We start from the raw sequence: 82,839 nt of genomic DNA, 5'->3' as shown, positions 1-82,839 counted from the left end.
TTGCAGCACTCTGGCAAAGGTTAAACGGCTTGGTATACCGTTTTCCAAAGAAAGGATCGTATTAAGCCATTGCTTTCGGCTAACCGCGAAATCATAGATTTCTAGCGCACTGTTAGCATTACAGGTTACTGCAAATAAACAGATGAGTAATATGTCCGATAGCTTATGTTTAATCTTCCATGCCTGTCGTGGATCTGACACTTTTTCTAATATCGCAATGAGATTTTCCATCTTCTTCACCTCATTGCCTTATATTTTCTATTTCTCTCTTTTTTCCTCTTTTTTTATAACTTATTTTTCATGAACATCCCCTGACGGCAAGTGGGGCTATATTGACGAGACGGGCAAAGTAGTCATCCCGGCGCAGTTTGGTGATGAGGATGATTTCAGCGAAGGACTGACTGCTGTAATGATAAACGGCAAGTGGGGCTTTATTGATAAGACTGGCAAATAGAATAGTAGTTCAGTAATCCGTATTTAGAAAATGCCGTCATCTTGACTCACACATGTCAAGTAGTGACGGCATTTGTTTTGCAATATTAATATTTAGGAATAGAGGACAGCAAGCATTTTATTCTGGTTCGTTGTTTCAATTTTATTAAACTCATAATTTGCCGCCGTTAGCTTGCAACTGCCGGATAAGACGTTCTTTGGAATCATCTAGATGTAGCTTGATTGCCGCCTTGAGAGTTTCAAAGTTTTTCTCGCGCAAGGCAGTTAGAATGGTGTAATGCTGTTCAACAGCACGGGTAACCATCTCTTTAGTAAAGAGAGCATTTTCGGCGGCCAGGAAATGGTAATTCATCATGCTTAAATAAATTTCCGTGTTCCTTTTATTGCCGCCAAGCTCAACAAAGGCCATATGAAAGCGCAGGTTATAGTTTGTGCGAAGATAGGATTCCAGTGGAATTTTCTCTACCGAAAGAGAAGCTTCTTGCAGGATATTTTCTAGCTTGCCAATTTTTTGAGCATAGTCGTCATCCGACAGCAGTGTAAGTTTTTCCACGACCCAAAGCTCAAGCATGAGCCGCGTATCGATAATATCTAAGATATCTTCGATTTCCAAAGCATTTACAAAAGTTCCAACTTTGGATACTGTTTTTACGAGCCCGTCCATTTCAAGACGATTTAAGGCGTCCCTGATGGGAGTTCGGCTAACACCGAGTTGTTTGGCCAGTTCGGGGATAGATAGTTTTTGGTTAGGTTTAAATTCTCGGCGGAGAATTCGTTCTTTTAATAATATGTAAGTTTTATCCCATAAATTTGAATTATCCAGTTTAGGTAGCTCCATTATCAAACCCACTCTCTTGGTTGTTGTATACATCAAAATATAGTGCAAAATAGCGATCTTGTCAAACGCAATTTTTTCATTCTTATATAATTATTAGAACATTACCTATTGACAAAAAAATAAAGTAGATTTAGAATATAGATATAATAAATGTTGTATACAACATGATACATATAAGAAAAAATATCGCATCTCGTATGAGATAGATATGACGACAATAATCTTAAGCGTTTGTTATATATAACATATATCAAAAAAATACAGGAAATTTTTTGATATATGGCTTACATAGCGAAAGCTGTGAATTGTGTACTTGGCGAACAAAGGCCAAGCCTAGTGCAAATGTGTTGAATATCAGTTTTGACTGCTATGGACGCTAAAATTATTAGAAGATGAAAGGATGAACGCAATGTTTCAACCCAAAGGTATTATTACTCCTATTCTTACTCCACTAACACAGGATGAAAAATTCAACGAACAAGAAATGCGTAATCAAATTAATCGCCTCATTAAGGCAGGTGTTAACGGTATTTTTGTTCTTGGAACAAACGGTGAATTCTATGCCCTGACACAAGAAGAAAAAATAAAAATCATGGAAGTTGCAGTTGCGGAAGTTAATGGCAGAGTTCCCGTGTATGCCGGTACCGGCTGTATCACAACGCAAGCAACTATCAAATTATCAAAAATTGCTAAGGAAATAGGTGTGGACGCATTATCCGTTATATCGCCATACTTTGTAAGTGTTTCGCAGGATGATTTATATCGTTACTTTAGCAGTGTCGCCCAAGCGGTAGATTTACCGATATTGCTGTATAATATCCCCGCGAGAACGGGAAGCAATATTGATTATACGACAGTAAAAAAACTGGCAGTTTATGAAAATATAGTAGGAATCAAAGATAGCAGCGGTAATTTTGACAACACATTAAAATATATCGAAAACACAGACAGTCGACTAAACATAGTAGCTGGCAATGACTCTTTAATTTTCTGGACATTAAGAGCAGGTGGTACTGCTGCTATTGCCGGTTGCTCCAATGTATTTCCTGAATTAATGGTGAGCATTTATCAATTATGGGCCGAGGGTAAAATGGAAGAAGCAAATGAGGCCCAAAAGAAAATTAGGCCGTTCCGCAATGTTATGCAGATGGGCAACCCTAATTCTGTTGTTAAACGTGCGGTCGAATTGCTTGGATACCCGGTTGGTCCGGCCCGTGAACCGTCAAATTGCAACAATCCTAAAATTGATTCAGAGTTACTAAAAGTTTTTGAACTTTACAAATAGTAGTAAGATAGAGGATAGTAACGAGAGCAGAAAGTAACTGGGAGGCAAAGAATGAAAAAGGTTGTAATTTCCCATAGATTACATGATGATGGAATGGCAGTTTTAGAGAAAGCCAAGGTAAATATAGCAATTACTAATAACGGAGACCCGAAGGCAATGCTGCCGGAGCTGCTGGATGCGGAAGGTCTAATTATTCGCATTGGCGCTATTGACCGGGAGACGATGTTGGCTGCAAAAAATTTAAAAGTTATTGGCCGTCCGGGGGTTGGCGTTGATGATGTTGACGTAGATACTGCAACTGAGCTTGGTATTCCTGTGGTAATTGCGCCGGGGGCTAATACTCGCTCTGTGGCAGAACATGCTTTTGCGTTTATGTTTGCTGCAGCCAAGGATATGATCCATACCGATAAAGAGCTCCGCAAGGGTAATTTTTCTATTAGAAGCAGCTATAAAGCTTTTGAGATATACGGAAAAACTTTGGGTTTGGTTGGGTATGGCAATATTGGCAGTGTCCTTGCTCAAATGGCGGCGAGTGTAGGGATGAAGGTGGTTGTTTACGATCCATATATAAAGCCGGAAGCCATTTCTGGGGTTGGATATCAGTATGAATCCGACCTGGAGCGGCTCCTGCAACTGGCTGATGTAGTGTCCCTGCATGTGCCGTTAACGGCAAAAACAAAAAATCTAATTGGTGCAGATGAATTGAAGTTAATGAAGAAGAATGCAATTTTAATTAACTGTGCCCGTGGTGGAATTGTGGATGAGACGGCCTTGGCAAAAGCGTTGGAAAATAATGAACTGCATGCTGCTGCTACTGATGTGTTTGGCACAGAACCTGTAACTGCCGGCGAACCCTTGCTTACATATGAAAATATTATCGTATCTCCTCATATGGCCGGGCAGACAAAAGAAGCGGCTTCGGCGGTAGCCACTATGGCGGCTGAAGGAGTTATTGCCGTGATTAATGGTCAGCGCTGGCAGCATGTTTGCAACCCCAAAGCCTATGAACATCCACGCTGGAATTGATAAGTTATCCGAGTGTTTACGGGTATGGACTGCTAGGATATGGGAAATAAGCAATAATTTTGTTAATGCGTTGGAGGGCAAATATGAGTAGTTTCTATTCTTTATTGAATATCAGAAAGATTGTTGCCGGTGCCGGTAGTATTGCACAAATTGCCGATGTCGTCGCCGATTATGAAGCAAAAAATGTAGTGATTATTACCGACCTGGGGGTATGGAATTCCGGATTGGTAGAAAAGCCGAAAGCACTGTTGGCGGCAGCCGGTATTAATGTCCATGTTATCAACGACACTCCGCCGGAGCCGTCAGTTGATCAGGTAAATGGGATATGCCAGGCGGCCAAAGCTTTTGACTGCCAACTGATAATTGGGATTGGCGGCGGCAGTTCTATTGATACGGCTAAAATTGTTTCTGTACTATTTACGAATGATATAGTTTTGCGGGAATTAGTGAAGGGGAAAGCACAAATAAAACGCCGGGGAATTCCGACGCTGATGATACCAACTACTGCTGGTACAGGCGCCGAGGCTACGCCCAATGCCATTGTTTTAGTGCCGGAAGAAGAACTTAAGGTTGGAATTGTAAGTGATAAAATGGTGTCAGACTCTGTTATTTTAGATCCGGAGATGACGGTTAATTTACCAAAACAAATAACGGCCAATACAGGGATGGATGCATTGTGTCATGCTATTGAATGTTATATTTCTAAAAAAGCCAATCCTCTTAGTGACACCTTCGCATTAAAGGCAATTACCTTGATTTCTCGCAGTATTCGTACTGCCTATAAGGATGGCGGCAATTTAGCCGCAAGGGAAGATATGTTATTAGGGGCCATGTTTGGCGGTATTTCCATTGCCACTGCCAGTACCACCGCTGTACACGCCTTATCCTATCCATTAGGCGGAAAATATCATATTCCCCATGGCCTGTCTAATGCCATTCTCCTAGCCGATGTAATGAAATTTAATTTGGATGTTTGTGAAGATAAATTCAGGGATATTGCGATGGCGATGGGGATTGAGGTTACAGGCTGTACAACCAGAGAAGCCGCTGAAAAAATGATTGATAACTTATATTCTATGATTAAAGATTTGGAAATAAAGTGTGACTTGCGGGCTAAAGGAATTAATGAAGAGGCACTTGATGATATGATTGAGGCTGCTGCTAAAGTCACTCGTTTGCTCAACAACAATCCTAAAATAGTAACAAAAGACGACATGCGGGAAATTTACAAGAAATTACTGTAATACGGCAATTGCTTTAATCGCGCTTATACCCGTACATCTATCACAAGACACGTATTGATGGCATCTATATAGTCCGCTACAGGCGGGTGATGTGTGGAGAGTGCTCCACCCGCCTGTAAAATTCTTTGGCACGTTGTATATAGTACACCATTAATTTCAATAGACTTACAAAGATTCCAACTTGTGAATGGTTTTTATAAGGACATCCTGCTTTAAATTTTCTGAAGATTCATTATTAATGAGAATGACTGAGAATTAGGATATGTACGAAAAATGTAACAGTTTGCTAAGCGAACCCTTACCCTAATAGAGTTGACTTCATGAAGGCCAGTCAGTTAGTCTTACATGCAATGCCTGGAGGCACTAAGCAAAGTTCTAAATTAAAAAAGTACAGTAAGGGGACATGATATGAAATGGGCAATTTGTTAATTAAAGGCGGTACGGTTATTGATCCCGCCAGAAATTTTGTAGGTAAAAGCGATGTATTAATCCAGGAAAATCAATTTGTAGAGATTACACCGGACGTACCGGTAGAGGTTGAAGAAGTTATCAATGCCGCAGGCTACTTAGTTACACCAGGGTTGATAGACAACCATACCCATATTTTTTATGGGGCAACCGAGTCAGGCTTTGTGCCAGATGTGGCGCTTCTGCCAATGGGAGTTACGACTGCAGTAGATGCCGGCAGTAGTGGTACATCCAACTGTCATACGTTTATGCGGACGGTTGTAAATCAAAGCCAGATGCGAATCTTTTGCACATTAAATGTTTCACCTGCCGGTCAAGTTACCGAGCGTTATCCGGAAAATCTGGATCCCCGCAATTACGATTTAGGAATGTTAAAAGAGTTATTTGCCCAATACAATAGTCAAGTTACCGGTTTAAAGATTAGATGTGGCGAAGAAGTAGTCAAAGAATTCGGATTAGACACGTTAAAGGCAGCCGTTAATCTTGCTGAAGCATTAGAATGCCGTCTTACTGTTCACACCACTAATCCTCCGGGGAATATAACTGAGATTGCCTCACAAATGCGACCAGGCGATATTTTTTGCCATTGCTATCATGGGAAAGGCAGCACGATTATTGATGCCGAGGGGAAGGTGAAACGCGGAATATGGGAAGCGCGCAGGCGTGGAGTATTATTTGATACAGCTGACGCGCGAGTCAACCACTCATACCCAGTTATTCAGGCTGCGTTAGCAGAGAAATTTGCTCCGGATATAATCAGCACAGACCTTACACAGGCTAGTTTGTTTGGTAATATGGTATTCGGTTTACCGGCAGTAATGTCACGATATCTGAGTCTTGGCGTAGAGTTGCCTGCAGTAATCAAAGCATGTACGTCTACTCCGGCCGAAATTAACGGCATGAAGGGTAGGTTGGGAACTTTGGCGCCAGGTGCAATTGCGGATGTAGCAATTTTTCAATTGACGGATAAGGAGTTTTTGTTTAAAAATCGTTTGGGCGAAACGTTTAGCGGTAATAAACTATTGGTTCCAAAGCTAACCATACTAAATGGTAAAATCGTCTTCCGTCAGATTGATTTCCCGTTCTGATTGCAGCAGGTCTATTTTTCTCTAAAATGAAAATTGGAGGGAACAGAATGAGCTTAGAACAAGCGGCAACCAAAATTCCCCAGCAACGATGGCTGAGAATTATACCACCGGTTATGATTGTATATATCTTTGCCTTTATGGATCGCATGAATATTGGATTTGCCATGGCAGGAGGCATGAATGAGTCACTCGGCATAACTGCCTCGACAGCCGGAATGGCAGCGGGAATCTTCTTTTTTGGTTATCTATTTTTGCAAATTCCAGGTGGGCATATTGCCGAAAACGGCTGGGGTAAGAAATTTATTGCAATTAGTATATTGATCTGGGGTGGTTTATCGGCACTCACAGGCCTGGTAACGGAAGCCTGGCATTTATTAGTGCTGCGGTTTTTCCTCGGGATTGCTGAAGGTGGCGTATGGCCGGTTATCTTGGTCATCATTAGCAAGTGGTTTCCTTCAGAAGAAAGAGCGCGGGCTAATGCTTTCTTTATAATGAACATTAATATTGCCATCATGATCACAGGGCCTATATCAGGCTGGATTATCCAAGACTATGGTTGGCGCAATGTATTTTTCATTGAGGGCATTGTTTCAGTACTTCTCATTTTACTGTGGTGGCCGTTAATTGATGATAGCCCGGAGAAGGCGAAGTGGATATCCCCTGCTGAGCGTGATTATATTATCTCTCGTCTCAAGGAAGAGCAGGTCAGTATCAAATCAGATGATGCTCCAGTTTCGTATAAACAATTGTTTGCTAATAGTAATTTCTGGAAACTCACGCTGTTTTATTTTGCTTTCCAAGTGGGTGATTACGGATTTATGTTATGGCTGCCGACTATTTTAAAAGAGCTGACAAAGACCGGAATGACTATGGTCGGATTTCTTTCCGCCGTACCCTTCTTGGCAGCTATGGCTGGATTATATTTAATTGCCTCTAGGTCAGATAAAACCGGCAAACGGAGAATTTACACAGCCCTGCCGGCGATATGCTTTGCAGTTGCGTTTGTCCTTTCAGTTCATACCAAGGAGACTATTTGGTTGTCATTCACTTTTTTGGTGATATGTGGTTTCTTCCATAATGCCTACAACGGAGTCTTTTGGGCCATGCCACCCATGTTATTTCCCAGCGAAGTCTGTGGCGGTGCACGTGGGTTTATCAACGGAATCGGCAACCTTGGCGGCTTTGTTGGACCGTTTTTAGTTGGCTGGGTTATTACTACTTTTGGAAGTACGGATATTGCTATTTATGTTCTTTCCGGCTTTTTATTAGCAGCGTTTTTCCTTGCTATGAGTCTTCCTGCTAATAAAATCGATGCGGCTAAAGAGGTTGTAAGCAAAGATAAGCAGATTGTCAGAAGTTAATCGCGTACGTCGTAGAATAATGTAAGGGGAGAATGAAAATGCAGATTTACAAACGTGTTCGAGATATTCCAGGTGGGTTTATGATCGTTCCCATGCTCATAGGGGCTCTTATAAATACGTTTGCGCCTCATTTTGTTAGGATTGGAGGATTTACGGAGGCCATAGCTACGTCTTTTCCCGCATTTATCGGTGCCTTTCTCTTTTGCATGGGTACCACAATGACCTTTAAAGCAGCACCCATAATGCTTAAGAGAGGATGTGGCATCTTATTTACTAAAGTTAGCATTGCTTCAGTTATAGCGCTGATGATAGCTAAATTTTTTGGCGGCGATCTCTTTGGCCTTTCCGCATTGGCAATTTTAGCAGCTATGAATGATACAAATGGCGGTATGTTTATTGCGTTGACAAGTGGCATGGGCGATGAGACAGATGTTGGATCCTATGTAATACAGAATATAGAAACAGGGCCGTTTCTAACTATGGTAGTTCTTGCAGGCACCGGTCTTGCCAATATTCCTTATATGGCAATGGTATCCCTTTTAGTTCCGCTGGTATTAGGGTTTATATTAGGAAACCTAGATAAGGATATACGTGAATATTGTGGTGCACGCTGCGAAATTTTATTACCCTATGTTGGTTTCGCGCTTGGTAACACGATTAATTTGTACGCAGTTGTTACTGCCGGCTTTTCCGGTCTATTACTTGGCTTTGCAACATGCATTATCACAGGTTTTGCCTGTATCACTGTTGACAGACTGCTTGGCGGCAGTGGAGTTGCCGGTGCCGCCGCTTCCAGTACAGCTGGTAACGCTGCGGCCACGCCTAAAGCTGTAGCCATGGCTGATCCCGCTTATGCGGCAATCGCGCCGATTGCTACCCTGCAAGTTGCAGCGTCTGTGATTGTTACTTCGGTCCTCACACCAATACTTACCACCTTCGTATATCGTAGAGTGAAGGCAAAAAAGATGGCAACTGAAGAAGCCTAGTAAGTAATTGTAAATAGGCTAAAAATACATCCCCTGTTAAATTAGATATTATCTAGTTTGATGGGGGTGTTAGATCTTCTAAAGTTTTTATTCTATCTTTCGCTGCTGCGATGAGTTTGTCATCTTGGGGATGACTGTTAAGAAATGTATGATACAGACTGACCGCTTTTTGTGGGCAGTCTGTTTTCTCATATACTGTTCCTTGGTAGTAATAGTTGTTTGCAATTGTTGGATCCAGGGAAATTGCCTTATCGAAATTTTCAATAGCTTGTGCAAACTCATTGCGTTCCGTAAAAACACGCCCTTGAACAGAGTAGGCTTTGCCGAATAAAGGATTAATTGCAATCGATTTATTGCAGTCTTCGATGGCTTTGCTATAATCTTGCTTATAATAATAGGCAAGTCCCCGGTTGGCATAGGCTTCGGCAAATACAGGATTTATGCTTATAGCCTGATCAAAGTCGCTAATAGCCTTGTCATAAGCATTTTTATAGGCGTAGGCAGTACCTCGTAGAGCATAGGCCACGTAGTTTTTAGGGTTTATAGCAATAGCTTTATCAAAATCGATTATAGCTTTGTCATGTTGGCGTTGTAAAAAATAAACAATACCACGCTGTACGTAGGCCTCTTCATAACGGGGATTTATGGATAGTGCTTTGTCGAAGTCTCTGCCTGCATGATCATAGTCTTGTTTATGGGCATAGGCAAGTCCCCGGTTAAAATATCCTTCGGCTTTTTGTGGATCAACCGCAATTTCCTTTGTAAATAAAGTGATAGCTTCTTCGTCCGCCAATGTGTTTTTTACAGATGCCGTTTCGGCAAATACTTGCATTGGCAATATCGTGAAGTATACTAAAAATAGAGTGAAAATTACAAGTAACAAGCTGTGCCATTTTTTCACAATTACTGATCCCTCCTGAAAGAAATTTTAGATGCGTTGAAATATTTCACATAAGGCAAAGATAGAAAAAACTTAGAAATAAAAACGGCGTCCCTTTTGGACGCTACCAATTGTAATCATTCATAAAATCAGGAAAATCTTCATCCTTACCTAAATCGCGTAATTTATTTCTGGCGTCGTCCAGAGTAGTGCCGATTTGTGTTAATTCTCCATTTCTATTAATTAATAAAATTTCTCCATTGCCAATAACAACCTCTTCTAAGTCATCCAGGCTTTTCCAGTAATACTGCGACTCCATCTGCCCATCCCCTTAATTATATGGTTTAATTACTTAGACAAAACAGGAGCAAATCCTGCTTATAGGCAAAGAGAGCTGATGGATGAATTTTCTAATTGTAAAAATTTGCAAATTATTTTTATTCTGTGTGGAGGATTCAACGTTTACTTACAGAATCTTAGAGTAAGGAGGGATAACCAATGAAAAAGATTTTACTTGTCCTTATATTTATATCTGCCATGGTAACGAATGTCTGCTATGCTGAAGACGTATATATCGTTACGGAAGGTGGTTTCACTAAATATCTTCATACGGAATCAGTCAGAGCAAAAGTCATGTCAAAATCAGAGCAAGATTCACTTTTCGAAATGACATATACAGTAATCAGTATACCAGATAAAGATGCGTTAGCAAAATTAAGAAGTGTAACTTTTGACAATAAAATTTCTTTTGAAAAGCAAACTTTTACGTTTAAATGTTCATTTAACAAAAATACCAATCAATGGAACCCTGATGGCTCAATTTGGATTATTAGCGACGAACTTTGGGGGGATTCTCCGGAAAAAATCCTCTATGAGTCGCATGGCAATATGCCGGGCGGAGCCTATTATGGAGAAACGCCTGAAGCCGTATTTAACAGAAGTATCGTAATTGCAGCTTACAATTATGCTGTATCGCATAAAATCATCGAATATTATTAGGAGAAGATAAAAGGAACAACGTTATTTTTGGAAAAAGTAGATGACGTGGGCAATGTGCCCACGTCATTGTTCTATGTTCTATATTTGGAACTTGGCTACCGCAGTTTGCAAGTCCTGAGCCAAATTGGCCAGCGCCTGGCTGGACGTGGCAATCTCCTCCATCGAGGCCAGTTGTTCTTCGGTAGCGGCCGAGACACTTTGTGATTCGGCCGCGGATTTTTTGCTAAGGTCATCAATTTTTTTCACTGAGCCAACGATTTGCTGGCTGCCGGTAGATATTTGCTGAATGGCGGCGGAAATTTCTTTAATCTGACCGGAGACATTTGTTACCAGTTCTACAATTTCACGGAAAGAGTTTCCGGCTGCGTTGACCACTTCGGCACCGGTTTTGACTTCCTGAGTGCCAGCATTCATAGCTAAGACAGCCTTGTCGGTATCGCCCTGGATTTCCCCAATTAGTTCAGCAATCTTCTTAGCTGCCTCCTGGGACTGTTCGGCCAGTTTGCGTACCTCTTCAGCTACTACGGCAAAGCCGCGTCCCTGTTCACCGGCACGGGCCGCTTCAATGGCAGCATTGAGGGCTAATAGATTGGTTTGGCCGGCAATACCGGAAATCGTGTCGACAATCTGGCCGATTTCATGGGAACGCTCGCCAAGTTTGGTTACTACCTGGGCCGAAGTGTTCACAGTGTTTTCAATATGACTCATTTGGGTTACCGCTTTATCTATAGCTTTATCGCCGTCCTTGGCCTTGTCGGCAGCCTGAGACGATTGGGCAGCTACTTGATTGGCACTGGCGGCTACCTGCTGAATACCTGCTGACATTTGTTCCACAACTGCCGAAGCATCGTTGGCCGCTGCCAGTTGTTCGGTTGTTCCCCCCGCCATATCGGTGATCGATGTGGCTATATGGTTGGAGGCTTGGGCAGCTTGATCCGAACTGGCAGTTAATTCTTCCGAAGAGGCGGCAACTTGCTCTGCCGAATTACCAATTTGTTGTACCAGATTGCGTAAGTTTTCCACCATAGTTTCAAACGCCCGTGCCAAACGTCCTACTTCATCCTGGGAATTTACATCAATTTGATGGAGCTTGAGGTCGCCACCGGCGATGCGGTTAGCAACTGCTTCCAGGGTTCCCAGCGGTGTGGCAATACGGACAGCCACAAGCCGGATTAAGCAACCTGACAAAATCAGTACCACAAGGATGGTCACTAATGAACTCCAGGTGAAAGAACTTAATCGTTCCAACACTTCATTTGCGGGCACCGTTACTCCCAGTGCCCAGGAGGTTCCTTTAATCGGCGTATACGCTAAATATTTTTCTGAACCGGTATAGTTGTAATTAGTAACTCCCTGTTGACCGCTTAGCATTTTTTCTATCGCTGCTTTTAATTCCGGAGTAGCATTGGGGTCGTTGTTAACGTTGACTTTGTTCACCAATTCTTTATTTTGATGAAAGATTATGGTGCCGTCCTGCCGTAACGCATAGGCATAACCTGTTTGCCCAACCTTGACGTCCAATATACGCTTTTCAACTTCTTCCATGTTGATTGCTCCGACTAAAACCCCGCTAATTGCACCGTTGCTCCGAATAGGAGTAGAAATAATCACCACTGTCTTGCCGGTCGAGCCTGATGGAAGCGGATCTGACACGAAAGTGTTTCCTTTCATTGCTTCTTGAAAGTACGGTCGGTTGGCCGCATTGGCCGCAACACCGCGGGTGTAATAGTTTCCTTGAGTATCTGTCCAGAAGATATTTTCATAAATAGTGTTATTTTTTATTTCTCCATCCAGGTAGACCTGCATGGACGTTCCATCACCGCTGGTCATTACCGGTGAACGGGCGATTGAATTTATTTCGATCTTACGTCCGTCAAGCCATAAGCTGATTTCATTGCCTGCAGCAAAAACCACACTCGCAAGCTCTTTTTCCGCATCCTGTACCAGCAGTTTTTTAGTTTGCCAATAGTTTAGTCCTGCCAAAAGTCCAAGTGCAATTACGAATAAGATAATAACCGTCACTGTAAGTTTAGCTTTGATACTTTTCATGATAGCCTCCTGCTACTTTCGTTTTATAATTATTTACTATTTTTTATGTCGATTTCTATATTATAGGTAGCTATGGTTTTTTCTGTCAATTTGCCTAGTGTCATAAATTCCCACAAAAATACAAAAAAATGTTGAATTTTGTTCTTGAGATTCCAGTTACGCAAAATTCCAGGTTTAAATTTGACTATATATCCCTATTCTGTAAAAAAACGAAAACCAGGAAGAAAAGGCGACGACAGATTGGTGAAAAGATACGTCATAGTTTAAGGAAATATACAAAGAAAACTGGGTTGACGCTATAAAAGTATGTCAGCCCAGTTTTTAATTTTCCTTCAGTAGTAAGAGATCGGTGTTTAGGGTTGTTTTCCCAGATAGGCGAGAAATCCGCCATCGACATATAAGATGTGACCATTGATTCGTCAATTATATGGCGGAAATCACTGGTGCTCATATCCACCATCGGAACCCGATTGATGATGCCGGCATTATTGACGAGGATGTCAATTGTCCCTATTTCATTTTCTATTTGCGTGATTGTATCACGTACTGCTGTCTCATTGGTTACATCGCAAACATAACCGCGGGCCGTTATGTTTGCTGTTTGGTATGCCGCAAGACCCTGCTCAACCGAAATTTTTTTACTAGCATTAAAAGCGATTGTGGCCCCTGCTGTTGCCAGCCCGCATGCTATAGCGAAGCCTAAACCGCGTGACGCCCCGGTGATTAACGCGGTTTTGCCTTTCAAAGAGAATGGATTATCTTGATTCATGCAGTACCGTTGCGTAAAACCAAGTAAAACCTGAAGAAGCTTCCGGCTTTAGATAGTTTTAGTAACGGATTCACCACCTTTCGTATCAAAATAGGAATAAAGGTGTAGGTAGAAATTTAGTTTAGGTGAATAAATTTCTCAAAATCCTTATCGTATTTGGTAGGAATAAACTCAAACAGTTCATACTTTGCAATTCCATTTACGTTAAAGGGGTCTTTTTCAATGATTGCCAATACGTCACTTTGCTTTTCGACATTGAACAAGATCATGCCGCCGATTCTGGGATTCCGGCGACCTGAGAATATGATTTGCTTACTTGCATAATAGTTGTCAAGAAACGCCGAATGTGCGGGTAAGAATTTTTCAATTTGATCGATTGACTTTTGATAGGTTGTAATAACAAGAAACATGATTATATTCCTCCTGAACTGGACTACATTGTCCATTTAATGAGTATACCCGGACTCCCTCATGAATCATGCCATACCCCCTTTCGTAAATAATGCACAGGGGAGTTTTCAAATATCTTAAAAAAGTATACAATTGTTTCTGTCAATAAAACGTCAAAAAATTCTGAGTTATCAAATTTGATTTTCGGAGAGACTTTCGTTTATTTAGGCACATCCTTGGCATGGTTATTGCAATTGATAAGTATCAACAAAGATTTGGGGAAACGTGATCAGCTAGAAAATTGGAACATTTACAGCCTTAGGAAGGGGAAAAAACAGACTCAGGCGAATTAATAGTAAGTAATATCGCCAGAGTAAGAAGTGGAGGATATTTATGAATCGGGTAATTGTTGTAAAAGGTGCGGGTGACTTAGCAACAGGGATAGCTCATCGGTTGTTTCGCAGTGGTTTTCCTATTATTATGACAGAACTGGCCCAGCCAACCGTTATTCGCCGGACGGTCGCTTTTGCCGAGGCGGTTTTTACCGGAACAACAGTAGTCGAGGGGGTAAAGGCTGTTAGGATAGAACCTGATAAAGCAATGCAGGTAGCCGAGGAAGGAAATATTGCTGTGGTCATTGACGAAGAAGCGGCCATTGTAGAGAAGTGTAAGCCACGGGCGGTGGTGGACGCTATTTTAGCCAAGAAAAATCTGGGAACAAAAATAACGGATGCCCCTGTTGTTATTGGTGTGGGGCCGGGTTTTACAGCCGGTGCGGATGTGCATGCCGTGGTGGAAACAAAACGCGGTCATTATCTGGGCCGGGTGATTACTCAGGGGATGGCCCTGCCCAACAGTGGCATTCCCGGTAATATTGGCGGTTATAACCAAGAGCGAATTTTACGGGCACCTTGTGATGGCGTTTTTCAGGCAATCAGTCGAATCACCCGGCAAGTTGAGGCCGGCGAAGTTGTGGCCCAAGTGAACGGCTACCCTGTGCCAGCCACTATTTCCGGCGTGCTCCGGGGCCTCATTAGAGATGGACTTACAGTTACGGCAGGGCTTAAGATCGGTGATATTGACCCCCGGTGTGTGCCGGAACACTGTTATACCATTTCAGATAAAGCCAGGGCTGTGGGGGGCGGTGTACTGGAAGCCCTGTTCATGCTGGGAGGCTGGCCGGAGGTGCCGTATTTTAGGAACCAAATGCCGTGTTTGGGTCAGGGAACAACCATAAATCAGTAAAGGCAAGTGGAACCGGAAAAAATGAAAAAATCAATTTTACAGGAAATTCAGGATACGGTTAGTCAATATGCGAAAATTATTGCTCATGTTATCCGCGTTGATGTGGAAATTGTCGATGTAAATTTATTCCGTATTGCCGGTACCGGCATTTATGCCGATAGAATCAATGAAGATATGTCCAATGAAGGCTTTGTCTATAAGCATGTATTGATGACCGGCAAGTCCCAGTTTATTGAAGAGCCGGGCAAACATGAACTTTGCAGCATCTGCCCCAGGGAGGGTTGTTGTGATGAGAAGCTGGAGCTTTGTACGCCCATTACTCTTGGTGAAGAGATTATTGGGGTTATTGGTCTGATATGTTTCAAAGAAGCGCAAAAGAACCAATTGTTGCAGGATTTAAACTTTTATCAACTATTTTTGGAACAGATTGCGGACTTTATTAGTGCCAAAGCTTACGAACAGCAGGAAAGCAAACGCAATCAGCGCATGCTGGATGTGTTGCTGCAAGTCATTAATAATGTGGGCAAAGGGGTGCTGGTACTTAACCGCAGCAATCAGATTGTTCAGATTAATGACAGTGCCTGTAAACAACTGCAACTTTCTGCTGATTGTCTGGATCAACCCATAGCGATTGCCGCTACTCACGATTCGCTGCTGGGAGTGGACGAATATAAGGTAACGATTGATCATCATACGTTTTTTTTGATGGGGGAATTATTATCTGTGGAGTCTGGTTTGTCCGCTTATGACCGGATCTTCATTTTTAATGAAATAAAAAATGTAAAGTCCGGCATCTATGATTTAACCAAAGTTGAAATACCTGTTACTTTAGATAATATTGTAGGCTGTTCGCCGGTAACGCAGCAGCTTAAAACAAAACTGACGAAAATTGCCGATTCCAATTCCACAGTACTCATCATTGGGGAAAGTGGCTCAGGCAAGGAAGTGGTGGCCAGGGCTATTCATGCCATCGGCAACCGCCGGGACAAGCCTTTTATTGGTATCAATTGCGCCGCAATACCGGACACACTGCTCGAAAGCGAGTTGTTCGGGTATGTTAAGGGAGCTTTTTCCGGTGCCGATCCCCGGGGAAAAATCGGCAAATTTGAACTGGCCAATAAGGGTGTTATTTTCTTAGATGAAATTGGTGACATGCCGCTTTATCTGCAGGTAAAATTATTGCGGGTGCTGCAGGAACGCAAACTTGTCCGTATCGGTTCCAACCAACTGATATCTCTGGATATACGGGTTATTGCCGCTACGAATAAGGACTTAAGGGAATTGATCAAAGAAAAGAAATTCCGTGAAGATCTATATTACCGCTTGAATGTCATTCCGCTGGAGGTTCCTCCCTTACGTAAACGGGTAGAAGATATAAAGCCGTTAGTGGATTCCATGATCGTAAAATATGGAGGGTTATTTAATAAGCAGATTTGTGGAATTGATCGCGAGACGATGGGGATATTACTGCAATACAGTTGGCCGGGAAATATCCGGGAATTAGAAAATACCGTTGAGTTTATGATTAACATGGCGGATGAAAATGGTTGGCTAACCAAGGATACATTGCCGCGCAGTCTTGTCGACAGTCAGGTTGTCCAACCGGTTGAACAGGCAGAAGAGGAATTTAAATCACTGCGTCAGGTAGAGCAGGAACATATTTTACAGGTTCTGCGGCGATTTGGTGATACAACCCAGGGAAAACTGGCTGCTGCCAAGCAACTGGGAATTGGGATTGCCACTTTATATAGAAAATTACGGGAAATGGAAGAAGCGGCAAAAGATACAGACTTATATCGTGATGATCATTTGTAAGGTAACCAGGAAATGTTTTCTAACTTATTGGGTTTGTCCATTAGCTAGAAAACATTTTTTATTGCTTTTTATCAATTTGATAAGAGGCTATGTTTACGAAATTTGTGCAAAAAACAAAAAAAAGTGCTTTATTTATAATAAACTTTGCTAAAGGATGCTTAGCCATACGAATTTTATCAATATGATAAAGTTATCATTTTGATAAAGAACAAATTAGAAAATTATTATTATGGCGTACGGCGCTAGCGGATATGGGGTTTACCAAGATATGATTATTTGCCTGACAGCCGTACATACGTTGTCTATAAAGCTGATTCATGCTAAATACGGAGAAGTTTATGCAAAAGGTTTATATATCTAAAAAATAAAAGTTGGAGTTGGCATAGTATTTGCAATAAAAACTGGTAAGGGAGTAATACAAACCAGAAAAGAGGTACAAAGCATGAGCCAGAAGATAAAATGGGTTAAAAATCAAATGTGTGATAAGCAGGACAAAGCAGCTATCGATTTTTTAAGTCGTCAGGAAATTGGCAAAGTGAGAGAATTTCATAAGAGTTTTCCCGAATACAGCATTACCCCGCTGCGCCAGTTGAATGAGTTAGCCGCGCATTTAGGCGTAGCCGGTATATATGTAAAAGATGAATCCTATCGCTTTGGATTAAATGCTTTCAAAGTATTAGGCGGTTCGTTCGCCATGGCTAAGTATTTGGCACAGCGTTTAGGCAAAGACATTAGTGAACTGGACTATACCCGGCTGACATCCGCAGAAATTCGTAACCAGTTAGGGGAGATTACTTTTACTACCGCTACCGATGGCAATCATGGTCGGGGGGTTGCCTGGACCGCTAAGCGGCTGAAACAAAAATCCGTGATCTATATGCCTAAAGGCTCTTCCCTTACCCGTCTGGAAAATATCAAAGCCGAAGGCGCCGAGGCTTCTATTACGGAGCTAAACTATGATGACGCCGTACGGCTAGCAACTGAAAAAGCCCGGAAGTATGGCTGGGTGGTTGTACAGGATACGGCATGGGAGGGGTATGAAGATATTCCTGCCTGGATTATGCAGGGGTATGGAACCATGGCGCTGGAGGCGTTGGAGCAACTGCAGGCTAGCGGTGTGGCAAAGCCAACTCATGTGTTTGTGCAAGCTGGGGTAGGGTCTTTAGCCGGTGCTGTGCAGGGATTTTTTGCTTCCGCCTGTGCCGATGAACCACCGAAAACGGTTATTGTTGAGTCCGATCAAGCCGACTGTTTATATCAATCCGCTTTGGCCAATGACGGCAAGCCCCACATTGTTGGCGGGGAATTGAATACCATTATGGCCGGTTTAGCCTGTGGCGAACCCAATACAATCGGCTGGAATGTGCTGCGGGACTATAGTTATCTGTTTGCTTCCTGCCCTGATTGGGTGTCAGCCAAGGGCATGCGGCTGCTGGGCAATCCTCTGGGCAATGATGCCCGGGTAATTTCCGGCGAGTCGGGAGCGGTCACCGCCGGCCTTATAGCAGAACTCATGACAAATCCCGAGCTTGCCGAAGCCAAAGCCAAGCTGGGCTTAAATAAAAATTCCCGAATCCTGGTATTTAGCACCGAGGGGGATACCGATCCGGTGAAATATCGCAGTATTACCTGGAATGGGGAATATCCTGTTCCCGCTAAATAAAAAACGCAAAAAAGAGAGGGGACTTTTTTGAAGATGGAATTTGAAAAAATAATGAAGCTTGCCCAAAAGTATGAACCGGAAATCACTAAATTCCTACGGGATATGATCGCGATTCCCAGTGAAAGCTGCCAGGAAGAAAAAGTCGTCCTGCGCATTAAAGAAGAAATGGAAAAAGTGGGCTTTGATAAGGTGGAGATAGACCCGATGGGCAATATTCTTGGCTTTATCGGTCATGGTAAACATCTTATTGCCATGGATGCCCATATCGACACAGTCGGGGTAGGTAATCCGGAAAACTGGAAGTATGACCCTTATAAAGGGTATGAGGATGATGAAATTATTGTCGGCCGGGGTGCCAGTGACCAGGAAGGCGGTATGGCTTCCATGGTATATGCCGGAAAAATCATTAAAGAGCTTGGTTTAGAAGCTGACTATACTTTAGTTATAGTTGGTTCTGTACAGGAAGAAGATTGTGACGGGCTGTGCTGGCAGTACATTATCCAGGAAGACAAGTTGCGTCCTGAGTTTGTGGTAAGCACGGAACCGACAGACGGCAAAATTTACCGGGGACAAAGAGGACGCATGGAAATCCGGGTAAAAACAACCGGTGTGAGCTGCCATGGTTCGGCACCCGAACGGGGTGATAACGCAATCTATAAAATGGGGCCAATTCTGAGTGACCTAAAAGCCCTTCACGAAAACTTAATGGATCATGACTTTCTGGGAAAAGGCAGTTTGACAGTTTCAGAAATTTTCCATACTTCACCTTCCCGTTGTGCTGTTGCCGATAGTTGCTGGATATCTATTGACAGACGGTTAACAGCCGGAGAAACCGGCGACTATGCCATTCAGCAAATCAAGAATCTTCCTTCTGTAAAAGCAGCGAATGCTGAAGTTACCATGTACCTGTATGAAAGGCCTGCTTATACCGGTTTGGTTTATCCTACCGAATGTTATTTCCCCACATGGCTTATTGAAAATGAACATCCTGTATGCCATACCTTAGTCGATGCTTACCGGGGCTTGTTCAAAGAAGCGCCCCAAGTTGATAAATGGACCTTCTCAACAAACGGTGTTTCTATTATGGGCCGCTTTGGTATTCCTTGCATCGGTTTTGGCCCCGGACATGAAGACCAGGCCCATGCTCCCAACGAACGGACCTGGAAAAAGGAATTGGTAAATTGTGCAGCCATGTATGCGGCTATTCCGATGATTTATGCCAAAGAATATGCGGGAAAAATGACTGATCGAACCAAAAACCTGGTTTAGTAACTTACTAACACCCTGCCTGTAAATCTTTATTGGATACTCTATAGATAATAAATAGTTAAATTTTAGGAGGAATTTGCAATGCAATCAGTTTTTAGAGGAAGACATTTTATCAATCTGGAAGATTTCACCAAAGAAGAAGTAGATACAATGCTGGAAGTCGCTTTTGATTTAAAGAAAAAATTTGCCATGGGTGTTCCGACCCCCTATTTGCTGCACCAATCGATGTTTCTGATGTTTTTTGAACAGTCCACCCGTACCAGAAACTCAATGGAAGCCGGGTTTGCTCAATTGGGCGGCCATGCCGGCTTCCTGGATTCCAGCAGCATGCAGATTGCGCATGGCGAAAGTGCCAAAGACACGGCCATCATTCTGTCGCGTTTCGGTCATGCCATTGCCTGCCGCTACTGTAACTGGGGATATGGCAACAAATACTTAACCGAAATGGCTAAATGGTCAACCAAACCGATCATGAATTTGCAATGCGACCTGTATCATCCGTTCCAGGCGCTGGCTGACCTGATGACCATGAAAGAAAAAATTGGTGATTTGAAACAGGTAAAAGTATCCATTATTTGGGCTTATGCCGAAAGCCATAAAAAACCGATATCTGTACCGGTCTCTCAAGTGCTGCTTTTCCCTCGCTATGGCATGGATGTTGTGCTGGCTCATCCCAAAGGCTGGGAATTGCCTGACTGGGTTATTGCCCAGGCCAAAGCCAACGCGGAAAAATACGGCGGCAGCGTAACCGTTACCGACAATGAAGCCGAGGCTTATGAAGGCGCCCAGATCGTTATTCCGAAAAACTGGGGCAACTGGGTAACCGACCAGACCGGTGTTGCTGCTTCTGGTGCCGTGGCTGTAGTTGACGACAAACTGAAAGCCCATAAATCCTGGAAATGCACGGAAGCCAAGATGGCAACCGCTGATAAAAACGTACTATATATGCATGCGTTGCCTGCTGACCGCAATAACGAAGTGGAAGACTCTGTCATCGACGGATCGCACTCTATCGTATATGACGAAGCCGAAAACCGGCTGCATACGGCTAAAGCGGTCATGACCTTATTAATGGGTGGCAGATAAGCATGTCTAGGCTAGCTGTTATCGCCATTGGAGGAAACTCTTTAATTAGAGATAACAGTCGACAGACGGTGGAAGACCAGTACGATGCTGTCTGTGAGACCGCAAAACACATTGTTGGGATGATTGAACAGGAGTATGATGTCGTTATCACTCATGGTAACGGGCCTCAGGTAGGGTTTATTCTTAGACGCTCAGAGATTGCCAGCGAAGCGGCAGGGATGCATAGTGTGCCGTTGGTGGCCTGCGGGGCTGATACGCAAGGGGCGCTTGGTTACCAGATTCAGCAGGCTATGGATAATGAATTTAAAAAAAGAGGTTTGGATAAAACGGCCGTAGCGTTGGTTACCCAGGTGGTGGTAGCTGCCGACGACCCGGCTTTCGCCAAACCAACTAAGCCAATAGGATCTTTTTATACACAGGAACAAGCAGCAAAGATCCAAAGTGCTCATCCGGACTGGGTCATGGTGAACGATTCCGGACGGGGGTATCGCCGGGTAGTAGCTTCACCGCGTCCCCGGGAAATTGTCGAAAAAAATGTCATTCATAAGTTAGTCCGGGAAGGTTATTGTATGATTGCTGTAGGAGGCGGCGGCATTCCGGTCATCCGTCAGCAAGACGGCAGTTTTAAAGGTGTTGATGCTGTTATTGATAAGGACTTTGCCTCCAGTTTGCTGGCAGCGGAAATACAGGCCGATGAATTAATAATTTCCACCGGTGTGCCGAAAGTCTATTTAAATTACGGCAAACCTGACGAACAGGCATTAGATCAAGTTACGCTCGCTGAGCTAAAGGAATATGTACAGCAAAATCACTTTGCGCCGGGCAGTATGCTGCCTAAGATAGAAGCTGTAATCCGCTTTTTAGAAAATGGCGGCCGCAAAGCCATTATTACCAATCCGGAGTCGTTGAAAGAGGCTATAGCCGGAAAAACAGGAACACATATTTTTAAATAAAAAAACAGAGATATTCCTTCCGGGAGTATTTCTGCATCATAAACCCTTTCCTATAATAGGAGGGATAAGAATGTACAGTTTTATACTGAACGGACAACCGACTGTTTGTGATAAGGAAATAAACTTACTGGAGTACCTGCGGGATTATGCCCGGCTAACCTCGGTAAAAAACGGTTGCGCCGAGGGTGCCTGCGGCGCCTGTATGGTGCTTCTGGACGGAAAAGCAACGCGGGCCTGCCTGCTGACAACCGCCAAAGTCAACGGCAAAAAGTTACTAACTGTGGAAGGTTTGTCCGAGCAGGAGAAGAACATTTATAGCTGGGCGTTTGCGACAGCGGGCGCCGTACAGTGCGGTTTTTGCATTCCCGGCATGGTTATTAGCGCCAAGGGGCTGATTGATACAACTCCTGAGCCTGCCTCCGACCAGGTAAAAAAGGCATTACACGGTAATGTATGCCGCTGTACCGGCTATGTAAAAATTGAAAAAGCGGTGTTAATGGCTGCCAAAGCTCTGCGCGAAGGCTTTACGCCGCCGGCAGGTCTTACGTATAAAGTCGGCGACAGAATGCCGCGGGTTGATGCCAAAGCTAAGACCTTAGGCACTGCCGAATATGTTGATGATATGTATGTTGAGGGGATGCTGCACGCCGCCATCTTACGGGCGCCCACTGCCCGGGCCCTCATTAAAAAGATTGATACTGCGGCGGCACTGGCATTGCCGGGTGTTGAAGCCGTAATTACTGCCAAGGATATTCCCGGGCGGCGTCATCAGGGGCATATAATTCCCGACTGGCCGGCTTTTATTGCTGAAGGGGAGGAAACCCGTTATATCGGCGATGCCTTGGCCGCTGTCGCTGCCACAAGCAAACAAATAGCGCAAGAGGCTGTTAGATTGATAAAGGTAGATTATGAAGAATTAACGCCGCTGACTTCGCCTCGTCAGGCGCTGGCGGAAGATGCGCCCCGGCTCCATCCCCAAGGGAATATATTGGCGAGAACAGTTCTCAAACGTGGCAATGTCGAAAAAGCGATTGCCAAAGCCAAACAGGTTGTAACCCACTGTTATAAGACGCCCTTTACAGAGCATGCTTTCCTGGAACCGGAGAGTGCTTTGGCTGTCCCACAGCCTGACGGTACGCTGACAGTATACATCAGCAGTCAGAATGTCTATGACGATTACCACGGTATAGTCTCACTGCTTGGCGTAAAGGAAAAGGACGTGCGGGTTGTCAGTAAAATGGTAGGCGGCGGTTTTGGCGGCAAGGAAGATCTTACAGTACAGCATCATGCCGCTTTGCTGGCCTGGCATACAAAAAAACCGGTAAAGAATACGCTGTCCCGCCAGGAGAGCATCAAGGTTCATCCCAAGCGGCATGCAATGGAAATGAATTTTACAACCGCCTGTGACGAAAATGGCATTATTACTGCTATGAAAGCGGAAATTACTGCCGACACCGGCGCTTATGCCTCACTGGGCGGCCCGGTATTGCAGCGGGCCTGTACGCATGCTGCCGGACCTTATCAAATTCCCAATGTGGATATCGTTGGTTTGGGAGTGTATACCAATAATCCACCGGCCGGGGCTTTCCGGGGCTTTGGGGTGACGCAGTCCTGCTTTGCTATGGAAAATAATATTAACATAATGGCAGCTAAAGTCGGCATTTCTCAGTGGGAGATGCGCTGGCGCAATGCCATTGAACCGGATAAAATATTGCCTAACGGCCAAATTGCCGACCAAGGCACGGCTCTAAAAGAAACCCTGTTGGCCGTCAGAAAGGTTTTTGAAGCAAGTCCGTATGCCGGTCTGGCCTGTGCGATGAAAAATGCCGGCATTGGCGTTGGGCTGCCCGACATTGGCCGGGTAAAAATTAAAATTGAAAATGGCAAAGCCGTTATTTATACAGGAGCTGCCTGCATCGGCCAGGGATTAGTTACCGTTATGATTCAAATTTTATCGGAAACGACGGGAATTGCCTCATCGCAGATCGCCGCAGTTGAACCCGATACCGATCTTACTCCCGACTCCGGTACCACCACAGCATCCCGGCAGACGGTATTTACCGGCGAGGCTACCCGCCGGGCGGCGCTTAAGCTGCGGGAGGAACTGGCAACAGCTTCGCTGGACGAACTGGAAGGCCGGGAATTTTATGGTGAATATTCAGGAGTCACCGATCCCATGGGTTCTGATAAACCCAATCCGGTCAGCCATGTTGCCTATGGTTACGCCACTCATGTAGTTATTCTTGACGAAGCCGGCAAACTGGTCAAAGTAGTGGCAGCCCATGATGTCGGTAAAGCGATAAACCCGACAGGGGTTGAAGGACAGATTGAAGGCGGTATTGTAATGGGCTTAGGATATGCTCTGACTGAAGATTTCCCCTTAAAAGACGGCATACCGCAAGTTAAATTCGGAACATTGGGACTTTTCCGGGCCGGCAATGTACCGGAAATTGAAAGCATCATTGTAGGTAAAAATCAGGCAGAACTGGCTTATGGAGCTAAGGGTGTGGGCGAAATAACGGCCATTCCGATCGCGCCGGCTGTTGCCGGCGCCTATATGAGAAAAGACGGCAAAGTACGAACCGAGTTACCACTATCGGCAACGCCCTACAGCCGAAAAAAATAACTGTTTTTAGGAAATAAAACCAAATGACTAGGAGGAATAAATAAATGGGCGATTTGATGAGACCTGTTCCCCTGCGTGAGCTTATTGCGCGGGTTTTTGAAGAGTACGCAGCCGATCATGCCATTTTTGGCTATCTGGCAAGCCACTTTTTTCATAAACAAAGTGACCAAACTTTTTCGCTGTTTGGCGAAACTATTGAGACAGCCGTAGGTCCGGCTGCCGGCCCCCATACCCAATTAGCCCAGAACATTCTTGTTTCCTACCTAGCGGGGGCCCGCTTTATTGAACTTAAGACCGTGCAGGAGCATGAGCCGCCTGTTGCCAAACCGTGCATCGATGCGGATGATGAAGGCTTCAACACCGAATGGTCAAGCGAATATTCGGTAGAAAAAGCCTACGAAGAATATAGCAAAGCCTGGGTATTGCTGCATGTTGTAGAAGAAACGCTGGGGCTTAGCAAAAGCGGTAAACGGTCTTTTATCTTCAATATGAGTGCCGGTTACAACCTGGAAGGAATCAGTTCGCCACGCATGGATGCCTATCTGAACAATATGATGGACGCCACGCAGCATCCTTACTTTAAACGCTGCCTGAACGAAGTGGAAGAACTCATTGCTGACGGCAGCTTTCTAAAAGGCACCGGCTTAGAAGCGCGGCTGCCCATGCTTACAGGTTTATCCAGGCGAATCTCGGGCAATATTTGCCAGTCAATGACGTTGTCCACCATGCATGGCTGCCCGCCTGCCGAAATTGAAAGAATTTGCGTATATCTCCTGACAGAAAAGAAAATGAACCTGTATGTCAAGCTGAATCCGACGTTGCTGACTTACCAGGGTGTACGTTCGATTCTTGACAGTACCGGCTTTCATTACGTGCAATTGTCGGAAGAAGCGTTTGACCATGACTTGCAATATGCAGATGCTATTCCGATGCTGACAAGGTTAAAAAAGCTGGCTGACGGGCAGGGACGCTTTTTTGGCGTTAAGCTGACAAATACACTGGGGTCAGTTAACTTTAAAAGAAAGCTGCCTGGTGATGAAATGTATATGTCGGGCCGGGCTTTATTCCCCTTGTCAATTAACTTGGCTGCTAAGATTTCGGCGGAATTTGACGGCCAAATGCCGATTTCCTTCTCCGGCGGCATTACCGGGCATAATGTTTTAGACGTTTTTGCTACAGGCATTAAGCCTGTTACTATGGCAACCGAGCTCTTAAAACCTGGCGGCTATGCCCGCATGGCGGCAATTGCGGCTAAACTTGAAACAGCTGACGGCTGGGAATGTGACAAAATTGATGTTGTCAAACTGCAAACGCTGGCGAAGAAAGCCCTGACCGCCGATTATTCGCAAAAGGATTTCCGCGGCTATGCCAAAGCCGCCGTCAAAGCTCCGCTGCCCTTGTTTGATTGTGCGGCGGCACCGTGTAAAACAGCTTGCCCGATTCACCAGGATATTCCTGAATATATCCGGCTGGTGGGCCAGAAACGCTATGCGGCAGCTTTGGCGCTTATCTATGAGAAAAATGCTTTGCCCGGCATTACCGGCACAATCTGCGACCATGCCTGTCAGTATCATTGCACCCGCTTAGACTATGAAGGCTGTGTACAGATCCGGGAAGTTAAGCGCCTGGCTGTTGAACAAGGCTGGGACGAATTCAGTAAAAACTATTGTTTACCCCAAAATAAAAACGGCATCAAGGTAGCGGTTATGGGGGCAGGCCCGGCCGGACTTGCTGCCGCATACTTCCTAGCCCGGCAGGGATTTAGCGTAACCGTGTTCGAGACCCGGGAAAGCGCCGGCGGCACGGTACGGTATGTGATCCCTCATTTTCGTATTAGCCGTGAAACCATTGACAGCGATATCAATTTTATTAAAGAGCATGGCGTGGAATTTGTTTTTAATTCCAGCCCGGAACTTACCCCGGCAGAGCTAAAAAAACAAGGATATAAATACGTAATTGTTGCTGTAGGCGCAGGTGCTGAAAAACCGTTTGAGCTTAAAGCTGCAGGCGGGAAGCCGCAAATCATGCCGGCACTTAAGTTTCTGGAGCAATTTAACAAAGACGCGTCCGCTCTCAACTTAGGTAAAACAGTTGTAACCATTGGTGCCGGTAATACGGCTATGGATGTCAGCCGTACAGCCCTCCGGGTAAAAGGTGTGGAAACAAGCGCTGTTGTGTATCGCCGTTCGATCAATGAAATGCCTGCCGATCAGGCTGAATACAAGCTGGCTGTTGCCGAGCGGGTCGGGTTTAATTTCCTGGTTAGCCCGGAAAAAATCGATAATCAGGGCAACCTTGTCTGTCAGGTTATGCGGTTAGGCCAACCGGATGCCAGTGGTCGCCGCAGACCGGAACCTACCGGTCAGGTTCAGACCTTTGCAGCCGACACGATTATCATTGCAATTGGCGAAGAGATCAATACCGGTCTGCTTGCCAAACTGGGGATTACAACACAAGGTGAGCAGGCGACCAATCTGGATAACGTATATTTAGCCGGAGATGCCCGTCAGGGAGCTTCCTCAATTGTAAAATGTATTGCCGATGGGCGCAGGGCGGCTGACGCCATTTGCCAACAGGAACTGCCCGGGTTCGAAGTTACTGCCGCTAAGACAGGGAAAGCGGCAAGTAAGCAGGCGGAAGAAATCCTTGGCAAGAAATTTGGCCTGACAATGGCTTCCAAGCTGACTGGCGAAGGTGTTGCTAAAGTTGAGGCCGCTACCGGCGGGCGAGAGGCCGGACGCTGTTTAGAATGTAACTATGTTTGCAATAAATGTATAGAGGTTTGCCCTAACCGCGCTAACTTAGCCGTACACATTAATCAGGGCTTTGTCAACTATAATCAGATTATCCACCTGGATGCTTTTTGCAACGAATGCGGCAACTGCGCCAATTTCTGTCCCTGGGAAGGACGGCCGTTTACCGATAAAGTCACCGTATTTAGCCGCCGCGATGATTTTGAGCATAGCCAAAATAATGGCTTTTTTGTAGACGGCAATACCGTGCTGGTTCGTACGAATGGCAAAGTTTTTGCCCATGATCTGGCAAACGGACGGCTTGCGGCAACAGGAAACGATGCTTTTGACCAAATGGCCCGGGTGTTTAATTGCTTATACACGAACCGGCCTGTCCTGTTTGGCCGCGTAGAGGAGTAAGGAGGGACCGTTGTGTTAGTATTAAAAAACGCCACGATTGTTGAATTTCAGCCGGCAGCGGTAATTTCCGGGGTCGATATCGTGATTGACGGCAGCAAAATTGCTGCCGTCGGTCCAGGAATTGCTGCGAATTACCAGGCCGAGCGCACCATTGATCTTAACGGAAAAGTCGTTATCTCGGGAATTGTTTGCGGCCACAACCATTTTTACTCCGGTCTATCACGGGGTATCATGGCCAATATCGCTCCCAGCCCGGATTTTATTTCCATACTTAAGAACCTCTGGTGGCGGCTGGATTTGGCGCTTGATGAGGAAAGCCTGTATTATAGCGGCCTGGTGTGTTCCCTGGAAGCTATCCGCTGCGGGACAACCGCGGTAATTGACCATCACGCGTCGCCGGCATTTATTAAAGGCTCGCTAAAAACGCTTAAGCAAGCTTTTGAGCAAACCGGTCTGCGTGGTATTACCTGCTATGAGACTACTGACCGTAACCACGGCATGAGCGAAGTTGAAGCCGGCATTCAGGAAAATATCGATTTTGCCAGACTGTGCGAAAATGATAAACAGGCAAAAGGCGAAAATCATCTGGTAGAAGCTATGATTGGCGGTCATGCACCGGTTACCTTGCCTGACGCTGCCCTCAAACTTATGGCTGATGCGGTATATGAAACCGGCCGCGGTATGCACATTCATGTAGCTGAGGACCGGTATGATGTATCACATAGTCATCATGTATACGGCAAAGACATTATCGTACGCCTGAATGAGGCCGGTCTAATCAATGACAAGGCTCTCTTAGTGCATGGTGTGTGTTTATCTGAACGGGAAATTGAGATTATTAATGACAAGGATGCTTTTCTGGCGCATAACGCCCGTTCCAATATGAATAACGCCGTGGGCTACAATAGTAAATTATCGTTGTTCAAGAACCTGGTGCTTGGCACTGACGGCATTGGCAGTGACATGTGGGAAGAAATGAAATTTGCCTATTTTAAACATAAGGATGCCGGGGGACCCATGTGGCCTGACAGTTATCTGAAATTCCTGCACAACGGCAATGAACTATTAAGACGATACTTTGCCGCCGACTTCGGCCGGGTAGCTGCCGGCTATAAAGCCGATTTGACAGTACTTGACTATCAGTCTCCCACGCCACTTGTGTCAGACAATATCGGCGGTCATTTTGTCTTTGGTATGGGAGCTCGTGATGTAAGTGATGTGATTATTAATGGCAATATTGTGTTGGCAGACCGCCAGTTCACGTTTGATGTAAAACCGATTTATGAAAAAGCGCGCAAGGCTGCCCAGAGTCTGTGGGATAAAATGGATAAACTGCCATAAAAGATACGTTTAATCACAATATATTCTTTATTTTAGAGTTTGAAAAGACGCGGCTGAATCAGGAGAAACTGACTCGGTCGCGTTTTGTGTATAGGCGCTGCCGGCAACAAGAAGAAAAATAAATATAAATGAGGAAAATACTGCAAGACTTGCAGATAAATTGGCAGGATATTGAACAGTTTACAGGAATTAATTTTATAAATATTACGGAGCTCCGTTAACGCTCAAATAAACATGAGCGTGTCATTGTAACGGTGCCCGGACAAGGTAAGAGGTAGACATGAAGGAAAAGAAAGCAAAGGTAACAGGTGGTTTAATTGTTGCGGCAGGCAAACTATCGGAAAAAGGGGCATCCAATCCGTTATTAAAAATCGGCTCGATCTCAGTCGTTAAACGGATAGTTTTAACTTTTCAGCAAGTGGGAATTTCGCCGATTGTGGTTATTACCGGCTGCAGGGCGGAAGAAATCGAACATGAGCTGGCGGATTACGGGGTTATTTTTTTGCGGAACGAACAATACGAGAATTCCCAAATGTTTGATTCTGCCAAGATTGGATTACAGTTTTTGCAAAGCAAATGTGATCAGATCATATTCAATCCGGTCAATATTCCGATGTTTACGCCTGAAACCATACAAAAAATGATGGAATGCGGCAAAGACTTGATTTCGCCGTCTTATCGCGGAAAATCCGGACATCCGCTCTTGCTTTCTGCTGATTTGATTCCGAAAATCCTGACGTATACCGGAAACGGGGGAATGCGCGGCGCCATTCAAAATCTCGGGATCGAGAGGCAGTGGCTGGACATAGAAGATGAAGGTGTTCTTCATGATCTTGATGATATTGACCGGTTAGATTATTTGATAAAAAGACACAACCAGCATATTCTGCATCCTTTTGTCAGGATTAGTATTGAAAAAGAATCCTTATTTTTCAATTCAAGAACGAAACTATTGTTGCTGCTGATTCAAGATACTCATTCGGTAAGCAGTGCCTGCAAGCATATTGCGTTGTCTTACAGCAAAGCCTGGAATATGCTCAACCAGCTAGAAAAAGAACTGGGGTATGCCGTTGTGGAAAGAAAGCATGGCGGCAGCAGGGGTGGCAAAACTTATTTGACAGAAGAGGGTGCCGCCTTTTTAGAAAAATTTCAGCAGTTTGAAGAGAATGTCCGCCAGTATGCGCGGGATGAGTTTAATCGGTTACTATTATTGTAAAAATCCGAATTTTATAGCAAGCAAGTTCTTTTGAGAAAGAATTTGATGAAAAATAACCTCCATTTTATAATAATTCTAACAATAATTGTTAGGTTTATTTATAAAATTGGCGGTTATTTTATTTTCCAGATGGAAAGTATAACTTTCCCTGGATAGAACGACTAAGGCTTCTGCCGGCGTCCTGAGGGACTTGGCACAAGCCAAGTCTTTTCTTATGATTTGTTACGTTGCTTAAGACTGAAATCAGATAGCCTGGAATTTTATATACAGGAGGCGCAGCATGGAAAAGATCAGTAAATCAATAAGAAAAAAGGATCATACAGCGAAGGTAAGCGGGCGTGCTCTTTATGTGGATGATGTTGTGATAGACGGAATGCTTTACGGCAGGCTGCTGCATTCTACGAAAGCAAAAGCACGCATCAGCAACATTATCCTCCCGGACTTGCCTGAAGGGTATTTTGTTGTTGATAAGAACGACGTAACCGGTGAGAACCGCGTGCAGATTGTACTTGCCGATACGCCTGTCTTTGCTGAGGATACCGTGGAATATGTTGGCGAGCCGATTCTCATGGTTGTTGGTCCGGAGCTAAAAGCAGTAGAGAGAATTTTGCAGGAAATTGTTGTAGTATACGAAGAACAAGTGCCGATTCTTGACATGCGTAAAGCGGACACAGCTTTTTTTGATATCAAATACGAAAAAGGTGATATCGATAAGGCGCTGGCGGAAGCAGACCGGGTTTTTATTGAAACCTTTGAGACCGGGCACCAGGAGCAGGCTTATCTCGAAACCCAAGGAATGGTCGCTTATCCGCATAAGGAGCGCATGACGGTACGCGGATCGATGCAGTGTCCCTATTATGTACATGGTGCTCTGACCAAAGCATTAGGTTATGATGCAAAGAATATTCAGGTTGTGCAGGATGTTACCGGCGGCGGCTTTGGCGGCAAGGAGGCATTTCCCTCTATTCTTGCCTGCCAGACGGCGGTAGCGGCCAAAAAAGCAAATAAACCGGTTAAAGTTGTATTCGGACGTCAGGAAGATATGGAGTTTACTTCGAAACGTCATCCATCTGTTTGTACGTATAAAGTAGCCGTAAAAAACGGTGAAATTACCGGTATGGATATTGATATCATCTACAATAGCGGTGCCTACACCACGCTTTCGCTGGTTGTTTTACAACGTGGCATGATCGGTGCAAACGGTGTATATCGCGTAGATAACCTGCGAGTTGCCGGACGGGCGGTAAAGACCAATACGGTACCAAACGGTGCTTACCGTGGCTTTGGTGCGCCGCAAACTTTCTTTGCCATTGAAATGATGATGAATCATATCGCTAAAGAAATGGGTGTAGACGCACTTGAATTTAAGGAAAAGCATCTTGTTAAACAGGGGGATGCTACTTCCACCAGCGGTAAATATCATTTCCACGTACCTTTGCCGGAGATGATTAAACGCATTGACGAGCTTTGCGATTACCGGGAAAAACGCAAGCGCTATGAACAGCAAACCGGACGTTTCCGTAAAGGAATTGGCATGTCCCTGTTTTTCCATGGTTGTGGTTTTACCGGCAGCGGTGAACGCGACATCATTAAAGCGGTTACAAAAATAAGAAAAAACGCTGATGATACTGTGGAAATTCTCGCCAGCAATACCGATATGGGGCAGGGTTTAAAAACGACTTTCTGTAAGATCGTAGCGGATACTCTGGGCATAGATTATGACCGGGTAAACCTTAACAATCCGGATACGGATCTGGTACCTGATTCAGGTCCGACAGTAGCCAGCCGCTCGTTGATGGTGGTGGGCGAATTACTCCGGCGTGCTTCCGAGAGACTTAAAAAAGAGTGGAAACCCGGCGAAGAACAAATTGTCGAAGAACGTTTCGTCGAACCTGATTTTATTATTCCGTTTGATATTCAAAAATTTAAGGGGGATGCTTACCCGACCTATTCCTGGGCGATTAATGCCGTTGAAATAGAAGTGGACACACTTACAGCCACCACGAAGGTTCTGGGTGCATGGGGGATTTATGACGTAGGTGTTGCTATTGATATGAATATTATCCAGGGACAGATGCAGGGCGGTTTCCTGCAAGGAATTGGCGCCGCTTCGATGGAGCAAATGAATTATAATGATAAAGGTATGATCCGCAATAATAAATTCAGCGATTATATCATTCCGACAGCGGTTGATGTACCGAATCTAGTAACGGAAATCATCGACAATCCCTATAAAGACGGCCCTTATGGCGCTAAAGGGGCAGGCGAACTGCCGGCTGTCGGCGGAGCGCCCGCTTATGTGGCGGCAATAGAAAATGCCCTTGATACCATTGTCAATAAACTGCCCTTTACAACAGAGGAAGCAATGAAAATTTTACAGGAGGAGAACGCGTGATGATAAAGTTTATTCTGAACGGGCAGGAGGTTGCATCAGCAGCGAAAGCAAACGAGCGGCTGCTGGATGTTCTGCGCAGTGAGTTTAGACTTACCAGTGTAAAGTGCGGCTGTAAAGAAGGCGAATGCGGCGCCTGTTCGGTTATTCTTGACGGCCGGCTGGCTAACTCCTGTATGGTGGCTATGGGGCATGTTGCCGGCAGTCATGTTATGACCTTGGAGGGTTACCGGGAAACAAAGCGTTTTGCCGTGCTGGAAGAAGCTTACGCTTCTGTCAGTGCTGTACAGTGCGGTTTCTGTATTCCGGGTATGATACTTGCATCCGAATGTATTCTTGCTAAAAATCCGAATCCTTCTGAAGACGAGATTCGTACAGGCATTTCCGGCAATCTTTGCCGCTGTACCGGCTATACTGCTATCGTTAAAGCGATTGGTATTGCTGCAAAGGAGGGAAAAGGTTTATGGTAAATGGTTATCAGGCTAAATCGCTGCAAGCAGCATTAACTATCCTGGCAAAGGATCCTGCGGTAATTCCTTATGGCGGCGGAACCGATCTAATGATTGAGGCAAAGGAAGACGCCACCTATTTATTTCTTAGTAAAATTCCCGAAATAAAACAGATTGTAGAAGATGAGGCGTATATTCGCATTGGTGCGGCCTGTACGTTCACCGAAGTGCTGGAAAGCGAGCTGACGCCTGCTATTATTAAAGAAGCGGTGTCACAGATTGCTGCGCCGGCTATCCGCAACCTCGGGACTGTTGGCGGTAATATTTGCAACGGTTCGCCCAAGGCGGACAGTGCGATGGTGTTTTTTGTTACAGGGGCTAAACTGCGTTTAGTCAGCAGCCATGGTGAACGGGTCATACCGATTGCAGATTTTTATCTGGGACGGAAGAAAACAGCCTTGCAGGCGGGTGAACTGCTTGCCGAGATTCTTATAAATAAAAACGGCCTTAGCAATTACTATTATAAGAAAGTAGGGGCCAGAGGTGCCTTAGCCATTTCCCGCGTGTCTTTCGGTGCTATTCTTGACGTGGCGGCAGGAAAGATTATGAATTGCCGGACTGCCTTTGGCGCCGTCAGTGACATTGTGATCAGCCGGGCAGAAATTGATGCCCTGCTGATTGGTAAAACGATTGCTGAGGCCAAAGCGGTTAAGGCCGAGTATCTGGCAGCCTATGACAAGGCGATTGTTCCTATCAAAGGCAGAGTTTCGGCAGAATACAGAAAAACAGTGTGTATGAATTTGCTGCGCGATTTTCTTGAAACTAACGGAATTTGACGTTGCCTGGAATTAAAAGAAATGGATGAATAGATTATTTTTTGGTTTTACCTGCTTGCCCGAAAAATGGCCGGAACTGAATTATCCATGGTCCCGCGTATGGAGGATGATTATGGTGTAAGATAGGTTGGAAATACCGGGGATGAGGGTTCTGTATTCGTGAATTTTCAAATTTGCTCTTGAAAAAGTGGAATTTCCATGTTAAAATAAGACAAATTTAGGATTTATGGTCAATGAAGACCTTCCGAGCTCTGCTGGTTCGGGAGGTCTTTTTTTTCACTATATCATACAATAGAAATTATAAGTTTTGCGCGGTGCTGAAACCTTATAAAACAAAGGGTGTCGGGTACAAGGCCCGGCGCGGGCAGCCGTCATACAACGCTCCGCCGCTGGCGCTTAACCTCCGCTTATGCATAACATTCAGGAGTAATAAAGGGCTACGCCTGTTCAAGACCCCCCGGCTAGGCTGGGGGATATTTATTGAATGGGGAAAACAACCTGACTGTTCAAAAGACGAGACTTTACAGGAACGGTTGTGTTGTCTAGACTGAATTTGGTACGAATTTTGCGATAATATAGAATTAATGTGCTACAGGCAATAAAAAAGAATAAACAATAACATGCGAATTGACTGCCTTTAGCAGAAAAGCTATACAAATAGTTTCTTTATCAATTTGATAGAATAGCAGCATTTCGTAAGAACTTTAAAAGGTCGAAAAGAACAATTATTGTTGGATAGCATGATTGAAATTCACTTTTCTATCAAAATGATATAAATTATCAATTTGATAGGAAGTCAAATCCGTAATTATCGTTAAAAAGCAAATAATTTGGGAATGAAATAAAGTTTGTAAGTGCGCCAGATAAGTGATATAAGCAGATGTACGGTCTATTATCATAATAAACTTATTATTTTGTGTATTTTTAGAAAATTTGGCATAGGATTTGCACAATATTAAGAAAAAAACGGAACGAAGTTACGAAAGATAAACCGAAAGGGAGTTGCTGGGGAAAATGCCATCAGTAAGATGGATTTCCAATAAAAATTCTAGGAGGGATAAGAATGAATCAAGGGTTACTTGACAGGCTGTTTAAACTTACTCAAAAGGAAACTGATGTCAAGACAGAGCTGTTGGCAGGTTTAACTACTTTCGTGGCCTTAGCCTATATCATCTTTGTAAACCCTAATATTCTGGCAGATGCGGGAATCCCCAAGGAGGCGGCCATTGCGTCGACAATCTGGGCCACTGCTTTGGCCACAACCCTAATGGCCGTATGGGCTAACTTTCCCATAGCCGTAGCACCCGGCATGGGGCTGAATGCATTTTTTGCCTACTATGTGGTAGGTGTGCTGCACTTATCCTGGCAGGTCGCTTTGGGCGCAGTGTTCTGCTCCGGTATCTTATTCTTAATTCTAACCCTTGGCGGTATTCGCCAAGCGATCATCAAGTCGGTTCCCATGAATCTAAAATGTGCAATTGGCGTAGGCATTGGTTTGTTTATCGCTTTTATCGGTTTGAAAAATGCCGGCATCATTATCGCGGATAAAGCTACCTTTGTAACGCTGGGGCATTTGATCACTGCCGAACCGCTGCTGGCCTGCGCGGGGCTCATTATTACCGCTGTTTTCATGGCCAGAAACGTCAAAGGCTCTATTCTTATCGGGATTATTACCACAACTGTCCTGGGAATGATCTTTGGGGCGGTACCGACACCTAAAGGAATTGATGATATTATCAGTTTTAAACTGCCTGACATAACGCCTACTTTTATGCAGTTAGACCTGGCTGGTGCCTGGCAGTTTGGCATATTCTCCATTATTTTTACGTTTACCATTGTTGAACTGTTTGACAATATGGGAACATTGATCGGGTTAACACGCAAGGCTAAATTAATGGATGACAAGGGTGAAATTGAAAATCTCGATAAAGCGTTAACCACTGATGCGGTTGGAACGCTGGCCAGCGCCGTATTTGGCACGTCTACGGTCACTTCGTATGTGGAAAGTGCCGCCGGTATTGCGGAAGGCGGTAAAACCGGTCTGACTGCTCTGACAATTGCCGCCTTATTTATTGTTTCCCTGTTTTTTGCGCCGCTTATCGGTCTGGTGCCCGGCTTTGCTACGGCACCGGCGTTAATCCTGGTGGGGGCACTGATGATGGCGGAAATCGTGCATGTGGATTTTAGTGATTTTACCGATGGGTTTCCTGCATTTATGACGATTATTATGATGCCTTTAACTTATAGTATTGCCAATGGGTTTGCGTTTGGTTTTGTAAGCTATACCTTTGTTAAAGTTCTATCCGGCAGAGCCAAAGAAGTCAGTCTGGTAATGTGGCTTGTCAGTCTGGCCTTCCTTGCTAACTTTTATATGCGTTTACATTAGTCTCCTGTAAGGCAGCCAAGGGAAAGGGGAGAAAAGCATGAAGCGGGTACAGGAATTGGTTGATACGGCATTAGGGCGCTCGGATGCTGATCTGGTACTGAAAAATGCCCGGGTATTTAATGTATTTACAGGCCGGTTTACAACAGGCGATGTGGCCATTGTCAACGGCTATATAGCCGGAGTTGGCTCATACAGCGGCCGTAAAGAAATCGATGGCACAGGAAAATTTATAACACCAGGCTTTATTGACGGTCATGTTCATCTTGAAAGTGCGATGGTAAGCCCCGCACAATTTGCCTGTGCCGTAGTACCCAGCGGTACAACCACCGTGATTGCTGATCCCCATGAAATTGCCAATGTGGCAGGTCTGGAGGGCATTCGCTATATGTTGAAGGCTACTGAACAGCTTCCCCTAAACGTATACATGATGCTGCCTTCCTGTGTGCCTGCTACCCGGCTGGAGCACGCGGGAGCCACACTGAAGGCAAAAGAATTGGCCGATTTTATCCATCATCCAAGAATACTGGGCTTGGGAGAAATGATGGATTATCCCGGCGTACTTCAGAAAGAAGCCGCCATTTATGAAAAAATCCGCTTAGCTGAGGGAAAGCTGGTGGATGGGCATGCTCCCGGTTTAACCGGCAGAGAGTTAACCGGCTATATCGCTGCCGGAATTCGCTCCGACCACGAATGTGTGACGCCGGAAGAAGCGACAGAACGCCTGGAGCAGGGTATGTATGTCATGCTTAGGGAAGGTTCGGCGGCTCATAACCTGGTAAAGCTGTTGCCGGCCGTAAACCAATATACGGTAAAACGCTGTCTGTTTGCCACTGATGACCGCCATCCGGCGGATTTAATTGCCGAAGGCCACATCAATCACATGGTCCGTTTGGCCATTGCCGCCGGTGCGGACCCGGCCTGGGTATTGCAGATGGCTACCATCAATGTGGCCAGTTACTTCCGGCTTGACGATTTGGGGGCCATTGCCCCCGGTTACCGGGCTGATTTGCTGGTGTTCGATAATCTGGAAGAATGGCGGCCTGTCATGGTCTTTAAAGATGGGCAGCTGGCAGCGGAAAACGGGAAATCAATGTTTATGAACTTTTTCGTTGACGATAAATGGGTGCGCAACACGTTGTGCCTGGGAGAACTCAGCCGGGATAAGCTGCGGCTCCCTGCCCATTCTTCTGTTGCCAGAGTGATTGGCCTAGTGCCCCATCAACTGGTAACAGAGGCTTTAGAACTGCCGGTGCCGGTGGTTAGGGGAGAGTTTGTTCCCGATGTCAGCCGGGATATTCTGAAACTGGTAGTATGGGAACGGCATAAAGGCACCGGCAATGTAGGTGTGGGGCTGCTGCAGGGGTTGGGCCTTAAGCGGGGGGCTATAGCGTCGACCATTGCTCATGATTCTCATAATCTTGTCGTAGTGGGAACTGATGATGATGCCATTATGTTGGCTGTAAAAGAAATTGAACATATTCAGGGCGGTCTGGTTATCGCCGGTGACAGAGAAATATTAGGTACGTTGCCTTTGCCGCTGACCGGACTAATGACTGATCGGGATATCGGCGAGGTACAGGAAAAACTGGCCGCTCTTCACAAAATTGCCCGCAGTCTTGGTGTAAAAGCGGATTATGACCCGTTTATGACTTTGGCTTTTTTAAGCCTGCCGGTCATTCCTGCCTTAAAATTGACAGACGCAGGTCTCATCGATGTAGTAAATTTTCAACTAATGCCTGTCTCGGTACTAAGCGAAAACATTGTGTAAGAAAACGCAATGGAAATATAAACGAGGTGATAGTAAATGACAGAGAATACGCGTCATCCGGTGGATGAAATGCTACCCCTGGGACAGTTGTTTGTGTATGGTTTGCAGCATGTTTTGGCGATGTATGCCGGTGCGGTTGCCGTTCCGCTGATTATTGCCAATGCCATCGGCCTAACCAGGGAACAATTGATTTTTTTGATTAACGCCGATTTGTTTACCTGCGGCATCGCTACATTGATTCAGACGTTGGGCTTTGGCAATATGGGCATTCGGATCCCCCTGATCCAGGGTGTTACTTTTGCCGCCGTTACACCCATGATTATTATTGGCAAAACCAACGGCATGACGGCCATTTACGGAGCCATCATTATTGCCGGGCTGGTAACATACTTGGCAGCTCCTTATTTCAGCAAGCTGATTCGATTTTTTCCACCGGTTGTTACCGGCAGCATTATCACCATTATTGGCGTAACTTTGATGCCGGTCGCTGTTATGTGGGCGGCAGGCGGTAATCCGACTGCCAAGGATTTTGCCAGTCCCGAATATATTGCTCTGGCGTTTGTCGTTCTGATACTGGTGCTGTTTTTTTATAAGTGCTTTACCGGCTTTTGGAGTAATATTGCCGTGCTGTTGGGACTGATCAGCGGCACAATCATTGCAATTCCTTTGGGAATGGTTAATTTCAGCCAGGTAGGCACTGCCGGCTGGATTGGTATTACTACACCTTTCTGGTTTGGTTTCCCGACTTTTGATATTGCTTCTATTGTTGCGATGGTGCTGGTTATGCTTGTTGTTATGACAGAAACAACCGGGGACTGTATTGCTATCGGTGAAATTATCGAAAAACCGATTCATAAAGAGGACTTGGCCAGAGGGTTGCGGGCCGATGGCTTTTCCACCGTTCTGGGCGGTATTTTAAATAGTTTCCCCTATACGGCTTTTGCTCAAAATGTAGGCCTGGTAGGCTTGACCAGGGTAAGAAGCCGCTTTGTGGTGGCTGCCGCCGGCGTTATTTTAATTGTTCTGGGGTTGATTCCCAAACTGGCGGCGGTGATTGCGGCTATACCTCATCCGGTATTAGGCGGGGCGGGCATTGTTATGTTTGGCATGGTAGCTGCCAGCGGCATTAAGACCCTGTCCAAAGTCAGCTTTGAAGGAACCCATAATATTTTGGTGGTTGGGGTTAGCATCGGTATTGGTATGATTACCTTAGCCGTACCGAACTTTTATCATGGCTTTCCCAACTGGCTGCAGGTTATTTTGCATAGCGGTATTACCGCCGGCAGCTTGGCTGCGATTCTCTTAAATCTGTTGTTAAACGGTAAAGCGGCAACACAGGACGTAACAGAGAAAAAAGATGTCGCCATGTAAGGTATATATTCCGCATTAAAGAAATTTGCAGGCACAGGCGGGTGATGTATTGACAACGCTCCACCACTGGCGTTTGACTTCCGCTTTTGCCAATACACCACCCGCCTGCAAAATTCTTTAGCACGTTGTATATAGTTTATCTATTTTACCCGTTATCCGGCAGGATTTAGAATAAATTGCGGGAATTTGTGGTTATTATGAATATAGGGCCGAAACTTCCGGATAAAAAGGGAGGTTAAGGTATTGGTTTGCACACGACAGGGGGTGCTTTTATGGGAATTGTTGTGCGTGGCGGGACGATAGTGACAGAAAATAATTGCTATCAGGCCGATGTTCGTATTCAGGGGGAGACAATTGCTGCCGTTGGTGACGGAGTCATGCAGAGCGGCGATACCGTGCTTATGGCCGACGGTTGTTATATTTTCCCGGGTGGGATTGATGCCCATACTCATTTTGACTTGCCGGTTGGCAGTATGGCAACAGCCGATGATTTTTTAAGTGGCACCCGGGCGGCCATTCTTGGCGGTACGACGACAATTATTGATTATGCCACCCAGTTTAGCGGTGAATCCCTGCAGCAAGGGCTGGCAAACTGGCATCGGCGGGCCGAAGGCAAATGTTATTGTGACTATGGCTTTCATATGGCAATTACCGACTGGAATGAGAACGTTGCCGGCGAAATCCCCTGGCTCAGCCGGGAAGCCGGCGTATCCTCGGTAAAGCTATATATGGCCTATAAACACATCATGCAGGTTGACGACAGCGCCTTATTTCAAGTGTTGGAGCGCAGCCGGGACAATGGAATGCTAACCTGCGTTCACTGCGAAAATGGCGATATTATTGATAATTTGATCAGGCAGTTTCGCCGTCAGGGTAAAATGGCGCCGGCTTATCATTACCTAACCCGGCCGCCGCGGGTTGAACAGGAAGCGGTTAACAGGCTGGCGGCACTGGCTGAGGTTACGGGTGCTCCCGTGCTGGTTGTCCATTTAAGCTGCCGGGAAGCTTTGGAGACGGTAGCTCAGGCCAAGGCCCGGGGCGTCCGGATATGGGCTGAAACCTGTCCGCAATACCTGGTGCTGGATGACAGTGTGTATCAGGACACTACATTTAATTGTGCAAAATACGTGATGTCGCCCCCGCTGCGGGCCAGGGAACACCAGGAGTATTTGTGGAACGGCTTGAAAACCGATATTTTGGATACGGTTGCCACCGACCATTGCTCCTTTAACTATCATGGACAAAAAGAAACGGGGTGTGACGATTTTAGTAAGATACCTAATGGTGCTCCCGGCGTAGAGCATCGGTTAGGACTTTTATATACCTACGGTGTTAAGACCAGGAAGATTAGTCTTACCCAATTTGTTGACAAAGTAGCAACCCAGCCGGCAAAATTGTTTGGGCTCTTCCCCAAAAAAGGGACGATAGCGCCAGGCAGCGATGCCGATTTGGTGATTTGGGATGAGCGGCGGCAGGTTACTCTTGGTGCCGTAAGTCATGCTCATAATGTAGATTATAGTGCTTATGAAGGCATGGAGCAGCAGGGACAGGCTATTCACGTTTTTCTCAGAGGCCGGCACGTCGTAAGAGACGGAAAGCTGTGTACAGCATCCCCTCAAGGACAGTTTGTCCGGCGTAAGCCCTTCTGTATGAAGGCGTATAGTGAATAGCTGCTATTTTGGCAGAGGATGATTTTCCCAGCAGCACACTATATGCAGCGATGAAATTGCCCAAAACTGGGGGGAGATAGGTGAAAAATCTTTATCAAAGCGTAGTTCAATTACTTGCAGCAGGGGAAAGCATTGTTCTGGCTACTATCTTTCAAAGTTCCGGATCAGCGCCGCGTTCAGCCGGTGCCAAAATGATTATCCGTGCCGATGGTTCCATTATGGGAACCATCGGCGGGGGACGCGTGGAAGCGGACACAATGGAACTTGCCAAAAAAGTTTGGACAAATCGCCAATCGTTGATATACGCCTTTGATTTGACAAACTCGGATGCTGCCGGAACCGGCATGATCTGTGGCGGGTCAGGAAAAATTCTACTTGATTATCTTGATGCGGCAGATGTTGGTAACCGGCAGGTTTATGAAGCCATTGCTGCTGCCATTCGTAAGGCGGAAAAGGCTTGGCTGGTTACCGAAATAGCCTATGAGGGTGAGAAAAAGCTGCGCAGACAGCAATGTTTGGTTATGAGGGATGGCGCCGTCATTGGTAATTTTCAGTGTGAACCGGCGTTTATGGAAAAACTGTCTGCCGGTCCTGCCAAAATTTCTATTCATGCTGAAACTAAAGGTAATAGAAGCTTTATTGTTGAGCCTATCCGGCCTACCGGTGTGGTGTACTTGTTTGGAGCAGGTCATGTTTCGCAGCAAATCGCCAGACTGACAGACATGGTAGGCTTTATCACGGTGGTTATTGACGACCGGGCGGCTTTTGCCAATCGAGAAAGGTTTCCCCAGGCGGAAGTAGTTGTTGTTGATAATTTTGCCTGTATGCCGAAATTAGCGGTAACCCAGGACAGCTATCTTGTTATTGTGACCAGAGGGCATCTTGCCGATCTTATTGTATTAGAGCAGGCGTTGCAGACAGACGCTGCCTATATTGGTATGATCGGCAGCAAAAGAAAAAGAGATTTGGTATTTAAAACATTACAGGAAAAGGGGGTAAGTCCTGACAATATAGCGCGGGTTCATTCACCGATTGGTCTTGCTATTCAGGCCGAAACCCCGGAAGAAATTGCAGTAAGCATTGTCGCCGAATTAATTAAAGCCAGAGCGGCACGGGAAAATGGAAAATTTTAAATAAGTGTTTCATCAAGATTCGCAATATTCTTGTATATCGTTGACAATAGGGGTCAACTGTTTCTACCAGGTTGCCGTAAATAACCTGACTATAAGAATAGGCTCTCTTTGCGCCTATTTTTATAGTCAGGTTTTTTTAGTTCTAACAGAATGTAAAAAATACCTAAAAGGAGAGTGCTGTAATGTTAGAAGCAGAGATTCAAAAAAATTATTGTGAAGAAGGATTTTTAGACCGGTATTTCAAATTATCCCAAAGAAAGACCAATCTGCGGACAGAAGTTATGGCAGGCTTAACTACCTTTATTGCCATGTCGTATTTGATTTTTGTCATTCCCGGTCAGTTTTTAATTGCAGCCGGAATACCACCGGCAAGCGCTACGGCGGCGACCATTATTTCCACGGCGATAGCAACGTTGCTTATGGGGATCTATGCTAATTTACCTATTGCTATGGGTTCAGGTTTGGGACTTGGTGCTGTTTTTACTTTTATTATGGTTGGCAGTATGGGCTTAAGCTGGCAAACTGCCTTAGGTGCGGTGTTTATTTCGGGAGTTCTGTTTTTTATTTTGGCGATTACTAATATAACAAAGGCCGTGATCGAAGCGATTCCGGCGCTTTTAAAATCAGCTATTGGCGTAGGTCTGGGGTTGTTTATCGCCTTCATTGGCTTTAAAGGTGCAGGCATAATCGTATCCGCATCGGGTACGATTGTAACGTTAGGCAGTTTAAAGCAGCCCAATGTGATATTAGCTATAATTGGGCTAGTTATAACCAGTTTGCTTTTGGCCAAAAATATAAAAGGTGCTTTCTTACTGGGAATTTTGTCTACAACTGTTATTGGTATGTTTATGGGAGTTACGAAGGTGCCGGCAACTATGAGTGACATAATTGCTTTCGTTCCACCCATGCCGGTTGCTACTATTGGCCAACTGGATGTTGTAGCTGCAGTCGGCTATGGTCTGGTGTCTATTATTTTTACCATTACCATTGTTGATTTATTTGATAATATCGGCACTTTAATTGCGGTTTCCGGCAAGGCGGGGTTGCTTGATGAAAATAATAATTTGCCGGATATTAACAAAGCATTGCTGGCCGGCTCTGCGGCCACAATGATTGGCGGTTTTTTTGGTTCCTGTACAGTTACTTCTTATTTAGAAAGTGCGGTTGGTGTTGCTGAAGGCGGTAAAACCGGATTAACCTCAGTTACGACAGGCATGTTATTCTTAGCAACTTTATTTCTAACGCCATTGGCTGGTTTGGTTCCCGGAGCGGCCACAGCGCCTGTTCTCATTATTTTAGGCGCTTTAATGATCAGCGAGATTGTGCATCTTGATTTTACTGATTTTACTAACGGCCTGCCGGCGTTTTTAACAATTATTTTAATGCCGTTAACCTGTAGTATTGTGGAAGGGATGGCGTTCGGTTTCATTGCGTTTACGCTGCTCAAAATGGTTGCCGGCAGGACAAAGGAAATACATCCTTTAATGTATGTTTTATCAATTGTATTTGCCATTCATCTCTATATGAAATAACTATATATTCCGCATTAAAGAAGTTTGCAGGCCAACACACCACCCGCCTGCAAAACTCGCACGTTGTATGTAGCAAATGGCAATTGTCTGAACTGTATGCTATGGAGGGGATCGGATTATGGAAAATCACTTAAAAATCATAAAAGGAAATATGGTATTTGCCCCAAGCTTTGGACAGCTGGAAACTTTAGCAAATAGCTATGTGATTATTGAAGGGAAAAAGATTAAGGGGACCTATCGCGAACTGCCGGCGCAATACAACAATCTGGCTATAACAGATTATGGGGACGCCTTAATTATTCCCGGATTTGTCGATTTGCATTTTCATGCACCGCAGTTTGCCAACAGGGGGCTGGGGCTTGATCTGGAATTGCTGCCCTGGCTGGAACAGTACACTTTCCCGGAAGAAGCAAAATTCAAAGATAATGCTTATGCAGCAGAAATTTATAAACAGGTGGTAACTGAGCTCTGGAAGTGGGGGACAACCCGCGTGGCCCTGTTTGGCACGATTCATAAAGAAGCAACAGCCCATTTAATGGAGATGCTTGCCCTGGCCGGTCTTGGCGGCTATGTCGGTAAAGTCAATATGGACAGGAATTCTTCTGACAGTTTACTGGAGACAACAGAGCAGTCACTTGCCGATACGGAGGATTTTATAAAAAATACAATTGACAGGTATGGACTGGTGAAGCCAATTATAACGCCGAGGTTTGTACCTAGCTGCACAGGGGATTTAATGAGCGGTTTAGCAAGGCTTGCCGGCAAGTATAATTTGCCCGTCCAATCGCATTTATCGGAAAATACCGGAGAAATTGCCTGGGTAAAAGAACTGCACCCTGATTGCCTAAATTATGCGAACGTGTATCAGAAATTCGGCCTGTTTGGGCAACAGCCCACAATTATGGCTCATTGTATCTATAATGATGCTGCGGAAATTGAGTTAATGGCAAAAAACAAAGTGACGGTTGCCCACTGTCCTTACTCAAACAATAACTTAGCCAGCGGGATAGCGCCTGTCAGGAAACTGATTGATTTGGGAGTGGCCGTAGGTTTGGGATCTGACATAGCCGGCGGGCATGAAATATCTATTGCCAAAGTCATGGCGGCTGCCGTACAAGTTTCTAAATTGAAATGGCTGGCAAGCGATAAAAAAGCTCCCTTTTTTACTATTCCGGAAGTCTTTTTTATGGCAACAAAAGGGGGAGGAAGTTTCTTTGGCAAGGTTGGCAGTTTTGAAGAAGGCTATGAATTTGATGCGTTAGTGATTGACGATACCGGTCTGAATGTTTCAACCATCAACAGATATTCACTGGCAGAACGGTTGAGCCGGTTTATTTATATTGGTGATTATCACAATATTGTTGCCAGATATGTAGCCGGCAAAAAAATGGAACAGCCTCAGTTCTAGGATATCCCAACAATAAGATTAACCATGTGCAGAAGTGATCGGCGAGCAAATAAAAGAAGAACTCCGAAAATCACCATTATCGTGATTCGGAGTTCTTTTGTGTCACAATTGCCGGTTGTCGATTTATTTTTGCCTAAACTCGCCGGCCAATTTTTCGAAGGCCGGAATGGAGTTCTTAATGGTTGCAAAATCAACGCAATACGCAATCCGGACGAAGCCCGGGCAGCCGAATCCGCTGCCGGGGACTAGTAAAAGATTGTACTTCAACGCCCGCTTGGTAAACTCAATATCATCGGGAATAAAGGTTTTAGGGAAAAGATAGAAGGCTCCCTGCGGTTTGACACAGGAGTAGCCAAGTTCAATCAGGTGGTTATACAAATAGTCCCGTCTTCGCTTATATTCATCCGTATTGACAGCAGCATCCAGTGCATCGCCGACAATTTTTTGAAACAATGCGGGAGCGTTGACGAACCCAAGTGTACGATGGGAAAAAATTAAACCGTTTATCAATAATTCAGCATTTTCAATGGCCGGATTTACGGCGATATAGCCAATCCGCTCGCCAGGAATAGCCAGTGATTTGCTATAGGAATTTACGATTACGGAATGTTTGAAGATCTTTAATATATTGGGAATTTTGGCATTGTCGTAGACAATTTTGCTGTAGGGTTCATCTGATATGACAAGAATTTTTGAACTAAACTGTTTTTCTTTGCTTTCTAACAGCGTGGCTAGCTGGCGTAATTTTTCTTCACTGTAGATTACGCCTGTCGGATTGTTGGGCGAGTTTATAATGATGGCCTTGCATTTTGCGGTGATGCTTTGTTCAAGGGTTTCCAAAGACGGTTCAAAAGTAGTTACATCTGTTGGGACAGTGACAGGTTTTCCACCATGATTCTCAATATAAAACAGATACTCAACGAAAAATGGCGCAAGCACGACAACTTCATCGTCCGGATTTAAAATGGCTTTTAAGACAACATTTAGTCCACCGGCTGCTCCGGAAGTCATAATGATGTTATTCGACGTTAAGGATAAGTTGCCCTCTTCATTCATTTTTTTGGCAATCTTCTCTCTTACATCCGGATAGCCGGCGTTGCTCATATAACGATGAAGGCCCAAGTCGTTGCCGCAGGCATATTTTTTTAGGGCGCCTTTTACTTCTGTAGGTGGTTCATAATCCGGGTTGCCCAGGCTAAAGTCATATACGTTATCGGCTCCGTAACGTTTTCGCAGTTTTTCTCCCTCTTCAAACATAGCCCGTATCCAGGACGATTTAGCAAGTTTGCTAGAAATATTTTGTGAAAGCATAGTTCCTCCTAACCGTTTTCCCGTAAAGCGGGATGATTTATGTATAATACGAGTCCAAAACTTATTTTAGAGAGAATACTCTCATAATAAAAAGTTTACAACAAGCTGACGCAAAAAATCAACAGAAAAGTGGTTGCTGGGGAAGCTACAGGCGGATGCTGGTTAGGCCGGCAAAAGTGATTATTTAAGCCGCAGTAAATAAAAACATGAGTTTTTGCCAATATTGTCCTTATTTCATTAAGTATTTTGCGTTATTTTCGATATATATAATAGAATAACAACATATTTATGTAAGAGGGGGGGGTTCTATGCAGCGCATATCGTTAGAGGAAATAAAGCCGGGTATGTATTTATCAAAACCGCTCCTGACAGCCGATGGCGCCGTTTTACTCCATGAAGGCATAGAAATAAAGGACCGATACATTAAGTATCTTCTTCATAAAGGGATTACGTCCTTGTATATTGGAGAGCCCGAAATCGAGGGTACTGTTTTGGAGGCGGAAGAGGACACCTATGATTCCCAACAAGGGCAGGAAACTGTAACGGCTGCGCGGGAGGTCATTAATCAGTTTCGTGTTGGGAAGGGTATACAACTGGACAGGGTGAAAAATATTGTCAGCGGCTTCATCAGTCAATTAACTCAAAAACCCGAAAATATGATTCATTTGCTGGATATACGCCGCAAAGAAGAATATATGTTTTCTCATGCGATAAATACGTGCATTTTATCCGTTATGACCGGGCTTGCGCAAGGATATGATGCAAAGCAGTTATATGAGGTAGGCTTGGCCGCTTTATTGCATGACGTAGGGAAAATTCGATTTTCCTGCAATTTAACGCAGCAATATCCTAAATATTTATCAACCAACAGCAGGGAAGAATATAAACAACATCCCTTTTATTCGCTGGAAATATTGAAAAAAAATCAAGCCATATCCATTGATGTTGTAAATGCCTGCTTCCAGCATCATGAGCGTTGGAATGGCAGCGGCTATCCCATGGGACTTGCAGGGGATACCATTTCTGAATATGCACAGATTGTTAGCATTGCCGATGTCTATGATCGGCTGATTGCAGGAATGCCGCATCGCCGGCCGACTCCTGTTTATTATGCGGCCGCGATACTCAACAAAGCGGCGGGCGAGTACTTTAATCCGGCTCTTGTAGAAAAATTTAACCAGAATGTAGCCATTTATCCTATGGGGAAAACAGTACGGCTCAATAACCGGCAGAGCGGCTTGATTCTTGGTGTTGGCGTAAAAAGCGTAAACACGCCTGTCGTTCGCATTATTGCCAGTGAAGATGGCAGCCAAGTCAACCAGCTTGTAGAACTTGATCTTGTAAAGAATCCGGGACTTTTTATTGTGGATTTTGAAGAGATTTATGCCGGCCATATTCAAGCATACGCTGATTATGTACCTGCTTTTAATCCCAAAGCAATGTCTGTTTAACTGGTGACTTTGTAATAGTAAAACCACGATTTCCTTATCTTATTCGAAGGAAAATCGTGGTTTTTAATAGTTGTCAATTAATTATTGATTTGGTGGTGAGTTTCATGGAAGAAACACTTCCCGTTAAGCAGGCCGGCCATTACCAAATTACTGCAAATGATGTTGGTGTTTATCTTAGTGTGTGGGCGCCTGGCAAAGGAGGATGGCCTGTAGCAAAAGCAGTAATTATTCAGGAGTTAACCGAACGGAATTTTACTAACTTTGACAGTGAATTTATTTCTCAAATAATTCGGGAAGCCACAGGGACGCCGGTGCTTATTGTCAATACTCAGCCGAGGGTGGCTGGCCGGTATGAAATCAGCGCCAATGATACTGGCGTGTATCTAACTGTATGGGCTCCCGGCAATGGCGGGTGGCCTGTAGCAAAGACGACAATTATCAAAGACTTAACCGACCGAAACGTTACTGATTTTGACAGCAATTTTATTTCCAAGGTAATCAGAGAAGCCACAGGCACGCCGGTACTTATCGTTAATGCCCAGCCGAGGATAGCTGGCCGGTATGAAATCAGTGCCAATGATACCGGCGTATATCTTAGCGTATGGGCGCCTGGAATTGGCGGCTGGCCTGTATTAAAGGCGACAATTATCAAAGACTTAATGAATCGCAATTGTACTAACTTTGAGAGTGACTTTATATCTCAGGTAATCAGAGAGGCCATTGGCTCACCGGTACTTATCATTAATAATTCGCAGGCAGCGGCTTTGCCGCCAAAAAATAAATATATCAAAGTCAAGGTTGGCTTTGAGCGGCTGGAAGCAAGGGTAAGTATTACTATTCCTGCAGACAGGCCTACCGCTACTCGCTCGGATATTTTAGAGGAATTGAATGCTGCTGGGGTTGTTCATGGCATTGATGAACAAGCTATTGCCATGCTTACAAAAACCAATTCCATCGCCAATGTTGTTTGCGCACGCGGTATTCCGCCTTGCAGGGGTGAGGACGCTTATCTGAAATACGCGATTGATCCTGACAGCCAAGGGCGTCCGGTTGAACTGGCGGACGGCCGGGTTGACTTTAAAGAAACCAATCACTTTCTTTGTGTGGAGGAAGGCCAGTTACTCGTTGAAAAGGTTCCGGCAACACCTGGTATCCCCGGGACAGATGTATACGGCTTGCCACTTCCGCCAAAACCTGGCAAGGATATCAGAATGCCTACCGGCAAGAATGTTATTAATGTTGAGGACTGGCGCCTTTATGCGGCTATTCCTGGTCACTTGTCGGTTTTCTTGGACAAGCGTATTAATGTTATACCCATAATTGTAATTGACGGAGATATTGACTATTCAACCGGAAATATCGATTTTAAAGGGAGCGTCATTGTGCGAGGTTCCGTGCAACAAGATTTTTCTATAAAAGCTGGTGGTAATGTCGAAGTAGCCGGTACAATTTCCGGGGGGATGGTAGAGGCTAACAACATCATTGTTCACAAGGGAATTCAGGGAATGAGGCGCAGCATTATTAAAGCCCGCGAGCGTCTTGTGGCCAATTTTGTTGAGAATGCCACAGTGTACGCTGACACAGATATTATTGTTAATGACTTCATTTTGAATAGTGCAGTATATGCAGGTTCACGAGTGATTGTCGAAGGGGGGCGGGGACTTATTCGCGGTGGTTGCGTATCGGCCGGTGAATTAGTGACCGCCAGGATTATTGGGAATCAATCCGGTGTTATTACCGAAATTGATGTAGCGGCAAATACATTGCTTAAGGATGAACTGCTTAAGTTTCGCCAGGAAATTAAAAAGGCGGAAGCTACTTATAGTGAATTGGAGCAAGCACTGGCCTATTTTCATGCGCAGGGTATTGAGCAGCTTTCGAGTGAAAAAAGGGAAAGGTACGAAAAATACAAGGCAGAGTGCGAGGCCTTGCCTGACCAGATGGAAGAATTGAGACAACACGTTGAAAATATGGAAAGTATCCTTAAAATTGCCAAACCTGGCAGAGTCCGTGTTTGTGGCTGCATGTATCCTGGCACAAAAGTTGCTATTGGGTCACTAACCAAGGTGGTCAATGATCCAGTACAGTTTGTCGCTCTTTATGTATTGGATGGCGAAATAAAATGTAGTTCACTTCGATAATCTATATTTTACGATATCGCTGGGGTTTACTTTTAGCTTCACGGGCTAGTATATTAGCTAGCTTTTGATCATAATTGCCGGTTTGTTTTAACTTGAATTTTGCCTGTGCCCGGGAAATTGCCTCTTTGGTGGAATGATCCAAAATGCCGGTCATCGAGCCTGGATAAAATCCGGTATCGGCTAACAGTTGCTGCAACTGCATTACTTTTGGATTGCCCGCACGTTGAGAAAGGGATTGCTGGCTGCCAGGTGCTTTGGCTGTGGTTTTTGCTCCGGCCGCTTCTAGGGGCATACAGAGCATAAATAAACTAATGGCAAGAAAAAAAACACTCCATGCGGCTCTTCTTTTATGCATGCGCCGTACCTCCCACTGGTTTTACCGCACGTTTTGAGGCGGCCTCATTGATTTTCTATGAGCATTGTAACATAATGAGGAGAAGTTAGAATAGCCTTAAAAGTACATTTTTTATGAATTATAATATTTGAAGTTGAAAGTTAGCTAAATTTAAAGGAATTTGACATTTAATGGCGAATCTGAAAACGGTTAAGACGTTTGTCTACATGTGTCCTAAAAGACTTGGCACAAGCCCAGTCTTATTTTTATGGGGAGGAAATGAATGAAACCGATAACGTGGATAGTGTATCTTATACTGTTAGTTGTGAATCTGGGCAGTGAGGCGACTGCAGCCGATGGACCTAGCGGCTTGGACATAGAAAATCTCCCGGAGTGGCCGGCAATAAGCCAATCTAACGGTGGTAAACTTTTGTTCTCCGATAGTCCGGAAATGGTAAATCATGATGGAATTTTATATCAAGATAAGATCGCTGGCAGTGCGCGTCTCTTTTTTTACCATGTAAATGATACCAATGATGTAAAAAAGATGTCTGTATTATTGGAGAACAGGGAAAATAAACCAGCGCATGTTGCGGTTAGGCAAGCCGTATTGGGGGGACCGGGATATTCCTGGTTTGAAGTAGGAAAAGAAACACAGCGGGCTTACTTTGCTGAGAAAAATACATACACGGTCAATGTTCCTCCAGGAGGCACCATACCTTTATCGGCAAATATAGAAAAAGCCATTATGATGCCGAATATGCTGATTAACGGTATTTACGATTTTACGGTGGATGGCCCGATTACTGTTAAAGTGATAATGCTGCCTGTAAATGAAAATAGTATTACGTTTTCCCAAAGATTGGCGGTACTGCCGGCTGACCGCTGGCATTTGCGGGGTACTTTTGCCGGAGCAAACCGCATTGTTTCGCCAATTGAGCCATATGATCCGGTTCATGATGGCGCTATTGGCTTAACCCTGGCTGATAATGCGATTGATTCTTATTTAAAAGGAATTGATGCTACTGACGGGTCAGAAGTCGTTAATTATGGCAATTATGGCGTTGTCTACCAGGTTTTACTCCCATCAAAAAAAGGCGGCAGAATTTCTTACTACTTGGCGCCAATGGGAGGCGAGTTTGCCGGTGCCATAAAAATAAACCACCCGGAGGTATATTGGAGTCCGTTGCCGATACCACGCGATAAGCTGTACTTTGGTGACAGTAAAAAGAAAGATTTTGCTTTTTTAGGTACTTTTGAAGGTGGAGACCCATTATCACTGACTTTCAGTCCGCCGGGAGCATCGAATTTGCCGGTAAGGATTATCGCTTTACCCCAGTAACTACAGAAAATGTCAAATAACAAAAGCCACTGAAGAGTGGCTTTTGTATTATAGGTGAAAGTTAATTTAATTTAAAGGAAATTTTCGTTTATGGTAGAAAAAGGATCAGATAGGGCAATACCGAGATCAAGATCATAGAAAAGGAAGGAATGAATAACATGCTTAGGATGAAGTATTGGGCGATGATGATACCTGTCTTGCTGATTACAATATGGTCCTCAATCTGTGGTGCCGCTCCCGCAGTACCGGCAGAAATTACGGACTATAAAACATTTGTGACCCAAGCCTATGAAAAATTACACGCACAAGATAACTATCATATGACAATCAACACAACCGGTTCTATGTCGATACAAGGCAACAAAATGGATATTATGGTGAGCGGCGAATGTGATGCGCAAACCAAGCCAATGGTAATCAAAAATGTGATGAATATTTCACTGGCCAATGCTTCGCAAAAAAATGAACAAAAGGTTATACAATATATCGAAGAATCGAAGGATCAGCTTACTGTTTACACAAATGCTGATAATCATTGGATAAAGCAAAGCATGCCCTATTATAACCCGATTGATGAATATGCAAACTACTCTCAGGCTATTATCGGCGTGGAACTCATCGGCGAAACAGCGGGATCCCAAGTTTTCTCCGTTACCATGGATGGAAGTTATTTAAGGAAAAATATTGAACAGGCGATTGTCTCCTCCGGCATGAAAAATATTAAATTACCGGAAAGTTTATTTAACGGTTTGGGGAATTTTACGTATACGGTGACAATTGATAAAAAAACCGCAACCATTTCTAAAATGGATATGGATATGTCAGGCTTTCTGGCCGCAGTTGGTGAAAATATTGCAAACTTGCAGGAAATTCCTTCCGGACAAAAAGCAGCTATCAGGGAAATGTTTAATCAAGCTAGGTTAAATACCACTGTTACTTTTTCTAAATTTAACCAGGTAGATAAAATTGTTATTCCCCCGGAAGTGAAGCGGGATAGTCTGCCTACCAAATATATTTAGCAAATATAAGATTATGAAATTTTTTTAAAGGTAAAGTATTTTATGGTAGTTGATTTTATTCATAAGGCTTTGAATATAGAGCTTGCGTTATATTTTTGCTGGAATTTGATTGCGTTTGTTACAGTTTGGGCTGACAAGTGCTTTGCCCGCATCCAAGCTCGAAGAATTCGCGAGAGAACATTTTTTTTAATAGCCTTGCTATTTGGTGCGGCAGGTGTACTTATCGGCATGTATGTTCATCGTCATAAGACCCTGCATCAAAATTTCGTCATCGGGATTCCTATACTATTTTTTATTAATATTTTCTGTTTATACATGTTGTGGAAATAAGAAGTGGGAAATTCCTATATTTGTGAACCTAATAGCGGAAAGGCTAAGTTTACCCGGTCGGAGTAAACTTAGCCTTTCCCTGCTTAATAAAAAGAAAACTCCCTTGCCTAGGCAAAGGAGTTAAAATCTTAATAACGTTTACCGTTTTGTTGAGTAAAGCAATCTCGGCAGTAAACAGGACGATCATTGCTGGGACGGAACGGTACTTGGGTTTGGCAACCGCAAGCAGCGCAAGTTACATCATACATTTCGCGCTGTTGATAATTGTTGCGGCCAAATCCGCCACGGTTTTGTTGTTTGCGGGCAGCGCGGCATGCCGGACAGCGTCCAGGTTCGTTGGTGAATCCCTTTTCTGCAAAGAAATCCTGTTCAGAAGCTGAGAATACGAATTCAGCGCCACAATCGCGGCATGTTAAAGTTTTGTCTTCGGCCATTATATATGACCTCCTCATAAAGATTACCCTGACTTAGCTTTAGAAGATTTACTCATTGGGCTTCTCTAAATGAGAAGGACTAATGGAAAATTCCTCGGGCCTATACGGGCAAATTAAGTATACTATCATATCTAAAAAAAGTAAAGTAATTTAATCTATTAATTTCTAATTATCTTATTGTCATTTAACGTTATACTGTTTTGAGAATATATTATAGTAAAGTAGAAGGGAGGGAATAGCAGTGGCCAAGGTATGTTTAGATCCCGGGCACGCTGGCGGAGATATTGATCCGGGAGCAGTGAATGCCAAAACCGGGTTGCAGGAGGCGGCAGTAAATTTAGCAGTTGCCAGCCAGGTAAAAAAATATCTTGAGGCCGTTGGCTATGAGGTATTAATGACCAGAACAAAGGCTGAACAGGCAGAAACCGACAGTCTGGCGTATCGCTGTGAACTAGCAAATCATTGGGGGGCCGAAGTGGTAGTTTCTATTCATTGCAATTCGGCTGCCAGTGGGAAAGCTAACGGCACAGAAATTTATACAACATTAGGCGAAACAGCAGGTGATCAGTTGGCTACTTGTATTATTAACCAGGTGACAGATACGTTTCCCGACATCAAGCTCAGGGCTGACTGGGACGACGGGGATCCGGACAAGGAAGAGAATTTTTATGTATTGCGCTATACGGATGCGCCGGCCGTGCTTTTGGAAATGGCCTTTATTTCCAATTCCGCAGAAGCCAAGAAATTGGCAGATTCTAATTGGCAAAAAGAAATGTCCCGGGCAATCGCCAGAGGAATCAGCGATTATTATGCCGAATTAAGCAGTTAAATCAGAACTAGTAAAAGCCCTTGGTATTAACCAGGGCTTTTTTTCTACATTATCAGCAAGTATAACCCTTCTGATAATAAGTAAGAACGATACCCCCACATTATTCAAGAGAAATTTTACCTGTTACAAAAAAAGTAGCTCTGGCGGCAACAACCAGTTGCTGGAGATTGTTAAAAATTTCTGTCTCGGCAACCATGGTTCTACTGCCATTATGAATAAGCGTTCCTACGGCGGTAAGAGCCTCCCGGCAGGGAACGTCCCGAATATAATTCAAATTCATATCAAGGGTAACTACCTTTTTACCGGTAGTGATACAGGCCATTCCCATAGAAGTATCGGCAAGGGAAGCCAGGGCGCCGCCATGGGCCGAATTATAGAAATTGGTGTACTGGTTTTGTACAGGCATTGACAGTATGGCTTTGCCGGCCGATACTTCAATAATCTTCATCTGCAGTAAGTTGACAAATGGATTAGCTTCGTAGATTTTATGCAACTGAGTTTTTAACAGCGAAAGATCTGTCATAATTTGCCTCCCCAAGTGGTAATGACTTTATTGTATCATAAGTGTAGTTTTACTTAAAACTTTTGTTTATTTTTTGCAAGGAATAATAGTTTATTAATAACATCTCAAATGCCGTTAGGTTACTTTTCTTATACTGTCAAATTTAGATATAAATCCTGTATGCCAATAAAAAAATATTGCAGGAATTTAAAAACATTTTTCGAAATCTTTAAAATATATTTATCCGGGTAAGAGTTTGTGGAGGGAAGACCTGTGTACGCCAATAACAAAAAGTAAGTAGCAGGTAGGTGGATTAAAATGGCCAGAGATAAGCGGACAAACAAGCCTGGTAAAGCTGGAACCTGGAAGGAGTTTATCAGTAATGGTAAAATAAACGATCAAGTCATTTTGCCGCAAATTGCAGACTCATGGATGAGATGTTCCCAACTTGCTCTTAATCCAGAAGATGGCTGTGCGCAAAATATTTTGGAGCGTGCCGACATTCGTATACTGTTGGAAAAAAACCAGGATATTATTAACATTGCGAAACCCTTTATGGCCAATCTCTATCAGTTTTTTTACAATTCAGGATTTATTGTTGTATTAGCTGATGTCCATGGGTATGTTATGGAGTGCTTCGGCGATCGGAGTTCACTGACCAGCGCCCGGAAAATCCACTTTGTACCCGGGGCAAGCTGGCGGGAAGGTGATGTGGGTACCAACGCGATTGCTGTGGGTTTGATGACCGGCAAGCCAGTGCAGGTTTCGGGAGCGGAGCATTATTGTCGCAAGCATCATTGGTGGACTTGTTCGGCTGCACCGATTTTTAACTCTGAGGGGGAAATCGTGGCATTTCTTGATGTATCCGGCCCCGCGCAGGCGGCTTATTCGCATACCTTAGGCATGGTCGTCGCCGCGGCAGATGCCGTTACCACGCAGCTTGGCATGCAACAGAAAAATTATGAGTTGTCGCTGCTGAATAAACGGTTGTCCGGAATATTTAATGCGGTATCGGACGGGGTTATCTTATTTGACCGGTTTGGCAAAGTAAAAGAATATAATCAAAATGTGCAAAAGATACTGGGTAAAAGCAGTAAAATTTTTAATGGAATTCCCATTCAGACAATTTTTAAGAATAACAGCCAACTGATCCACCGGCTGCTGGATAGAAAAAATTCTTATACCGATATAGAGTTTCAGTTTGACGACCATACCGGCGCCAAGCATTGTATTTTATCCGGTGAAACGATTGTTGACAAACAGGGAGATGTAAATGGCGGAATCATTATTTTGCGGCCTGTCGAACCGGTTTATGCGTTGCCAAGCAGGCTGAGCGGTCATTATACAACTTTTCAATTCAATGACATATTAGGCAACAGCGCTGCCATTTCAGAAGCTGTGCGGCAGGCATCAGCCGCTGCAGTTACATCGTCAAATATTATTTTGCAGGGGGAAAGCGGCACTGGCAAAGAAATGTTTGCCCAGGCTATTCATAATAAGAGTTCCCGGCGCAGCGGCCCGTTTGTTGCCCTGAATTGCGGCGCTATTCCCCGGGAATTGGTTGGCAGTGAACTCTTTGGTTATGAGGACGGTGCTTTTACCGGGGCCAAACGCGGCGGTAAGCCCGGAAAGTTTGAATTGGCTTCCGGCGGAACGTTGTTTCTGGATGAAATAGGCGATATGCCTTTAGAACAGCAGGTAGCCTTGCTGCGGGTGCTGCAGGAGAAAATGGTTCCCCGTATCGGTGGCAATAAGGTTATACCTGTTGATGTCCGCATTATCTGTGCGACCAATAAAGACCTGAACCAACTTGTTGCAAGCGGAGCATTCCGGCAAGATTTGTATTACCGGTTAAATGTTTTCAAGATAGACATTCCGCCGCTGCGCGAGCGACAGGGGGATATTGAATTATTGTTCTGTCACTTTGTGGATAAGTTCGGCCAAGAGCAGGGACGCGATTATACAGTTGATGCGACTGTGATAGAGTATTTACGCCAATATTCCTGGCCGGGAAATGTTCGCGAGTTGCATAACATAGCTGAACGAGCCTGTACAATAGCGGAGGCCAATCGTATTTCCCTGGCATGTCTGCCGCCGGAGCTATGTTGCCCTAAGGCAGGCAGATGCCAGGAAACCGCAATGGACAATAAGAAGATTAAAAAACGGATTGAAGAACAGGAATTTGAGAAAATACGGGCATTGCTGGAAGCAGAACGTGGGAATATAAGCCGGGTGGCAAGCCAGTTAGGTATTGCACGAAGTACACTGTATCGCAAGATGAAAAAATATTCGATTTTCTAGTGTTTCAGACTGTTGCATAGTGTAGCGGGTAATACGCTGATGCTACAGGGTGCTACAGGTAACGCTACATAAACCGGTGCAGTTGGATAATAAAACAATTTATTTTTTGAAAAGAACAAGATTTCTGAATACTGACAAAAAAAGGACTGTTGCTCTTAAAAAGAAGAGTGACAGTTCTTTTTTTTATTATTGGCATGAGATTTGCAAAGTAATCAAGGCACAGGGTTATTTATCATACAAGAGCAGAATTTTTAGGAATTGGGGGTGATGGGGTGAACCGCAAACGTTATATTGTCGAACTTGGTATGGGTGCTGATTTACATGGTGGTAATGTTACTAAAGCGGCGCAAAAAGCAGTAAAAGATGCCATGTCGCGCAGTTGCCTGTGCGGACTGTTTGATATTGTCAATATTCGTGATCCCGGCCAGATGCAGGTCGAGGTGAAACTTGGCTGCCCGCAACCGGAAAAAGTTAATATTGATGAGGTCAAACGGGCTGTACCTTTTGGCTCGGTGACAGTCGAAACCGTAGCAGGCGGGATTGATGTAAAAGGCCTGAAACTTCCGGCTCTTGGGGAGGGAGATACGATTGTCGTAGCTGTTGCGGCGCTTACTGTTTATATTGATGTGCCCTAAGTTAAGCGCAAGTGGATCTATAGGCTCAGAGCATAAGAGAAAATGGGGGGAGAATTATGGAACTTACGAAAGAGAAATTGCTTGGCTTTTATGAAACCATGATGACGATCAGAGCATTTGAAAGTAAAGCCGTGGAACTGTTTGCCGACAATCAACTGCCAGGGTTTGTGCATCTGTATCTTGGTGAGGAAGCGGTGGCCACCGGTGTTTGCGGCAGTTTAGACGTTAAGGACTATATCACCAGTACGCACCGCGGTCATGGACACTTAATCGCCAAGGGCGGCAAAGTGGATTTAATGATGGCGGAACTGTTTGGCAAGGCCACCGGTTATTGTAAGGGAAAAGGCGGTTCCATGCATATCGCCGATATTGAACTGGGCATTTTGGGAGCCAATGGGATTGTGGGCGCCGGCCAGCCTATTGCCGCCGGGGCCGCATTTGCCTGCAAGTATAAGCAAACCGATGCGGTTACGGTTTGCTTTTTCGGTGATGGCGCTTCCAACCGGGGGACCTTCCATGAAGCCTTGAATATGGCTTCTATCTGGAAATTACCGCTTATTTTTGTTTGCGAAAATAACATGTACGGTATTTCCAATTGCCAACGGGATCATATGCGGGTAACTGATGTTTCCGACCGTGCCGCCGCTTACGGGATACCCGGGATGACGGTTGACGGCAATGATGTTGTAGCCGTTTATGAAGCGGCGACTGAGGCAGTAAAACGGGCGAGAAAAGGGGACGGACCCAGTCTGATTGAGTGCAAGACCTGGCGCTGGCGCGGACATTTTGAAGGTGACCCCGGTGCCTATAAGGATCCGGCGGAACAGGATGCATGGCTGAAGAAAGATCCGATACCCAGATTTGAGAAAAAACTTATTGAGATCAACTATGCACAGGAGATTGCGGCCATAAAGACAAAGGTTGAGGACAAAATAGCGGCAGCCATTAAGTTTTCCCAAGAAAGTCCGGACCCCAATCCGGAAGATGTTTTGACAGATGTTTACGCAGGTTAACTAATTAGGAGAGGGTGACATAATGATGGAAATGACATATGCCGAGGCTATTCGGGATGGAATGCGTGTTGAACTGAAAAGAGATCCAAACGTATTTATTTGGGGCGAGGACGTGGGAAAATTCGGTGGCTGCTTTGGCGTAACAGGCGGGTTGGTTGCGGAGTTCCCCGGCAGAGTGATCGATACGCCGATTAGCGAGACGGCTATAGTTGGAGCCGCCGTAGGGGCTGCTGCTGCAGGTTTGCGTCCGATTGCCGAAATTATGTTTGTTGATTTTATGGGTGTCTGCATGGATGAGTTGTTTAACCAGGCCGCCAAAATGAGATATATGTTTGGCGGAAAAGCGACAATCCCGATGGTTTTGCGTACACCCTGCGGTGCCGGCATGGGGGCGGCTGCCCAGCATTCGCAGTCCATGGAAGCCTGGTTTACTCATATTCCCGGAATCAAAACCGTCATGCCGTCAACTCCGGCCGATGCCAAAGGCCTGATGGCGGCGGCTGTACGTGATGATAATCCTGTTGTGTATATTGAACATAAACAACTTTTAGGCATTAAAGGGGAAGTTCCGGAAGGCGAATACATGGTGCCGCTTGGTAAAGCCGACATCAAGAAAGAAGGCTCTGACGTTACGATCATAGCCTGGTCCTGGATGGTTCACAAAGCCCTGGCGGCAGCCGAGGCGCTTGCCCGGGAAGGAATCGCCGCCGAAGTACTTGATCCGCGTACCCTGGTTCCGCTTGATACCGAGAGTATCTTACAGTCTGTAGGAAAAACCGGCAAATTGGTCATTGTCCATGAGGCGGTTAAGACAGGCGGCTTTGGCGGAGAAATTGCCGCTTTTGTTGCCGAAGAAGGACTGGATCTATTGGATGGGCCGATTAAACGGGTAGCGATGCCATTTACACCGATTCCTTTTAGTCCGGTATTGGAAAATAGCGTAATTCCCAGTGAAGAAAAGATTATTGCTGCCGTTAAAAGCCTGTTTTAAGTAACGTAGGGTGGTGAGTGGGAAGTATGGGGCATGTTGGTATCATTGCCAACCCGGCTTCGGGTAAAGATATCAGGCGGCTTGTGGCCTACGGGACGGTTGTGGATAATCTGGAAAAAGTCAATATTGTCCGGCGGGTGATTTTAAGTCTGGCCGCAGCGGGAGTCAGAAAGGTAACTTATATGCCGGAGTATTATGGGATTGTTGCCGGTGCGTTGGAAAATATCTGCAGCCGGCACCGGCCGGACATGGAATTTGTCGCGGCGGATATTTGTGTGACAGGGACACAGGTGGACAGTTTTCACGCGGCAGACGCGATGGCCAGCAGCGGGGTGAACTGCATCATTACTCTGGGCGGGGATGGCACTAATCGTCTTGTGGCTAAAGGCTGCCGGGATGTTCCCATTCTTCCTATTTCCACGGGAACTAATAATGTGTTTCCCACATTAGTTGAAGGGACAATTGCCGGCTTGGCGGCAGCCGTGGTTGCCAGGGGACTTGTTGCGACGGCACCGGCGATCAACCCCAGCAAAAAATTGGTGATTTACAAAAATGGTCAGCCGCTTGATAGCGCTATTGTGGATGCCGTTGTTCTGAAAGATACGTTTATTGGCTCCCGCGCAGTTTGGGATGTTGCCAAGATACGGCGTATTTTGGTGACTCGCGGTGAGCCGCATAATATTGGCATATCTTCCATCGTAGGCAACTTCATGCCGGTTACACCCGGAGAGGCCAGAGGGGTTGAGCTTGCAATCGGCGCAGGAAGTTTGCAGATCCGCGCGCCGATTGCCCCCGGGTTGATTGAATGTGTGCCAATCCAAAACGGTAAGTATATCAAGATCGGTGAGGTTATTGAAATAAATGAAGCCTGTGTTATCGCTTTAGACGGTGAACGCGAGGTGGAAGTCCGTCAGGACGAAAAGGTGCAGGTGCAATTGACTTTTGACGGTCCTAAAGTAGTCGATGCCGCTGCTGCCCTCCGGGCGGCGGTTGCACAAGGCTACAGTTGCATTAAAGATAATTGAAAACATAGTCAAGAGGAGGACAATGATGGCGACACCAATTAATATGCCGAAATTAGGTTTGTCCATGAAAGAAGGGACTGTCGGCAAGTGGCTGAAAAATGAAGGCGATTCCGTAAAAAAAGGCGATGTTTTGTTGGAAGTCATGACTGATAAAATTTCCAATAAAATTGAAGCACCCGCTGACGGGACACTGCTGAAGATTATTGCGGCCAAAAAAGCCAAGCTACCGGTTGGCGGTCTGTTAGGCGTTATCGGCAGTACCGGGGAAGATATCAGCGAGCTGATTGCAGCCGCCAATATCGGTAATTCCGCTCCGGCGGCGGACAAAGCGCCGGCCGGCAAGGCGGTAACAGTCTCAACCGTGAAAGCGCCTGGCGCCAAGGTTAAAATTTCACCGGCTGCGCGTGTGCTGGCTGAGGCCAATGACATTGATTATAGCCAGCTTGCCGGAACAGGTCCGGAAGGGCGGATTGTCAGAGAGGACATTGAGCAGGCAATCGCGGATAAAAATGCTGCCAAGGATCGGCGCGCAACCATTGAAGTAATTCCGTATGAAGGCATGCGTCAGGTCATTGGCGAGAATATGGCTAACAGCTGGACAATCGCCCCCAAGGTTACCCACCATACGGATGTTGATTTAACGGCCTTACAGACGTTGCGCGCTACGATCAATGCTGACGTTAAAGATAACGACAAAGTTTCGGTAACCGATATTCTGGTTAAGGCTGTGGCCAAGGCGCTGGAAATACATCCTAAAATCAATTCCACATTAAATGGTGAAGAAATTTTGGTCTTGCAGGATATCAACATCGGTGTGGCCATTGCCATTCCGGATGGCTTGGTCGTTCCGGTCGTCAAGAATGCCAATAAGAAAAGTCTCGCCGACGTAAGCAAGGAAATTAAGGATTTTGCCAAACGCGCCCGGAAAAATAAGCTTGATCCTGAAGAAATGACAGCAGGCACGTTTACGGTTACCAATTTGGGAGGTTATGGTTCGGTTGATTACTTTACACCGATTATCAATCAACCCGAATCGGCTATTTTGGGCGTTGGCCGGACAGTAAAAAAACCGGTTGTAGCCGGTGAACAGATTGTTATCAGGCCGATCATGGGGCTGTCACTCGCTTTTGATCATCGCGTGATTGACGGTGCGCCGGCAGCAGAGTTTTTGGCAGTACTCATTAAACTGATTGAACAACCGCATAGAATCTTTATTTAAATAAGAGTCACATTTATTAATAAAAAAGGTGGGGTAAAAAATGGCAGAAGACAGCATGGAGTTGTTGAGTGAACTACAAGAGGGCATGAATCAATTGCAGGCGGATAGTCCGGAATTAATGGCTGCCTTTGTCCAGATGGACCAGGCAGCTTATGTCGAGGGAGAACTGGAACGTAAGTATAAGGAATTGATTGGTATCGGTATTGCGCTTGCCGTTCGTTGTGAATACTGCATGAACATTCATGTTAAAAATGCCTTGGCCGAAGGCGCCAGCCGGGATGAAATTCTGGAAGCGGCGGCGGTGGCAGTTGCCTTTGGCGGTTCACCGGCAATGGCCTATTTGTCAACGACGATTATGAAAGCGCTTGACGCTTTTGAATAATGGCGGCTATGGCGATGCGCACAGACAGACCAGCCTGGCTGACTTTGCCTGTCCCGGAGGCGGCCGCGCTTGACAGGATGAAAGCATTGTTAGATCAAGGCCGGCTGCACACGGTATGTGAAAGCGCTGATTGTCCCAATATCGGTGAATGTTTCAGTAAACAGACCTGCACGTTTATGATTCTAGGCAACAGTTGTACCCGCAATTGTCATTTTTGCGCGGTGCCGCATGGAATTCCCGCGGCGGTTGATAACAGCGAACCGGCAATGCTGGCCGCTACGGCTAAGCATTTAGGACTCCGGCATGTGGTGATTACTTCCGTCACCCGGGATGACCTGGCCGACGGCGGGGCAGGCCAGTTTGCCGCCGTGGTCAAGGCCGTAAGAAAAAATTTGCCGGAGGCTGGTATTGAAGTATTGATTCCCGATTTTCAGGGAAGTCTGGCGGCGTTGCAGACAGTGCTGCAGGCCGGACCCGATATTCTAAACCATAATATGGAAACGGTTCCCCGGCTGTATTCGTCTGTCAGACCCCAGGCCAGTTATGTCCGCTCTTTGGAAGTTATTAGCCGGGCCCGTCAGGCTAGCCGGGAGATCGTGACAAAATCAGGTTTAATGCTGGGGCTGGGCGAGAGGATCGGGGAAGTCGTTGCCGTGATGAGCGATTTATATCAGGCCGGTTGCCAGATGCTGACGCTGGGCCAATATCTCCGTCCGTCGCCGGACCATTTACCTGTCGCGGAATATATCCGTCCCGCTGTTTTTGACAGGCTGCGGCAAAAGGCGTTGTCGATGGGCTTTTTGCATGTTAGTGCAGGGCCGATGGTCCGCAGTTCCTATCATGCCGATTTCTCTTTTAGCGAAATGAGTAAGGAAAACGGGATGCTTTAATTTATTGTCCTATACTCCGCAGGCAAAAAGCTGGGTGGCGCAGGCAGGCGGTGTATCGGCAAAATCTTTAGCATGTTGTATAGCAATGAAGGAGGGATAAAAATGCTGAAAGCGGCCTTTATTTTTATTGCCCCTGAGGCCAACAGTCAACAACACCGGTCGGTGATAACAACGCCCCAGGTAGAATTGACGGTTATCGGGGTCAGTGATTACCTGTCAGCGGTAGCAACAGTAAAAGAACTTGTTGCTCAAGGAATCGGCGCCATTGAACTATGCGGCGGTTTTGGCCACGAAGGGGTAGCTGCCGTAAAAAAAGCTGCGAACAACAAAGCCGTTGTTGGGGTAGTGCGGTTTGATATCCATCCCGGGCTTGCCGGTAAAAGCGGCGATGAGCTGTTTTGAAAAATAAAACACGCTATAAAACCTGCCAATTGTTACATTTAGGGCTGCTTCCCTATCAGGAAGCTTGGCAGTTTCAACAGGAACTTGCCGCCAAAAGGCGCAGCGGCACGGGGCAGGACACACTGTTGTTTGTTGAACACTTGCCGGTATATACCATAGGCCGCGGCGGCAGCAGGAACAATATCAAGGTTTCGGACAAGGTTCTGCGCAAACGGGGGCTGGAAGTGATTGAAGTTGACCGGGGCGGCGATATTACTTATCACGGTCCCGGTCAACTGGTTGGGTATCCTATCCTGGACCTGCGGGGATACAGGCAAGACCTGCATTATTACAGTACCCAACTGGAAGAAGTTATTATCAGGACGCTGGCCAAATACCGGATAAACAGTTTTAGAGAACCGGGGCTGACAGGTGTCTGGACTGAACGAGGAAAAATAGCGGCCATTGGTATTGGGGCGCGCAGTTGGGTCACCATGCACGGGTTTTCCTTGAATATTAATCCTGACATGAGTTATTTCGACATGATTAATCCCTGCGGGATTACGGACCGGCCTGTCGTGTCGATGCGGGAGTTAGGCATCGAAGTCAGTCTTGCTGAGGTTGGTATGACCTTACTTAACCAGTTTGCCGACATATTTGAGGTGAATTTTGCCGATGAAGTTGTATCGACTGGGCGCTATACCCTGGGATGAGACACAGGCCGTCTATCATGCCCTGGCGCAAATGCGGCAGGAAGGGCTGGTACTCTGCCGCCCCTTGTCCCGCTGCGTTTGCCTCGGATTGCATGATGATTTGCAGCAAGAACTAGACCAGCGGTATTGCCAGGAAAATAATATCCCGCTGATTCGGCGGGATATTGGCGGCGGCACGGTTTTGCTGGCAGAGGGGCAGCTATTTTTTCAACTTGTTTTACGGGCAACCAACCCGCTGTTGACAGGTAAAAGAGAACAGTTTTTTCACCGGTTTCTCCAACCGGCAATCAAAACCTTAGCAGATTTTGGCATAAACGCCGCGGTTAAACTGCCGGCCGATATTGTTGTTAACGGTAAAAAAATTTCCGGCAATGGTGCCGGCGACATAAATGGCTTCGCGGTCTATACCGGCAATATTTTACTGGCGTTTGACCGCACGGTTATGGCCAATGTACTCCATGCCGCCAGTTGTCGTTATCGCGAGTGGATAAAATTATCACTGGAAAAATATTTAACAACCATGGGTGAGGAATTGGGGTATATGCCTGCGATTGAGGCAGTGGAGAAAAAGCTGGCTGATCATTTTGCGGCCTGGCTGGAGCTGGAACCGGGAGTGTATTCCGAGGACATGAAAGAAGCCACCGCCAGTATAGCCGGTTATCTAACAAGTCAGGAATTCTTACATTTGCCCGGGAAACGGAGTAAGATCCGCCAAATAAAAATAAACGAAGGAACCTATGTGCGGCTGCATCCTTTTCCCCAGTGTATCAGATCTTCGCTTGACGGCCAAAGCCGCTGCCCTGGCAGGTTTGGCCGCCCCTGCTCCGGCTATGGCATTATGGTTGTGCAAAACAACCGGATTATTGAGTTTGAATCTCAGGGACTTTCATGTCTGGAGAATGTAAATCTTCAGTCGCTGCCACAATTTTTAAACGGCTGTTATTTGCAGGAGCTTGCTGTTGCGCAGGCACTAAAAAAGTGGACGCAAAACCAGGAGGATGGCGAAGCAACTCTTTTTCTGGACATATTTAGCGACTGGATACTAGCTAGATGAAATCCAATAAAGATTTTCATCTGTCAGGGTGTTAGTAACGCTCCACCGCTGGCGCTTGACTTCCGCTTGTACTAACACCCTGCCTGTAAAATTGGATACTATATTACGATAGGAGTGATAACAAAGTGGCGCTTTATGATAGCCCGCAAAGTTTATATTATACGCATGATCATGCGTGGGTAAAAGTGGAGGGAAACAAGATTCGTATTGGGATTACCGACTTTATGCAAAAGTTGGCCGGGGAGATTACCTTCATCCGGATTCCCCGGGTGGGTAAAACATTGGCGGCCGGAGCAACGCTGAGTTCCATTCAATCAGGAAAATGGGCGGGGAAAATTCAGGTGCCTTTAGCCGGCAAGATTCTTGAGGCCAATACCGAATTACCGGGTAATCCGAAGCTGTTAAACAGCGACTGCTATGGAGCAGGCTGGATTTGTGTTATGGAAGCCGATAACCTGGAGGAAGGTTTGAAGGGTCTGATTTGCGGCGAAGACGCCGACAAATTTTTCACGGAAGAACACGCCAAATATGCTAAAAAGGACTAATGGCATGATCAAACCGGCTTTTGTGAGGAAAGGGGGAAATATATGGATGCGCAGACAGTGGAACAGGTAAAAAGTATCTTTGGTAATCGCGCCACAACGGATGACTTTGAACGTAGCTTTTATGAACGGGATTTGGCGCCTATTCCGGATTTTTTAGTCAAGCCACTGGCCCATACGCTGCCGGACATCGTCGTCAGACCCCAAACCACAGAAGAAGTTGCCTGCCTTGTTAAACTGGCCAAGGAACAAAAGGTTGCCGTAACAACCCGGGCTGGGGGATCTACTGTTTATTTCAACGCCGTTTGTACACAAAACGGCATCATCCTTGACATCAACGGCGTAAACGGTTTGACAGCCGTAGACGCGGAAAATCGTGTTGTCCGGGTGGGGGCAGGCATGACCTGGTGGGAGCTTGAACGGCGGCTTGAACCGTTTGGCCTGGCTACCTGCTCATATCCCAGCAGCGCGCAGGCTGCTACCATTGGCGGCTGGCTGGTCATGATGGGATATGGCATTGGCAGTTTACAATATGGTCCGGTAATGGACCAGGTCGTTGCAGCGCAGGTGGTTTTGCCTGACGGCAGTAATAAAAAACTGGATAAAACCAGCAAGCCGCCGCTAACCTGGTTTGCCGCTTCGGAGGGAACATTGGGTATTGTGATGGAAGTTGAGCTCAAGGTGCGTTCCAAGCCGGAAACTGAGTGGCATAACGTAGCTGTATTTGAGAATGCCGGGCAAATGCAGACTTTTATCGAAGAGGCTGTAGAGTTAAAAAACAAGCCTTTCAACCTGCACTTTAGCGATCCGGGCTGCAATTCGCGCAGGCAGCGCCTGGGGCTGGCAGGATCGCAGTCAGGAGAAGCTTACACGGTTGCTTTTGATGCCGACGGCTCGGCAGAGGAAACGCAGACAGCCCGTTTAGCCTTTAAGCGCTGTTTACAGGCAGCAAAGGGAGGAGAGTTGGGAGAGACGGAGGGAAACCAGGAATGGCGGCACCGGTTTTATTCTTTGGTTTTAAAACGGGAAGGGCCTTCGTTATTAGGGGCGGAAATTTGCCTGCCGATCCTAAAACTTGCCGATTATTTGGCTGCTGTTGCTGCCTTTGGTGATAAACAAAAGCTGAAAATAAACAGTTACGGGCATATTATATCTCCCCAATATGCCATGATTATGACGATGTTTAATGCAGATGAACGGGATACGGTTGGCTATCTGCAGGGATTAGCCCTGGTAAAAAAACTGCATGACATTGGTGCCAGACATGGTGGCGTACCGTACGGCATCGGCCTTTGGAATACGCCTTATTTGTCCAGATGCCAAACCAATCAGGAACTTGCCGAATTAAAGCGGCGCAAGCAACTGCTTGATCCGCATAACATCATGAATCCCGGAAAACGGTATGAGGCACCTTTATTACTTAAACCCCCCTTATTTGCGGTAGGAATGGATGTTTTGGCCGCTACCCGGTGGGTGTACAGGGGAGGGAGGAATCAGCCATGAGCTTGCCCAGTTTTTATCAGAATCTAATCGATGAATCCCTTATATGTGGACGCTGCGGCAATTGCCGGAACGATTGTCCGGTTTACCGGGAGATCGGGTGGGAATCGGCAACACCCCGGGCCAAGATTTCGCTGGCTCGCGAATTGTTTGCCCGAAACAGCCAGGGCGGGATAAGCCCCGAATATGCCAAAAGGGTTACGCAGTGTACGCTATGCGGCGCCTGCACCCGGGCATGCGCTGCCAGGATAGACCTTCAGTCACTATGGAAGGATTTGCGGAGCCGGCTTGTCGCTGAAGGCAAAGCGCCGGCAGCATATCAGGCCATGACTGATAATTTAAAAAGCAGAAAAAACATTTCCAGCTTTGATAATGTAACCCGGCTGGATTGGGCGGAGGATCTGGATGAGATACCTGACAGTCTGGATCAAGAGCCGGGGGCGGAAGTCGCGTATTTTGTCGGCTGCGTATCCTCATTTTTCCCGCGGGCTGCCCAGATTCCTGTTGCCATGGTGCAGCTATTGCAGAAGGCACAGGTTAATTTTACTACCTTGGGCTCGGAAGAATGGTGCTGCGGTTTTCCTTTGCTGGCGGCCGGACAGGCAGCGGCAATAACGGAGTTTGCCAGACACAATGTTGCTAAGATACGGGAAATGGGAGTAAAAACACTGGTGACCGGTTGTGCCTCCTGCTATCATGTCTGGAGTCATATTTATCCGGAAATTTTGGGTGAAGATCTTGGTTTCCGGCTGGTCCATGCAACAGAATTACTGGCAGAATTGATTGCGCAAGGCAAATTAGTTCCCCAAGAGTTGAAGGAGACGGTTACCTATCATGATCCCTGTGATTTAGGGCGCAACAGCGGTGTTGTTCAAATACCGCGCACGATCATCAACAGCATCCCGGGAATAACATTTGTGGAAATGGCAACCCATGGGGAGGAATCAACCTGCTGTGGCGGCGGGGGAAATCTGCAGGGGGCTGATCCCGGTTTAGCGGACGCTATTGCCTGTAAACGTATCAGGGAGGCTGCGGCAACCGGTGCTGCGATTGTCGTATCTGCTTGTCAGCAATGTGAGCAGATGCTGGAGAAAGCAGCCCGGACGGAAAAACTGCCGCTAACGGTTATGGACATAGCCGAATTGCTGTTAATGGCCGTGGAGGAGTAAGCCGGAACACAAAGGGGGGAGATAAGGTGGAAGTTAATAAACGGAATTTTCCTGAAAACCTATTCTATGATACGCACTATCAATGGGTCAAGAAAGACGAAAATAAAGTTTACTTTGGGTTGACTCCTTATGGGCTGGAGATCACGGGCGATATTCTCTATCTGGCATTGCCGGCTGCCGGAACACAGGTTGAAGGAGGCAATGCCTGTGGATCGCTGGAAGCCGGCAAATGGGTAGGACGTGTGTATTCACCTGTAAGCGGTAGAGTAACCAAAGTGAATGAGAATGTTGTTGCCACGCCGGCACTTATTAACCAGTTTCCCTATAATAGCTGGTTTGCGGAAATTGAAATAACCAACCCTGGAGAATTCGCTGGCCTTATGACGGTTGCGGAGTTATGCGCGTGGCTTACAGAAGATGAGAAAGCCGATGCGTAATCAGGATAACTATACCGTCTTCCGGGTGTTGGATTCAGCGCCGCGCACCGCCGCCGAGCATATGGCCTTAGACCAAGTCATCATGGAAGCTCATAGCCGGGAACTTATTCCTAATACCTTACGGTTTCTGCAGTTTAAACCCTGTGCGCTGGTCGGTATTCATCAAAATGTATTTTTGGAAGTGAACGTCCCCTATTGCCGCCAGCACGGTATTCATATCAACCGGCGAATTACCGGCGGCGGCAGCCTCTACTGGGGACGCTTAGAATTAGGCTGGGAAATGTATGCCAGTAAAAAGACACCGGGTATCCCCCGTAAAGTGGAAAACATGTACCGCTTATTATGCGAGGCCATGGCCCGAAGTTTAACAACGATGGGAGTAAAAGCCGCTTACCGTCCGGTCAATGATATTGAAATAAACGGGCGTAAAATCGCGGGAACCGGCGGCACTGAACTGGCGGATTCCTTTGTCTTTCAATGTAGTTTACTGGTGGATTTCGATATTGATGAAATGCTCCGGGTCTTACGGTTTCCTTTGGAAAAGCTGGATGATAAAGCCGTCAAATCCATGCGGGAACGGGTGACATCATTGCAAGACCAGCTCGGGTATGTGCCCGAACAGCAAGTAATAAAGCAGGCAATTTTAAAAAACCTGCAAGCAACGTTAGGGTATGATTTTTTTCCCGGGGAATTAACGTTGCCGGAAGAACGAATGTTTGCGGAAACCTTGCCCTATTTCCGCAGCGATGCCTGGGTTTTCGGCCAAGTTGGTCACGTGATTAATACACTAGATTCTACAACCAACTACAAGACACCGGGGGGGCTTATCCGGGTGCAAATGCGCCTGGATGAAGCCGTACAGGTAATCAAGTATGTGATAATCAGCGGCGATTTTTTTGCTTATCCAGCGAGAACGATTAATGACCTGGAAACAACGCTAAAAAACCTACCTATCGACAAACAACGAATCGCGGCTGCTATTACCCGTTTTTTTCAAACCAATCAGGTCGAAATTCCGGGTGTTTTCCCTGAACATTTTGTCACGGCCGTATTGCTTGCCGTCGATAAGGCCCAAGCAATGAAGCGAATGGAAATGAGTGATTGCCGTGAAGCCGCCAGATGAGTACTATGATGCTGTTGTCATCGGGGCCGGGCCGGCCGGCAGTACGGCGGCGAAACGGCTTGGTCAGGCAGGGCTTAAGGTGGCTCTGCTGGATCAACGTTTGGAAATTGGTAACAAGATTCAATGTGCCGAATTTGTGCCGCGTCCGATTTCCCGGTATGCGCCGCTCCGGGCGGGCGATATTGCCCAGCGGGTTGAGGGCATTAAAACCTTTATTAACGGTAAGCCGGTCCATACGTTAGCTGCACCCGGGTATACGCTTAACCGCAATTTGTGGGATAAGTATCAGGCCGATGAGGCAAAAAACGCGGGGGTTACCGTTATGAGCGCGACCCGTGCTGTTGCCGTCGGAGATCATGCCGTGACAATAACAAAGGGAACCGAAAGGGGAAAAATTTACGCAACATTTATTTTGGGCTGCGACGGCCCGCATTCCTTAGTCAGTGGCCGACTGGGAAACGGGCGGCAGGAAAATTGTGTTGCCCTTCAATATGAGCTGTTGCTTCATAAGCCGATGACGCATGTTGAGATCTATTTTGAGCCGGACTATTACGGCGGCTATGCCTGGGCTTTTCCTAAAGGAAATACTGTTAATGCCGGGATAGCCATTCACGCTTCGGTTAAAAATCAGTTACACTGCTTATTACATGAATTTTGCCGCAGCCTTATGCAGCGGCAAGTTGTACAATCGGACAGGATTGTGGCCAAAACCGGTGGTTTTATCCCTACCGGCGGGTTAGCGGGCTGTTTGGCCCAAAAAAATATGCTTTTGGCCGGTGACGCAGCCGGTTGTACGCATCCGGTAACAGGCGCGGGGATTATGAATGCTGTGAGGAGCGGACACCTGGCGGCAATGGCGGTTATCAGACAGGTAAAGAGTAAGGACGAACATCTCGTAAGTGAAAATTACCCGCGTATATTACATGAGGAGTATAGCAGGCAGTTTGCCATTGCCCGCGAACGGTTAAACAGTCGCAACCGGGAATGGACCAATGATCCGGAAAAATTTTTGGCGCTGATCCGGCGCAGCTGGATTGCATTTCCGGAGTATTATACGCAATAGCAACAGGCAATTTTATGGGGGGAGGGGCTGTCATGGATACTGTTTGCAGACAGGAAAGTCCGGATTTTGTGCAGACCAGCCTGGCTGGCGCAATGGCCCTGGGGTTGGAGCCAGGCAGTTTTTATCGTAACGCTTATCCGGGAAGCTTAAATTTACTTATGACCTATCAAGATGGCTGCCGTGCGAACTGCGGTTATTGCGGCCTTGCCAGAGAACGAAAAATCGAACCTGATAAGAGCACCTTTATCAGAGTAAAGTGGCCGACATATGAGTTATCAACGATCATGGAACGCTTAATGCGGCCACCGCAGCATGCGGCGGTTAAAATTCAAAAGCTTGGCAGGATTTGTATATCGATGATTACGCATCCTCAGGCGGCGCAAGATAGCATTTCTATGGTTGAGCAGCTGCGGACGACACAATTACCGATTAGTGTTCTAGCTTCGCCAACCGTACTGCAGGATGCCACTTCCTTTTTTAAACAGTTACAATCAGCCGGGGCAGACATGGTGGGGATTGCGGTTGACGCAGCGACGCCGGAGCTATTTTCCAACATGCGGGGCAGCGCAGCCGGTGGGCCGCACCGCTGGGAGAAGTACTGGCAGTCAATTGAACAGGCTGTTACGGTTTTTGGCCGGGATAAAGTCAGTGTACACTTAATCGTGGGCTTGGGGGAAAGCGAACAGGACATGGTGCATACCATCGCCAGGGCTGGTCAATATGGAGCGCAGGCTCATCTATTTTCCTTCTGTCCGGAGCCAGGCAGTAAGTTAAGTAATCATCAGCCGCCTTCCTACGGGCAATATCGGCGTATCCAGTTAGCAGCGTTTTTTTTCAATCATAAACAAATTACGCTACGTGATGTTACGTTTAATTCCCAAGGACAAATTATCAGTTACGGCAGACCATTAGAGGAGTTATTGGGCGATAAGCTGGCGGCAGGTCAGCCGTTTATGACTTCCGGTTGCCCTAACCACGAAGGTTGTGTTGCTTGCAACCGGCCGTATGGCAACGAAAGGCCGGGGACGGTATTGAAAAATTATCCCTTTAGCCCGGAAGAAAGCGATTTAGAAATTATCAAAGGACAGATTTGGCATGCGTAATATTGTGTTTTATGTGCCTGGCACAAGATACTATGACAACGGCCTGTATCAAAATCATGCCAATTCGTTTGTAAATATCAGTTTAACCGGTGCTGCGTGTGAATGCCGGTGTGAACACTGTCAGGGAAAACTGCTAAATAGTATGATATCCGTAACAGAGCCGGAAAAATTAGTGGAGTTGGCTAAGAATTTACGCAAGCAAGGTTGTCAGGGTGTACTCATTAGCGGCGGTGCCTGCGCGGACGGTTCTGTACCATTGCGTCCGTTCGCGAAAGCGATCGAACAGGTTGCGGCGCTTGGCTTGGCGGTCGTGGTTCATCCGGGCGTGTTGAGCGATGATACGGCACATTTGCTGGCCGGAGCCAACATTACCAGGGTAGCTCTTGATTTAATTGGTGATGACGATACCATTCGTAACGTATATCATCTACCCTATACGTCTGCCGATTATCAAATAAGTTTACGGACCGCCCGTCACGCCGGCTTGAAAACATCGCCGCATATTGTAATCGGCCTTCACTATGGCGAAATTCGCGGGGAATTTAAAGCGCTTGACATGGTAGCCGCTGAAGGTGCCGACAGTTTGATTCTTGTCCTACTAAATCCTCTTAAAAATACGCCGATGAGTAATGTAACTTTTCCGCCGCTCTATGCAGTGAGAGAAATCTTCCGGCAGGCAAGAAAGCTTTTGCCTGACATCCCCATTGCTTTAGGGTGTGCCCGTCCGCCGGGACACTACTCGCGTTCTGTTGAATTATTAGCCATTGACGCCGGCTTCAACGCTATCGCTTATCCAGCCAGGGAAACGGTGGATTATGCGAGTTCGTGCGGCTATAAAATTGCTTATCAGGAGATGTGTTGCGGTATTTTTTGAAAAAATGATGCCGTTTTGGAGGATTGGCAATATGAAGCAAGTTTGGCAGGTAATCGATTCAGGATATGAAACATGTTTTCAAGGCATTGCGACAGATAAAACATTATTAGCTGCCTGTAGCCGGCAAGTGGTTGCTGATACCATCCGCTTCTTTCAGTATGACGCTGATTGTATTATCCTGGGTTATTATCAAAAAGCTGAGCAGGAAGTGCGTTTAAGCTTTTGTAAAGATAACGGTATCACGGTCAGCCGCAGATTAACCGGTGGCAAAACCATCTATTGGGACAGAGAGGCAACCTTGGGCTGGGAGGTTGTGCTGTATCAGCAAGATGTTGTCACTCCGCGGCAGATTGAAGCGTTGCAGAGGAAAATTGGCGCCGCTCTAGTCAGTGGCTTGAAAATGCTGGGGCTGAATGTGCGTTACCAATATCCCTCGACAATCGAACTGGCTGGCTGTGAAATTGGCTGGTTTTGTGGTACGCGTACCGGCCAGGCTTTTTTATATCAGGGTTATATCTATAGTAAGGATATTGACGTTAGCACATTACTGCGTGCCTTGCGTATTCCCAGAGAAAAATTACAAAACAAAGACATTAATAAATATAGAAAGAAATTTACCAGTCTAGCTGATGCTCTTGGTGAAGTCCCCTCATTAAATACGGTGAAGTCGGCAATGATCCTGGGGTTTTGTCAAGTTTTTGATATTTCTACCGTAAGCAATCATTTACCAATAAGTAAAGACTACTTGGACACCGCCTGTCAGGAGGTCGCAGCCCCGCAATGGGTGTTTAATAGGGCAACAGCTTTGCCGTCCAACAGTTATCAACTGCGAAATACGTATACAAAACGAACTTTCATTACCGTTTCTGTCTTCCTGGATAGGAAGCAACGCTGTATTACAGGCGTATCCATTACGGGTGACTTTGCTGCTTACCCCGCCAATATAATTGAAAAAATCGAAGCCGGATTAATTGGTCTTCCCCCTGATGTTGCCTGTATCAGCCAAACAATCAGCACTTGTTTTACTAACCAACAAGCACATGTCTTACTGGTTTCGCCAGAAATTTTCACGAGGACGATAGGCAAAGCGGTTGATAAGCTTGCATTTTTACAGTGGGGGGCTAAGCCGGAGGATATTCTTGATCTTACCATGGTTGGCAATGTATTTAACCATATTTCCGGGGGAAAACACAAGCCGCTGCTTATTCCTTATTGCGCCAAAGCCGTAGATTGCCCCTATCGTTATACCGAGGGCTGCGGACGGTGTGGACGGTGTGATGTAAGCGAGGCTTATAGCTTAGCGGATCAATATGGTTTGGAACCAATTACGATTCAAAATTACGAGATGCTGGAAGAGACGTTGAAAAACTTGAAGAAACGCGGCTGCAAGCTGTTTATCGGCACCTGCTGTGAATCCTTTTGGAATAAACACGCCAGGGATTTTGAACAGATAGGATTGCCGGGGATACTGGTAAATGTGGATGATAGTACCTGTTATGAACTTGGCCAAGAACAAGAAGCTTATCAGGGGCATTTTGCAAACCAAACAAAACTAAAAAAACAACTTCTTTGCCGGCTTTTGGAGGGCATTTCATAATTACACCATTCCCCGGATTTTTTGGAGTCCGGGGATTACTTTTTACAAGAAAGATTAAAGCTTGTGCCAACCCATTTTGACGTCGGCACAAGCTTTAGTCTTTCTTACTTATTCTTAGTGCGAAAGCCTTTTTATTATGTAGCAGGGGTGTCCGGTGAAGATACATTTTTGGCTAATAATCGGACAAAAACACAACACATATATGTTCCGGACACACCAAACAGCCTTATATTATCTGACTTTTCAAAACAGGAAAAATTTACTTCCCGTTGGCGCGTTTTTTGCATAAATACAGTGCGGGAGCAATACACATAGCAATTTTGTGTATTCAGTTCTTATTTTTTAATGAGGGGGAATTTGGATGAAAGCAGCGGTTTGGTATGGCAAAAAAGATGTGCGAGTCATGGATGTTCCTGAGCCGCCCAGCCCGCCAAAAGGCTGGGTCAAGGTTAAGGTGCAGTGGTGCGGAATTTGTGGTTCGGATCTTCACGAATATATTGCCGGTCCGATTTTTATACCTGTTGATAAACCGCACCCATTGACAGGTAATACGGCGCCTTTAATACTGGGACATGAGTTTTCCGGCGATGTGGTAGAAATTGGCCCGGATGTTACCAACGTAAAAGTAGGTGACAGGGTCGCCCCTGATGCTTGCCAGGTGTGTTGGGAATGCGCGCGCTGCAGGGAGAACCGCTATAGCCTGTGTGACAAGCTGGCCTTTACAGGCTTAATGACGGATGGGGCGTTTGCCGAATATGTGAATGTACCGGCCTACACCATGTATAAGATTCCTGATAAGATGTCATATGAGGTTGGCGCGGTCATTGAACCTTTGGCAGTGGCCATGCATGCCATTCGGCGTGCACCGCTGGTGCAGGGGGATACCGTTGTCGTTATGGGCGCGGGTACAATCGGCCTTTCCGCCCTGATGTGCGCCAAAGCGGCCGGAGCAAGCAAGATCTATACGATTGAAGTGGCTAAAGCCAGGAAGGAATACGCCTTACAGGCCGGTGCCACGGCTGTATTAGACCCGACTGAGACAGATGTAGTAAAGGCTGTAAAAGATTTGACCAACGGCGGCGCTGATGTTGTATTTGAGTGTATTGGCAGTGATAAAACGGCGCCGATCGCTATCGAACTTGCCCGTTCCGCAGGCCGGGTGGTGATTGTCGGTATTTTTGAAAAAGCATCGACATTAAATTTCAATGCCCTGTCCTTTACAGAAAAAGAAGTTACCGGATCACTGGGGTATTATGGCGAATTTGCCCCGGCTATACAATTGGTTTCTGATGGCAGAATTGATGTGGAGCCATTGATTACCGGCAAGATTCATCTTGATGACATTGTTGGCAAAGGTTTTGAAGAGTTAATTAATCGCAAGGAAGAAAACATTAAAATTTTGGTAAAACCGTTCTAATAAAGCAGGCCATAGACTACAGCAAGACATCTTTAGTCTATGGCCAAATTGAATCTTAATAGGAAATATCATATTGGCGCATTTTTCGATACATGGTACTGCGGGCCATTCCCATCTGTTTGGCGGCATGGCTGATATTGCCATTTGCTTTTAGCAAATAGTCAAGGATCTGCAGACGCTCTTTTTCGTTTAAATTTTGTTTGATTCTTTCTCGTTCACAAAGTATTCCTGGCGAATTGGACTGGTGGATAGCAAATGACTGATAATTGACAATATGGTCAGGCAGGTGCTCAGGAAAAATCGTATCCTCGTCGGCAACACTAATGATTCTTTCGACGGCATTCTGTAACTCGCGGACATTACCGGGCCAATGATATTTTTGGAGTATAGGCATTACCCGGGGGTCAATTTTTGTAAAGATCTTTCCCCATTCCCGCCCCATTGTAGTCAACATATACTTGAAAATCAAGGGAATATCTTCCTGGCGTTCGCGCAATGGCGGAATTTTTAAGGAGATGACATTGAGACGGTAATATAAATCCTGGCGGAAATTACCTTGTTGTACTTCTTGTGCCAGATTTTTATTGGTGGCGCAGATAATCCGCAGATCAACGGGAATGACTTTATTATCCCCCATGCGGGTTATATTTCGTTCCTGGATAACTCTCAGTAGGGCAACCTGCAGTTCCAGCGGGGTGTCGCCGATTTCATCAAGAAAAATGGTTCCGCCTGAAGCAAACTCGAATTTCCCCGGCCTGCCGCCGCGTTTGGCGCCGGTAAACGCGCCTTCTATATACCCGAACAACTCGCTGATCATAAGTTCGCGGGGAATCGCTCCGCAGTTTACAGCCACAAAAGGTCCCGCCCGCCGGGAACTCTGGTTGTGAATGGCTTGAGCAAAAACTTCTTTACCGGTGCCGCTTTCTCCCTCAATTAATATGCTGGCCATTCCTGCCGCGGCCTGCGAGGCCAGATGTACGGTCTTTTTTATAGCGGGGCACTGGCCGATAATGTCACTAAAGCGAAAGGTGGCTTGGGCGCCGCTTAGGCGGTTAATCAGGCTGCGAACCTTTTTTATCGGGCGGAGAATAATAACGCCGCCGGAAAGCATCCCTTCATCATCCACTATTGGCCTGCCGGAGGACAGGCAGTGCAGACGGCCTACATTGGCGTCAATAAAAATTTCAAAGTCATTATAAGCAGTTTGGCGTTTGTAAACATTTTCGATAAAAGGCGTATTACTGCCCATAAGTTCGGTGATAGATTTATGAATAAGTTCACAGCCCGGGCGGTCAAAAATTTCCTCCGCTATTACATTGAGCTGTTGCACGATGCCTTGATCATCAATCATTAATACGCCGTCGGACATGGTATTAAATATATTTTCCAAGCGATTATAAGACAACACGATTTCGCGGTTGCTTTTTTTTAGCATTAACGATTGATAGGCGTATTTCGATAAGGTATTCGCTACTGAAAAAAGGACACTGGCGGCAGCCTGAACCTTTTCCTTGGCCACAATAGGGATTTCTTGTATTGCGGCCATATAGTTATCTGCCTGGACGCCTATTTCCTGAGCTATTTTATGGCAGTGCTCTTTGGCAGGCTCCTTTGTCAGAAGTTGTCCGCCAAAAATTGTCCCAATTACCTGACCATTCAGTAAAATTGGAGCGGCAAAGTCGATTAACCCTGCATGGCAGCTATAGATTGTGGGTCTACCAGTCCGCACCGCTTCTGTTGCGCCGTAGATATCGGCATCCAGACACCGTTTCAATCCCAGGGGAGATGCCCGGATAATTTCTTTGCATAACTTGGAAAAACAGCTGGGACAAGTAACGGTATTGCCCTGGTTATCTTCGATTACGCTGGCAACACCCACACTCAAGGCGAAGTTATCCTGGAATTGCTGAAGAAATAATGAATCAATGAGATCCTGTAATTTTACGGTCATCTTCGTCATTGTTTGGCCTCCCTAAATAATTTAAGTTGTGACCAAAGAGGAATGAAGGAAGTGTGTTTACCTATATTTTACAGTATGGCAAGGGTTTTTGTCCCCTAAAAAAGTAGGTTAATTTTTTAACTTAACAAGAGTATTGATCTATATATTCCGCATTAAAGAATACTGCCGGCGCAGGCGGGCGGCACTTATCAGTCTTCCGCGTTCAGGCTTGCCCCATTTATGTTCAATCAGGCAGTCTTTCTTCACGGGATGAATGCCGGTTTTGAATGTGAAACAAATTTGACAGGTATTGTTATAGAAAAATTTCAAATACTATAATTCTGAAAGGTTTATCCGATAGCTAACCGCCGCTAATATTCCCGCTTTTTTAAGCGGGAGATAAATCAGCGCTAAGCTCCTGGATAATTTCGACTAAAATTCAGAAGGAGTTAAAACTCCACCTGAATTAAGTCTCACTTTATTTCCATTCTACATAAGCTGGAGGAATAGAATGAAAAAGTTTGTATGCACCGTATGTGGGTATGTACACGAAGGAGAAGAACCTCCTGAAAAATGCCCGGTTTGTAAAGCCAGTCGGGATAAGTTCAAAGAAATGACCGGGGACCTGGCTTGGGCGGATGAACACAGAATTGGAATTTCCAAAGATGTTCCGGTAGAGGTTGTAGAGGGATTACGCGCTAATTTTATGGGGGAATGCACGGAAGTAGGCATGTATTTGGCTATGTCCCGCCAAGCGGACAGGCAGGGTTATCCCGAGGTAGCAGAAGCCTATAAACGGATTGCCTTTGAAGAAGCCGAGCATGCCGCAAAATTTGCGGAACTTTTAGGTGAAGTAGTGATGGCAGATACCAAAGCCAATTTAAGTGCCAGAGTCGAAGCGGAATATGGCGCCTGTGACGGCAAAAAACAACTGGCTACGTTAGCTAAACAGCATAACCTGGACGCTATTCATGATACCGTTCACGAAATGTGTAAGGACGAGGCCAGACATGGCTGCGCCTTTAAAGGCTTGCTTGATCGATACTTCAAATAAAAAGAGGAGCATTGGAAAATGGCGAAAATTGATTGTGAGGTTATTAACTGTTCCCACAATAATTCAGGTATATGTTACGCAAATTGCATCGATATAGTCGGCAATTCAGCCACCAAGGACTGTCATACTAACTGCGGCACTTATCTGAACAAACTGCATTATGCGGAGTTGACAAATAATGTGTTAAGCTCCGGTTCCTGTGATTGTTTGAAGTGCGTAGTTGAAACTTGTTCGTATAATGATAACAAGCTTTGCCAGTTAGGTTCCATTACAGTAAGCGGCGACAATGTGGAATATTACACCCAAACAAAGTGTGCCAGTTTTAAACATAGAGAATAAGTTGCGGATAACTGTCTGGAGAAATAATTTTTGGAGACGTGATCTTGTTGAAAGATTTTTTGCGGCAATTTGCAGAGATACTGTACCGCTTTCGGGATTCGGCATTGTTGTTGTTTCGGCTGGGGTTGGGCGGAATGTTTATGTGGCATGGCTGGCCAAAGATTATTGGCGGGCCCGGAGCATGGGCGGGGCTTGGCAAAGCCATGGGCACATTCGGGATTGAGTTTGCACCTGGTATTTGGGGCTTTATGTCTAGCTTTGCCGAATTTGGCGGCGGCTTGCTGTTTGCTCTTGGACTGTTTTATCGTCCGGCCTGTTTTTTGCTGTTTAGCAATATGTTAGTTGCATTCATCAGCCAAATGGCAGATGGCAAGGGATTGCAGAAAGCGTCGCAGTCTCTGGAAGACGGGCTAAGCTTTTTCGCCGCCGCTTTTATCGGGCCGGGTAAGTACAGTTTGGACTATTATCTGGGAATTGAAAAATTCGGAGAAAAATCCTTTCGTACCAGCAGTATCCGCTAGCTGTACAATAATTTGTAGGCGTTAGTCTTGACAAAAAACATGTGTATTGCTATATTATACTCAATGAAACATTGACTATCTGAAAATGCAAAGGATTATACAGTGATTACAAAATAAATAGAACGATCCTAAAGACTGTGAAGAGGAGAGTAGCCTTCGATTACAGCGCAGAGAGCCGGCGGTTGGTGAAAGCCCGGACTGGAGTTGATTCGTGAAGTACACCTCAGAGTTGCTAGCTGAAGGGTTCAACGATTATTTTTTGAACTTGGTAGGTGTGGACGGAACTTCCGCCGTTATGGGAAGGGGGTATCGGTAAGCTTATGCTTTGCCCGTACTCTACAGAGGAGGAGTCAATAGCTGGTTTGGGTTAATGACTCTACAAGGGTGGTATCGCGGGAATCTACTCCCGTCCCTTATTCCATTAGGGGATGGGGGTTTTTATTTTATCCGGACGGAAAGATGGCTTTCCGCCCGAACAGCACGACTAAGCTTTGCCTGCATCCGAAAAAGCCTGGCATAGCGAAGTCTTTCCGCTATTCTATTTCTAGGAGGAGGTTTTGTAGGAATTTGCTAGTATTGTAGCAAAAGTAGGAAGGAGAATAACATGGAGAACTTACTATTCACGCTGTTGCCGATTGTTGTTATTTTGGCTATGCTGATCATTTGGAAACAGGCAGCAGATGTAAGTGGCATTGTAGGATGGTTAACGATTTCCGTGGTTGCTTATTTTGTTTTTCAGACAAGTATTGAGGTCATATTGCGTTCGACAGTGGCAGGGTTTATACGGTCCTTTGCTGTCTCGCTTATTGTGGCGACCTCCTTGTTGCAAATGGCTTTTATGGAACAAACAGGGGCGCTTAAGCGAATTATAATTTTTATCAAAACAATAGCCAGTGAAAACCGGGCAATTCAAATTATGCTGATTAATATCGGCTTTGGCACCTTAATGGTAGCGGTTGGGGCAACGCCGGTTTCCCTGTTGCCGCCCATACTGTTGGCGATGGGTTACTCGACTCAGGTAGCTATTGCTTTGCCCGCAATAGGGTATGACTCATTGTGTACGTATGCGCTTTTAGGTGCCCCCATTGTTGTATTTGTCGATATAGCCAACAGTTTTTTCGGCAAAGGGCACGAGATTAGTCTGGCGCAGGCAGGAATGGCCTTTTATCTGTTTTTGCCGGTAGTTTCTACCCTAATAGGCTTATGTATGCTCTGGATTGTAGGAAAATGGCGGGGAATTAAAGAAGGGATAATTCCTTGCTTGCTTACCGGAACGGTCATTGGCGTCGTATCATATTTTAGCAATAAGTATGATAATCTGGTCGTGCTGACAGGAGTATTGTGCGGGATTGCCGTCATAATAGCCATGGTCATGCTGTTGATTTTAACAGGAAAAAAAGTCATTGATAAGAGTAAACTGACGGCCGAAGAACTTGCGTACGAACGGCAATATTTTTTATGGCGGGCGTTGACTCCATGGATTTTATTGGTTGTTTTTATTTTGCTTTTAAATGTACCTAAAGATGTGTTTAATTTTCTATATAGGACATTAAAACTGCCGATTGCCGGCATTACAGCGAATGGCAGTGCTATTGACACGCGGGCTTTATGGAATGCCTATACCTGGATATTTATCAGTACAGTTTTGTCAGTTCCGTTTATTCGCCCCACTGGTCAGCAGATTAAAAATACTTTGGCCATTTGGTGGCAGCGGGCTCCAAGACCGGTTTTTTCCGCGGCTATATTTTTTTCCATAGGTGAAATTATGAATATGTCAGGTTATAGTATGGTGACAGGCAAGTTTGAAACAGCCAGCATGGTAAAAGTACTGGCAGATTACTCCGCTCTCTATTTTCATGATACCTACGGGGCTGTCGTAGCGTTTATTGGTTTGTTCGGCGGATTTATTACCGGCAGTGAGGCATCAACCATTGCTATGTTTGCCAAATATACAATGACAACAGCCCAAAATCTTAATATGACGTTAGTGGGAACAATTATTATAACGGCTGGCCTGGCTTTTGGGGGTGGACTGGCAAGTGTGATATCTCCGGCCAAGCTGCAAAATGCGGCAGCTTCTATTGACAAGCTGGGACAGGAAAATCAAATTATTCGTACCGCTTTTATATTTTCACTGATTATCACGCTGATTACATCGCTTTTTGTGTTAGTGCTGCTAAAGACAGCTATTTGATTTGACAATTAATAACTGTAGGACATGATTTTGTTTTGATAATGGTATACCTGTTAATAATAGATAAAGCCGGAATGGGTGGTACAAATCACTTCCGGCTTGATTTTTTATAAAAAGCTTTTCTTAAGTTTAGATTAGAAATTAAATCCAAAAAGTTACAGTTGACATGGCGCAAACAACATGATATCATATAAAAGTCGCTGTGAGCAACGGTAATAAATGGTATGAATAATTTTGTTGACATAACGAAAGATACATGCTAAGAATAAATATTCGTCAAAAACAGACGATGTGGCAACTAGTGCATCCATGCACGTCGTTCCCTGAAAACTGAACAATGTAAGTAATGCATCAAAAAGCCAGATGTGCGGTTATATATCGCTTGCGATATATAAAACCAAAACAATTTCCAAATAGATTGTAAGAGCCAACAAATGGCTTCAATAAATATACTTTATTGGAGAGTTTGATCCTGGCTCAGGACGAACGCTGGCGGCGTGCCTAACACATGCAAGTCGAACGG

General features: G+C 45.5%; 71 protein-coding genes, 1 rRNA gene, 1 riboswitch and 1 other annotated feature. Of the genes, 60 read left to right on the top strand and 12 right to left on the bottom strand.

Annotated features, from left to right (window positions below; genetic code table 11):
- The coding region (locus tag BLR65_RS17060; protein ID WP_143122601.1) for a transposase family protein at nt 1-231 on the bottom strand (231 nt) is incomplete at its 3' end.
- Nucleotides 232-331: 100 nt separating this feature from the next.
- Between BLR65_RS17060 and BLR65_RS31840 the strand changes: the two genes are divergently transcribed.
- Nucleotides 332-454: a WG repeat-containing protein gene (locus tag BLR65_RS31840; protein ID WP_093795394.1), complete on the top strand. Its 123-nt coding sequence runs from the start codon at nt 332-334 to the stop codon at nt 452-454.
- A gap of 150 nt (nt 455-604) precedes the next feature.
- On the opposite strand, the gene BLR65_RS17050 is transcribed toward BLR65_RS31840, so the two are convergent.
- Complete coding sequence (locus BLR65_RS17050) at nt 605-1,291, bottom strand: GntR family transcriptional regulator (protein ID WP_169717017.1); 687 nt, start codon at nt 1,289-1,291, stop codon at nt 605-607.
- Between the two features lie 409 nt (nt 1,292-1,700).
- Here BLR65_RS17050 and dapA point away from each other — a divergent pair, with 409 nt between their 5' ends.
- From dapA to BLR65_RS17020, 6 genes are all read left to right on the top strand, one after another.
- Nucleotides 1,701-2,576 carry a 4-hydroxy-tetrahydrodipicolinate synthase gene (gene dapA / locus BLR65_RS17045; RefSeq protein ID WP_093795390.1) on the top strand — a complete coding sequence of 292 codons (876 nt, stop codon included), beginning with the start codon at nt 1,701-1,703 and terminating at the stop codon, nt 2,574-2,576.
- 51 nt (nt 2,577-2,627) lie between these two features.
- Nucleotides 2,628-3,602, top strand: a complete 975-nt coding sequence (locus tag BLR65_RS17040) for a hydroxyacid dehydrogenase (RefSeq protein WP_093795389.1) — start codon at nt 2,628-2,630, stop codon at nt 3,600-3,602.
- A gap of 83 nt (nt 3,603-3,685) precedes the next feature.
- Nucleotides 3,686-4,846 (top strand): iron-containing alcohol dehydrogenase, encoded by a 1,161-nt coding sequence (locus BLR65_RS17035; RefSeq protein WP_093795388.1) that lies wholly within the window; start codon nt 3,686-3,688, stop codon nt 4,844-4,846.
- 413 nt (nt 4,847-5,259) lie between these two features.
- Nucleotides 5,260-6,402, top strand: a complete 1,143-nt coding sequence (locus BLR65_RS17030; RefSeq protein WP_093795387.1) for a metallo-dependent hydrolase — start codon at nt 5,260-5,262, stop codon at nt 6,400-6,402.
- Between the two features lie 47 nt (nt 6,403-6,449).
- Nucleotides 6,450-7,763 carry an MFS transporter gene (locus BLR65_RS17025; RefSeq protein WP_093795386.1) on the top strand — a complete coding sequence of 438 codons (1,314 nt, stop codon included), beginning with the start codon at nt 6,450-6,452 and terminating at the stop codon, nt 7,761-7,763.
- A 38-nt stretch (nt 7,764-7,801) separates the two neighbouring features.
- Nucleotides 7,802-8,749: a 2-keto-3-deoxygluconate permease gene (locus BLR65_RS17020; protein WP_093795385.1), complete on the top strand. Its 948-nt coding sequence runs from the start codon at nt 7,802-7,804 to the stop codon at nt 8,747-8,749.
- Between the two features lie 52 nt (nt 8,750-8,801).
- On the opposite strand, the gene BLR65_RS17015 is transcribed toward BLR65_RS17020, so the two are convergent.
- Nucleotides 8,802-9,650 (bottom strand): tetratricopeptide repeat protein, encoded by an 849-nt coding sequence (locus tag BLR65_RS17015; protein ID WP_093795384.1) that lies wholly within the window; start codon nt 9,648-9,650, stop codon nt 8,802-8,804.
- 103 nt (nt 9,651-9,753) lie between these two features.
- Nucleotides 9,754-9,948: a hypothetical protein gene (locus tag BLR65_RS17010; RefSeq protein WP_093795383.1), complete on the bottom strand. Its 195-nt coding sequence runs from the start codon at nt 9,946-9,948 to the stop codon at nt 9,754-9,756.
- Nucleotides 9,949-10,127: 179 nt separating this feature from the next.
- On the opposite strand from BLR65_RS17010, the gene BLR65_RS17005 reads away from it, so the two are divergent.
- A complete protein-coding gene (locus BLR65_RS17005; protein ID WP_093795382.1) occupies nt 10,128-10,628 on the top strand; it encodes a hypothetical protein in 501 nt (166 codons plus the stop codon).
- 78 nt (nt 10,629-10,706) lie between these two features.
- Here the strand turns inward: BLR65_RS17005 and BLR65_RS17000 are convergent, their stop codons facing one another.
- The 3 genes from BLR65_RS17000 to BLR65_RS16990 all read right to left on the bottom strand — a co-directional run bounded on the left by BLR65_RS17000 (nt 10,707) and on the right by BLR65_RS16990 (nt 13,856).
- Complete coding sequence (locus BLR65_RS17000) at nt 10,707-12,677, bottom strand: methyl-accepting chemotaxis protein (protein ID WP_093795381.1); 1,971 nt, start codon at nt 12,675-12,677, stop codon at nt 10,707-10,709.
- Nucleotides 12,678-12,933: 256 nt separating this feature from the next.
- Nucleotides 12,934-13,446 carry an SDR family NAD(P)-dependent oxidoreductase gene (locus BLR65_RS16995; protein WP_093795380.1) on the bottom strand — a complete coding sequence of 171 codons (513 nt, stop codon included), beginning with the start codon at nt 13,444-13,446 and terminating at the stop codon, nt 12,934-12,936.
- 116 nt (nt 13,447-13,562) lie between these two features.
- On the bottom strand, nt 13,563-13,856 hold the full coding sequence (locus tag BLR65_RS16990; protein ID WP_093795379.1) for a YciI family protein: 294 nt from the start codon (nt 13,854-13,856) through the stop codon (nt 13,563-13,565).
- A 373-nt stretch (nt 13,857-14,229) separates the two neighbouring features.
- On the opposite strand from BLR65_RS16990, the gene yqeB reads away from it, so the two are divergent.
- The 20 genes from yqeB to BLR65_RS16885 all read left to right on the top strand — a co-directional run bounded on the left by yqeB (nt 14,230) and on the right by BLR65_RS16885 (nt 45,147).
- Complete coding sequence (gene yqeB / locus BLR65_RS16985; protein ID WP_093795378.1) at nt 14,230-15,081, top strand: selenium-dependent molybdenum cofactor biosynthesis protein YqeB; 852 nt, start codon at nt 14,230-14,232, stop codon at nt 15,079-15,081.
- 21 nt (nt 15,082-15,102) lie between these two features.
- Entirely contained in the window at nt 15,103-16,896 is a 1,794-nt protein-coding gene (locus tag BLR65_RS16980) for a sigma 54-interacting transcriptional regulator (RefSeq protein ID WP_093795377.1), read from the top strand.
- 442 nt (nt 16,897-17,338) lie between these two features.
- Nucleotides 17,339-18,559: a diaminopropionate ammonia-lyase gene (gene dpaL, locus BLR65_RS16975; RefSeq protein ID WP_093795376.1), complete on the top strand. Its 1,221-nt coding sequence runs from the start codon at nt 17,339-17,341 to the stop codon at nt 18,557-18,559.
- A 33-nt stretch (nt 18,560-18,592) separates the two neighbouring features.
- Entirely contained in the window at nt 18,593-19,828 is a 1,236-nt protein-coding gene (locus BLR65_RS16970; RefSeq protein ID WP_093795375.1) for a YgeY family selenium metabolism-linked hydrolase, read from the top strand.
- Between the two features lie 81 nt (nt 19,829-19,909).
- On the top strand, nt 19,910-20,914 hold the full coding sequence (locus BLR65_RS16965) for an ornithine carbamoyltransferase (RefSeq protein ID WP_093795374.1): 1,005 nt from the start codon (nt 19,910-19,912) through the stop codon (nt 20,912-20,914).
- 2 nt (nt 20,915-20,916) lie between these two features.
- Entirely contained in the window at nt 20,917-21,867 is a 951-nt protein-coding gene (gene arcC / locus BLR65_RS16960) for a carbamate kinase (protein ID WP_093795373.1), read from the top strand.
- A gap of 70 nt (nt 21,868-21,937) precedes the next feature.
- Entirely contained in the window at nt 21,938-24,493 is a 2,556-nt protein-coding gene (gene xdh / locus BLR65_RS16955) for a selenium-dependent xanthine dehydrogenase (RefSeq protein ID WP_093795372.1), read from the top strand.
- A 44-nt stretch (nt 24,494-24,537) separates the two neighbouring features.
- Complete coding sequence (gene ygfK / locus BLR65_RS16950; protein WP_093795371.1) at nt 24,538-27,645, top strand: putative selenate reductase subunit YgfK; 3,108 nt, start codon at nt 24,538-24,540, stop codon at nt 27,643-27,645.
- Nucleotides 27,646-27,657: 12 nt separating this feature from the next.
- A complete protein-coding gene (gene ssnA, locus BLR65_RS16945; RefSeq protein WP_093795370.1) occupies nt 27,658-28,986 on the top strand; it encodes a putative aminohydrolase SsnA in 1,329 nt (442 codons plus the stop codon).
- Between the two features lie 280 nt (nt 28,987-29,266).
- A complete protein-coding gene (locus tag BLR65_RS16940; RefSeq protein ID WP_093795369.1) occupies nt 29,267-30,202 on the top strand; it encodes an NTP transferase domain-containing protein in 936 nt (311 codons plus the stop codon).
- Between the two features lie 280 nt (nt 30,203-30,482).
- Nucleotides 30,483-32,597, top strand: a complete 2,115-nt coding sequence (locus BLR65_RS16935; RefSeq protein WP_093795368.1) for a xanthine dehydrogenase family protein molybdopterin-binding subunit — start codon at nt 30,483-30,485, stop codon at nt 32,595-32,597.
- A complete protein-coding gene (locus BLR65_RS16930; RefSeq protein ID WP_093795367.1) occupies nt 32,597-33,064 on the top strand; it encodes a (2Fe-2S)-binding protein in 468 nt (155 codons plus the stop codon). The genes BLR65_RS16935 and BLR65_RS16930 overlap by 1 nt, the downstream gene beginning before the upstream one ends.
- Entirely contained in the window at nt 33,058-33,879 is an 822-nt protein-coding gene (locus BLR65_RS16925; protein ID WP_093795366.1) for an FAD binding domain-containing protein, read from the top strand. Before BLR65_RS16930 ends, BLR65_RS16925 begins: the two co-directional genes overlap by 7 nt.
- Nucleotides 33,880-34,942: 1,063 nt before the next feature.
- On the top strand, nt 34,943-36,265 hold the full coding sequence (locus tag BLR65_RS16915; RefSeq protein ID WP_093795364.1) for an NCS2 family permease: 1,323 nt from the start codon (nt 34,943-34,945) through the stop codon (nt 36,263-36,265).
- Nucleotides 36,266-36,302: 37 nt separating this feature from the next.
- Nucleotides 36,303-38,033, top strand: coding sequence for an adenine deaminase (gene ade, locus BLR65_RS16910; protein WP_093795363.1), 1,731 nt, complete (start codon nt 36,303-36,305; stop codon nt 38,031-38,033).
- Nucleotides 38,034-38,069: 36 nt separating this feature from the next.
- Entirely contained in the window at nt 38,070-39,404 is a 1,335-nt protein-coding gene (locus tag BLR65_RS16905; protein ID WP_093795362.1) for a nucleobase:cation symporter-2 family protein, read from the top strand.
- 272 nt (nt 39,405-39,676) lie between these two features.
- Nucleotides 39,677-41,074, top strand: a complete 1,398-nt coding sequence (gene hydA, locus BLR65_RS16900) for a dihydropyrimidinase (RefSeq protein WP_093795361.1) — start codon at nt 39,677-39,679, stop codon at nt 41,072-41,074.
- Between the two features lie 80 nt (nt 41,075-41,154).
- Nucleotides 41,155-42,207, top strand: coding sequence for an XdhC family aldehyde oxidoreductase maturation factor (locus BLR65_RS16895; protein WP_093795360.1), 1,053 nt, complete (start codon nt 41,155-41,157; stop codon nt 42,205-42,207).
- Between the two features lie 10 nt (nt 42,208-42,217).
- Nucleotides 42,218-42,319: riboswitch (purine riboswitch) on the top strand.
- 70 nt (nt 42,320-42,389) lie between these two features.
- Nucleotides 42,390-43,739 (top strand): NCS2 family permease, encoded by a 1,350-nt coding sequence (locus BLR65_RS16890; RefSeq protein ID WP_093795359.1) that lies wholly within the window; start codon nt 42,390-42,392, stop codon nt 43,737-43,739.
- 118 nt (nt 43,740-43,857) lie between these two features.
- Nucleotides 43,858-45,147 (top strand): amidohydrolase family protein, encoded by a 1,290-nt coding sequence (locus tag BLR65_RS16885; protein ID WP_093795358.1) that lies wholly within the window; start codon nt 43,858-43,860, stop codon nt 45,145-45,147.
- A 123-nt stretch (nt 45,148-45,270) separates the two neighbouring features.
- Here BLR65_RS16885 and BLR65_RS16880 read toward each other — a convergent pair whose 3' ends face one another.
- Complete coding sequence (locus BLR65_RS16880; protein ID WP_093795357.1) at nt 45,271-46,458, bottom strand: pyridoxal phosphate-dependent aminotransferase; 1,188 nt, start codon at nt 46,456-46,458, stop codon at nt 45,271-45,273.
- Nucleotides 46,459-46,766: 308 nt separating this feature from the next.
- Between BLR65_RS16880 and BLR65_RS16875 the strand changes: the two genes are divergently transcribed.
- Nucleotides 46,767-47,909: an HD-GYP domain-containing protein gene (locus BLR65_RS16875; protein ID WP_245692856.1), complete on the top strand. Its 1,143-nt coding sequence runs from the start codon at nt 46,767-46,769 to the stop codon at nt 47,907-47,909.
- A gap of 104 nt (nt 47,910-48,013) precedes the next feature.
- Nucleotides 48,014-50,050 carry a FapA family protein gene (locus tag BLR65_RS16870; protein WP_093795356.1) on the top strand — a complete coding sequence of 679 codons (2,037 nt, stop codon included), beginning with the start codon at nt 48,014-48,016 and terminating at the stop codon, nt 50,048-50,050.
- A 1-nt stretch (nt 50,051) separates the two neighbouring features.
- Here BLR65_RS16870 and BLR65_RS16865 read toward each other — a convergent pair whose 3' ends face one another.
- Entirely contained in the window at nt 50,052-50,405 is a 354-nt protein-coding gene (locus BLR65_RS16865; protein WP_093795355.1) for a peptidoglycan-binding domain-containing protein, read from the bottom strand.
- Nucleotides 50,406-50,667: 262 nt separating this feature from the next.
- Between BLR65_RS16865 and BLR65_RS16860 the strand changes: the two genes are divergently transcribed.
- The 3 genes from BLR65_RS16860 (at nt 50,668) to BLR65_RS16850 (ending at nt 53,075) form a co-directional block, all read left to right on the top strand.
- Nucleotides 50,668-51,726, top strand: a complete 1,059-nt coding sequence (locus tag BLR65_RS16860) for a hypothetical protein (protein WP_093795354.1) — start codon at nt 50,668-50,670, stop codon at nt 51,724-51,726.
- A gap of 149 nt (nt 51,727-51,875) precedes the next feature.
- On the top strand, nt 51,876-52,745 hold the full coding sequence (locus tag BLR65_RS16855) for a DUF6612 family protein (protein ID WP_218130644.1): 870 nt from the start codon (nt 51,876-51,878) through the stop codon (nt 52,743-52,745).
- Between the two features lie 42 nt (nt 52,746-52,787).
- Complete coding sequence (locus BLR65_RS16850; protein ID WP_093795352.1) at nt 52,788-53,075, top strand: DUF1294 domain-containing protein; 288 nt, start codon at nt 52,788-52,790, stop codon at nt 53,073-53,075.
- Between the two features lie 128 nt (nt 53,076-53,203).
- Here the strand turns inward: BLR65_RS16850 and BLR65_RS16845 are convergent, their stop codons facing one another.
- Nucleotides 53,204-53,509 carry a zinc-ribbon domain containing protein gene (locus BLR65_RS16845; protein ID WP_093795351.1) on the bottom strand — a complete coding sequence of 102 codons (306 nt, stop codon included), beginning with the start codon at nt 53,507-53,509 and terminating at the stop codon, nt 53,204-53,206.
- Nucleotides 53,510-53,750: 241 nt separating this feature from the next.
- Here BLR65_RS16845 and BLR65_RS16840 point away from each other — a divergent pair, with 241 nt between their 5' ends.
- Nucleotides 53,751-54,338 carry an N-acetylmuramoyl-L-alanine amidase family protein gene (locus BLR65_RS16840; RefSeq protein ID WP_093795350.1) on the top strand — a complete coding sequence of 196 codons (588 nt, stop codon included), beginning with the start codon at nt 53,751-53,753 and terminating at the stop codon, nt 54,336-54,338.
- 100 nt (nt 54,339-54,438) lie between these two features.
- Here the strand turns inward: BLR65_RS16840 and BLR65_RS16835 are convergent, their stop codons facing one another.
- Nucleotides 54,439-54,861 carry a PaaI family thioesterase gene (locus BLR65_RS16835; protein WP_093795349.1) on the bottom strand — a complete coding sequence of 141 codons (423 nt, stop codon included), beginning with the start codon at nt 54,859-54,861 and terminating at the stop codon, nt 54,439-54,441.
- Between the two features lie 297 nt (nt 54,862-55,158).
- Here BLR65_RS16835 and BLR65_RS16830 point away from each other — a divergent pair, with 297 nt between their 5' ends.
- The 21 genes from BLR65_RS16830 (at nt 55,159) to BLR65_RS16730 (ending at nt 76,269) form a co-directional block, all read left to right on the top strand.
- Nucleotides 55,159-57,141, top strand: coding sequence for a sigma-54-dependent Fis family transcriptional regulator (locus BLR65_RS16830; protein ID WP_093795348.1), 1,983 nt, complete (start codon nt 55,159-55,161; stop codon nt 57,139-57,141).
- A gap of 272 nt (nt 57,142-57,413) precedes the next feature.
- Nucleotides 57,414-57,776, top strand: a complete 363-nt coding sequence (locus BLR65_RS16825) for a Lin0512 family protein (RefSeq protein WP_093795347.1) — start codon at nt 57,414-57,416, stop codon at nt 57,774-57,776.
- A 56-nt stretch (nt 57,777-57,832) separates the two neighbouring features.
- Complete coding sequence (locus BLR65_RS16820) at nt 57,833-58,789, top strand: thiamine pyrophosphate-dependent dehydrogenase E1 component subunit alpha (protein WP_093795346.1); 957 nt, start codon at nt 57,833-57,835, stop codon at nt 58,787-58,789.
- Nucleotides 58,790-58,811: 22 nt separating this feature from the next.
- Nucleotides 58,812-59,780 carry an alpha-ketoacid dehydrogenase subunit beta gene (locus tag BLR65_RS16815; protein WP_093795345.1) on the top strand — a complete coding sequence of 323 codons (969 nt, stop codon included), beginning with the start codon at nt 58,812-58,814 and terminating at the stop codon, nt 59,778-59,780.
- A 26-nt stretch (nt 59,781-59,806) separates the two neighbouring features.
- A complete protein-coding gene (locus BLR65_RS16810) occupies nt 59,807-60,805 on the top strand; it encodes an ATP-NAD kinase family protein (RefSeq protein ID WP_093795344.1) in 999 nt (332 codons plus the stop codon).
- A 25-nt stretch (nt 60,806-60,830) separates the two neighbouring features.
- Nucleotides 60,831-62,024 carry a dihydrolipoamide acetyltransferase family protein gene (locus BLR65_RS16805; RefSeq protein WP_093795343.1) on the top strand — a complete coding sequence of 398 codons (1,194 nt, stop codon included), beginning with the start codon at nt 60,831-60,833 and terminating at the stop codon, nt 62,022-62,024.
- Nucleotides 62,025-62,064: 40 nt separating this feature from the next.
- Nucleotides 62,065-62,406, top strand: a complete 342-nt coding sequence (locus tag BLR65_RS16800; RefSeq protein WP_093795342.1) for a carboxymuconolactone decarboxylase family protein — start codon at nt 62,065-62,067, stop codon at nt 62,404-62,406.
- A 14-nt stretch (nt 62,407-62,420) separates the two neighbouring features.
- Entirely contained in the window at nt 62,421-63,296 is an 876-nt protein-coding gene (lipA, locus tag BLR65_RS16795) for a lipoyl synthase (RefSeq protein WP_169717016.1), read from the top strand.
- 102 nt (nt 63,297-63,398) lie between these two features.
- Nucleotides 63,399-63,698 (top strand): DUF6506 family protein, encoded by a 300-nt coding sequence (locus BLR65_RS16790; RefSeq protein ID WP_093795340.1) that lies wholly within the window; start codon nt 63,399-63,401, stop codon nt 63,696-63,698.
- Nucleotides 63,695-64,390 (top strand): lipoyl(octanoyl) transferase LipB, encoded by a 696-nt coding sequence (gene lipB / locus BLR65_RS16785; protein WP_093795339.1) that lies wholly within the window; start codon nt 63,695-63,697, stop codon nt 64,388-64,390. Before BLR65_RS16790 ends, lipB begins: the two co-directional genes overlap by 4 nt.
- Nucleotides 64,353-65,444, top strand: a complete 1,092-nt coding sequence (locus BLR65_RS16780; protein ID WP_093795338.1) for a lipoate--protein ligase family protein — start codon at nt 64,353-64,355, stop codon at nt 65,442-65,444. Before lipB ends, BLR65_RS16780 begins: the two co-directional genes overlap by 38 nt.
- 125 nt (nt 65,445-65,569) lie before the next feature.
- Nucleotides 65,570-65,989 (top strand): glycine cleavage system protein H, encoded by a 420-nt coding sequence (locus tag BLR65_RS16775; protein ID WP_211285246.1) that lies wholly within the window; start codon nt 65,570-65,572, stop codon nt 65,987-65,989.
- Nucleotides 65,990-66,031: 42 nt separating this feature from the next.
- Nucleotides 66,032-67,489: an FAD-binding oxidoreductase gene (locus BLR65_RS16770; RefSeq protein ID WP_093795336.1), complete on the top strand. Its 1,458-nt coding sequence runs from the start codon at nt 66,032-66,034 to the stop codon at nt 67,487-67,489.
- Nucleotides 67,486-68,655 (top strand): (Fe-S)-binding protein, encoded by a 1,170-nt coding sequence (locus BLR65_RS16765; RefSeq protein WP_093795335.1) that lies wholly within the window; start codon nt 67,486-67,488, stop codon nt 68,653-68,655. The genes BLR65_RS16770 and BLR65_RS16765 overlap by 4 nt, the downstream gene beginning before the upstream one ends.
- A gap of 26 nt (nt 68,656-68,681) precedes the next feature.
- The gene (locus tag BLR65_RS16760) at nt 68,682-69,092 is read left to right on the top strand and encodes a glycine cleavage system protein H (protein WP_169717015.1); all 411 of its coding nucleotides are present in this window, start codon (nt 68,682-68,684) and stop codon (nt 69,090-69,092) included.
- The gene (locus BLR65_RS16755; protein ID WP_169717014.1) at nt 69,085-70,215 is read left to right on the top strand and encodes a lipoyl protein ligase domain-containing protein; all 1,131 of its coding nucleotides are present in this window, start codon (nt 69,085-69,087) and stop codon (nt 70,213-70,215) included. Before BLR65_RS16760 ends, BLR65_RS16755 begins: the two co-directional genes overlap by 8 nt.
- Complete coding sequence (locus BLR65_RS16750) at nt 70,199-71,278, top strand: geranylgeranyl reductase family protein (protein WP_169717013.1); 1,080 nt, start codon at nt 70,199-70,201, stop codon at nt 71,276-71,278. Before BLR65_RS16755 ends, BLR65_RS16750 begins: the two co-directional genes overlap by 17 nt.
- A 32-nt stretch (nt 71,279-71,310) precedes the next feature.
- A complete protein-coding gene (locus tag BLR65_RS16745; RefSeq protein ID WP_093795331.1) occupies nt 71,311-72,381 on the top strand; it encodes a radical SAM protein in 1,071 nt (356 codons plus the stop codon).
- Complete coding sequence (locus BLR65_RS16740) at nt 72,374-73,255, top strand: radical SAM protein (protein ID WP_093795330.1); 882 nt, start codon at nt 72,374-72,376, stop codon at nt 73,253-73,255. The genes BLR65_RS16745 and BLR65_RS16740 overlap by 8 nt, the downstream gene beginning before the upstream one ends.
- Before the next feature lie 31 nt (nt 73,256-73,286).
- Nucleotides 73,287-74,852, top strand: coding sequence for a lipoyl protein ligase domain-containing protein (locus BLR65_RS16735; RefSeq protein ID WP_169717012.1), 1,566 nt, complete (start codon nt 73,287-73,289; stop codon nt 74,850-74,852).
- A gap of 361 nt (nt 74,853-75,213) precedes the next feature.
- Nucleotides 75,214-76,269 carry a 2,3-butanediol dehydrogenase gene (locus BLR65_RS16730; RefSeq protein ID WP_093795328.1) on the top strand — a complete coding sequence of 352 codons (1,056 nt, stop codon included), beginning with the start codon at nt 75,214-75,216 and terminating at the stop codon, nt 76,267-76,269.
- A gap of 55 nt (nt 76,270-76,324) precedes the next feature.
- Here BLR65_RS16730 and BLR65_RS16725 read toward each other — a convergent pair whose 3' ends face one another.
- Nucleotides 76,325-78,229, bottom strand: coding sequence for a sigma 54-interacting transcriptional regulator (locus BLR65_RS16725; protein WP_093795327.1), 1,905 nt, complete (start codon nt 78,227-78,229; stop codon nt 76,325-76,327).
- A 490-nt stretch (nt 78,230-78,719) separates the two neighbouring features.
- Here BLR65_RS16725 and BLR65_RS16720 point away from each other — a divergent pair, with 490 nt between their 5' ends.
- From BLR65_RS16720 to BLR65_RS16700, 5 genes are all read left to right on the top strand, one after another.
- A complete protein-coding gene (locus tag BLR65_RS16720; protein ID WP_093795326.1) occupies nt 78,720-79,262 on the top strand; it encodes an NADH peroxidase in 543 nt (180 codons plus the stop codon).
- Nucleotides 79,263-79,280: 18 nt separating this feature from the next.
- Nucleotides 79,281-79,601 (top strand): DUF1540 domain-containing protein, encoded by a 321-nt coding sequence (locus BLR65_RS16715; protein WP_093795325.1) that lies wholly within the window; start codon nt 79,281-79,283, stop codon nt 79,599-79,601.
- Between the two features lie 44 nt (nt 79,602-79,645).
- Nucleotides 79,646-80,122, top strand: a complete 477-nt coding sequence (locus BLR65_RS16710; RefSeq protein WP_245692854.1) for a DoxX family protein — start codon at nt 79,646-79,648, stop codon at nt 80,120-80,122.
- 128 nt (nt 80,123-80,250) lie between these two features.
- Nucleotides 80,251-80,539, top strand: a binding site (T-box leader).
- Nucleotides 80,540-80,726: 187 nt separating this feature from the next.
- A complete protein-coding gene (locus BLR65_RS16705) occupies nt 80,727-82,316 on the top strand; it encodes an L-lactate permease (protein WP_093795324.1) in 1,590 nt (529 codons plus the stop codon).
- Between the two features lie 454 nt (nt 82,317-82,770).
- Nucleotides 82,771-82,839: ribosomal RNA gene (locus BLR65_RS16700) — 16S ribosomal RNA — on the top strand; the annotation flags it as partial.

Source organism: Sporomusa acidovorans, assembly GCF_900101845.1.
In the GTDB taxonomy this organism is placed as follows: Bacteria; Bacillota; Negativicutes; order Sporomusales; family Sporomusaceae; genus Sporomusa; species Sporomusa acidovorans.
Note: the sequence above shows the minus strand (reverse complement) of the source record. Positions and strands in the feature narration are given on the sequence as shown.

Bases quoted from the DNA above. Each gene is read 5' to 3' on its own strand.
- BLR65_RS16835 (WP_093795349.1), bottom strand. From the start codon at position 54,861: ATGACAGATCTTTCGCTGTTAAAAACTCAGTTGCATAAAATCTACGAA.
- BLR65_RS16790 (WP_093795340.1), top strand. From the start codon at position 63,399: ATGCTGAAAGCGGCCTTTATTTTTATTGCCCCTGAGGCCAACAGTCAA.
- BLR65_RS16980 (WP_093795377.1), top strand. From the start codon at position 15,103: ATGAAAAAATCAATTTTACAGGAAATTCAGGATACGGTTAGTCAATAT.
- BLR65_RS16715 (WP_093795325.1), top strand. From the start codon at position 79,281: ATGGCGAAAATTGATTGTGAGGTTATTAACTGTTCCCACAATAATTCA.
- BLR65_RS16905 (WP_093795362.1), top strand. From the start codon at position 38,070: ATGACAGAGAATACGCGTCATCCGGTGGATGAAATGCTACCCCTGGGA.
- BLR65_RS16815 (WP_093795345.1), top strand. From the start codon at position 58,812: ATGATGGAAATGACATATGCCGAGGCTATTCGGGATGGAATGCGTGTT.
- hydA (WP_093795361.1), top strand. From the start codon at position 39,677: ATGGGAATTGTTGTGCGTGGCGGGACGATAGTGACAGAAAATAATTGC.
- BLR65_RS16805 (WP_093795343.1), top strand. From the start codon at position 60,831: ATGGCGACACCAATTAATATGCCGAAATTAGGTTTGTCCATGAAAGAA.
- BLR65_RS16890 (WP_093795359.1), top strand. From the start codon at position 42,390: ATGTTAGAAGCAGAGATTCAAAAAAATTATTGTGAAGAAGGATTTTTA.
- BLR65_RS16730 (WP_093795328.1), top strand. From the start codon at position 75,214: ATGAAAGCAGCGGTTTGGTATGGCAAAAAAGATGTGCGAGTCATGGAT.
- BLR65_RS16850 (WP_093795352.1), top strand. From the start codon at position 52,788: ATGGTAGTTGATTTTATTCATAAGGCTTTGAATATAGAGCTTGCGTTA.
- ade (WP_093795363.1), top strand. From the start codon at position 36,303: ATGAAGCGGGTACAGGAATTGGTTGATACGGCATTAGGGCGCTCGGAT.
- BLR65_RS17040 (WP_093795389.1), top strand. From the start codon at position 2,628: ATGAAAAAGGTTGTAATTTCCCATAGATTACATGATGATGGAATGGCA.
- BLR65_RS16765 (WP_093795335.1), top strand. From the start codon at position 67,486: ATGAGCTTGCCCAGTTTTTATCAGAATCTAATCGATGAATCCCTTATA.
- BLR65_RS16965 (WP_093795374.1), top strand. From the start codon at position 19,910: ATGCAATCAGTTTTTAGAGGAAGACATTTTATCAATCTGGAAGATTTC.
- BLR65_RS17030 (WP_093795387.1), top strand. From the start codon at position 5,260: ATGGGCAATTTGTTAATTAAAGGCGGTACGGTTATTGATCCCGCCAGA.
- BLR65_RS16755 (WP_169717014.1), top strand. From the start codon at position 69,085: ATGCGTAATCAGGATAACTATACCGTCTTCCGGGTGTTGGATTCAGCG.
- BLR65_RS16930 (WP_093795367.1), top strand. From the start codon at position 32,597: ATGATAAAGTTTATTCTGAACGGGCAGGAGGTTGCATCAGCAGCGAAA.
- BLR65_RS16990 (WP_093795379.1), bottom strand. From the start codon at position 13,856: ATGTTTCTTGTTATTACAACCTATCAAAAGTCAATCGATCAAATTGAA.
- BLR65_RS16855 (WP_218130644.1), top strand. From the start codon at position 51,876: ATGAATAACATGCTTAGGATGAAGTATTGGGCGATGATGATACCTGTC.
- BLR65_RS16720 (WP_093795326.1), top strand. From the start codon at position 78,720: ATGAAAAAGTTTGTATGCACCGTATGTGGGTATGTACACGAAGGAGAA.
- BLR65_RS16725 (WP_093795327.1), bottom strand. From the start codon at position 78,229: ATGACGAAGATGACCGTAAAATTACAGGATCTCATTGATTCATTATTT.
- BLR65_RS16880 (WP_093795357.1), bottom strand. From the start codon at position 46,458: ATGCTTTCACAAAATATTTCTAGCAAACTTGCTAAATCGTCCTGGATA.
- BLR65_RS16745 (WP_093795331.1), top strand. From the start codon at position 71,311: ATGGATACTGTTTGCAGACAGGAAAGTCCGGATTTTGTGCAGACCAGC.
- lipA (WP_169717016.1), top strand. From the start codon at position 62,421: ATGCGCACAGACAGACCAGCCTGGCTGACTTTGCCTGTCCCGGAGGCG.
- yqeB (WP_093795378.1), top strand. From the start codon at position 14,230: ATGAATCGGGTAATTGTTGTAAAAGGTGCGGGTGACTTAGCAACAGGG.
- BLR65_RS17050 (WP_169717017.1), bottom strand. From the start codon at position 1,291: ATGGAGCTACCTAAACTGGATAATTCAAATTTATGGGATAAAACTTAC.
- BLR65_RS17010 (WP_093795383.1), bottom strand. From the start codon at position 9,948: ATGGAGTCGCAGTATTACTGGAAAAGCCTGGATGACTTAGAAGAGGTT.
- BLR65_RS17005 (WP_093795382.1), top strand. From the start codon at position 10,128: ATGAAAAAGATTTTACTTGTCCTTATATTTATATCTGCCATGGTAACG.
- BLR65_RS16780 (WP_093795338.1), top strand. From the start codon at position 64,353: ATGAAGTTGTATCGACTGGGCGCTATACCCTGGGATGAGACACAGGCC.
- BLR65_RS16935 (WP_093795368.1), top strand. From the start codon at position 30,483: ATGGAAAAGATCAGTAAATCAATAAGAAAAAAGGATCATACAGCGAAG.
- BLR65_RS17000 (WP_093795381.1), bottom strand. From the start codon at position 12,677: ATGAAAAGTATCAAAGCTAAACTTACAGTGACGGTTATTATCTTATTC.
- ygfK (WP_093795371.1), top strand. From the start codon at position 24,538: ATGGGCGATTTGATGAGACCTGTTCCCCTGCGTGAGCTTATTGCGCGG.
- BLR65_RS16940 (WP_093795369.1), top strand. From the start codon at position 29,267: ATGAAGGAAAAGAAAGCAAAGGTAACAGGTGGTTTAATTGTTGCGGCA.
- BLR65_RS17020 (WP_093795385.1), top strand. From the start codon at position 7,802: ATGCAGATTTACAAACGTGTTCGAGATATTCCAGGTGGGTTTATGATC.
- BLR65_RS16860 (WP_093795354.1), top strand. From the start codon at position 50,668: ATGAAACCGATAACGTGGATAGTGTATCTTATACTGTTAGTTGTGAAT.
- BLR65_RS16870 (WP_093795356.1), top strand. From the start codon at position 48,014: ATGGAAGAAACACTTCCCGTTAAGCAGGCCGGCCATTACCAAATTACT.
- BLR65_RS17025 (WP_093795386.1), top strand. From the start codon at position 6,450: ATGAGCTTAGAACAAGCGGCAACCAAAATTCCCCAGCAACGATGGCTG.
- BLR65_RS16995 (WP_093795380.1), bottom strand. From the start codon at position 13,446: ATGAATCAAGATAATCCATTCTCTTTGAAAGGCAAAACCGCGTTAATC.
- BLR65_RS17035 (WP_093795388.1), top strand. From the start codon at position 3,686: ATGAGTAGTTTCTATTCTTTATTGAATATCAGAAAGATTGTTGCCGGT.
- BLR65_RS16885 (WP_093795358.1), top strand. From the start codon at position 43,858: ATGGAAAATCACTTAAAAATCATAAAAGGAAATATGGTATTTGCCCCA.
- BLR65_RS16830 (WP_093795348.1), top strand. From the start codon at position 55,159: ATGGCCAGAGATAAGCGGACAAACAAGCCTGGTAAAGCTGGAACCTGG.
- BLR65_RS16740 (WP_093795330.1), top strand. From the start codon at position 72,374: ATGCGTAATATTGTGTTTTATGTGCCTGGCACAAGATACTATGACAAC.
- BLR65_RS16770 (WP_093795336.1), top strand. From the start codon at position 66,032: ATGGATGCGCAGACAGTGGAACAGGTAAAAAGTATCTTTGGTAATCGC.
- BLR65_RS16705 (WP_093795324.1), top strand. From the start codon at position 80,727: ATGGAGAACTTACTATTCACGCTGTTGCCGATTGTTGTTATTTTGGCT.
- BLR65_RS16925 (WP_093795366.1), top strand. From the start codon at position 33,058: ATGGTAAATGGTTATCAGGCTAAATCGCTGCAAGCAGCATTAACTATC.
- dapA (WP_093795390.1), top strand. From the start codon at position 1,701: ATGTTTCAACCCAAAGGTATTATTACTCCTATTCTTACTCCACTAACA.
- BLR65_RS16970 (WP_093795375.1), top strand. From the start codon at position 18,593: ATGGAATTTGAAAAAATAATGAAGCTTGCCCAAAAGTATGAACCGGAA.
- xdh (WP_093795372.1), top strand. From the start codon at position 21,938: ATGTACAGTTTTATACTGAACGGACAACCGACTGTTTGTGATAAGGAA.
- BLR65_RS16810 (WP_093795344.1), top strand. From the start codon at position 59,807: ATGGGGCATGTTGGTATCATTGCCAACCCGGCTTCGGGTAAAGATATC.
- dpaL (WP_093795376.1), top strand. From the start codon at position 17,339: ATGAGCCAGAAGATAAAATGGGTTAAAAATCAAATGTGTGATAAGCAG.
- BLR65_RS16800 (WP_093795342.1), top strand. From the start codon at position 62,065: ATGGCAGAAGACAGCATGGAGTTGTTGAGTGAACTACAAGAGGGCATG.
- BLR65_RS16865 (WP_093795355.1), bottom strand. From the start codon at position 50,405: ATGCATAAAAGAAGAGCCGCATGGAGTGTTTTTTTTCTTGCCATTAGT.
- BLR65_RS16820 (WP_093795346.1), top strand. From the start codon at position 57,833: ATGGAACTTACGAAAGAGAAATTGCTTGGCTTTTATGAAACCATGATG.
- BLR65_RS16735 (WP_169717012.1), top strand. From the start codon at position 73,287: ATGAAGCAAGTTTGGCAGGTAATCGATTCAGGATATGAAACATGTTTT.
- arcC (WP_093795373.1), top strand. From the start codon at position 20,917: ATGTCTAGGCTAGCTGTTATCGCCATTGGAGGAAACTCTTTAATTAGA.
- BLR65_RS16845 (WP_093795351.1), bottom strand. From the start codon at position 53,509: ATGGCCGAAGACAAAACTTTAACATGCCGCGATTGTGGCGCTGAATTC.
- BLR65_RS16875 (WP_245692856.1), top strand. From the start codon at position 46,767: ATGCAGCGCATATCGTTAGAGGAAATAAAGCCGGGTATGTATTTATCA.
- BLR65_RS16915 (WP_093795364.1), top strand. From the start codon at position 34,943: ATGAATCAAGGGTTACTTGACAGGCTGTTTAAACTTACTCAAAAGGAA.